Here is a 113,681-nt window from a genome sequence, read left to right as displayed (position 1 = left end):
CTCGCGCAGGCGGCGCAGCGTGCGGTTGACGTGGACGCTGGTCAACCCGCACGCCTCACCCAGATCCTGCTGCGTCAGCGGCAGCGCGAACACGCCGTCCTTTACCCGTCCGATCGCCTCCATCCGGTCGGCGACCTCGCAAAGGAAATGCGCGAGCCGTCCGGCGGCATCGAGCCGGCCGAGCCGAAAAATCCACTCGCGGTGCATCGCGGCATCGAGCAAGGTCGAGCGCCACAGCATCCAGGCGAGCCGCGGATGGTCGCGCATCATGCCGTCGATACGCTCGTGCGGGATGGTGGCGACGCGCGACTCGACGATCGTCGCAACGTCATGGTCGAGCCGGTGGAGCGTGTAGCCATGCATGTCGACGAAATCGCCGGGCAGGTGGTAGGCGAGTAATTGCCGATAACCGTCGCGCGCGTCCAGGTAGCGGCACATCGCGCCTTCGATCAGCAGCGTGCTCTCTCGCAGCCGGTCGCCGCGGCGGGTGACCACCGAGCGCGCGGGCAGCGTCTCGACGCGGTCGACCGCTTTCTCGAGCAACTCGGCCTCCTGCGCCGACATGGTGCCGCGTCCGCGCCCGCGCAGAAAGTCCCCCGTTACCCCCACTCGTCATTCCCCCGCTCGATCGTACCGCTGTGCCCTTTACGCGGCGGCGCGATCCTCGAACAGGGTCTTGAGGTCCCGCTTCAGGATCTTGCCATTGGCGTTGCGCGGCAGCGTTTCGGGCACGAAGCGGATCGCGACGGGGACCTTGAACGCGGCGAGCCGCGCGCGCACCCACGCCTGCAACTCCGCCTCAGTCGCGTGCGTGTCGGGGGCGAGGTGGACCACCGCGGCGGGCTCCTCGCCCAGGATGCGGTGCGGCAACCCGATCAGCGCGCAGTCGGTGACGGCCGGGTGGTCGTAGAGGACGTTCTCAATTTCGGTCGAGTAGATGTTCTCGCCGCCGCGGATGATCATGTCCTTGGCGCGGTCGAGGATGAAGCAGAAGCCTTCCTCGTCGAGCCTTGCGAGGTCGCCGGTGCGTACCCAGCCGTTGACGAAGGTCGCGGCGGTCGCCTCGGGCTTGTTCCAATAACCTTTGACGATCATCGGCCCGCGCGCCCACAATTCGCCGACCTCGCCGACAGGCAGCTCGGTCGTGCCGTCGGCGTCCATGATCTTCAGGTCGGCGACTGCGACAGGCGGGCCGCAGCTCTCGGGCCGGTTGACGTAATCTTCGGCACCGTGGGTGGTGACGGTGGCGGTCGTCTCGGTCATCCCCCAGCCGTTGGTCGGGATCGCCTTCATCTCGCCCGCGATCTTGCGCACCAGTTCGGGCGCGGACGGCGCGCCGCCGTAGCCGACCGCCTCAAGGCTGGAGAGGTCGTATTTGTGACGGTCGGGATGCTCCAGCAACTGCCACGCGATCGTCGGCACGCCGCCGGTCGAATTCACCTTCTCGCGCTCGATGATCTCGAACGCGCGCAGCGCCTCGAACTTGCGCATGTAGATGCTGGTATGCCCCGCCGCCATCGCGCCCATCAGCCCGGCCGACAGCGCGGTCGCGTGGAACAGCGGGATCACGGTCAGCCCGACGCGCGGCAGCGGCGCGGGGATCGGGTCACCGCGACGCAGCAGCATCCGCGCGCCGGCGTAACCGGTCGACATGATGTTGGTCATGAAATTGCGGTGCGTGCCGAGCGCGCCCTTGGGCTTGCCGGTGGTGCCGCTGGTGTAGAGGATCGTCGCGTCGTCCTCCGGCACCAACCCGGCGTCGGGCAATGCGCGATCGGGCAGCGCGTGCCAGTCGTTGGGGATACCGATCGCGTCCTCCAGCCGCGTCGCGGGCGTGTCGAGCGGCGCGGTGGCGCGGCTGACCAGCACGTGCGCGAGGTCGGGCACCTCGGACCGGTGCGGCAGGATGCGATCCCAGCGCTCCCCGTCGCACACCAGCAGCGTCGCGCCCGAGTCGGCCAGGCCATAGGCGAGCTCGTCGCCGGTCCACCAGGCGTTCAGCGGCACCGCGATCGCGCCGATGACGGTCGCGGCGAAGAAGGCGACGGGCCATTCGGGCAGGTTGCGCATCGCGATCGCGACGCGGTCGCCCTTCTCCACCCCGTACGCGCGGTACACCTCCGCGAGCGCAGCGATCGCGCGATACTGCGCCTCGTAGATGACGCGTTCGTCCTCGTAGATCGTGGCGAGCCGCTCGCCGTGCGTGCGCGACAGCGTGACCAGCGCTGCCATGTGTGGCGGCGCGTTCTTCCACACCCGCGTCGGCACGCCGCGAATGTCGATCGTTTCCATCTCGAATCGGGCGCCCGGCGCGCAGAGCGCACGCTCCACCGCGTCCAGCGTCATCGCGGGCCATTTGCTCAACACGCTTGATGGTTCAGTCGCCACGCTTGCTCTCCAACATGTCCGATGCCGCTCGCGAGTCTTGAACATCGGGTTCGCTTTGTCACGAGGTTAGAGTTGATTTGCGCCACGCTCAAGGCGTAGGAAGCGTCTCATCTTCGAAGCGGGGGTATGGACGAGACGATGGCGAACGCAAACCCTGCCGATCACGGGTTCGACGCCGATCGCCTCCACGCGATCGATGCGTTCGTGAAGGCGCGCTACCTCGACACCGGACTGCTGCCGCACGCGCAACTGCTCGTCGCGCGCGACGGAGAGGTGGTGCATTTGTCGTCGCAAGGCGCAGCGCGCGAAGGTGGCGATACCGCGATCGACGACGCGTCGCTGTTCCGTATCGCGTCGATGACCAAGCCGGTCACCTCAGTCGCGTTCATGATGCTGGTGGAGGAAGGGCGCGTCGCGCTCGACACGCCGGTGCATCACGTCCTGCCCGAGTTCAAGAAGGTCGGCGTCTACGCGGGCGGCGGCGCGGGCGTGCCGTTCGTGACCAAGGCGACCGACGAGCCGATGCGGATGGTCGACCTGCTGCGCCACACCGCGGGGCTGACCTATGGCTTTCAGAACCGCTCCAACATCGACGCCGCGCACCGCGAGCTCAAGCTGGAGAGCTGGCATGGCGGCCACGACCTCGATGGCTTCGTCGCCGAACTCGGCAAGCTCCCGCTCGAATTTTCGCCGGGCACGCAGTGGAATTACTCGGTCGCGACCGACGTGCTGGGCGCGGTGGTGCAGCGCGTGTCGGGCATGCCGCTCGACCGCTTCTTCGCGGAGCGCATCTTCGCGCCGCTCGGGATGCACGACACCTTCTTTCAGGTGCCCGAGAACAAGATCGACCGGCTGACCGACTGCTACACGTTCGTGCCCGGAAAGGGCCGCATCATGTACGACCGCGGCGAGGCGAGCGCGTGGAGCCGGATGCCGCGGCTGCTGTCAGGCGGCGGCGGTTTGGTGTCGACCGCGCGCGATTATCACCGTTTCTGCGCCATGTGCCTGAACGGCGGCACGCTGGACGGCGCGCGCATCCTCGGGCGCAAGACGATCGAGCTGATGACGATCAACCATCTGCCGAACAAGGCCGACCTGTCGGTCATGTCGAAATCGCTGTTCAGCGAGACGCAGAATGCGGGCACCGGGTTCGGGCTCGGTTTCGCGGTGACGATCGACGTCGCGCGCTCGATGATGCCGGGCAGCGTCGGCGAATTCTACTGGGGCGGCATGTTCTCGACTGCGTTCTTCATCGATCCGGTCGAGCGCATCCACATGGTGTTCATGACGCAGTTGAGCCCGTCGAGCGTGTATCCGATCCGGCGCGAGTTGAAGACGATGATCTATTCCGCGCTGACCTGATCCCCCTTTTCCACGCCGCGACGACGCGGCCCATTCCCATTCTCTCGGAGTATCGCCTCACATGACTACGTCCACGCAGAACCCGGTTCGCACCGAACGTCACGGCGACGTGCTCGTCATCATTTCCGACTCGCCGCCGGTCAACGCGCTGGGCGCAGCGGTGCGTAACGGGCTGGAGGCCGGGATCAAGGAAGGCGTCGGCGATGGATCGATCACCGCGATGGTGCTGCGCTGCGACGGGCGGACCTTCTTCGCGGGCGCGGACATCACCGAGTTCGGCAAGCCGATGCAGGGCGTCGGGCTGCACGAGGTGATCGCGATGATGGACGCCAGCAGCAAGCCGATCGTCGCCGCGATCCACGGCACGGCGCTCGGCGGCGGGTGCGAGGTAGCACTCGCGTGCCAGTACCGCGTCGCGGTGCCGTCCGCGAAGATTGGGCTGCCCGAGGTGAAGCTCGGCCTGTTGCCGGGCGCGGGCGGCACGCAGCGGCTGCCGCGCGTCGTCGGGGTCAAGGCGGCGCTGGAGATAATCGCGCTGGGCGATCCCGTGTCGGCGAAGAAGGCAGCGGAGATCGGACTGGTCGACAAGGTGGTCGGCGAGGATAGCCTGGAGGCCGACGCGATCGCCTTCGCGCGCGAGATCGCGGACAAGCGCCCGATCCCGCGTGTGCGGGACCGCGACGTGGCGCCCGACCCGGAGGCGGTCGAGGCGTTCAGACAAGCCAACGGCCGCAAGATGCGCGGCTTCGACGCGCCCGCCGCCTGCGTCGCCTGCGTGGTGGCGGCGACCGAGAAGCCGTTCGACGAGGGGCTTCAGTTCGAGCGCGAACAGTTCATGAAGCTGATGACGGGCACGCAGTCCGCCGCGCAGCGCCACATCTTCTTCGCCGAGCGTCAGGCAGCGAAGATCGACGGCATCGCCTCCGACATCGCGCTGCGCCCGATCAACCGCGTCGGCGTGATCGGCGCGGGCACGATGGGCGGCGGGATCAGCATGAACTTCCTGTCGGCGGGGATCGCGGTGACGATCGTCGAGATGCAGCAGGAGGCGCTCGACCGCGGCACGGGCGTCATGCGCAAGAATTACGAGGCGTCAGCGGCCAAGGGCCGGATCAAGCCCGACGCTCCCGATCAGGCGATGGGCTTGCTCAAACCCACGCTCAACCTCGAAGACCTCGCCGACTGCGACCTCATCATCGAGGCGGTGTACGAGAACATGGAGGTGAAAAAGGAGATCTTCGGCAAGCTTGACAAGATCGCCAAGCCCGGCGCGATCCTGGCCTCGAACACCAGCTATCTCGACATCGACGAGATCGCTGCCTCGACCAGCCGGCCGCAAGACGTGCTGGGCATGCACTTCTTCTCGCCCGCGAACGTCATGAAGCTGTTGGAGATCGTACGCGGTGAGAAGACCGCCGACGACGTGCTCGCGACCGCAATGGCGCTGGCGAAGAAGATCAGGAAGGTCGCGGTCGTCGCGGGCGTCACCTACGGCTTCATCGGCAACCGCATGCTGATGCCGCGGCAGGTCGAGGCGAACAAGCTGCTGATGGAGGGCGCGACGCCGGAGCAGATCGACCGGGTGCACGTCGAGTTCGGCATGCCGATGGGGCCGTTCCAGATGAGCGATCTGGCGGGCGTCGACATCGGCTGGCACCGCGATCCCAACCGGATCGAGAGCATCCGCGACGCGCTCGCCGCCGAGGGGCGCTGGGGGCAGAAGAAGCAGGCTGGCTATTACGATTACGACGAGAAGCGTAATCCGACCCCCTCGCCGCGCGTCGCCGAGATCATCGAGGATTTCCGCAGCCGCTCGAACATGCCCAAGCGCGAGATCACCGATCAGGAGATCGTCGAGCGCACGCTGTACACAATGGTGAACGAAGGCGCGCTGATCCTGGAAGAAGGCAAAGCGCAGCGCGCATCCGACGTCGATGTGGTGTGGATCTACGGCTACGGCTGGCCGGTGTACCGCGGCGGGCCGATGTTCTGGGCGCAGAGCGAAGGGTACGACAAGGTAGTCGCGGGGCTGGAAAAGCACGGCTTCAAGGTGGCGGATACGCTCAAGGCCGGCACGATCAAGTGAGGGTCGGGCGCAACCTGCTCCCTCTCCCCTGCGGGGAGAGGGTTGGGGTGAGGGGCTGCGGCTGCATGAAGCGGTTACGCCTCGATCAGCCCCTCACCCAACCCTCTCCCCGACGGGGAGAGGGCTAGTGGCTCACGAACCTACCGCCCTCGCCACCGCCACCGCCGTTCGTGCTGGCGAGACCACCGCGCTCGCCGAGGTCGACGCGGCGATCGCACGGATCGAGGCTCGCGACGGCGCGCTGAACGCCGTCGTCGTGCGCGACTTCGATCGCGCGCGTGCCGCCGCCGCCGCGCTTGATCAGCGGATCGCGGACGGGTTCGACGCGCCCCTCCTCGGCGTGCCGATGACGATCAAGGAAAGCTACGACGTCGCCGGGCTGCCGACGACGTTCGGGTTCGAGGAGCACCGCGACTTCGTGCCTGCCGCCGACGCGGTGGCGGTGGAGCGGTTGAAGGCGGCGGGCGCGGTCCTGCTCGGCAAGACCAACGTGCCGCCCGCGCTGTCCGACCTGCAATCGAACAATCCGGTCTATGGCCGCACGGTGAACGCGGTGAACCCGAACCGCAGCGCGGGCGGATCGTCGGGCGGATCGGCGGTGGCGCTGGCGAGCGGGATGGTGCCGCTCGAGTTCGGCTCCGACATCGGCGGGTCGATCCGCGTCCCTGCCGCCTTTAACGGCGTGTGGGGGCATAAGCCGACCTGGGGCGTGCTGCCGACCGACGGGCATTTCCATCCGGGCACCGACAGCGCGCGGACGGTTCTGTCGGTGATCGGACCGATGGCGCGCGATGCCGACGACCTCGACGCCGCGATCGACGTGGTGGCGGACCATCCGCTGAAAGCGTCGACATTGCGCGATGCGGGCGAGTTACGCGTCCTGCTGCTCACCAGCCATCCGCTCGCCACCGCGCAGGATGCGATCGTGGTGGCGCTCGAGACGCTAGGGACCGCAATGGAGCAGGCCGGCGCGCGCGTCGACCGTGCGAGCGAGCTGCTGCCCGACCTCGCGCGGCAGCACGACACGTATTGGAACATGCTCAACATCGCGATGTCGCGGCGTGGTCCGCCCGACAGCCGCCCGCCCGCCTCGGTCGATACCTGGCTGCACCTCCACGACGAGCAGGCGCGTATTCAGCGGCAGTGGCGCCGTCTGTTCGAGGAGTATGACGCGGTGATTGCGCCGACGGTCGGCATGACCGCCTTCCCGCACGACGATACGCCGCTCGCGGCGCGGCGGCTCGACATCGACGGCGCCGACACGCAGTTCTTTCACCAGTTCGCCTGGCCGGGGCTCGCGACGCTGCCGATGCTGCCCGCGACCAGCGTGCCGATCGGGCACGACGCCGACGGCCTGCCGATCGGGGTCCAGGTGATCGCAGACCTATACGCCGACCATCACGCCATCGCGGTCGCGCGCGTCGCGCACGACCTCGTCAGGAGCCGATTATGACCGACCTCGACACGTTCCGCACCGAAACACGCGCCTGGCTGGAGGAGAATTGCCCGCCGGAGATGCGTGAGCCTATCCGCTCGGACAAGGACACCGCCTGGGGTGGCCGCGACCAGAGCGACATGACGCCCGCGCAGAAGGCGTGGATGGATCGCATGGGCGCGCGCGGCTGGACTGTGCCCGACTGGCCCAAGGAATATGGCGGCGGCGGGCTCTCGGCGGCCGAGACCAAGGTGCTGCGCGAAGAGCTGGCCCGCATCCGCGCGCGCAATCCGCTCTACTCGTTCGGTATCTCGATGCTCGGGCCGGCGTTGCTGAAATACGGCACCGAGGAGCAGAAGAAGCGCTTTCTCCCTGAGATCGCGCGCGGCGAGATCCGCTGGTGCCAGGGTTATTCCGAGCCCAATGCGGGCTCCGACCTCGCCAGCCTGGCGACGAGCGCCGAGGACAAGGGCGACCATTTCCTCGTCAACGGGCAGAAGGTGTGGACCAGCTACGCCGACAAGGCCGACTGGATCTTCTGCCTGGTGCGGACCGACAAGACGACCAAGCAGGGCGGGATCAGCTTCGTGCTGTTCGACATGCGCACGCCCGGTGTTTCGACCAAGCCGATCCTGCTGATCAGCGGCTATTCGCCGTTCTGCGAGACGTTCTTCGACAATGTGAAGGTGCCGAAGGAGAATCTGGTCGGCGAGCTCAACCGCGGCTGGGACGTCGCCAAATATTTGCTCGGGCACGAGCGCGAGATGATCTCGGGCATGGGTCTGGGCGCAGGTGGCAAGAACCCGCTGATCGAGGGTGCGCTGGCGACGATCGGGCTCGACCATGACGGGCGGCTCGCCGACCCGCTGCTGCGCGCGCAGATCGCGCTGTTCGAGGTGCGCGCGCGTGCCTTCACCGCGCAGAGCGAGCGCTTCATCGACGAGTTGAAGGCCGGCCGCGCGCATCCCGCGCAGCCGAGCATGATGAAATATTACGGCACCGAGCTGAACAAGAGCCGCCACGAGCTGATGATGGCGGCGGGCGGATCGGACGAGCTCGAGTGGGAGAGCGAGGCGAGCCGCGGCGGGCACCATGCGCGCGCGTGGCTGCGCACCAAGGCGAACTCGATCGAGGGCGGAACGAGCGAGATCCAGCTCAACATCATCGCCAAGCGCATCCTGGAGCTGCCGGGGGCGTGACAAGCTAGCCCTCTCCCTCTTGGGGGAGAGGGTTGGGTGAGGGGTTGCCCCACTCGACAACATCAAATTTGGGCTGGTGCGTGGGGCGTCCCCTCACCCCAGCCAGCGGAGGGTTGATCGCACCCCGTGCGATCAAGGTCAGGCTGGAAGCCTGACCGACCCGCCGCTCCCCACCGGGGAGAGGGAGTCATAGAATGCCGCTTTTCTTGAATGACGAACAGACGATGCTGCGCGACACCGCGAAGGACTTCGTCGCCGAACACGCGCCCGTCAGCCACATGCGCGCGCTGCGCGACGCCGACGACCAGACCGGGTTCAGCCGCGACCTGTGGAAGCAGTTCGCCGAGATGGGCTTTACCGGGATGCTGATCGGCGAGGATCAGGGCGGGCTCGGGCTCGGCCACGTCGAGGCCGGCGTGGTGCTGGAGGAGATCGGGCGCAACCTGTCGCCCTCGCCGTTCCTCACCACCGCGGTCGCGGCGGTCGAGGCACTGAAGGGCAACGCGCAGGCCGAACGCTGGTTTCCCGGCATCATCGCCGGCGACACGGTCGTGGGCCTCGCGATCGACGAGGGCGCGAAGCATCGCAACGCGGTGGGGATGAAGGCGGAGCGGTCTGGCAACGGCTTCAAGCTGACCGGCGCCAAGCAGTTCGTGACGCACGGCCACGTCGCCGACCTGCTGATCGTCGCGGCGCGCACCGCGGGCTCGGCGGAGGATGACGAAGGCGTGACTTTGTTCGCGGTGCCGCGCGATGCGGCCAATTTGGCGGCGCGCCCGGAGCGGCTGACCGACGCGAGCCTGGCGGCGCGCATCGAGTTCGACGGAGTCGAGGTGGACGCCGACGCGGTGATCGGCGAGGTCGATGCCGGGCGCGATCCGCTCGGCCGGCTGCTACGCGCGGGGCGCACGGGTGCGGCGGCAGAGATGCTGGGCGTCGGCGGCGGCGCGATGGACATGACGCTCGGCTACCTGAAGGAACGCAAGCAGTTCGGGACGGTGATCGGCAGCTACCAGGCGCTGCAGCACCGCGCCGCGCATCTGTACGCGGAGATGGAAGTCGCGCGCGCTGCGGTGTTGAAGGCGCAGCAACTGCTCGACGCGGGCGACGACCGGGCTGAGGCAGCGGTGTCGGTCGCGAAGGCGATGACCGGGATCACGGCGACGCTGGCGGTACAGGAAGGCGTGCAGATGCACGGCGGCATCGGCATGACTGACGAGTATGACATCGGCTTCTACATGAAGCGCGGGCGCGTGCTGGCCGAGATGTTCGGCGACGCGAACTTCCACGCCGACCAGCTCGCACGCGCGGCGGGCTATTGACGAGCGGCTGTCCTCCCCGGCACGGGGAAGGGGACCAAGACGCGTAGCGGCTTGGTGGAGGGGGAGCACGGCAGGCGGAGCGTTCGCGGCGCTTCCCCTCCACCAGCCTGCGGCTGGTCCCCCGCAGCAGGTCGATCATGCCCCGCATGATCGAGGATCGTCCGGGGGACGACCCGACCTGCTGCGCCATCTCGGGGAGGATAGAATGACCGACACGACCCCAACTCCCGCCGATCTCGCCGCCGATCTGGTCGACCTGCTCGACGTCGAAGAGATCGACACCGATCTGTACCGCGGGCGGCGCGCGCGCGGAGGCGTCGGGCGCGTGTTCGGCGGGCAGGTGATCGCGCAGGCGTTGCAGGCGGCGCAGCGCTCGACCGATGCGCCCAAGATCGCGCACTCGCTTCACGCTTATTTCATGCGCGCGGGCGACGAGCAGCACCCGATCATCTACCGCGTGGTGCGCGATTTCGAGGGGCGCAGCTTCGCGACCCGCCGCGTGATCGCGATGCAGCGCGGGCAGCCGATCCTGAACATGGCCGCCTCGTTCCAGGTGCCCGAGGAGGGCTTCCACCACCAGGCGCAGATGCCCGACGTGCCGGCACCCGAGACGCTGGAAAGCGAGGCGACGATCCGCGCGCGCGAGAGCGTCCACGTCGACGAGCGATTCCGCGCCAACCTGCTGCGCCCGCGCCCGATCGAGATCCGCCCGGTCTATCCGCGCAAATGGTTCAAGCCGCAGCCGACCGACCCGGTGCAGCACAGCTGGTTCCGCATCTGCGCACCCATCGGCGACGACGCCGCGGTGCACCGCGCGGTGCTCGCCTACGCCAGCGACATGGCGCTGCTCGGCACGTCGATGCTGCCGCACGGCGTCAACTGGACTTCGCCGGGCTTGCAGAGCGCGAGCCTCGACCACGCATTGTGGCTGCACGAGCCGTTCCGCGCCGACGAATGGCTGCTCTACGCCTGCGACAGCACCTGGGCGGGGCACGCGCGCGGGTTCAACCGCGGGCAGATCTTCACGCAGGACGGACGATTGGTCGCGAGCGTCGCGCAGGAAGGACTGATCCGGATGCGCACGCCCAAGCCGAAGGTCGACTGACGCCTCAATCGCGCGTGCGGACGATCTCGCATCCGACGGTCGCGTCGGGGTAGATGTCGAGCTTGGTCGAGCGTACGCGCACCTCGCGGACGCGCGCGTCGGCGAGGCACAGCGCGGCGACGGCCTCGACCAGCGTTTCCTGCAACGCGAAGCCGGGGCCCGCAGCGAGGCCGTGAATGCCGTCGCGCACGAAATCGTAATCGAGCACTTCCTCGATCCGATCGGCGCTCGGCGCGCGGTCGTAGCGGACGCGCATCCGCACCGACAATCGCACACGCTGCGGCGTTGCCTCGTGCGGGTAGATGCCGAGCCGCATCGCGACATCGAGGTCGTCGATGATGACGGTGTAATCAGGCATCGCGCCCCTCGAACATGACGTCATGGTCGCGTGCGAGAAACCGTTGCCCGCAATCGACGAACAGGTTCTGCCCGGTGACGCTGCGCGCTTCCAGCAGATAGACCACCGCCGCCGCCACCGCCTCGGCGCCGACCGGGCGTTCGAGCAGGTTGGCACGTGCGACGCGATTGAACTCGGCCGCGCTCTGGTCGCCGCTCGGCAGCGTCAGGCCGGGTGACACCGCGTTGACGCGGACGCGCGGGGCGAAGGCTTGCGCCAGCATCGTCGTGGCGCCCTCCAGCGCGAACTTGCTGAGCGAGTAGGAGAAGAAATCGGGATTGGGATTGGCGAGCTTCTGATCGAGCAGGTTGACCACTGCTCCCTCGCCTCCTTGCGCGGCGAGCCCGGCGGTGAGGATTGCGGGCGCGACGCAGTTGATTGCGTGAAGGCGTGCGGCGAGCGCGGGGTCGATCGCGTCGGGTGCGTCGAACGCAAACACGGACGCGCTGTTGACCAGGCCATGGATCGCGCCGCCTGCCGTCGCGCGCGCGAACAAATCTGCGAGCATCGCGGTATCGGCAAGATCGCCGCCGACGGTGTCAGCGTCCAGCTCGCGCGCGAGTGCCTCGGCCTCGTCCCGCGACGTGCCATAGTGGATCACCACCTCGTGCCCCGCGCCTGCGACCGCGCGCGCGATCGCTGCGCCCAGCCGCTTTGCGCCGCCGGTGACCAGAACCCTCAAGAAAGCCCCATCAGCGACAGCACTTCCTTGCGGCTGCGATCGTCGTCGCGGAACACGCCCATCATCCGGCTGGTGACCATCGCGACGCCGGGGGTGCGCACGCCGCGCGCGGTCATGCAGGCGTGGCTCGCCTCGATCACCACCGCGACGCCGTGCGGGTTGAGGCCGTTCCAGATGCAGTCGGCGACCTCCGCGGTCAGCCGCTCCTGCACCTGCAGACGGCGCGCGAAGCCGTGGAGCACGCGCGCAAGTTTGGAGATGCCGACGACGTGGTTGCGCGGCAGATAAGCGATGTGCGCGCGCCCGATGATCGGCGCCATATGGTGTTCGCAGTGCGACTGGAACGGAATGTCCTTGAGCAGCACGATCTCGTCGTAGCCGCCGACCTCCTCGAACACGCGCGACAAATGGATGCCGGGATCGTCGCCGTAACCGCTGCAATATTCCTTCCACGCGCGCGCGACGCGCTTCGGCGTATCGACCAGCCCCTCGCGTGCCGGATCGTCGCCGGCCCATTCGATCAGCGTGCGGATCGCCGCGGCGACATGGTCGGGCACGGGCAGCTTGCCGTCGCTCGCCATCAGGTCGCCATCCTCCGGCTCGCCGCTCTCGATCGTCGTCATGGTACCAGCTCCTTCGACCCGCCCCGTAGCAGGATCAATCAGCGATTTCGCTACTGTCTCTTTTCGGACACGTTTCTCACGACCAGTTAACATCGGTAATATTTTCAATTGACGACCACGAGAAACTGTCGTTTCCTCCATACCGGTTCATCGAAACACCGTCACATCGCCATAGAGCGGGGGCGGTTCCCAGGAGGGGATGCCATGAAGAAGTTCGACCTGCTCGCCGCGTCGGCGCTCGCGCTCGTGACAACGGTTCCGGCCTATGCGCAGACCGGGGCCACCACATCGTCACAGAATACCGCACCTACGAACGGCCCGGGACAGGAGGCACCCTCCTCCACCCCGACCAACACGCCCGCCGCTACGACGCAGGGCTATGCCGGCGACATCGTGGTCACCGCGCAACGCCAGTCGCAGCGACTACAGGATGTGCCGATCGCGGTCACCGCCTTCACCGCCGAGAATCTGGAGCGGCAGCAGATCGTCAATCCGGTGGCGCTGCAACAAACGCTGCCCAACATCACCTTCACCAAGACCAACTTCACCTCGTCGAGCTTCACCATCCGCGGCGTCGGCGACCTGTGCGTGGGCACCACCTGCGACAGCGCGACCGCGATCCACGTCAACGACATGCCGCTGCTCGCCACCCGCCTGTTCGAGAGCGAGTTCTTTGACCTCGAACGCGTCGAGGTGCTGCGCGGGCCGCAAGGCACGCTGTTCGGGCGCAACGCCACGTCGGGCGTGGTCAACTTCATCACCGCGAAGCCCGATCTGTCCGGCATCCACGCCGCTGGCGAGTTCGAGTACGGCAATTACGATTCGAAGCGCGTTCGCGCGATGTTGAACCTGCCGTTCACCGATACGCTCGGCATCCGCGTTGCGGGCACCTACCTCAAGCGCGACGGCTACACGCTGAACGAATATACCGGCAATCGCATCGACGGCCGCGACCTCTACTCGGTGCGCGGCACCTTGTCGTGGGAGCCCAATCCCGACACGCGCGTCGACCTGATCGCCTATTATTTCCGCGAAAAGGACGATCGCAGCCGCATTCAAAAGCAGCTGTGCAACCGCGACTCGACCGGCATCCTCGGCTGCTCGCCCGACCGGCTCGCCAACGGCACCACCAACGGCAATTCGACGCTAGCCTCGGTCTTCACCAGCCGCGAATTCCTGACTGTATCGGGCGCGGGCGCGCTGGCGCCGTTCGCGCTCGGCAGCGTGTACCAGGCGCAGGATCAGTTCTTCGGCGTCGTCAATCCGGCCAGCGTGCGCCGCGTCCGCATCGATGCCGAGCCGACCTATTTCGCCGAGGAGCAGCAATATACGGCCAAGATTTTCCACGATTTCGGGCCGATCAGCTTCAACTTCACCGGCGGTTACATGAAGAACACCGTCGATTCGACCACCGACTATAATCTGGCGGTAGAGAACAGCCTGGCAGGCAATATGGGGCTGAACACGCTGAACGCGATCGGTCGGCCCGGTGCACCCGGCGCGGTGCTGAACGGGGTGCGCCAGACGTTGATCCCGAATGGCACCGGCACCCTGTGTCAGTCGCTGCCCGATTCGAACAATTCAGGCGTGTACGGCGGGGCGAGCGTATGTGCGCCGACCGCGCTCGACGTCGACCGGTCGTACAACAAGGCGCGCCAGTACAGTGCCGAGGCGCACATCGACAGCAAGTTCGACGGCATGTTCAACTTCCTGCTCGGCGGAATCTATTTCGACAGCAAGCAGGCCAACGATTATTACGTCACGGCGTTCGGGCTCGATTATGCCTCGGGTCTGCTCGGCGCGGGCCGCTCGGGTGGCACCGCGTTCGCGGCGACGCCATTCTACCGCAACAGCTCGCCCAAGTTCCGCCTGAAGAGCTACGGCATCTTCGGCGAGACCTACTTCGAATTCAGCGAGCGCGCGAAGCTGACACTCGGCCTGCGTTACAACAACGACGACAAGTTCATTCGCGCGCGCACCTCGCTGCTGGTCGACAATGCCGCCGTCGGCGCCCCGGTGCTGGTCCCGTTCGGCACCGCCAACGCCTTCCCGATCATGGACGGCGGCCGGTATGATTACGACGCGACGCGTGCCGGCGTGCAGCCTTATGCCGAGGACAATGTCAGCTTCTCGCGCGTGACCGGGCGCGCGGTGTTCGATTACAAGATCACGCCCGACAATCTGCTCTACGCATCCTATTCGCGCGGCTACAAATCGGGCGGCATCAACCCGCCGCTGTCTCCGGTGTTCGCGGTGCCGACCGCCTTCGCGCCCGAGAGCGTCGACGCGTTCGAGATCGGGTCCAAGAACACGTTCGGCGGGGGTGCCTTCCGCCTGAACCTGACCGGCTTCTACTACCGGTACAAGAACCTGCAATTGTCGCGCATCGTCGCGCGCACCTCGGTCAACGACAATGTCGCCGCCGACATCTACGGCGTGGAGGCGGAAGCGGTGATCAGCCCGATCCCGCGCTTCGTGGTCAACGCGAATGCCAGCTATCTGAAGACCAAGGTGTCGGACGATCGCTTCCTCGCCAACCCGCGCGACCCCTCAGGCGGGCGGTCGGACACGGTCATCATCAAGGACATCACCAATTCGGCAAATTGCGCGGTGGTGCCGACCATCGCCGGCAACGCGGCCGGCGCGAACGCCTTCGTCGGGGCGATCAACCAGGCCATCGGCACCTCGTTCGGCAACGCCGCGCTGCTGCGCGCGCCCGGCGCGGTTCCCGGCACCACCACCACCGGCGCATTCAGCATCTGCTCGGCACTGACCGCGCAGGCGAGCGCCGTGGGCGCGGCGTTCGGCGGCATCCAGGTGCTCGGCTCCGGTGTCGAAACCAACGTGCGTGGCAACCAGCTGCCCAATGCGCCGACCTACAAATGGTCGATCGGCGCGCAGTATACGATCGATTTCGGCGACAGCGGCTTCACGCTCGTGCCGCGTGCCGACCTGAACTACACCGGCAATACCTATGGCACGATCTTCAACCTGCCGATCGACCGCCTGCCCGGTTACGAGGTGGTCAACGCGCAGATCCAGTTGAACGGCCCCGACGATCGCTTCTACGTTCGCGGCTTCGTGTCCAACCTGACCAAGAACAATGCGCTGACGGGCCTGTACGTCACCGACCAATCGTCGGGCCTGTACACCAACGTCTTCACGATCGAGCCGCGGCGCTACGGCGTCGCGGCCGGGTTCAAGTTCTGACGCAGCGCGCGGCGAGTCTCACCTTGAGACTGCCGCCGCGCGCAACCTTTCGGCGTGCCGCAAATTGATCCACGTCAAAGGAGAAAGCGGATGACCAAGGAATTGAAGAAGGGCGACGAGGTCACGTGGAAGTCGCACGGCGGCGAAGCGCACGGCACGGTCGAGAAGAAGCAGACCAGCGACACCAAGATCAAGAGCCACACGGTCAAGGCGTCTAAGGACGACCCGCAGTACATCGTCAAAACCGACAGCGGCGCCAAGGCCGCGCACAAGCCGGACGCGCTCAAGAAGGCGTGAGCGTGATCAAGTGCCGAGCGTGGCGAGCTTCCCCTCGCCTGCTCGGCCAGCGTTCGTGATTGCCAAGTTTCGATCATGAGCAGCGATCTTAAGGACCCACGCGGTGCGTGATCGCGACCCCGACCCAATCCTTCGCGCTACGCGTCGGATTGATTATGCGACCCCGGCGCGATATTCAGTTCGCAGTGCCCCCGTAGCTCAGCCGGATAGAGCGTCGGTTTCCTAAACCGCAGGCCGCGTGTTCAAATCTCGCCGGGGGCACCATCATCACAGCCGGCAAGCTCGACGATACGGTCGCCGAGCCGCTCTGCCTCGGCGCGATCGTGGGTCACCAGCAGTGTCGGCAAACCCGTGGCGTCGCGCACGCTCGCGATCGCGCGCATGGCGTCGTCCCGGCGTGCGGCGTCAAGCGACGCGAGCGGTTCGTCGAGCAGCAGGAAGTCGGGCCGGCTGAGCAGCGCGCGGCCGATCGCGACACGCTTCGCCTCGCCGCCCGACAGCGTGCGCGGCCAGCGCGCGAGCAGGTGTCGGATCCCGAGTAAATCGGCCACCTCTGCCAGTCCGCTGTCGTCACGCGCGCCGTATAGAAGGTTGGCGCGGACGCGGCGATGTGGAAACAAGCGGGCGTCCTGAAAGACGTAACCCGCGCGGCGCCGTTCGGGCGGCAGGTTAACCCTCGCGGCCGAGTCGAACAATGTACGCCCATCCACCCGCACGTGGCCGCGCTCCGGCGTGAGCAGGCCGGCGATCGCGTCGAGCACGCTGGTCTTGCCTGCGCCCGATGGCGCGAACAGGATCGTGACACCGCCTGGCACGTCGAACCGCGCGGACACGCGGCCGTCGCGCAGCGTGAGGTCGACGTCAAAGGACATGGGTGCCACGGCCCGCGCGCCGCACCAGCGCCTCCGACACCACCAGCGCCACCAGCGACAGCGACACCGAGATCGCGGCCAGCCGCCACACCTGCTGCTCGCCGCCGGGTTGTTGCAGCGCGGCATAAATGGCGAGCGGCAACGTCTGCGTCTCGCCGGGCACGTTGCTGACGAAGGTGATCGTCGCGCCGAATTCGCCAATCGAGCGCGCGAAACCGAGCACCGCGCCCGCGAACACGCCCGGAAGCGCGAGCGGCAGCGTGACGGTCGCGTAGGCGCGCCAGCGCGAGGCACCGAGCGTGCGCGCGGCCTGTTCGAGCCGGCGGTCGACCGCCTCGATTGACAGCCGCATCGCGCGTACCATCAGCGGCAAGGCCATCACCGCGGCGGCGATCGTCGCGCCGGTCCAGCGGAACAGCACGCTGACGCCGAACCAACGCTCCAACACGCCGCCGACCGGGCCAGCGGGGGCGAAGGCGAGCAGCAGCACCCAGCCGGTCACGACCGGCGGCACGACCAGCGGCAGATGAACGATCGCGTCGAGCACGACCTTGCCGGGAAAGCGCCAGCGCGCGAGCACCCAGGCGAGCAGGAACGCGACCGGCAGGCAGGCGAGCGTCGCGGTGCCGCCGACGAGCAGGGTCAGGCGAACAATGCCCGCGAGGTCGCTCACCGCGTCAGGAAGCCGCGTCGCGCGAGAATGGCCTGGCCTGTGCTCGACAACAGGTAACGGCGAAATGACTCGGCCGACGGGTTGCGCGACCGCGCGAGCCGCGCAAGCGGATAGACGATCGGCGCGTGGCTGTTCGGCGGAAAAGCACCGACGACGCGCACCCGCGTCGAGGCGCGCGCGTCGGTGGCGTAGACGATGCCGTAGGGGGCGGCGCCGCGCTCCACCAATGCGAGCGCGGCACGGACGTTCTCCGCCCGTACGACGCGCGGCGCGACCGCGTCCCACGCGCCCATGCGGGTCAGCGCCTGCTGCCCGTAACGGCCCGCCGGAACCGAGGCAGGGTCGGCCATCGCCAGCGGACCGGCGCCGAGCACGCGCGCGAGCGATGCGCCGCGCTTGCCGTTCAACGACGCGGTGCCCGGGGGGGCGACAACGACGAGGCGACCGCGCGCGACGATCGCGCGGCTGCCGGGCGCCAGCAGGTTCCGCCGCTGAAGCGCGTCCATCCACTCGGCATCGGCGGAGACGAACAGGTCGGCCGGCGCGCCCGCCTCGATCTGCCGCGCGAGCGCCGAGGACGCCGCGGAGGCGAGCACCGGTCGCGCGTGCCCGGCGCGCGCCCAGGCGTCGGCGGCGTCGTTCATCGCCTCCTGCATGCTCGCCGCGGCGAGCACGGTCGGGGCGGCACGCTGTGCCTGAGCCGGCGAGGCGAGAGCGGCGAGCAGCAGCAGGACCGTGCGAAACATCATGCCGCCTGCTGTATCGCGCTCGATACGACGGCACCAGCCGCGGCGATGGCGCCCGTCGCACGACGCAACGCGGGCACGCGCCGCTCGTTGGAGATTGATGCAGGATAATATCTCGTCGACGCTGATCGTCAGCCACGCCGTGCGACCGGGCAAGACCGTCGACTTCGCGCGCTGGATCGACGAGGTAAGCAACGCGGCGAAGCGCGCCCCGGGCTTCTGCGGCATCGTACGGCTGGGCCAGACGAATGCGCTGCGCCACCTGCTGCTCCGTTTCGACAGCCGGGACGACCTCGAGCGCTTCCGCGCCGGTGACACATACCAACAGCTAGAGCGGCGCGCGCGCGACCTGACGATCGGCATCGATCAGGTGGCGGACGGGCGCGACGTCGACATCGAATTGCCGAGCGACGCCAGCGCGGCGCGGTGGAAGCGATTCCTGGTCACTTGGTTGTCGGTGCTGCCGGTGCTGCTGATCGTCAGCACCACAATCCGCGCGCTGCTGCCGACCGTGCCACCGCCGGTGCAGGTCATCGTGTCGTCCCTGTGCCTCACCTCGTTGCTGCAATGGGTCATCCTGCCACGTGTGCAGCGTGCGGCGCGCGCGTGGATGCTCAAGGACGAGGCGGGACGATTGCGGACCTGAGCGTCGCTGCTACGCTATCGCGAGAAAGCGACGCTGCCGATCAGCCCTCGTCGCCCATCCGCAGTGCGGCGATGAACGCTTCCTGCGGGATGCTGACCGAGCCATACTCGCGCATCTTGAGCTTGCCCTTCTTCTGCTTGTCGAGCAGCTTGCGCTTACGGCTGGCATCGCCGCCGTAGCATTTCGCGGTCACGTCCTTGCGCATCGCGCTGATCGTCTCGCGCGCGATCACCTTGCCGCCGATCGCGGCCTGGATCGGAATCTTGAACAGGTGGCGCGGGATCAGCTCCTTCAACCGCTCGCACATGCCGCGCCCGCGCGTCTCGGCGGTGCCGCGGTGGACGATCATGCTGAGCGCGTCGACCGGCTCGTCGTTGACCAGGATCGACATCTTGACGAGGTCGCCCTCGCGATAGCCGACCTGGTGATAGTCGAAGCTGGCATAGCCTTTCGACAAGGATTTCAGCCGGTCGTAGAAGTCGAACACGACCTCGTTGAGCGGCAGTTCGTAGGTCGCCTGCGCGCGCCCGCCGACGTAGGTCAGATTCTTCTGAATACCGCGGCGGTCCTGGCACAGCTTCAGGATCGAGCCGAGATATTCGTCGGGCACGTAGATCGTCGCCTCGATCCACGGCTCGCTGATCGTCGCGATCTTGTTGGGATCGGGCATGTCGGCGGGGTTGTGCAGCTCGATGCTGCCGCCGTTATGCGTCAGCTCGATCTCGTACACGACGCTAGGCGCAGTGGTGATGAGGTCGAGGTCGTACTCGCGTGTCAGCCGCTCCTGGATGATCTCGAGGTGGAGCAGCCCCAGGAAGCCGCAGCGAAAACCGAAGCCGAGCGCGGCCGAGGTTTCCATCTCGAAGCTGAACGACGCATCGTTGAGCCGCAGGCGCGAAATCGACTCGCGCAGCTTCTCGAAATCGTTGGCGTCGACGGGAAACAGCCCGCAGAACACGACGGGCTGGACTTCCTTGAAGCCTTCGAGCGGCTCGGCCGCGGGGCGCTTGGTGTCGGTCAGCGTGTCGCCGACGCGCGCCTGCGCCACGTCCTTGATCTGCGCGGTGATGAAGCCGATCTCGCCGGGGCCGAGGTCGGCGAGCTGCTCGATCTTGGGGCGGAAGCAGCCGACGCGGTCGACCAGATGCTGCGTGCCGGTCTGCATGAAGGTGACCTGCTGGCCTTTCTTCAGCACGCCGTCGATCACACGCACCAGGATCACGACGCCGAGATACGGGTCATACCACGAATCGACCAGCATCGCCTTGAGCGGCGCGGTCGCATCGCCCTTGGGCGACGGGATCTTGTTCACCACCGCTTCGAGGATGTCGGCGATGCCGATGCCCGACTTGGCGCTGGCGAGCACGGCCTCCGACGCGTCGATGCCGATCACGTCCTCGATCTCCTTGCGCACCTGCTCGGGCTCAGCGGCGGGAAGGTCGATCTTGTTGATGACCGGCACGATCTCGTGATTGTGCTCGATCGACTGGTAGACGTTGGCGAGCGTCTGCGCCTCGACCCCCTGCGCCGCATCAACCACCAACAACGCCCCCTCGCACGCCGCGAGACTGCGCGACACTTCGTAGGCGAAGTCGACGTGGCCGGGCGTGTCCATCAGGTTGAGCGTGTAGGTCTCGCCGTCCTTCGCCTTGTAGGCGAGGCGCACGGTCTGCGCCTTGATGGTGATGCCGCGCTCGCGCTCGATGTCCATGTTGTCGAGCACCTGCTCGCTCATCTCGCGGTCGGACAGACCGCCGGTTGCCTGGATCAGCCGGTCGGCGAGCGTCGATTTGCCGTGGTCGATATGCGCGATGATCGAGAAATTGCGGATGTGCGAGAGCGGGGTAGCCATGATCCGCGCGCGTTAGCAGGCGCAGCGCAAAAGCCAAAGCGTCACGCATCGGTCACGCCGCACGCCGCAGGCGCCGCCGCACCTAACGCGCGGGATGATCCAGTCTTGCAGCACGACCTTGCGGCGTATTGATGATCAGGCTCGCGATCGGCGGATCAGCCCTTGGCATCGTCGCCGTAGTACAACTCGCCAATGCGGATTTCCTCGCGACCCTGCGAGACTCGGTGCGCGTTGCTGTCGCGCAGTGAATAGACGCAGCCGCAATATTCCTGCTGGTAGAAGCGCTCGCGCTTGGAGATTTCGATCATGCGTGCGGCACCGCCACCCTTGCGCCAGTTGAACGTCCAGTAATCGATGCCGGGATAATGCGACGCGGCGCGCTCGCCCGAGCCGTTGATCTGGTTCATGTCCTTCCAGCGCGAGATGCCGAGCGAGGAGGTGATGACCGGGAAGCCATGCTCGTGCGCGTAGAGCGCGGTGCGCTCGAATCGCATGTCGAAGCACATGGTGCAGCGCGCGCCGCGTTCGGGCTCCCACTCCATCCCCTTCGCGCGCTTGAACCAGTTCACCGTGTCGTAATCGGCATCGACGAACGGGACGCCGTGCTCCTCGGCGAAGCGGATGTTCTCCTCCTTGCGGAGCAGATATTCCTCTTTGGGATGGATGTTGGGGTTGTAGAAGAAAATCGTGTAGTCGATCCCGCTCGCGGTCATCGCTTCCATCACCTCGCCCGAACACGGCGCGCAGCAGGAATGAAGCAGCACTTTCTTCTCGCCGTTCGGCGGCACGAGGACGGGGCGTTGGAAATTGATCATGCGGCGCGGCATAGCGGATTTGCGGCTCTGCGAAAACAGCCGCGCCCGCGCGAACGAAACGGGTACACGACAGCGCGTGCAGCCGCTATACGACGCACGTGACCGAGGCGCCCGTCCGCAAGATCATCCACGTCGACATGGACGCTTTCTACGCGTCGGTCGAGCAGCGCGACGACCCAGCGTTACGCGGGCGTCCACTCGCGGTCGGCGGATCGAGCGCGCGCGGCGTCGTGGCAGCGGCAAGCTACGAGGCGCGCGTGTTCGGGGTCCGCTCCGCGATGCCCTCGTCGGTCGCGCGGCGGCGCTGTCCCGAGCTCTTGTTCGTCAAACCGCGGTTCGAGGTCTATGCCGCGGTCAGCCGGCAGATCCACGCGATCTTCGCCGATTACACGGCCGAGATCGAGCCGCTGAGCCTGGATGAAGCGTATCTGGACGTGACGGTCGACCGACGCGAACTCGGCTCGGCCAAGGCGATCGCGGCGGAAATTCGCACGCGGATCAAGGAAGTGACGGGCCTCACTGCCTCGGCCGGGGTCAGCTACAACAAGTTCATCGCAAAACTCGCCTCGGACCAGAACAAGCCCGATGGGCTGTGCGTGATCCCTCCGGGCAAGGGCGCGGCGTTCGTCGCCAGCCTGCCGGTCAAGCGGTTCCACGGTGTCGGGCCGGTCACCGCGGCCAAGATGTCGCGGTTGGGAATCGAGACGGGCGCGGACCTGCGCGACCGGCCGGTCGAGTTCCTGCGCGCGCATTTCGGCAGCTACGCCGACTATCTCTACCGTGCGGCGCGCGGCGTGGATGAGCGGCCGGTGCGATCCAGCCGCGAGAGCAAGTCGATTGGGGCGGAGCGAACGTTCGAGACCAATCTGTCCACGCCCGACGAGATCGACGCCGCGCTGGCACACGTCGCGTCGGCTGCCTGGGCGCGGGCCGAGCGCAAGCAGGCGCGCGGGCGTACGGTGACGCTCAAGCTGCGCGACAGCCAGTTCCACACCATCACGCGCGCGCGATCGGTGAGCGATCTGGTGGCGAGCGAGGCGGAGATGCTGGCGATCGGGCGCATGCTGATCGCGCCCGAACTGCCGGTCGCGGGCGGCATCAGGCTGCTGGGGCTGACGCTGTCGGGGATCGTGCGCGGGTATGAAGAAGTGCAGCCAGGATTGCCGCTGATCGCAGCGCAATAGCGTAAGCTATTTCGCGCCTCGGCGACCAGCGCGGCCGGCGGCGCATCGCGCCGACCGACGCGGGCTTTGCCCGCGGCGCTGGCTGCCGATCATCGTATCGAGAGCGCGTCCTGTTCAGCTTGACGCGCATCCTTTCGCCACCCGGACTCCGCTTCTCGGACAAAGCAGGAGAAGGAAGCGGGATCCCGGATCAATTCCGGGATCACGGTGAGTCGGACAGGTGAAAATGCTCCTGACGGTCGGTTCGCGAGAAACGGAACTGCGAATCAGGTCCGGAGTGGCGCAGTGCCCCTGTCAGCCCTGCTCGACCGTCACCGATCGTGCATCACGGCTGATGCGCAGCGTAACTCCGTCGACGGTCATCGCGAACCCCGCGGTGCTGTCCCAGTCCGCTTGCACCATCTCGCCGCCGTCGAGCCGCCGCCAGCGCGCGTCGTGTCGGGTCGCGGGGTCAGTCAAGGCCGCGCACGCGCGGCGCTGGCGCGACAGGCCGGCGACGTAATCTTCCAGCTGCCGGTCGCGCACGTGCCAGTCGAGCCAGGTGGTCGCGTTGTCCTGCGCGTAGGCGTTGTTGTTGCCTGCTTGTGAGCGGCCGAACTCGTCGCCCGCGGTCAGCATGATCGTGCCGCGGCTGGCGAACAATGTGGCGAGCAGCGCACGCTGGTCGGCGTGGCGGCGCTCGGCGATCGAGGCATCATCGCAGGCACCTTCCGCGCCGTTGCTCCACGACACTTCGTGCGCGTGGCCGTCGCGGTTGTTCTCGCCGTTGGCGTGGTTGTGGCGCTCGGCGTGGGCGACGGTGTCGGCGAGCGTGAAGCCGTCGTGCGCGGCGACGAAGTTGACGCTGCGGGTGATGTGGTCACCGAACACGTCGCTCGACCCCGACAGCCGGGTCGCGAGCGCGCCGCTGCTGCCGTCGCCGCGCCAGAAGCGGCGCACGTCGTCGCGGAAGCGGTCGTTCCACTCGAGCCAGTTGGGCGGAAACGCGCCGAGCTGGTAGCCGCCGGGGCCAGTATCCCACGGCTCGGCGATCAGCACGCGATCGGCGAGCAGCGGGTCGGCCGCAATTTCGGCGAAGATCGGCGCATGCGCGTCGAAGCCGGGACCGCGCGCCATGACGGTGGCGAGATCGAAGCGGAAGCCGTCGACGCCGCAGTTGGCGACAAAATGGCGCATGGTCGCAAGCGTCAGGTTGCGCACGGCCGGATTGGCGAAATCGAGCGTGTTGCCGGTGCCCGCGTCGTTGATCAGCCTGCCCTCGCCGTCGCGCGCGTAGGCGGCGGCGTCGAGGCCACGGAGCGACAGCGTCGGGCCAAGCGCGTCGCTCTCGCCGGTGTGGTTGAACACGAGGTCGAGGATGACGCCAATCCCGGCCTGCCGCAGCGCCGCGACGGTGTCGCGCAGTTCAGCGACGCCGCCGGGGGCGAGGCGCGGGTCGAGCGCCATCGGCACCACAGGATTGTAGCCCCAGGCGTTCGCGAGGCCGAGCGGCGGCAGGTGCCGCTCGTCGACCCAGGCGACCACGGGCATCAGCTCGACCGCGTCGACACCGAGCTTGCGTAGGTGGGCGATCACCGCCGGATGCGCGACCGCCGCGATCGTGCCGCGCTGCGCCTCGGGCACGTCTGGGTGCAGCATCGTGAAGGCGCGGACGTTGACCTCGTAGATCAGGCCACCGTGGCGGAACACGGGCGGTGCGGATGCGAGCGGTAGGTGGGCGCTTACCACCGCCTTCGGCACGAGCGCGGCGGAGTCGATGCCGTGCTCGGTCAGTGCCGGATCGTAGGCGAAGGCGCGGTTGAGCGTCGTGGCGTAGGGATCGATCAGCAGCTTGGACGCGTCGTGCGGGGGTGGACCGTCGGCGCGGTAGCCGTAGCGGGTGCCCTCGCCCGCGCCCGGCACGTCCGCGCGCCAGATCGCGCGGTCGCGGGTCATCGCGACGCGGCGCTCTGCCTCGCCGTCGAACAGGCACAGCCACACCGCGTTCGCCGCCGGCGCGCGAACGGCGAAGCTGGTTCCGTGCGGCCCGACGCGCGCGCCGAGCTCAGGTGACGACATCGGGCTCGCTGCGGCCAGTATGCAGGCGGATGCCGGCGAGTTCGTCCGCCGCCGCGACGATGTCGGCTAGCATCTTGCCGGTGTTGGCGTCGAGATCGCCAGTCGCGGGCTCGTAGCGTTCGAGGTAGACGCGCAACGTCGCGCCGCTGGTGCCGGTGCCCGACAGGCGGAACACGACGCGGCTGCCGCCTTCGAACAGGATGCGCACGCCTTGGTTGGCGCTGGTCGAGCTGTCGGTCGGGTCGGTGTAGGCGAAGTCGTCGGCCTGCGCGATCGTCAGCGCGCCGATCATCGTGCCCGGCAAGGTCGCGAGCTTGCCGCGCAGATCGCGCATCAGCGTGTCGGCGGCGCTGCTGTCGACACCCTCGTAATCGTGCCGCGCATAATAGTTGCGGCCGAAGCGCGCCCAGTGCTCTCGCGCTAGTTCGTCGACGCTCTTGCCGGTGGCGGCGAGGATGTTGAGCCATAGCAGCACTGCCCAGAGCCCGTCCTTCTCGCGGACGTGATCGCTGCCGGTGCCCGCACTCTCCTCGCCGCAGATCGTCGCCATGCCGGCGTCGAGCAAGTTGCCGAAGAACTTCCATCCCGTCGGCGTTTCATAGGCGGGGATGCCGAGCTCGGCTGCGACGCGATCGGCGGCGGCGCTGGTCGGCATCGAGCGCGCGATGCCCTTCAATCCGCCCGCGTAACCGGGCGCAAGGTGTGCATTAGCGGCTAGCATCGCCAGGCTGTCCGATGGGGTCACGAACCGGCCACGCCCAATGATGAGGTTGCGGTCGCCGTCGCCGTCGGACGCGGCGCCGAAGTCGGGGGCGCCCTCTCCCATCATCGTGTCGTACAGCGCTCGCGCGTGGACGAGATTGGGGTCAGGATGGTGGCCGCCGAAATCGGGCAAGGGCGTGCCGTTGCGCACCGTGCCGGGCGCGAAGCCGAGCCGGCGTTCGAGGATCTCGGTCGCGTAGGGGCCGGTGACGGCGCTCATCGCGTCGAAGGCCATCGTTAGTTTCGATGCGCGGATGGCGTCGAAGTCGAACAATGTCTCCATCAGCTCGGCGTAATCGGCGACGGGGTCGACCACCTCGACGGTCATGCCGGCGACCTGCACCTCGCCGAGCGTGTCCAGGTCGATGTCGGGGGTGTCCGCGGCATACCAGGTGTCGATCACCTTGGTGCGAGCGTAGATCGCGTCGGTGATGTTTTCCGGCGCGGGGCCGCCGTTCGACACGTTGTACTTGATCCCGAAATCCTCGGTCGGCCCGCCGGGATTGTGGCTGGCCGACAGGATCAGTCCGCCGAGCGCGCCGCGCTTGCGAATGAGGTTGGAGGCAGCGGGCGTCGAGAGGATGCCGCCCTGCCCCACCACGACGCGCGCGAAGCCGGCCGCCGCGGCCATGCGGATCGCGACCTGGATCACTTCGCGATTGAGGAAACGGCCGTCGCCGCCGATCACCAGCGTCGCGCCCGCGCGCTCGTGCTCGATCACGTCGAACACCGACTGGATGAAATTCTCGGCATAGTTCGGCTGCTGGAACACGCGCACCTTCTTGCGGAGGCCGGAGGTGCCGGGTTTCTGGTCGAGGTACGGGGTCGTTGTAACGGCGCGGATCATGTGTCGAGGAGCCCCCGGTAGAGTTGGGCGTAGCGCAATCCGCTACGGTCCCAGGAGAAGTCGCTGCGCATCCCGCGCTTCTGGATCGTCGCCCAGGTCGCGCGATCGGCGTAGAGGCGCACGGCGCGCGCGATCGCGGCGGTGAGCGTGTCGCGCGACACGCCGGTGAACTGGATGCCGGTCGCGACGCCCGCCGCCAGCGCGGCCTCGTTCGCGTCGATGATCGTGTCGGCGAGCCCGCCCGTCCGCGCGACCACGGGCACGCAGCCATAGGCGAGGCCGTAGAGTTGCGTCAGCCCACACGGCTCGAAGCGCGACGGGATCAGGATGGCGTCGGCGCCGCCCTGGAGCAGGTGCGAGACGGGCTCATCGTAGCCGACCATCACGCCGACGCGGCCGGGATGGCGATCGGCGGCGAGGCGGAACGCTTCCTCCAGCGCGGGGTCACCCGAGCCGAGCAGCGCGAGGCGCCCGCCCATCGCGACGAGATCGTCGACGCACTCGCCGAGCACGTCCATGCCCTTCTGCCAAGTCAGGCGGCTGACCACCGTGAAGATCGGGCCATCGCCGGGTTCCAGGCCGAAACGCGCCTCGACGGCGCGCTTGTTGGCGGCGCGCTTGCCGAGCGTGCGGTCGGTGTAGCGCGCGGGCAGCGCAGTGTCGGTCGCGGGATTCCAGATCGCGGGGTCGATGCCGTTGACGATCCCAGACACACGGTCGCGCCGTGCGGCGACGAGGCCCTCCAGCCCCATGCCGAACTCTGGTGAGAGGATTTCCTGCGCGTAGGACGGGCTGACCGTGGTGATCGCGTCGGCGAACTGCATGCCGCCCTTCAGGTAGCCGACGCCGCCGAAGAACTCGATGCCGTCGAGCGTGAACAGATCGTCGGGCAAGCCGAGCCACGGCAGGACGCCCGCGTCGAACCAACCTTGGAACGCGATGTTGTGGATGGTGATGACCGACCGCGCGGCGCGCTCGCCCGCGGGTGCGTGGCGCAGGTAGACGGGCGCGAGCGCTGCCTGCCAGTCGTGCGCGTGGACGACATCATAGCTGCGCCCCTTTACCGCACCCGACCCAAGATCGGCAGCGGCTCGTGCGAGCGCGGCGAAGCGGCGCCAATTATCGTGCCAGTCCTTGCCGCCGGGATCGGCGTAGATGTTGCCGTCGCGCGCGAACAGCTCGGGCGCGTCGAGCACCAGCAGCGGATGCCCCTCGATCTCACCCGACAGCAGACGCGCGGGCGTGCCGAGCAGCGCGGGCCAGCGGTGTACCGCGCGCGCCTTGCCGAGCGTGGCGGTGACGCCGGGATAGCCCGGGATCAGCGTGGTCGTCTCAACATCGTGCGCGGCGAGCGCGGCGGGCAGCGCACCGACTACGTCGGCGAGCCCGCCGGTCTTGACCAGCGGGTACGCCTCGGATGCGACGGAGAGGACGCGGATCGTCACCCGTCTATCCGCCCAGCCGGTCGATCATCGGTTGCGTGATGAGGCAGATGCCCTTGTCGGTGCGGCGAAAACGGTGCGCGTCGGCGACCGGGTCCTCGCCCACCACCAACCCGTCAGGGATTTGGACACCGCGGTCGATCACGACGCGGCTCAATCGCGCGCCGCGGCCGATGTGCGTGTAGGGCAGCACCACCGCTTCATCGAGGCAGGAATAGCTGTGTGCACGCACGCCCGTCGACAGCAGTGAGCGATGGATGGTCGATCCCGAGACGATGCAATCGCCTGCGATCAGGCTCGACACCGCCGAGCCGCGCCGCCCGTCGATGTCGTGGACGAATTTGGCCGGCGGGGTGATCTCCGAATAGGTCCACAGCGGCCAGCTACGGTCGTAGAGATCGAGCTGGGGCACGACATCGGTCAGGTCGATGTTCGCCTCCCAATAAGCGTCGACGGTGCCGACATCGCGCCAGTATGCGGCGGGCTCCTCGGCGGTGCGGACGCAACTGTCGCCGAAGCGGTGCGCCTGCGCGTGGCCGTGCTTGACCAGGTACGGGATCAGGTCCTTGCCGAAGTCGCGGTTCGAGCCAGGCGTGTCGGCGTCGCGGCGCAGCTCGTCGATCAGCAAGCGGGTGGAGAAGACGTAGATGCCGAGGCTGGCGAGCGCAATGTCGGGCTGGCCGGGGATCGACGGCGGATCGGCGGGCTTCTCGACGAAATCGATGATGCGGTCGTCGGCGTCGACGTGCATCACGCCGAAACCGACCGCCTCCATCCGCGGCACCTCCATGCAGGCGACGGTCACGTCGGCGCCGCTGTTGCAATGCTGCTGGAGCATCACCTCGTAATCCATCTTGTAGATGTGATCGCCCGCCAGGATGACCATGAACTCGGGCGCGTAACTCTCGATGATGTCGATGTTCTGGTAGACGGCGTCGGCGGTGCCTTCGTACCACTGAAACTCGCTGACGCGCTGCGACGCGGGCAGGATGTCGAAACTCTCGTTGCGTTCGGGGCGCAGGAAGTTCCAACCGCGCTGGAGATGGCGGATCAGGCTGTGCGCCTTGTACTGCGTTGCGACGCCGATGCGGCGAATGCCCGAATTGATCGCGTTGGACAGCGCGAAGTCGATGATCCGGCTCTTGCCACCGAAATAAACCGCAGGCTTGGCGCGCGTGTCGGTCAGTTCGGCGAGGCGACTGCCCCGCCCACCCGCCAGGACATAGGCCATGGCGTCACGCGCCAACGGATGGCTGCGTCGATGATCCCTCTCCGTCATTCAGCCTGTCCTTTCTTTTCGTTGCGCGATCTGGATGGTTAACGTACGTTTGTTGTGCTCACCCGCGAAGAGGTGACCTTACAAGGAGCGGATCGCGCTGGAACAGGTTCATTCGGACATCTCGTCCTTCCCCGACATCTCATCGACTCGCGATGCCGAACTGGCGCCGAGTGATCCGATCCGCGGCATCGTGGTCGCGACGCTGCTGTCGCTGGCCTTCTGGATGCTGTCGTTCATCACTTGGGAGATCGTGGCGTAATCACGCAGGGTCATGCGGCGTATTCCAGCATGATCGTCGCGAGCGGGGGCAGCGTCACGTTGGCGCTGCCATCCTTCGCGACCACGCCACCCAAATTGCCGAGCCCCGACCCCCAATAATCGTGCGCGTCGGAATTAAGAATTTCGCGCCAGCGGCCGTCGTGCGGCAGCGGCACCGGATAGGGCATGCGCGCTACCGGAGTCATATTGGCGATGACCGCGATCGTCGGCGCGCCGGGTGCCTTGCGCAGCCAGACGAAGACGGAGTTCTCCGCATCGTCGGCGACCGCCCACTCGAACCCTTCCGCCTCGCAATCGCGCGCGTGGAGCGCGGGCTTCTCGCGGTAGAGACGGTTCAGGTCGCGCACCAGCTTGCGCACGCCGTCGTGCGCTGATGACTTGAGCAGATGCCAGTCGAGCGCGCGCTCCTCGCTCCACTCGCGGCGCTGCGCAAACTCCTGCCCCATGAACAAGAGCTTCTTGCCCGGATAGCCCCACATCATCGCGTAATAGGCACGCAGATTGGCGAATTGCTGCCAATCGTCGCCCGACATCTTGGTGAGCAGCGACCCCTTGCCGTGGACGACCTCGTCGTGGCTGAGCGGGAGGACGAAATTCTCGCTGAAGGCGTACATCAGCCCGAAGGTCATCCCCTCGTGATGATGGTTCCGGTGAACCGGCTCGCGCGCCATGTACTGGAGCGTGTCGTGCATCCAGCCCATGTTCCACTTGAAGCCGAACCCCAGGTTCTCACGCGCCCCCTCGTCATAGGCGGGCTGGCTGACGCCGGGCCATGAGGTCGATTCTTCGGCGACCGTGAAGATGCCGGGATGCTCGGCATAGACCGCGCGGTTGACGCCGCGCAAGAAGTCGACCGCTTCCCAATTCTCGCGTCCGCCGGCTTGGTTGGGGATCCACTCGCCCGGCTTGCGGCTGTAATCGCGATAGAGCATCGAGGCGACCGCATCGACGCGCAGTGCGTCGACGTGGTAACGCTCGGCCCAGAACAATGCGTTGTTGGTGAGGAACGATGCCACCTCGCGCCGGCCATAATTGTAGATCGCGGTGTTCCAATCGGGGTGGAAGCCGAGCCGCGGGTCCTCGTGTTCGTATAGCGCTGTGCCGTCGAAGCGCGCGAGGCCGTGCGCGTCGATCGGGAAGTGCGCGGGTACCCAGTCGAGGATGACGCCCAATCCGGCGCGGTGCGCGCCGTCGACGAAGCGCGCGAACCCTTCATGGTCGCCGAAGCGGGCGGACGGCGCGTAGAGCCCGGTCGCCTGATAACCCCAGCTCGGATCGTACGGATATTCGCTGATCGGCATGAACTCGATGTGGGTAAATCCCATCGAGACGACGTAAGGGATCAGCCGGTCGGCGAGCGCGTCCCAGGAGAGGAACCAGCCATGCTCGTCGCGTTCCCACGATCCGGCATGGACCTCGTAGATGCTGATCGGGACGCGGCGCGGATCGACCTTGCTCCACGCCGCGCGGTGCGCGTCGTCGCCCCAGACGTGCGCGGGGGCGGCAGTAGTGATAGAGGCGGCGGCGGGGCGGAGTTCGGCGGCGAAGGCGAATGGATCGGCCTTGAGCGGCTGCGTCAACCCGTCGGGTCCGACAATCTCGTATTTGTAGGCGCGGCCCGCACCGAGGTCGGGGACGAAGATTTCCCACACCCCCGCGTCGCCGCGGCGCCGCATCGTGTGGCGCGCGCCGTTCCAGTTGTTGAAGTCGCCGACGACCGCCACGCGCTGCGCGTTGGGTGCCCAGACCGCGAAATGAATGCCGCTCGCGCCCTCGTGCTCGATCAGGTGCGCGCCAAGCTTGTCGTAGAGTCGTTTGTGCGTGCCCTCGACCATCAGCAGGTCGTCGATCGGACCCAGGACAGGACCGAAGCTGTACGGGTCACCGACCCACCAGTCGCCCCCTGCCCCGCTGGCGCGGTAGCGCAGCGGCTGCGGGTCGCCGGCGATCACGCCCTCGAACAGCCCGCGATCATCGACGCGCGCGAGCCCGCCGAGCGGCTCGCCGGCGAGCGAGTGCGCGACCACGCGGTCGGCGCCGGGAATCCAGGTGCGCGCGAACGTGCCCTCGGGGCCGGCATGCGGGCCAAGGAGGGAGAAGGGATCGTCGTGCCGCCCCTCCAGCAGCGCGGCGATCGCCTCGCTCGGCGGCGTCACATCACACCCCAGATGTCGCGCGCATATTCGGCGATGGTGCGGTCGGACGAGAACCAGCCCATGTTGGCGACGTTGAGCACAGCGGAGCGACCCCAAGCATCGCGGTCGCGCCAGCGCGCATCGACGTCGCGTTGGGCTGCGGCATAAGCGTCGAAATCGCCGGCGACCATGAACCAATCGTGGTCGTACAATCCCTGCATCAGGTCGCGGTAGCGGTGGGGATCGTCGGGCGAGAACACGCCCGAGGCGATCGCGTTGATCGCCTGCAACAGCTCGCGCGAACCCTCGATCACGCTCCGCGGATCGTAGCCGCCGCTCCGCTTCGCTGCGACCTCGTCGGCGGTCATGCCGAAGATCACGATATTGTCCGCGCCGACATGATCCCTGATCTCGACGTTCGCTCCGTCGAGTGTGCCAATCGTCAGCGCGCCGTTCAACGCGAACTTCATGTTGCCGGTACCCGATGCCTCCATCCCTGCGGTCGAGATCTGCTCGGACAGATCGGCGGCGGGAACCATGCGCTCGGCCAGGCTGACGTTGTAGTTCGGCACGAACGCGACCTTGAGCAGGTCGCCGATCGCGGGGTCGGCGTTGATGCGGCGCGCGACGTCATTCGCCAGTTTGATGACGAGCTTGGCATTGTGATAGCTCGACGCCGCTTTCCCTGCGAACAGCTTGACGCGCGGGGTCCAGTCGCGATCGGGATGCGAGCGAATCTGATCGTAGAGCGCGACCGTCTCGACGAGGTTGAGCAGCTGGCGCTTGTATTCGTGGATGCGCTTGATTTGTACGTCGAAGATCGCGTCGGGATCGAGGCGGAGGCCCATGTCGCCGCGCAGATACTGCGCGAGCGCGGCCTTGTTGGTGCGCTTGACTGCGGCGAAGCGCTCGCGGAACGCGGCGTCGTCAGCGAACGGGGCGAGATCGGACAGCGCGGTCGCGTCGTCGAGGAAGCGGTCGCCGATGGCGTCACGGATCAGCGCGGTGAGCGCGGGATTGCACTCCTGCAGCCAGCGCCGTGGCGTAATGCCGTTGGTCTTGTTGTTGATCCGCGTCGGGTAGAGCCGGTGGAGGTCGGCGAACACCGTCTGCTTCATCAGATCGGTATGAAGCGCGGCGACGCCGTTGACGCTGTGCGACCCGGCGAAGGCGAGGTTCGCCATCCGCACCCGCCGCTCGCCGCCCTCATCGATCAGGCTGATCGCGGCGATCGCGCGGTCGTCGATGCCTTGCGTTCCGCGCGCCTCTCGCAGAAGTTTGGCGTTGATCGCGTAGACGAGCTGCATGTGACGCGGCAGCATCCGCTCGAACAGCGGCAGTGGCCAGCTCTCCAGCGCTTCGGGCAGAAGCGTGTGGTTGGTGTAGCCGAAGGTGGCGCGGGTCACGCCCCACGCCTCGTCGAAGGTCAGTTCGTGATGGTCGATCAGCAGCCGCATGAGTTCTGCGACCGATACCGCGGGATGCGTGTCGTTGAGCTGGATCGCGGCCTTGTCGGGCAGCGTGCGGATGTCGCCGAAATATTGGACGTGGCAGCGGACGATGTCCTGGATCGAGGCGGAGGAGAAGAAATACTCCTGCCTGAGCCGCAGCTCCTGCCCCGCCGCGGTGCTGTCATTGGGGTAGAGAACGCGGGTCAACGTCTCGGCGCGTAGCTGATCGGCGAGCGCGGCCTGGAAGTCGCCGGCGTTGAACGCGTCGAGCTTGATCGGATCAAACGCACGCGCGGTCCACAAGCGCAGCGTATTGACGCGCCGACCGCGCCAGCCGACCATCGGCGTGTCGACCGCGACCGCCTCGACCGCCTCGGCCGGGTGCCAGTGGACCGCGCCCTGCTCATTCCCCGTCACCTCGCCGCCGAAACCGATGAAATAGGCGCTCTCGCGGCGCTCGAACTCCCACGGATTGCCGTGGGCGAGCCAAGTTTCGGGCAGTTCCATCTGCCAGCCATTGTCGATCCGCTGCCGGAACATGCCGTTGACGTAGCGGATGCCGTATCCGTAGGCGGGCAGATCGAGCGTCGCCATGCTTTCCATGAAGCAGGCGGCGAGCCGGCCCAGGCCTCCGTTGCCGAGCGCGGCGTCGGGTTCAATCTCCTCCAGTTCGGCGAGGCTGACGCCGAGTTCGGACAGCGCCGAGGCGACCTCGTCGGTCTTGAGCAGGTTCGACAACGTGTCGCGCAGCAGCCGGCCGATCAGGAATTCGAGGCTGAGATAATAGACGCGCTTGGCGCCCGCAGCGTGGGCAGCGCGGGTCGAGTCCATCCAGCGTTCGATGATGTCGTTGCGGACGGTCAGGATGGTGGCCGCGAGCCAATCGTGCGGGCGGGCGGCGTGCTCGTCCTTGCCGATGCGGTGGACGAGCGTGTCGAGGATGGCGGATGCCAAGGACCCGCGCTCGGCTGACGGCGCGGCGACGACGGTTGGAGCGTTCAAACAGGACCCCCGATTAGTGCTTGCGACACGATTAGGAGGGTCAACGCCCCATTGTCACGCGCGGTCGCACTAACCTGTAGGAAATTAGCTCAGACGGTGAAGCTCTCGCCGCAACCGCACGCGCCCTTGGCGTTGGGATTGTTGAAGACGAAGCCGGCGGTGAAATCGTCCTCGACCCAGTTCATCGTCGAGCCGATCAGATAGAGGATCGAGCCGCCGTCGACCCAGAGCGTGCCGCCGGGTGTCTCGATCTTCTCGTCGAACGGCTTGGCCTCGGTGACGTAGTCGACCGAATAGGCCAGGCCCGAGCAACCGCGGCGCGGCGTCGACAGCTTGACGCCGATCGCGTCGGCGGGCGCGCGCGCCATCAGCGACGCGATGCGTGCCTCGGCGGTCGGTGTCAGGTTGAGCGCGGCGGGGCGCTGACGAGTACGAACGTCGGTCATCTGGTGATCCTCACAACATGCCGAGTTCGAGCTTGGCGTCGTCGGACATCTTCTGCGGGTCCCACGGCGGGTCCCAGACGAGATTGACGTCGGCAAAGGCGATGCCGGACACCGCCGCCACGCGCATCTCGACCTCGGCGGGCATCGACTCGGCGACCGGGCAGTGCGGGGTGGTCAGCGTCATGGTGACGATCGCCTGGCCCTCGTCGGTGACCTCGACGCCGTAGATCAGGCCGAGGTCGTAAATGTTGACCGGGATTTCGGGGTCGAAAATGTCCTTGAGCGCGTCGATCACGCCCTCGTACAGCGCGCCGCCGGGTTCGCCGGGCTGGTCAGCAGCCGGCTTCTGCTGGAGGAAGCCGGTCAGGTAATCGCGCTCGCGGGGAGCGTCGACCGCGTCCTCGACACGTGCGCGTGGGGGAGCGGTCACCGCCGCCACCTCCTGCACTTCGATCCGATCGGAGTCTTCGCTCATCCGAAAATCCTCTTTACCCGTTCCATGCCGGCGACCAGCGCCTCGACGTCCCTGAGACCGTTGTAGACGCCGAAGCTGACCCGCGCGGTGGCGTCGACACCCAGGCTCGCCATCAGCGGCTGCGCGCAGTGATGCCCGGCGCGGATCGCGACCCGGCTCTCGTCCAAGATGGTGCCGATATCGTGCGGATGCACCCCCTCCATCGCGAAGGAGACGATGCCGGCGGAGTCGACTGGGCCGAACACGCGGACTGAATTCAGGTGCGACAGCGCGCCGCGCGTGTCGGCGACGAGCGCCGCCTCGTGCGCGTGGATGCGGTCGAGGCCGATCCCTGACACGTAGTCGATCGCGGCATGAAGGCCCAGCGCGCCGACGATGTGCGGCGTGCCGGCCTCGAAGCGGGTCGGCGCGGGCGCGTAGGTCGAACGCTCGAACGAAACGCGGTCGATCATCGAGCCGCCACCCTGGTACGGCGGCATCTGGTTCAACAGCTCGCCCCTGCCCCACAGCACGCCGATGCCGGTCGGGCCGTAGAGCTTGTGCCCGGAGAAGACGTAGAAGTCGCAATCGATCGCGGCGACGTCGACCGCCATGCGCGGCACCGACTGGCAACCGTCGATCAGGATCTTCGCGCCGACCGAATGCGCGATCTCGGTCGCACGGGCAGCGTCGAGGACGGATCCGAGCACGTTCGAGACGTGGGCGAGTGCGACGAACTTGTGCTCACGCGTGATCATCGCCGCCATCGCGTCGAGGTCGATGCGGTGATCCTCGGTTAGCGGGATCACGTCGATCGCGGCGCCGACGCGCTCGGCGGCCATCTGCCACGGCACGATGTTGCTGTGGTGTTCGAGCTGCGACAGCAGGATGCGGTCGCCGGTCTTCAACTGCTGCGCGACCCAGGAGTGGGCGACGAGGTTGATCCCCTCGGTCGCGCCGCGGACGAATACGATCTCGTCGGGCTTGCCACCGATGAACGATGCGACGCGACTGCGGGCGGCCTCGTAGGCGAGCGTCATGTCGGCGCTGCGCTGATACACGCCGCGGTGGACGGTGGCGTAGGTCTCGTCATAGCCGCGGGTGATCGCGTCAATGACGGGCTTCGGCTTCTGCGACGTGGCGGCGGTGTCGAGATAGGCCCAGCCATCGGGGATCGCGGGGAAGTCGGCGACCGTGTCGAGCGGGCGTTCGGTGGTGGTCGTGGTCATGCCGGCACCTGCTGGAAAGTCACAAAGGTCACACCGCTACGCATGTGCGCGCGCGCGACGACGTTCGGGCGCGACGCCGGTGCCGTCACGTAGGTGGGATCGCCCATGTAGGACAGCACAGGCGCGCGCATCGTCACAGCGCGGCGTCGAGCCAGGCGTCGGCGTCCGACTCGAAGGCGGCGCGGACGGTCTCGTTGCCGATGCGGTCGAGCACGTCGGCGACGAAGGCGTGGGTCAGGATCGCCTGCGCGCGGGCGCGCGGAATGCCGCGGCTCTGCATGTAGAAGAGCGCGCGCGGGTCGAGTTCGCCCACGGTGGCGCCGTGCGCGCACTTTACGTCGTCGGCGAAGATCTCGAGCTCGGGCTTGAGGTTCACGGTCGCGGTGCGGTGGAGCAGCAGGCCACGCAGGGACTGCTCGCCGTCAGTCTTCTGCGCGTGGCGCGCGACCTCGACCGCGGCGGCGAGGCTCGCGCGGCTCTGGTCGGCGGCGACGGCGCGCCACACCTGTCGCGACGCGCCGTTGGGCTGCGCGTGGTTGACGCGGACGGCGCATTCCTGCGCCTGGGTGTCGCTAGTGAGCAGCGCGCCGCCGTATTCGGCGAAGGCGCCCTCGCCGGACATGGTGAGTTGCGCGTCGATGCGGCTGCCCTGCCCGCCAGCGCCGAGGAAGGTGGAAACGAGGCTCGCCGCCTCGCCGATGTCGGCATCCTCGCGCAGCGACACGAAGCCGGCGGGTTGGAGCAGGCGGACGTTGCGCATCAGCCGCGCACCGCGCGCGAGGCGGGTGCGCGTGTAGCGGTTGGCCCAGCCGGCGCCGACGAAGGTCTCGGTCACTTCGGCAACCGCATCCTCGGCCAGCACGATCTCGGCGGCGAGGTGGTTCTCGGCGCCGGTCGCGACGTGGACGATCTGCACCGGGTCGGCGGCGGCGCGGGCGTCGAGGTGGAGCGACCAGCCGGTGCGCGCATGGCGGCCGAGCGCGTGGTCGCTGCCGGTGACCTCGCCGAGCGTGACCGCTCCGAGCGTCGAGGCAGACTCGTCGAGCCGGCCGTCGACGAACAGCAGGCGTGCGCCTGGCAGGTCGAGGAAATCGTGCTCGGGCCGGGCGATCGGTGCCAGTGCCGCGGCAGCGGAGAGCGCGCCGAGATCGGCCCAGCGCCACGCCTCGGCGCGGTTGGAGGGGAGTTCCAGGGTGGTCATCGGATGGTCTCCGCTGCGGGGAGCGGGTTGGTCGAGGGTGCTTGTGGCTGGCGGTGCGCGTGGCGCGATCCCCCTCCACCAGCTTCGCTGGTCCCCCTCCCCGTGCCGGGGAGGATGGTCATGCTGCTACCTCGGCATAGCCTTCGCGCTCGAGCTGCTGCGCGAGTTCAGGGCCGCCGGTGCGGGTGATGCGGCCGTCGGCGAGGACGTGGACGACGTCGGGCTTCACGTAATCGAGCAGCCGCTGATAGTGGGTGATGAGCAGCACCGACTTGTCAGGCTGACGCATGATGCGGTTGATACCGTCGCCGACGATGCGCAGCGCGTCGATGTCGAGCCCGGAGTCGGTTTCGTCGAGGATCGCGAACTTGGGGCTGATGATGCCCATCTGCACCATCTCGTTGCGCTTCTTCTCGCCGCCCGAGAAGCCGACGTTGACCGGACGCTTGAGCATTTCAGCATCCATCTCCAGCCGCGTAGCCTCCGCACGGGCGAGCTTCAGGAACTCGGCGCCGGACAGCGGCTTCTCGTCGCGGGCGCCGCGCTGGGCATTCAGGCTCTCGCGCAGGAACTGGACGTTCGATACGCCGGGGATCTCGACCGGGTACTGGAACCCGAGGAACACGCCGGCGGCGGCGCGCTCGTGCGGCTCCATCTCGAGCAGGTCCTGCCCGTCGAAGGTGATCGAGCCCTCGGTCACCTCGTAGCCGGGACGGCCGCCGAGCACGTAGCCGAGCGTCGACTTGCCCGCGCCGTTCGGCCCCATGATCGCGTGAATCTCGCCCGCATTGACGGTAAGCGAGAGGCCCTTGAGGATCGGCTTGCCGTCGATCTCGGCGTGGAGGTTTTCGATTTTAAGCATGTGCTTCTCGGTTCGGAAATGATGCGGATGGTCGATGCAGGGATCGTGTGCGTACCTGACTGGCGTCACCCTGAACTTGTTTCAGGGTCCATGCGTCCCCATGCGGCTTGGCCGGCGAAGGCGCGATGGATGCTGAAACGAGTTCAGCATGACGGTGGTGGGCGATGGTCACCCCACACTTCCCTCAAGGCTGATCCCCAGCAGCTTCTGCGCCTCGACTGCGAACTCCATCGGGAGCTGTTGCAGCACCTCGCGCGCGAAGCCGTTGACGATCAGCGCGACGGCGGCTTCCTGGTCGAGTCCGCGGCTCATCGCGTAGAATAGCTGGTCCTCGCTGATCTTCGAAGTGGTGGCCTCGTGCTCGATCTGCGCCGAAGGGTTGCGCACCTCGATATAGGGGATGGTGTGTGCGCCGCACTGGTCGCCGAGGAGTAGGCTGTCGCACTGGGTGAAGTTGCGCACGCCCTCCGCGGTCGGCGCGACGCGGACGAGGCCGCGGTAGGTGTTGTCGCTGCGTCCGGCGCTGATCCCCTTCGACACGATGGTCGAGCGGCTACCCTTGCCCAGATGGATCATCTTGGTGCCGGTGTCGGCCTGCTGGCGATTGTTGGTGACCGCGACCGAGTAGAATTCGCCGACGCTGTTCTCACCCGCGAGCACGCAGGATGGATACTTCCACGTAACGGCGGAGCCGGTCTCGACCTGCGTCCACGACACCTTGCTGTTCTTGCCCTGGCAGAGCGCGCGCTTGGTGACGAAGTTGTAGATGCCGCCGACACCGTTCTCGTCGCCGGGGTACCAGTTCTGCACGGTCGAATATTTGATCTCGGCGTCGTCGAGGGCGACGAGTTCGACCACCGCGGCATGAAGCTGGTTCTCGTCCCGCATCGGGGCGGTGCAGCCCTCCAGATAAGAGACGTAGCTGCCCTTGTCGGCGACGATCAGCGTGCGCTCGAACTGGCCGGTATTCTCCGCGTTAATGCGGAAATAGGTCGACAGCTCCATCGGGCAGCGGACGCCCTCGGGGATGTAGACGAAGGTGCCGTCGGAGAAGACCGCTGAGTTCAAGGTCGCGAAGTAATTGTCATGCTGCGGCACGACCTTGCCGAGCCACTTACGCACCAACTCCGGGTACTCGCGGATCGCTTCGGAGATCGAGCGGAAGATGACGCCGGCGGCTTCGAGCTCCTTGCGGAAGGTGGTCGCGACCGAGACCGAATCAAACACCGCGTCGACCGCGACACGGCGCTTCGGCTGGCCGTTCTCGTCCAGATCCTCGACGCCCGCAAGCATCTTCTGCTCGGCAATCGGAATGCCGAGCTTCTCGTAGACGCGCAGGATTTCGGGATCGACCTCGTCGAGCGAGCCAAGCTTGGGCTTCGCCTTTGGCTCGGCGTAATAATAAGCGTCCTGATAGTCGATCGGGTCGATGTTGAGCTTCGACCAGTCGGGCGTCTCCATCTCGAGCCAGCGCGCGTACGCCTTCAGCCGCCAGTCGAGCATCCACTGCGGCTCCTGCTTCTTGGCGGAGATGTAGCGGACGGTGTCCTCGCTCAGCCCCTTGGGCGCGAAGTCCTGCTCGATGTCGGAGGAGAAGCCCCATTCGTACGTCTTGGAGACGGCCGCATAGGCTTCGGCGTTCTTGGTGGCCATTATGCCAGAACCTTTGTCGGAGTTGTGGGAGCGGGCTCGACAGCGAGCTGCGCGAGCGTGATGCCCGCGAGTGCGCCGCGCACCGCTTCGTTGACCGCGTTCCAGTGCGGCTTGACGCGACACGCGCCGGAGAGGTTGCAGTCATGATCGCTCGCGTCGACGCAGGCGGTCATGACGATCGGCCCCTCGACCGCCTCGACCACGTCGGCGATGGTGATCGCGGACGGCGGTCGCGATAGGCGGAACCCGCCACCGGTGCCGCGCACGCTGTCGATCAGCCCTGCGGCGGAGAGGCGGCTGACCAGCTTCTGCGCGGTCGGCAGCGGAACACCGGTTTCCTCCGCCAGCATCGTCGCGTTCAGGCGCGCCACGCCACCGCAATGACGCGCGGCCGCGGTGAGCAGCACGACGGCGTAGTCGGTGAGCGATGACAGGCGCATGTTGCGAATTGTTCTCAAATCGGAGCGGATCGTTCCGATTGGCAGATGGCGCCGTGCGACGGATAAATCAACCCGATGCTGCGATGCGGAATGCTCGATGACGCTGATTGGGTAAGGCGAACAAAATGGCCCGGCGAGGAATCGCCGGGCCGAAGGAAAGGACTTCGTTAAAGAAGCCCTTCGGGTCGCAGCCGCTATCAAGCATCGTGGCGCGGTGAAGTATTGGATGGAAACAGCGACAGCCTAGCCGATTTTTACAGTTGCGGCGAAATGACGATTGAACCGGCGGCGCGGCGCCGCGAAGAAGCGCGTCATGCCCGCCACCCGCCTGCTCCGCCTGATCGATCCCGAACGCGCACACACCGCTGCGGTTCGGTTGCTGTCGGCCTGGGGGGCGACCGGAACCGTGCTGCGTCCGCGCGTGCCGCGGCTGGAGACGCGCGTGGCGGGGCTGACCTTTGCCAATCCGCTCGGGCTGGCGGCGGGCGTCGACAAGGATGCGCGGGCGATCCCCGGCTGGTTCGCGCTCGGCTTCGGTGCGGTGGAGGTGGGGACGCTGACGCCGCTGCCGCAGCCAGGCAATGCCAAGCCGCGGTTGTTCAGGCTGCACGAGGACGCCGCGGTCATCAACCGCTTCGGGTTCAACAACGGTGGGCAGGCGGAGGGCATCGCGCGCGCAGGCGCGGCGACGCGTGGCGGAGTGCTGGGGATCAACGTCGGCGCGAACAAGGACGCGGCCGACCGCGTGGCGGATTACGTAGCTGGCGTCACCGCCGCGGCGCGGGTGGCCGATTACGTGACGATCAACATCAGCTCACCCAACACGCCGCGCCTGCGCGACCTGCAGGAGGGCGCGGCGCTCCGCGACCTGCTCGCGGCCTGTCGCGCGGCGAAGGGGGCGACGCCGCTGTTCCTCAAGGTCGCACCCGACCTGTCGCCGACGCAGATCGACGACATTGCGCGCGCGGCGATCGACGGCGGAGCTGACGCGCTGATCATGGGCAACACCACCGTGTCGCGTCCCGCGCTCGCCTCGCGGCACAAAGGCGAGACGGGCGGGCTCTCAGGCGCGCCATTGCGGGCGCTGGCGCGCGAACGGTTGTCGGATTTCCGGCGCGCGACCGGCGGCGCGCTGCCGCTGGTGGCGGTGGGCGGCGTCGACACCGGCGCGGAGGCCTATGCCCGCATCCGGGCGGGCGCGAGCCTGGTGCAGGTCTATACCGCGATGGTCTACGGCGGGCCGGGCCTGCCCGCGCGCATGCTGCGTGAGCTGGACGCGTTACTGCGCCGCGACGGGTTCGCGTGCGTTGCGGACGCGGTCGGCGTTGATTGACCTGATCCGCGGCGCGGGCACCGCTTCCACCACTACCTTGCCCTCGCGGCGCGGATCGTAGCCGCCGTCGTAGCGGTTTCCGCTGCGCACGATCATCGCGTGGACGCCCGAATCCTCACCCTGCCCCGGTTTGAGCGCGACGCCGCGCGCTGCGAGGCCAGCCAGCACCGGCGACGAGAACTTGGTCACCTCGCCCTGGAACGCGTCGCCGCGCGCGACGAGGTTGGGCTGCGCGAGCGCGTCCTGCGTCGGCAGGTTCCAGTCGATCGCAGCGACCAGCGACTTGGCGACGTAAGCGAGGATCGCGTTGCCCCCCGCCGAGCCGATTGCGCCGGCGAAGCGCCCCTCGCGGTCGAGCAGAACGAGCGGCGTCATCGACGAGCGCGGGCGCTTGCCCGGTGCCACCGCGTTGACCGCGGCGCGGCCGCTCGCATCGCGGGGTGCAAAGGAGAAGTCGGTCATTTGGTTGTTGAGGAAGAAGCCGTCGACCATCCGGCCCGAGCCGAAGATCGACTCGACCGTCGTCGTCATCGACACGACATTGCCCGCGCCGTCGCCGACGATGAAGTGCGAGGTGCCGGCAGGCTCGCGCGTCGCATCGGCGCCTGCCTTCGGAGCGCCGGGCGGCGTGCCCGCGACCGGCGCGGGGCCGGCGCTTGATCCAATCAACCGCGCGCGCGCATCGAGATAAGCCGGGTCGATCATCCCGGCGACCGGCACGCGCACGAAGGCGGGATCGGCGACGTAGCGGTCGCGGTCGGCGTACATCAGCCGGCTCGCCTCGGCGAACAGGTACCAGGCCTGCGGATCGTTCGGACCACGCTTCGCAATGTCGGTGCGTTCGAGCAGGCCTAGCAGCTCGATCAGCCCGACGCCGCTGGCGGGCGGCGGCGCGGCACAGACGCGGTACACGCGCCACGCGCCGCACACGGGCGTACGCGCGATCGGCTGGTACGCCGCGAGATCGGCCTCGCTCAAGCTGCCGGGCAACGGCGCGGCCGCCACGCGTGCGACGATGCGCCGCGCGGTCTCGCCGCGGTAGAGCGCGGACGGGCCCTCCGCGGCGAGGCGCGAGAGGAACGCGGCGTAAGCCGGGTTGCGCAGCCGGTCGCCGGCTTTAAGCAACCCGCCGCCGGGGCGGGCGAAGTAGCGCTGGACGTCGGGGGCGGACAGCTCCGCGTAACTACCGCCGAGCATCCGCGCGAGCCGCGGCGTGACGATGAAACCGTCGCGCGCGGTGCGCTGCGCGTCGGCGAACAGGACGTTCCACGCGAGTGCGCCGTGGAGCCGGTGCGCTTGTGCCAGCATCGCCACCGCACCGGGCACGCCGGTCGCGCGGCCGGACAGCACGGCTTGTGCGAACGGCAGCGGCTTTCCCGTCGCCGGATCAAGGAACATGTCGGCCGATGCACCCGCGGGCGCGACCTCGCGGCCGTCATAAACGGTCACGTCGCGTGCCGCGCCATCGTAATAGGTCATGAACGCGCCGCCGCCGATGCCTGAGCTCTGCGGCTCGACCAGCGACAGCATCGCCTGCACCGCGATCGCTGCGTCGACCGCGCTGCCGCCGCGGCGCAGCACCGCCATCCCGGCGTCGACCGCGAGCGGGTTGGAGGCAACGACGAAGCCGGGCGTGCGCGGGGCGGCGCCGGTGCCTGGCGCGGCGCGCGGTGCGCCGGGCGGGACCTGTGCGCAGGAGGCGAGAAGGAGAGCGGCGGCGGCGAGGAGGCGGGTGCGCATCGGGTTGCGATAACGCTCGCGAGTGGGCGCGTCCACGATGGGGCGGGAGCGGCGCGTGGCTATTCTATCGCGATGTCTCGCGCGCTCGCGGCGTTCGCCCAACCGAACAAGTCTGCCGTCGTCGCCCCGGACTTGATCCGGGGGTCCGCTTTCGCATCGGGGCGGAGAAGAAGCGGGATCTTGGATCAAGTCCGGGATGACGAGATGGTAGTGCTCCCGTGGCATTGCGAGTCAGGGCGGCGGCCGATCGCTTGCCGGGCTCATCCAAGCGCCGCTGCCACACACTAGCGCCACTCGCCACCTGCCCCTAGAGCGAGGCGATGATGCGGCACCAGGGAGGCCGCGCGCGGGAGGATGATCGGTGACACGCAGGCTTGAGCATTTCCCCAATCTGGTCGCGATGTTCTTTACCCGCGCGGCCGAGAAAGGCGACGCGCCGTTCCTGTGGGCGAAGCGCGACGGTGCCTGGGCCTCGATCACGTGGCGCGAGGCGGCCGAGCGGGTGGCGCGGCTCGCGGCGGCGCTGACCGCGATCGGGATCGAGCGCGGCGACCGCGTCATGCTGGTGAGCGAGAACCGGCCCGAATGGTGCCTGTCCGATCTCGCGATCATGGCGGCGGGCGCGGTGACGGTGCCGACCTACACCACCAACACCGAGCGCGATCACACGCACATCATCGAGAATTCGGGCGCCAAGGCGGTGATTGTCTCGACCGACAAGCTCGCCAAGACGCTGATGCCCGCGATCCTGCGCTCGATCCAGCCGCAGATCCTGATCGGGATCGATCCGGTCCGGCTGGGGCAGACGCCGTTCGACGTCTACGACTGGCAGACGCTGATCGACACGCACGCGGCAAGCGTGCAGGACGCGCGCGGCGCAGCGGATTTCGCACGCACCGACCCCGCCTGCATCATCTACACCAGCGGCACCGGTGGTGCGCCGCGCGGGGTGGTGCAGCACCACGGCGCGATCCTCCACAACGTCAAGGGTTGCTGCGACGTCATCTCGGAAGACCTGGGTTGGGGCGACGAGGTGTTCCTGTCGTTCCTGCCACTCAGCCACGCCTACGAACATACCGGCGGACAGTTCGTGCCGATCGGGCTCGGCGGGCAGATCTACTATGCGGAAGGGATCGAGAAGCTCGCCGCCAACATGGAGCAGACGCGCCCGACGATCATGTTCGTGGTGCCGCGCCTGTTCGAAGTATTACGTACCCGCATCTCCAAGGCGATCGAGAAGCAGGGCGGTCTGTCAGCAAAGTTGCTCGCCGCCGCGCTCGACATCGGCACGAAGCGCTATGCGAACGAACTCCGGCTCGCCGACCGACCCAAGGCGCTGCTCGTCGACGCGCTGTTCAAGCCAAAGATCGCGAAGAAATTCGGCGGCCGAATGAAGGCGATGATCTCGGGCGGCGCACCGTTGACGCCTGAGGTCGGCATCTTCTTCCAATCACTCGGCGTGACCTTTCTTCAGGGCTATGGTCAGACCGAGGCGGCACCCGTCATCTCGTGCAACCGGCCGAGAGCCGGGGTGACAATGGACAGCGTCGGGCCGCCGCTGCCCGATACGGAGGTCCGTATCGCCGACGATGGTGAGATCCTGGTGCGCGGCGAACTCGTGATGCACGGTTATTGGCGCAATGACGCCGAGACGGCGCGCGTGTTGCAGGACGGCTGGCTCCACACCGGCGACATCGGCGAGTTCGATGAACGCGGGCGCATCCGCATCACCGATCGCAAGAAAGACCTGATCATCAACGACAAGGGCGACAATGTCGCGCCTGCCAAGGTCGAGGGGATGCTGACGCTCCAGCCCGAGATCGCGCAGGCGATGATCGCCGGCGACCGCAAGCCGCACATGGTCGCGGTGCTGGTGCCCGATGCCGAATGGACGCAGGACTGGGCACGCGCGAACGGGCTGTCGGGCGGGTACAAGGGGCTGGTCGACAATCAGGACTATCGCGCGGCGCTGCAAAAGGCGGTCGACCGCACCAACCGCGACCTGTCGGTGATCGAACGCGTCCGCCGCTGGGTGATCGCCGACGAACCCTTCGCGATCGAGAACGAGCAACTGACGCCGAGCCTGAAGATCCGCCGTCACGTGCTGCGGAAGATCTACGGCGAGCGGCTGGAGGGGCTGTACAAGGGCTGAGCCGCGCGAAGCTCGTGCCTCGCGCGGCAAATGAGGTTACATCGCCGACAAGCGGTGTAACGCCTGCTATTTCGTCCCTTCGATCGAAGAAGAGGCCCCTAGCGCCGGCGCGGCCTTCTTCGGCATCACCGTCATCGTCCAGTCTTTGTCGGGCCGCAGGTATTTCGCCGCGGTGGCTTGCAGCACCTCGGGCGTGATGGCCGTCATGTCGGTGACGAGGCTCTGCGTCGCTTCCACGCGTTTCGGATCGTAGCTGCCGCCCTGTAATTGCGCGAGCCAGAACTGGTTCCCCGACGAGGCGCGCGCCATGTACTGGAGCATCGGGACAATCGTGCGCTTCAGCTCGTCGGCGTCGATCGGCGTCGAGACGAGCTCGGCGGCGATCTGACGCGATAGCTGGAAGAACAGCGGCACGCGGTCGGGCGCGACCTGACCCAGCGCGATCAGGCGACCGCCGCCGGGCAGCCCGGCGGGCCATTGGCTCTGCGCGCTAGGCGAGTAGCTGGCTCCCGCAACCGAGCGGAGGCGATCGAACAGCCGGTCGGAGAAGACCGCCGCCAGCACGTCGAGGCGGCGACTCTCGGCATGGTCGGCCGATCCGCCGCCGGTCGGCCAGGCGATCACCGCCGCGGCCTGCGTGTCGGCGCCGTCGTGCGTGCGGATGACGGGCGTGGCGTTGTGCGCCGGGAAGCGGACGGGAGCCGAGGCGCGCGTGTCGGGTGTGCGGGGTTTCAGCGCGCCGAAGCTCTTGGCGATCGCGGCGATCGCCTGGTCGGCCGTTGTGTCGCCGAACACGTCGACCTCGATCGGGCCGGTCGCGAGCAGCGGCTCCCATAATTTGCGGAAGTCGGCGGCGTTGAGCGCGTTGATCTGCGGCAGGTCGGGCGGACCCCAGCGCGGATCGCCGTCGCGCAGCAACCGCTCGAGATCGCGCGACAGCACGCCGTCGGGCGACGACGACAGCCCGGCATAGCCCGCGAGCGCCGCGGCACGCGCGCGCGCGACGGGTGCGGGATCCCAGCCGGGTGCGGCGAGCTTGGCCGCCATCAGCGTGAGATTGTCGGCGTAATCGCCCGGTGTGGTGATCGCGCCCATGGTGAACGCGTCGTCGCCGATGTCGAAATCGAGCCCCATGCGGCGCCCGGCGGTGAGTTGATCGAGATCGCCCTGCCGCAGCTTGCCGATGCCGCTCGCCACCAATGCGTTGTCGCCCGCCCAAGCGACGGTCGGACGGTCGCCCGGCAGCGCGAGATAGCCGTGTCCGAAGCGCACCCGGATGTAGACGCGGCCGGTCTCCGACGAGTTCGGGTAGATCAACGCGCGCATGCCGTTGGAAAAGGTCACCTGCTCGATGCCGGGATCGGCGGACACGGTCGTGCGCGCGGTGACCTTGCCGGGCGCACCCAGCTTGGGCACCTTGGAGAAGTCGACCGCCGCCTGCTGGCTGCGCTTGCCCGCGAGCTTCGACACGTCGGCCTTCAAGGCGGCGGCGAGCTTGGCCGCGGCGCCCGCGTCGGCGGTGCGCGTGTTGAGGAGCGCGCGTGTCGCGTCGCCCTTGAACAGGCGATTGGTCGATTCGAGCATCGCGGCGGGGGTGAAGAACCCCTTGGCGCGCGCGTCCTGCAGGATCTTGTACGAGGTTTCCGGCCCGGCGACCGTTTCACGGATGTCGAGCGCGCCGACCATGTCGTCGGCCTGCTTCGACCCCGCCTCGACGCGCGCGGTGGCGACTTCGTTCTTCATCGCGGCGTCGAACTCGGTCAGTTCGCGGTCGACCTCGGCCTGCGTCGGTGCGGTCGCCATCGCGTCGGCGATCACCGCGCGCACGTCCTTCAACGCCGCTTCCCAGTCGTCGCCCAAGGGCACGATGTTGGTGAAGGTACCGTTCGCCGAACGCGACACGTCGTCGAGGCTGACCGATGCTTGTAGGAAACTGCCACCAGCGCGCGCGCGCGTCTCCAGCCGGCGGTTGATGACGCGCAACGCGACGAAGTCGACCAGGCGCTTCTGATTGAAGATGATCGTGTCGTCCTGGAACGTCCATGGACGCAGCACCGCAGTGGCGACGATCGGCGGCAGCGAGGGCTCTACCACCGTCTTCGTCGGCGGCGCGTTCGGGTCGGGCTTGCCGAAGTCGGGCGCGGAGACCGCCGGACCGTGGCCGGTCCAACTCGCGAAATTCTTGACGATCAGCGTCGCGGCGGTGGCGGGATCGATATCACCCGACAGGATCACGACCGTATTCTCGGGCCGGTACCAGCGATCGTGGAACGCCTGCACCGCCGCCGGGGTCGCGGCTTCCAACGTCTTGATCGTGCCGATCGGCGAGCGTTCGGCGAGCGGTTGGCCGGCGAAGAAGGTCTGGCGCAGTGCGTCGCCGTAGCGCACCTGCGGCCCCGGCGCCTCGCGCTGCTCGGCGAGCACCGCAGGACGCTCGGCGGCGAGGCCCTGCGCGGTGATCGCGGGTTCCTGCATCATGCCGGCGAAAATCTTGAGGCTTTCGTCGAGGTTCGCCTGCGTGGCGCCTGGCAGGTCGAGCTTGTAGACGGTCTGCGTCGGGGTGGTCGACGCGTTCGAGTCCGAGCCGAAGGTGGCACCGAAGCGCTGCCACACGCGCTTCGCCTCGCCGTCAGGAACGTATTTGGAGCCGCGGAACGACAGATGCTCGATCAGGTGCGCGAAGCCCTGCTCGTCGTCCTTCTCGTAGAGCGAACCCGCATCGATGCGGACGCGCACCGCGACCTGGCCCGGCGGCACGCCGTTCTTGCGCACGGCGTAGCGCAGTCCGTTGGGTAGGCGTCCGAAATACCATGCCGTGTCAGGCGGGATGTCCGATCCCTTGAACAGCCAGGGTGCGGTGTCGACCTTGACCGAGGCGGGATCGACCGGCGTGGCGTCGGGCGTCGACGCCTTGACCGAAGGAGCAGGCTTGCCGTTCCCGACGCGCTGACCGGCGGCGGCCGGAACGAGCGCGGTAGTGAGGAGAAAGGCGACGAGCGGCTTCGACAGCGCGCGTGCGGATAAGCTCATATGTAACCTGTGTAGGCATGGTGCGGCGCCTCCGCAACGTCCAGCGCGACGCGGAGCATGCCAGAGAAGGCGCGGGGAAACACATTGCTGACCCGTCCGCACGGGGACACTCACGCTTCGCCGCATCGATGCCATCATTTCGTCGCGTTGCGCCGGTAGCAGAGCGCTACCCACCCCGGACACGCGCATGACCGGAGCGGATCGAGCCAAGCAGTGGACAGTGCCATGATTGCAGAAAAGCTTGTCGAACCGGGCACGTGGCAGCGCAGCACGGGCGCGAAGGCGACGATCCCCGACCCGAACGTCATCTCGGGCGCGCCGGCGCCGGGTGCGGCGATGAAGGCGGAAGGCAATCGCCCGCTGATCATCCGCGTCGGCAAGCATCTGCGCGGGATCTTCGACCGGCTGATCGCGGGATCGTCGCTGGTGCCGAACGATCCGGTGCTCGACGTGCGCGATTTCGCTTGGACGCAAGGATTGCGCGACGAGTGGGCGGCGATCCGTGCGGAGGCGACCGCGGCCGCGCTGGTGGGCCATGCCGCGCCGAGCCTCGCCACGATCTCGCCCGACCACCGCTCGATCGCGGAAGTGAACAAGTGGCGGTCGTTCTTTCTGTGGGGTTACGGCTATCCGATCGACGACAATCTAGCGCGCTGCCCGCGCACCAAGGCGGTGATCGAGGCGATCCCGGGGCTGAACTCGGCGTTCTTCTCGATTCTGGCGCCGGGCACGCACATCCCGGCGCATCGCGGCGTGACCAAGGGGCTGATCACCTGCCACTTGGGATTGATCGTGCCGCGCGACGGCGATGTACGGATGCGCGTCGACGACCGTATCGTGCGCTGGTCGGAGGGGCAGACGCTCGTGTTCGACGACACCTACGATCACGAGGTGTGGAATGACACGGAGAGCACCCGCGTCGTGCTGCTGATCCAATTTGAGCGCCCGCTGCGTCAGCCGGGCAAATGGTTCGCGGACCTGTTCCTCGGCTTCGTCAAGCGCAGCGCGTTCGTGCAGGAAGCGCGCGACAATGTCGCCAAATGGAACGCGGCGGTAAAGCAGCTGGACGTGTGAAGGCGGGGCACGCGCGCTGAAACGATCGCTTTCGCGCAACCCGCTTGATCCAGCCGTCGCCTCGGGCCACATCGCGCCCATGCTGATCGAGACCGAAGTCACGCCGAACCCGGCGACCCTGAAGTTCCTGCCGAACCGCGTCGTGATGGATGAGGGCACGCGCGACTTCGCGACGCCCGAGGAAGCCGAGGCGAGCCCGCTGGCGCAGGCGTTGTTCGACCTGGGCGACGTGACCGGCGTGTTCTTTGGGCGCGATTTCGTGTCGGTGACGGCGGCACCCGGTACGTCGTGGGCGATGCTCAAGCCCGACGTGCTCGGCATTTTGATGGATCATTTCGCGGCACAGATGCCGCTGTTCCGCCCGGCCACGGCCGGCTTCTCGGTACCGGCGGAAGAGGAAGCTTTTGCCGATGATCCTGCTGATGCGGACATCGTGGCGCAGATCAAGGACTTGATCGAGACGCGCGTGCGCCCGGCGGTGGCGAACGATGGCGGCGACATCGTCTATCGTGGCTTCGACAAGGGCAAGGTGTATCTGCGGATGCAGGGTGCGTGCGCGGGGTGCCCGTCGTCGAGCGCAACGCTGAAGAACGGCATCGAGCAATTGCTGCGCTATTACGTGCCCGAAGTGAGCGAAGTGCGCGCGGTCTGATCCGCAGCCCTTTAGCCTTTCTCGACCTTTCGGAGCCTTCATGTCCCAGCCCCTGAACGACGCCGCGCTCGACCAGCTGTTCCGCACCGCGCGCAGCTACAACGGCTACACCGATCAGCCCGTCAGCGAGGACGATTGCCGCGCGATCTGGGAGCTGGCGAAGATGGGGCCGACCTCCGCCAACCAACTGCCCGCGCGATTGGTTTGGTGCAGGTCTGACGCGGCCAAGGCAAAACTCGCCGATTGCTGCTCGGAGGCGAACAAGCCCAAGGTGTTGAGCGCGCCGGTGACCGTCGTCATCGGCATGGACACCGAGTTTCACGAGCATCTGCCCGAGTTGTTCCCGCACACCGACGCCGAGAGCTGGTTCGACGGCAATCGCGAGCTGCGTGAAGCGTCGGCGTTCCGCAACTCGTCGCTGCAAGGTGGGTACCTGATCCTGGCGGCACGCGCACTCGGCTTCGATATCGGCGCGATGTCGGGGTTCGACGGCGGCGCGGTCGACAAGGCGTTCTTCGCTGACACCCCTGCGGTCCGCACCAACTTCATCATGACGCTCGGCCACGGCGATCCCGGCTCGGTGTACGACCGTAGCCCGCGTCCTGCGTTCGAGAAGTTCAACACGGTTGCATGAAGCCGCGCGGGCGGCGAAAGCCTGCGCGATGCTTCTCCTGCTTTCCGAGCCGCTGACGTGAGCGACGCAGCCCGCCTGCTCGTCATCGACACCGCGACCGCCGCTTGCTCGGTCGCACTATTCGAGAACGAGACGCTGCTCGCACGCCGGCACGACGTGGTCGGGCGCGGCCATGCCGAGCGGCTGCTGCCGATGATCGCCGAGCTGCCGGACGGCGGGCGCGCGCGCCACATCCTGGTCGATGTCGGGCCGGGCAGCTTCACCGGCATCCGCGTCGGGATCGCCGCGGCACGCGCGCTGGCGCTCGGCTGGGGAGCCGAGGCGCGCGGGTATAGCGCGCTGGCGCTGATCGCGGCGGCGGCGCTGGCTGATGGCGACGTAGGTGAGCTTGCGGTGGTGACCGAAGGCGGGCACGGTGAGGTCTTCATGCAGGTGTTCGCCGCCCCTTTCCGCGCGCTGGGTGAGGTGCAGTCGCTCCGTCCCGAGGCGGCGCTCGCCGCGCTGGGCATGCGCCGCGCGGTGGGTAGTGGAACGCGCTGGCTGGCGGACCTCGATCCCGACTTTCCGGTCGCGAAAGCCTGGCCCGATGCGGCCGACGCGCTGCTGCTGCCGCCCGACTATCGCGCGCTTTCCCCTGCCCCGCTCTACGGCCGCGCGCCCGACGCGAAACTGCCCTCACCCAAGGCGCCGCGGTGAGCACGCAACTCCACGCGGTCGAGATCGCGAGCGGGCGCGTCAGCGACGCCGACGCGGTCGACCGCGTGATGCAGGCGGCGTTCGAGCCGCGCTACGGCGAGGCGTGGACGCGTGCGCAATGCGTGGGCATCCTGACCATGCCGGGCGTGTGGCTGACGCTCGCGCGGATCGAGGGCGAGCTGGTCGGCTTTGCCTTGGTCCGCGCGATCATCGACGAGGCGGAATTGCTGCTAATTGCGGTCGATCCGGCCTGCCGCCGCCGCGGCGTCGCGGGTGCGCTGATGCGGTCGATGCTGGCCGAATGCCGTGGACGCGGTGTTCGCCGCGTCCATTTGGAGGTACGCGCCAACAATCCCGCGGTCGCGCTCTACGCCGCGCACGGGTTCACCAAGGCGGGCGAGCGGCGCGATTATTATCGCGCCAAGTCGGGCGAGAGTTTCGACGCGCATACTTACGCCCGTGACGTCTAAGCTTTTTGCGAGTCGGTAGCGCTTTTCGCAACAAGCCCGACGCTTTAAGAGCGCGTTCATGCCTCGCAACATCGATCTCGAAGCCCTTTGCCAGCAGAAGGGCCTGCGCATCACCGAGCAGCGCCGCGTCATCGCGCGCGTGCTGTCCGAAGCCGACGACCACCCCGACGTGGAAAAGGTGTATGAGCGCGCGTCGAAGATCGACTCCGGTATCTCGATCGCGACCGTGTACCGCACGGTGCGCCTGTTCGAGGAAGCCGGCATTCTCGACCGTCACGATTTCGGTGACGGCCGCGCGCGCTACGAGCCGAGCCCGGAGGCGCATCACGATCACCTGATCGACGTTGAGACGGGCAAGGTGATTGAATTCGTCGATCCCGAACTGGAGCAATTGCAGAAGGCGATTGCGGAGAAGCTCGGCTTCCGCCTGGTCGATCACCGGATGGAATTGTACGGCGTCAGCCTCACCCGCAAGGATTGAGGACGCCGGCTGAGACCACAGGCATGAGTGGCGCGATCTGGACGGCGATGCGGCTGGCGCTGCTCGTCGTCGCGTTACTGGTGGGCCTGATGCTGCACGGCGCGTGGCGGCTGGTGCGCGCGCCCTCCCCCTGGCCGCGGCGATTCCTCGGCACGGTCGCGCGGATCGTCGGCGCGCGGGTGCGCGTGGTCGGGCAGCCGCTCAAGCGCGACGTGGTAGTGCTCGCCAACCACCTGAGCTGGATCGACATCCTGCTGCTCGCGGGCGCGAACGGCACCGCCTTCGTCGCAAAGGCCGAGTTGCGCGCCGTGCCGCTGATCGGCTGGCTGTGCACGCTCAATCACACGATCTTCGTCGCGCGCGGCGACCGGATGAACGTTGCGGCGCAGGTGGCGCAATTGCGCGACGCTCTGTCACAGCCGTGGCCGGTGACGATCTTTCCCGAAGGCACGACCGGTGACGGCGTGACGCTGCTGCCGTTCAAGGCGGCGCTGCTCGGCGCGCTCGATCCGGCGCCCGCCGGGCTGATGGTCCAACCCGTGCGGATCGATTATGGTGCGGCGACGGCCGAGCTCGCCTGGGTCGGCGACGAGCCCGGCATCGACCACGCACGCCGCGTCCTCGCGCGCGCCGGACGCTTCACCGCGACGCTGCACTTCCTCGAACCGTTCGCGTCCAGCGGCGACCGCAAGGCGATTGCGGCCGAGGCGCGCGGGCGAATCGCCGCCGCCGCACGGTAGCGATCTACGACGCTTTGCCTTATGGGCACGCGCATGAAATCGCCCCCGAAAACCTTTCACGTCAAGTCGTTCGGCTGCCAGATGAACGTCTACGACGGCGAGCGCATGGCCGAGTTGATGACCGCCGACGGCCTGACCGCGACCGACGACGCCAATGCCGCCGACCTCGTCGTGCTCAACACCTGTCACATTCGCGAGAAGGCGACCGAGAAGGTTTATTCGGACATCGGCCGCATTCGGAAGCATGCCGGCAAGGATGGGCGCGCACCGATGATCGCGGTGGCGGGCTGCGTCGCGCAGGCCGAGGGCGCGGAGATCGTGCGCCGCGCCAAGGTCGACGTGGTGGTCGGGCCGCAGGCGTACCATAACCTGCCGCGGCTGGTCGCCGACGCGGCGTCGGGCAGTGCCGCGCTCGACACCGACATGCCGCTCGCCTCGAAGTTCGGCGCGCTGCCTGCCCGTCGCAAGGTCGGGCCGAGCGCGTTCCTGACCGTGCAGGAGGGGTGCGACAAATTCTGCACCTATTGCGTCGTGCCCTACACGCGCGGCGCGGAGGTGAGCCGGTCGTTCGCGCAGGTGCTGGATGAGGCGAAGGCGCTGGTCGATGCCGGCGCACGCGAGATCACGTTGCTGGGGCAGAACGTCAACGCGTGGGAGGATGCGGACGGTCGCGGGCTGCACGACCTGATCCGCGCGATGGACCGCATCTCAGGCCTGTCGCGCATCCGCTACACCACCAGCCACCCCAACGACATGCGCCAGGGATTGATCGACGCGCACCGCGATGTCGAAAGCCTGATGCCGTTCCTCCATCTGCCGGTGCAGGCGGGCGCGGACCGGGTGCTCAGGGCCATGAACCGCAGCCACACGCGCGATAGCTATCTTCGGCTGCTCGACCGCATCCGCGACGCCCGCCCCGACATCGCGCTGTCGGGCGATTTCATCGTCGGTTTCCCCGGCGAGAGCGAGGCCGAGTTCGCCGAAACGCTGAGCCTGGTCGATGCGGTCGGCTACGCACAGGCATATTCGTTCAAGTACAGCCCCCGCCCCGGCACGCCGGCGGCCGACATGGCCGAACAGGTCGCGCCCGAGGTGATGGACGATCGCCTGCAACGTCTGCAGGCCGCGCTCAACCGCGATCAGGCGGCGTTCAACGCGGGCACGCTCGGGCAAACGTGCAGCGTGCTGGTTGAGCGGCGCGGCAAGCTGCCGGGGCAATGGCTCGGGAAGTCGCCGTGGCTGCAATCGGTTCACCTGATCGGCGATTACGCGATCGGCGACGTGGTGGAGGTCACGCTGACGCAGGCCGGGCCGAACTCGCTGGCGGGCGAGGCGCGCGTCGCGGTCGCGGCCTGAGCGCAGGGAGTGACGATTTCCTGATCTGGGCGATGCACGCGGCAGTTGCGCACGCGCCCGCGAGTGCTCACCTTGGGGTGTGCAACGAAAGGACCGCATGAGTCGCAAGCCTGCTCCCGCCCAGACGGGGGAACGTGCCCGCGTCGAACTCCTGTTCGACAGGCCGCAACTGCTGGTGCAGTTGTTCGGCCAATACGATCAGCATCTGGTCGCGCTGGAAAACCGGTTGGGGGTCTACATCACCGCGCGCGGCAATCGCGTCGGGCTGGAGGGGACCGCCGAGCAGGTCGCGCTGGCGCGTGACGTGCTGAACGACCTGTACCAGCGGCTGCAACGCGGCGAGGAGGTCGATACCGGCCTGGTCGACGCGTCGATCGCGATGGCGGCGGAGCCGGTGCTGACCGGCATCATCCGCGCCGACGCAGGGCCCGGTGCGCCATCGGTGATGATCCGCACGCGCAAGAAGACGATCGTGCCGCGCACCGCGGCGCAGGCGCATTACATGCGCGAGCTGACCACCAACGACATGATCTTTGCGCTGGGGCCGGCGGGTACGGGCAAGACCTATATCGCGGTCGCGCAGGCGGTGGCGCAGCTGATCACCGGCAGCGTCCAGCGGCTGATCCTGTCGCGCCCCGCGGTCGAGGCGGGCGAGCGGCTCGGCTTCCTGCCCGGCGACATGAAGGAGAAGGTCGATCCCTATCTTCGCCCGTTGTACGACGCGCTGTACGACTGCCTGCCCGCCGAGCAGGTCGAGCGGCGAATCGCGTCGGGCGAGATCGAGATCGCACCGATTGCGTTCATGCGCGGGCGCACGCTCGCCGACGCGTTCGTGATCCTCGACGAAGCGCAGAACACGACGCCCGCGCAGATGAAGATGTTCCTGACCCGCTTCGGGCAGAACAGCCGCATGGTGATCTGCGGCGACCCCAACCAGACCGACCTGCCCGGCGGCGTCCGCGCGAGCGGCCTTGCCGACGCGACGCAGCGGTTGGACGGGGTCGAGGGCATTTCGCTGTGCCGCTTCACCGCAGCCGACGTCGTGCGCCACCCGATCGTCGGGCGCATCGTCGAGGCATACGAGGGGGTCGAGGCATGATCCACGTCGAGCTGACGCGCGAGGCGCCTTGGGATGACCGCACCGACTGGGACGCGCTGATCCTTGCTGCCGCGCGCGCGGCGGTGTCGCGTACTCCGCACGGCGAACTGCTGACCACCCCGGCGCACGTCGAGGTGAGCGTCCGGCTGACCAGCGACGACGAGGTTCATGCGCTCAACAGGCAATATCGCGGCAAGGACAAGCCGACCAACGTGCTGTCGTTCCCGATGGTGCAGCCCGATCTGATCGATACCGTTACGCAGAACAGCGACGACGGCGAGGTGCTGCTGGGCGACATCGTGCTCGCCCACGGCATCTGCGAGCGCGAGGCAGCGGAACGCGGCATTTCGGTCGAGCATCACCTGTCGCACCTGGTGGTGCACGGGACGCTGCATCTGCTAGGCTATGATCACGGCACCGACGAAGAGGGGGACGCGATGGAGGAAATCGAACGCGCGGCGCTCTCCGAACTCGGCATCGCCGACCCGTATCTGATCCGAGAGGAATGACGCAGCCACTATGGCCGAGGACCGAAGTAGCGCCGCGCACGGCGGCGACCCCAATGAACAGAATATCTGGAGCGGTCTGCGCAACCTGATCTTCGGCGAACAGCGCGAGGAAACGCTGCGTGACCAGCTGGAAGAGGTGATCGACCGGCACGAGGACGATCCCGGCCCCGACGCCAAGGGCGACCTGACCCCGCTGGAGCGGCAGATGGTGCGCAATCTGCTCCATTTCGGCGAGCGCGACGCGGGCGACGTCGGCGTGCCGCGCGCGGACATCATCGCGGTGGAGGAGCGCACCACGTTCGACCATCTGGTGCAGGTGTTCGCCGAAGCGGGTGTCAGCCGCCTGCCCGTCTACCACGAGAACCTCGATACGATCGTCGGCATGGTCCACATCAAGGACGTGTTCAACATCCTGGCCGGTGGCGCCGCGCGCCCGGCCGAGATCACCGCGCTGATCCGCCAGCCGCTCTACGTGCCGATGTCCCGCGGCGCGCTCGACCTGCTCGCCGACATGCGCCAGACGCGCGTCCACCTGGCGGTGGTGCTCGACGAATATTCGGGCACCGAAGGACTCGTCACGATCGAAGACCTGATCGAGGAGATCGTCGGCGAGATCGAGGACGAGCATGACGAAGCGCGCGAGATGCTGCTGGTGCCGATCGACGGCGGCGCGTGGGACGCCGATGCGCGTTGCGAACTGGACGATATCGCCAAGACGATCGACCCCCGCCTCGCCGAGGTGGAGAATGACGTCGACACGATCGGTGGGCTGACCGCGGTGCTCGCGGGCCACGTGCCGGTGGTCGGCGACTGCCTCGACCATCCGAGCGGGTGGAAGATCGAGGTGATCGACGCCGACGAGCGGCGCGTCAATCGTGTGCGGCTGCACCCGCCGGTGATCCCGCCCGACGCGGACGACGAGTGATCGCCTGATCGAACATAACGATCAGTGGCGACGTGATTTAGCGTTTCCCCGATCAATCGTCACCGGTTAGACACAGATACCCACTAATTCGAGCCGCGCCTGCACGACGTGCGGGAACCAAGCGGCCGCAACGCGCCGACGAGGAGCAAGAAACACATGGACGCCATTACCGAAGGCAGCCCGATCAACGATCCGAGCAAGCAGCCCGCCGCGATGCGCTCGCTGCTGGGTCGCACCGCGCGCGATTGGTGGCCCGACACGCTGCCGCTCGAGATCCTGCAAAGCGACGGCCAGCCCGCCAATCCGATGGGCGCCGAGTTCAACTATCGTGAAGCGTTCAAGACGCTCGACTATGCCGCGGTGAAGGCTGATCTGACCGCGCTGATGAACGACAGCCAGCCGTGGTGGCCGGCCGATTACGGTCACTATGGTCCGTTCTTCATCCGCATGGCGTGGCACTCTGCCGGCACCTATCGCACCGGCGACGGTCGCGGCGGTTCGTCGTCGGGCGCGCAGCGCTTCGCGCCGCTCAACTCGTGGCCGGACAACGGCAACCTCGACAAGGCGCGTCGCCTGTTGTGGCCGATCAAGCAGAAGTACGGCCGCGCGCTCAGCTGGGCCGACCTGTTCATCCTGACCGGCAACGTCGCGATCGAGTCGATGGGCGGACCGACCTTCGGCTTCTCGGGCGGCCGCGAGGACGTGTTCGAGCCGCTCAAGGACATCTACTGGGGCACCGAGGAAGAGTGGCTCGGCCAGACGCGGATCGACGAGGAAGCCGGTCTCGCGCTCGAGAACCCGCTCGCCGCGATCCAGCACGGTCTGATCTACGTCAACCCTGAGGGTCCGGGCGGCAAGCCCAACCCGATGGGCTCGGCACGCGACATGCGCGAAACGTTCGCGCGCATGGGCATGAACGATGAGGAAACCGCTGCGCTGACCGCGGGCGGCCACACGTTCGGCAAGGCGCACGGCAACGGTGATTCGTCCAAGGTCGGCCGTGAGCCGGAGGGTTCGGACATCGCGGCGCAGGGCCTGGGCTGGACCAGCACGCACGGCACCGGCATGGGCGACGACACGATCACCTCGGGCATCGAGGGCGCGTGGACGCCGACGCCGATCACCTGGGACATGACCTATTTCGACATGCTCCTGGATCACGAGTACGAACTGACCAAGAGCCCGTCGGGCGCGAACCAATATCATCCGGTCGGCGATCCCGAGGACACGTTGGCGCCTTCGGCGCACATCGAGGGCAAGAAGGTCCCGACGATGATGACCAGCGCCGACATGGCGCTGCGCGAGGACCCCGCCTACCGTGCGGTGATGGAGAAGTTCCGCGCCGATCCGGCCTACTTCGCCGACGCATGGGCACGCGCGTGGTTCAAGCTGACCCACCGCGACATGGGTCCCAAGCAGCGCTACATCGGCCCCGAAGTGCCGAGCGAGGACCTGATCTGGCAGGATCCGATCCCCGCTGCCGACTACAAGCCGATCGACTCGTTCGACGTCGCCGACCTGAAGAAGACGATCGCCAATTCGGGTCTGGAGATCAGCGAGCTGGTCACCACCGCCTGGGCATCGGCCTCGACCTATCGCAAGTCGGACCACCGCGGCGGTGCCAATGGCGCGCGAATCCGCTTCGCGCCGCAGAAGGACTGGGACGTCAACGAGCCGGAACAGCTCGCGCGCGTGCTCAAGGTCTATGAGGGCATCAAGGCCGAGTTCGACGCCAAGGACCCGAGCGAGGGTGCGAAGCGCGTCTCGATCGCCGACCTGATCGTGCTCGGCGGCAACGTCGGGATCGAGGCGGCGGCGAAGGCGGCCGGTCACGAGGTTGAGGTGCCGTTCACCCCGGGCCGCACCGACGCGCTGGAGGAGCAGACCGATGCGGCGAGCTTCGACGTGCTCGAGCCCAAGGCCGATGCGTTCCGCAACTACCTGCAGGTGCGCTTCACCGTGCCGACCGAGGAGTTGATGGTCGACAAGGCGCAGTTGCTCGGTCTGTCGACGCCGGAGATGGCGGTGCTGATCGGCGGTCTGCGCGTGCTGGGCACCAACCACTCGAACGCGAAGCAGCACGGCGTGTTCACCGACCGTCCGGGCCAGTTGACCAACGACTTCTTCGTCAACCTGCTCGACATGAAGACGGCGTGGAAGCAGGTCGATGAGAAGAGCGATCAGGAATATGTCGGCACCGACCGCATCAGCCATGAGCATCGCTGGACCGCGTCGCGTACCGACCTGATCTTCGGCTCCAACTCGCAGCTGCGTGCGGTGGCCGAGGTTTACGCGATGAACGACGCGGGCGACAAGTTCGTCAGCGACTTCGTGGCGGCCTGGAACAAGGTGATGAACGCGGATCGCTACGACCTGCTGTGATCCATGTAGTTGCGCCCGCCGGCACCAGCCGGTAGCGCAGCCACCAACACGGTGAAGGGCGGATCGCTTCCTGCGGTCCGCCCTTTCCATTCGAGATCGGCGACGCAAGCCCTTCGGGTCGCACCGGGAGCTGCCTAGTCGGTGGCCGTCGGCATGCCCCCCATGCCGGCGGCCTTATCGTTTCCCCGCATCCTTTCGCCGCGCACAAGCCGCGTGCATCGTACCGCGCGAGCGCTTACATATCGCTCATGCTCAAGCATGTGCTCGCCGTCTTCGGCCTGATCGTCCTCGTCGCCATCGGCATCTTTGTGTGGCTCGCCTGGCCCGACCAGGCCAAGCTCGACGTCAACGCGGTCGCGGGCGCGCGTCCCGACATCACCGCGCCGCGCCAGCAGGTCATCCCGACGGTCGGCACCGCCGATCCGATCGGGTGGAAGAACGGCGAGCGCCCCATCGTCGCTGCGGGCCTGCGTGTGCAACCGTTCGCGACCGGGCTCGACCATCCGCGCTGGCTGTACCGCCTGCCCAACGGCGATGTGCTGGTGGCCGAAACCAACTCGCCCCCGCGCGAGGGTGGCGGCATCAAGAATTGGGTGATGAAGACGCTGCTCGGCCGCGTCGGCGCGGGCGTGCCCTCCGCCAACCGTATTACCTTGCTGCGCGACGCCAACGGTGATGGCGTAGCGGAGTTGAAGACGCCGTTCATGACCGGGCTCAACTCGCCCTCGGGCATGGTGCTGTTCGAGGGTCAGCTCTACGTCGCCAACACCGACTCGCTGGTGCGCGTGCCCTACACCGCGGGCGAGACGAAGATCACTGCCAAGCCCGAACTGGTCATCCGTTATCCGGGTGGCGGCAACCACTGGGCGCGCAACGTCATCGCCTCGGAGGACGGACGCACGCTCTATTTGTCGGTTGGTTCGTCGTCGAATGTGGCCGAGAACGGGCTCGACCAGGAACGCAACCGCGCCGCCATCCTCCAGGTTTTCCCGAAGGAAAAGACCTTCCGCATCTACGCCGCGGGCCTGCGCAACGCCAACGGCATGGCGCTCAACCCCGACACGCGCGCCTTGTGGACCGTGGTCAACGAGCGCGACATGCTCGGCTCCGACCTCGCGCCCGATTACCTGACGGCAGTCGAGTTCGGCGATCACTTCGGCTGGCCGTGGTATTATTGGGGTGGCTATCCCGACCCGCGCGTCGAGCCGAAGAACCCGGAACTCCAGCAATATTCCAAGCGTCCCGATTACGCGCTGGGGCCGCACGTCGCGGCACTCGGCCTGTCGTTCGCCAACGATGTGCGGCTGGGCGACCGCTTCGCGCGCGGCACCTTCGTCGGCGAGCACGGATCGTGGAACCGCAAGCCGCTGTCGGGCTATAAGATCGTGTTCGTCCCCTTCACCCCGCGCGGTTGGCCGGTGAAGGGCGCGAAGCCGATCGACGTGCTGACCGGCTTCGTCAACGCGGACGGCGAGGCGCACGGCCGGCCGGTCGACGTGAAGGCGGACGCGCGCGGCGGTCTGCTGGTCGCAGACGACGTCGGCAACACGATCTGGCGGGTCAGCGGGAACCAGCCGGTGGTCGCGGCGGCACGCTGACGATGGAGGCGGCGCGCGGTCGCGCGTCGTTCTCGGCACAACGGGTCGTCGACGCTCTCGCTTTCATCGTCGTCACGGTGGCACTGGCGAAGGCGAGCCAATATGCCGCCGTGTCACGTATCGGTCCCGCAATCGGCTTTGATGCGGCATCGCTGCTCGGTGCCGGGCCGGTCGTGACTGTCGCGGCTATCATGCAACGCCGCCGGCGCAGGCTGCGGACGACCGCCTTTGCGGATTATTCGACCAGATAGCGATCGAGTGCTGCGGCCAATTCGTGGCAGCAGGCGCAACTGGGGTGCGCAGACCTTTCGATCGTCACCCGAATCGTTTCGAGCACGTCGCGGTGGAGAACGGCAAGCAATTCTGGATCAACGCCGCGCCATCCGGCGTCGCCCTCGACCGGTGCATCGAGCACCGGGATCAACACGTCACGCATTAAACAAAGGTCCCTTCGCCCCTTGAGCGAACGACCCACCGCTTCGTTGCGGGTACCTCCATTGTGGAGGTTATTTGCTACTCAAGCAGCTTGGGGCCTTCCTTCTGCAACTTGGCGCGGAGCTGGTCGCCGAACATCGCCAGGAAACCCGGCAGCTCGAACGAGGCGTGGACGTTGCTGTCGCTGACATCGAGCCGCACCGCCACGCGCTGCCCCATGCCTTCGGCGACGAAGTTGAGCGTGTCGCCGGTCCAGTGATGTTCGGCGACGTGACCGCCGGGGATGAAGCCGGCGAGCTTGCCGAAGCCGCCCTCGATCCGCTGCTTGGCGGCGGCCTTGCCAAGGCGGTGCGGCAGGTCGACTTCGATCGGCTGGCTCATGCGGGCATCTCCTCGGTCGCGAACAACATCTGATCGTCGACGAACGCCTTGAACTCCAACGCGTTGCCGGAGGGATCGCGGAAGAACATCGTCGCCTGCTCGCCGACCTGCCCTTTGAAGCGGACGTGCGGCTCGATCCCGAACGTCACTCCCGCGGCGGCCACGCGGTCGGCGAGCGCCTGCCAGTCGGGCATGGTCAGCACGACCCCGAAATGCGGCACCGGCACGTGATGGCCGTCAACTTCGTTCGCAACGGCGACTGCTCTCGCCGCGGGATCTAGGTGCGCGACGATCTGATGCCCCATCAGATCGAAATCGATCCACTGATCGCTCGACCGCCCTTCGCGGCAACCGAGCACGCCGGCGTAGAACGCACGCGCGGCCGCGAGGTCATGGACCGGAAAAGCGAGGTGGAATGGCCTGAGTGTCATAGGAACCGGTCTAAAGCGCGCTGGGCGCTCCGTCACGCCCCCGTTCGCGCTGCCGGTGATGCGTATCACTTGTGCCGCGTGTGCCGCTCGCGCAAACACGCGCGAGCCCGCGGCGTTCGCGCGCGGCATCGAGGAAGTCCGGTTGTTCGTCACGCTTATCCGCCATTATCCCGCGCTCTCCGCCTTGTTGCTCGGCGCAGCGGCGGCGTGCGGGTTCGCGCCGCTTCAGCTCTGGGTCCTGACGCTCACCTGTTTCGCGGGCTGGATGTGGCTGGTGCACGACGCGCCGACGTGGAAGGCGGCATTGTGGCGCGGTTGGGTGTTCGGGGTCGGACACTTCACGATCAACGACAATTGGTTTCAGCACGCCTTTGATTTTCAGGACAAGATGCCGCCCGTGCTCGGCTATGTCGCGCCCCTCGCGCTCGCGCTCTACCTCGCGGTCTATCCGATGGTCGCGGCCGGGATCGCGTGGCGCTGGCGCGCGCGCCGCATCGACCTCGCCTGGGTGCTGCTGTTCGCCGCGGCGTGGATCGCGACCGAGTGGGTGCGAAGCTGGATGTTCACCGGCTACGCCTGGGACCCGCTCGGCGTCGTCTGGGTACCGGTGCAGCCGGCGGCGATGCTGGCGCGCTGGGTGGGCACCTACGGCCTGTCGGGGCTGACGGTGCTGCTCGCGGGCCTGCTGCTCGTCGGTGGACGCCGGCGGCTCGGTCCGGCGATCGCGGGCCTCACGGTCGTGCTGCTGCTCATCGCGCAGGCGTTCAGTTACCGCGACACGGCGCCTCCGCTCACGCCCACGACCCCGCGCGTCGTTGTGGTGCAACCCAATGTCGCGCAGGACGAGCGCGGTGAGAGCGACGGCGAGATGATGCTGCGTCGCCTGTCGGCGCTGTCGGGCCGCCCCGGCAGCGCGCCGCGACTGGTCGTCTGGCCCGAAGGCGTGGTCCGCGACTTCATAGAGGACGATTATCCGTTCTGGGTCTACGGCGACCGCAGCCCCTACCTCATCCGCGAGCGGATGGCCGCACTGCTGGGACCGCGCGACCTGCTGCTGACCGGCGGCACCGCGCTGACCTTCGATGGAAAGGGCGATATCACCGCCGGCTACAATTCGGTGTTCGCAGTTACGCCCGACGCGCGGCTCGCCGCGCGCTACGACAAGGCGCACCTCGTTCCATACGGCGAGTATCTGCCAATGCCGTGGCTGCTCAAACCGCTCGGCCTCGCGCGGCTGGTGCCGGGCGATTTTGACTTCCTGCCCGGACCCGGTCCGCGCACGCTCGACACGCCCGGCTTCGGCGCGATCGGAACCCAACTCTGCTACGAGATTATCTTCTCCGGCCAGGTGGTCGATCCCGCGAATCGCCCGCGCCTGCTGTTCAACCCGTCGAACGATGCGTGGTTCGGCAGTTGGGGCCCGCCGCAGCATCTGGCGCAGGCGCGGATGCGCGCGATCGAGGAAGGGCTGCCGGTCGTTCGCGCCACGCCCAACGGCATCTCGGCCGTGATTGCCGCCGACGGTACGCTGCTCGCCACCGTGCCGCACCTGCGGGCGGGCGCGATCGAGGCGGGGCTGCCGCCGCCTGCCGACCCTACGCTGTTCGCGCGTGCCGGCAATCTGATGGCGGGCATCGTCGCGCTGGTGCTGGTCGCTGCCGCTCTTGTCCTCCGCCGCCGCGCGCGATAGTGATGACTTAAAGCTATCTTTATATCGTTATCTGTTGCGGAGCTTTCATGCGCCAGTCGTTCCTGTTCACCTCCGAGTCCGTGTCCGAGGGCCATCCCGACAAGGTCGCCGACCAGATTTCCGACGCGATCGTCGACCTGTTCCTGTCCAAGGACCCGCAGGCGCGCGTCGCGTGCGAGACGCTGACCACCACCAACAAGGTCGTGCTGGCGGGCGAGATCCGCGGCAAGGGCGTTTACGAGAACGGCGCCTGGGCGCCGGGCATCGAAGCGGAGATCGAACAGGCGGTGCGCGACACCGTTCGCCGCATCGGCTACGAGCAGGACGGCTTCCACTGGCAGACGTTCGACTTCTCGAACAATTTGCACGGCCAGTCGGCCGAGATCGCGATGGGCGTCGACGAGGCCGGCAACAAGGACGAGGGCGCGGGCGACCAGGGCATCATGTTCGGTTACGCGACCGACGAGACGCCCGGCTTGATGCCCGCCACGCTCTACTACAGCCACCAGATCCTTGAGCGCATGGCCGCCGACCGCCACTCCGGCGCGGCGCCGTTCCTGGAGCCCGATGCCAAGAGCCAGGTGACGTTGCATTACGAGAACGGCGCGCCGATCAAGGCGACCGCACTGGTCGTCTCGACGCAGCATAAGAAGGGCTTCTGCGAGAAGGGCGACAATGCCGACGCCGCCAAATACGCGCAGTTGAAGGATTACGTCACCGGCGTGCTGACCGACGTGCTGCCCGACGGTTTCGTGGGTGCGGACACCGCGATCTACATTAACCCGACCGGGGCGTTCGAGATCGGCGGGCCGGACGGCGACGCCGGCCTCACGGGTCGCAAGATCATCGTCGACACCTACGGCGGTGCCGCCCCGCACGGCGGCGGCGCGTTCAGCGGCAAGGACCCGACCAAGGTCGACCGCTCGGCCGCGTATGTCGCGCGCTATCTCGCCAAGAACGTCGTCGCGGCGGGGCTCGCCAAGCGCTGCACGATCCAGCTCTCCTACGCGATCGGCATCGCGGAGCCATTGTCGGTGTACGTCGACCTGCACGGTACCGGTTCGGTCGATGAAGCGGTATTGGAGCAGGCGCTGCCAAAGCTCGTGCGCCTGACGCCCAAGGGCATCCGCGAGCATCTGAAGCTCAATGCGCCGATCTACTCGAAGACCGCGGCCTACGGTCACTTCGGCCGCGAGCCGGAAGGTGACACCTTCACCTGGGAAAAGACCGACCTGGTCGACCAGCTCAAGGCCGCAGTCGCTTAACGTTCGCCGCAGCCTACTCGATCAGCCCTCCTCCGCTCATGTCGGAGGAGGGCTTTTCCTTGTCGCTAGCTCAGCGCAGCACGTAGCGACGAACCGCCTGCTCGCCGCGATCGAGCACGACGCCGGCAATCCGCTCCGACACCCATCCGACGATCGCGCCGCTCAAGACGTCGCTGGCGTAGTGCGCACCGCGCGGCACCTGCATCCCGCCCGCGATTACCGCCACGACGCGTGCCGGTGCGGCGAAGCGCGGCACTTCGTGCGCCACCGCCTGCGCGACCGCCAACGCACCCGCGGTGTGGCCTGACGGAAACGCATTCGCCGCCTTGTCGTCGGTGCCCGAACCCGGCTTGATCTCGGGTCCGTCCTCGACCGCATTCGGCCGGCGGCGATCGACCGCGCCTTTCAACACCGTCTTCAACCCGTTGGCGACGAGATGCGCCGCGAACATCCGCGCACCGGTGCGCAGCGTCCTTGGGTGCCGCAACACCGCCCCCGTGGCCAGCGTGGCGAGGCTCAGCGCGATCAGCGGCGGCTCGTCCGCGGCCTTGGCGAGCGGGGTCAGCGCGCGGATCAGTGCCGATCCATTCAGCTCGAGTACGGGCTCCAGCAACCGATGCTCGGCCTCGGCCGCTTGTTCGATCACGCGTGAAGCGGTCATTGGTCCGATCCTCCATCCGGCATTTCGGGGCGCACCTGGCCGTGCGCCAGCACCGCGAACAGCCCTGCCCCGCCGACCAAATTGCCGAGCACCGCGGGCGCGATCTGCGTGAACAGCGCGCCCGTCACGTTTATATGGCCGGTCCATAGCAGGGTGAACGCCTCGGCCGATCCGACCACCGAATGGCTCAGCCCGGTGATCCCGACCGTGTAGGTGATGGCGTAGATGACCAGAAACGATTGTTCGCGCGCATTGGGCAGCATCCAGGCGATCGACGCGATCATGAAGCCGGCCGGGATCGCGGTCCAGAACGTCGACGCCGCGTCGTGGCGCAGGATCACCTCCGACACGCTCACCATGCCGTCGCGCAGCGAGGCGTCGAGCATCGGCAGATGCGTGAGCGCGAAGGTGGTCAGCGCGGTGCCCGCCAGATTGGCGAGGATCACGAGACCCCACAGGCGCAGCGTACGCTTGAGCGTCCACCACGACGGACGCGTCACCAGCGGCAGCATCGCGGTGATCGTCGATTCGGTGAAGAACTGCATTCGTCCCAGAACGACGATCACGAAGCCGATCGGATAACCGAGCGAGACGACCAACGTACGCCACGGCGCTTCTCCGATGCTGGCATGAAGCGCCGCTTCGGCCAGCAGCGAGGCGTTGATCGCGAACCCTGCCGCCAGCCCTGACCAAAGCAACGAGGCGGCAGGCCGGTTGACCTCTGCCTCGCCCTCCTGGCGTACCGCGCGGTGAACCTCCTTGGCGTCGGCGGCCTTGAGCTCTTCAATGTCTTCCTGATCGACCTTTTCCGACATCGCTACTGAACCAGCGACGCGGGTCAGGGTTGCAGTGCTGCCGTGTAAGCGCCGAACCGCTTCGCCCCACCCCTCGCTCGCGGACAGGCTAGACGGCGGCGACATGCGTTAGTCCCGAGCTAGCACGCTGTGATCCGGATTTTAGCCTTTCAACGTGGCTCCAGACACCTCCGTTCGCGTCATAAGCAGCGATCGTCATGCTCGCTTCTGTTCACTTGACCACAGGGAGACGGTGCTAAGCTCGCCGACCTTCTGCGCGATCGCGTGCATCATTCGACCGTAAGCATCCGCAAGCAATTGAAAGGCTCGGTCCGCCCCGCTTCATCCCGCCCGAGCATCGCTTTTGGCTACACGCCGGGGCTTAGCTCGCCGAAATCTTCGTACACACACCTACGCAACGCTCGTTGCGACTGCGCGATCACGGGTTCCGAACAACCGAGTTCGAGACGATCGCCACGAGGGTTCACAACGAGCGACGGCTCACGAACGTTAAGTCCGATGGGGCAGTCAACCGTCGCGCCGATGGCTTCGCTAAACCCCCACAGCGCGAACGACCCAATCACCGGCGCGGCGCGTCAGCACTCAATTCGTTTCTCGACGTTCCGTTTTGTCGCGTCAGCGGCTAGGCGCGCGCGGATGAACGATCCCACTACGATCCGCCGGCTCTACGGACGCCGGCAGGGCCACGTCCTGCGCGCAGGCCAGGCAGCATTGGTCGACGAGTTGCTGCCGCGCGTGGCGGTGCCCACCGAAGAGCCGCTCACCGCCGAGCGGTTGTTCGGCGACGCACGTCCGATGCAGGTCGAGATCGGCTTCGGCGCGGGCGAGCATCTTGCCGAGCAGGCGAAGGCCGCGCCCGCGACCGGCTTCATCGGTTGCGAGCCGTTTCTGAACGGCGTCGTCGGCGCGCTCGGCCACATCCGCGACGGCGGGCTCGGCAACGTGCGACTTCATATGGGCGACGCGCTGGAGGTGATCGAGCGGCTGCCCGACGCCAGCCTGGAACGCGTCTATCTGCTCCACCCCGATCCCTGGCCGAAGGCACGCCATGCCAAGCGGCGGATGATGAACCACGGCCCAATGGACCTGATCGCCGCCAAGCTGAAGCCGGGATGCGAGTTCCGGCTCGGCACCGATGATGAGATCTATTGCCGCTGGGCGATGATGATCATGGACCAGCGCCGTGATTTTACGTGGCAGGCGCAGAGCCCCGGCGATTTCCTGACGCGCCCAGATGACTGGCCGGAGACGCGCTACGAGCGCAAGGCACGCCGCCACGGACACGAGGTCTGGTATTTCCGCTACATTCGCGTGTGATCGCACCGGCTTGGCTGCCGGAGTGCGGCGTTCCGGGTGAGCGGCCATCCTACCGCTCACCCCCCTCGCAGCGCCGGTCCGACCGGCGACATCCTCCTGCGCGCATTATTATGGGTTGCGGCTAAGGCAGTCGCCTAGACCAGCGCGGGACCAAAAAAAAGGCCGGGAAGACCCGGCCTGTAAAAGTTTTTAGGAGAGGATGCCTGAAAGGCCCGATCCTTGTGCAGCGCAGCAGCTCTCCGCGCAAGTGCAATGTGATCGCTACCAGCTTGCAAAATATGCAATCGCTTAACTACCTCTGCGAATGTTTCGCAGAAGCGGCATCTCGTCGGCAGCGATCCGAACAGTAGATGACGTTGTCCCAGTCACGCTCCCACTTTTTCCGCCACGCGAACGGGCGCTCGCATACCGGGCAGATCTTTGTCGGAAGGTTGAGCTTCTTGTGCGCCATGATCGACGCCCAACGCGCCAACGTGGCTGAGGTTCGTCAGTCGAGGTTGGGGCGCAACAGCCGCGTCGCACGGTCATGGTCGACGCCGATGCGCTGCGCATAATCGTCAAGCTGATCCTCACCGATCCGCGCGACACCGAAATATCCCGCCTGCGCGTGACCGAAGTAAAAGCCGCTGACCGCGGCGGTCGGCAGCATCGCGAAACTCTCGGTCAACTCCAGCCCGACGTTCGCCTCGGCGTTCAACAGGTCGAACAACGTGCACTTGAGCGAATGTTCGGGGCACGCCGGATAGCCCGGCGCCGGGCGGATGCCGCGATACTGCTCGCGCACCAGCGCTTCGTTGGTCAGTTGCTCGTCAGGCGCGTAACCCCATAGATCGGTGCGGACATGCTGGTGCAACCGCTCTGCGAACGCCTCTGCCAAGCGGTCGGCCAGCGCCTTCAACAGAATGTCATTGTAGTCGTCGTGTGCCGCCTTGTACGCCGCCAGATGCGGCTCGATGCCGTGGATACCGACCGCGAAGCCGCCGATCCAGTCGCCCGCGGGATCGATGAAGTCGGCCAGGCACATGTTGGCGCGGCCTTCTCGCTTGGCGATCTGCTGGCGCAGGAAGGGCAGCCGGGTCGAATGCTCGTCCCGCCGGTCGAGATTGGGGACGCTGAACCCCGCCGGGATGGCCGCGCCATCGGGGCTGCGGTGCGCCTCGGCATGGCGATCGTGTACCCAGACGTCGTCGTCGTGACGGTGGCACGGCCACAGTCCGGCAACACCGCGCGCGGTCAGCCACTTTTCCGCGACGATGCGGTCGAGCATCGCGCGCGCGTCCTCGTACAAACCCGTCGCGCTCTCTCCGACGATCTCGTCCGACAGGATTGCCGGATAGGTTCCGGCAAGCTCCCAGGCGCGGAAGAACGGCGTCCAATCGATATAGCCGACCAGATCGGCGAGGTCCCAATCGTCGAACACGTGAACGCCCGGCTGCTTCACCGCCGGCGCCTTCATCGCCATGTCGGCCTTGAACCCGCGGCGGCGTGCCTCGGCGAGCGGCAGCAGTGCATTCTGCCCCTTGCCCTCGCGTGCGTCGCGTACCGCTTGATAATCGGCCGCGATCTGCGTGACGTACGGGTCGCGCTGCGTATCCGATACGAGCGTCGTCGCGACGCCGACCGCGCGGCTCGCGTCGAGCACGTGGACAACCGGACCCTGATAGGCGGGCGAGATGCGCAGCGCGGTGTGGACCTTGCTCGTCGTCGCGCCGCCGATCAGCAGCGGCATGGTCATGCCTCCGCGCTGCATCTCCTCGGCCACCGTCACCATCTCGTCGAGACTTGGCGTGATCAGCCCCGACAGACCGATCATGTCGGCGTCATTCTCGTTGGCCGCCTCGATGATCTTTGACCACGGCACCATCACGCCCAGGTCGACCACCTCGAAGCCGTTGCACTGGAGCACGACGCCGACGATGTTCTTGCCGATATCGTGCACGTCGCCCTTGACGGTCGCCATGATGATCCGGCCCTTGCCCTTGGCGCCCGGCTCCTTCGCCGCCTCGATGAAGGGCAGCAGGTGCGCGACCGCTTTCTTCATCACGCGCGCGGATTTCACCACCTGCGGCAGGAACATCTTGCCCGATCCGAACAGGTCGCCGACGACGTTCATCCCGTCCATCAGCGGCCCCTCGATCACCTCGATCGGCCGCGCGAACGCCTGGCGACACTCCTCGGTGTCATCGACGACGTGCGCGTCGATGCCCTTTACCAGCGCGTATTCGAGCCGCTTGGTGACCGGCAGTCCGCGCCACTCCGCCGCCTGCTTCTCCGCGACCGCGTCGGTGCCGCGATAGCGCTCGGCGAGTGCGACGAGCCGGTCGCCCGCTTCGGAATCGCGGTTGAGCACCACGTCCTCGCACGCGGTGCGTAGTTCGGGGTCGATCGTGTCGTAGACGTCAAGCTGGCCCGCGTTGACGATCGCCATGTCCATGCCCGCGGGGATCGCATGGTACAGGAACACCGAATGCATCGCGCGGCGCACCGGCTCGTTGCCGCGAAACGAGAAGCTCAGGTTCGAGAGCCCACCCGAGATATGAACGTGCGGGCAGCGCGCCTTGATCTCTCGGCAAGCCTCGATGAAGTCGACGCCGTAATTGTTGTGCTCCTCGATCCCTGTTGCGACCGCGAACACGTTGGGGTCGAAGATGATGTCCTCGGGCGGAAAGCCGATGCCGGTCAGCAGCTTGTACGCGCGCTCGCAGATCTCGACCTTGCGCGCTTGCGTGTCCGCCTGCCCCGTCTCGTCGAACGCCATCACGACCGCGGCGGCGCCGTAGTTCATGCACAGTCGCGCGTGGTGGAGGAACGCCTCCTCGCCTTCCTTCATGCTGATCGAATTGACGATCGGCTTGCCCGACACGCACTTCAGCCCGGCCTCGATCACCTCCCACTTCGACGAGTCGATCATGATCGGCACGCGCGCGATGTCGGGTTCGGCGGCGATCAGCTTCAGGAACGTGGTCATCGCCTCGACCGCGTCGAGCAGGCCCTCGTCCATGTTGACGTCGACCACTTGCGCGCCGTTCTCGACCTGGCTGCGCGCGACCTCGACCGCGCGGGTATAGTCGCCCGCCATGATCATCTTCTTGAACGCCGCCGACCCGGTGACGTTGGTGCGCTCGCCGACGTTGACGAAATTGGCGGAGGTGTTGGTCATCGTTGGTCTTCGTGTAGCCCTCTCCCCTCCGGGGAGAGGGTTGGGTGAGGGGTTTGTGTCTCACCGAGGGCTGCGCTTCCGGGCACCCCCTCTCCCAACCCTCTCCCCGGCGGGGAGAAGGCTGTTGCGCATCACGCCGCCATGAAGAACGGCTCCAGCCCGGCGAGCCGCGTGCGCACCGGTGGCACTGGCACGGTGCGCGGTGCCAGCTTACGCACGCCTTCCGCGATTGCGGCGATATGCGCGGGCGTCGAACCGCAACAGCCGCCCAGCACGTTGACCTGCCCGGCCTCGGCCCACTGCCCGACCAGCCCTGCGGTCGTTGCCGGCGCCTCGTCGTACGCACCCAGTTCGTTCGGCAGACCCGCATTGGGATAGACCATGATCAGCGTGTCGCAGATCTCCGACAGCGTCTTCACATGCGGGCGCAGCTGCTCGGCGCCGAACGAGCAGTTGAGCCCGATCGTCAGCGGGCGCGCGTGGCGGATCGCATGCCAGAATGCCTCGACGGTATGCCCCGACAGGTTGCGCCCCGACAGGTCGGTCAGCGTCATCGACAGCATGATCGGCAGATCGCGGCGGAGCGCCGCACCAGCCTCGATCGCCGCCATCACGCCCGCCTTGGCGTTCAGCGTGTCGAACACCGTCTCGATCAGCACGAAGTCCGCGCCGCCCTCTACCAGCGCGTCGATCTGCTCGCGGTACACGTCCTTCAGGTAATCGAAGTCGATCTCGCGATAACCGGGATCGTTGACGTCGGGGCTGAGCGACAGCGTCTTGTTGGTCGGCCCGACCGCGCCCGCGACGAAGCGGGGGCGGCCGTCCTTGGCGGTGAACTCATCGGCCAACGTCCGCGCCAGCCGCGCACTCTCGACGTTGATCTCGCGCACCAGACCTTCGGCGCCGTAATCGGCCTGACTGATGCGATTGGCGGAGAAGGTGTTGGTCTCGGCGATGTCCGCCCCCGCCTCGAAATAGGCGCGGTGGATCGCGGCGGGGACCTCGGGCTTGGTCAGCGCGAGGATGTCGTTGTTGCCCTTCTGATCGTGGCCGAGCGACAGCGTGCCGACGTAATCGGCCTCTGACAGCTTCCAGTTCTGGATCTCGGTACCGAACGCGCCGTCGGTGATCAGGATACGTTTGGCGGCTTCGGCGTTGAAGATCTCGCGCACGCTCATGCCGCCGCCCTCGCCGCTTGCTCACTGCCCGCGCGGACGCCGAGCAGGTGGCAGATTGCGAAGCTCAGCTCGGCCTTGTTCATCGTGTAAAAGTGGAATTGCTTTACCCCGCCGGCATACAGCTTGCGGCAGAGCTCGGCAGCGACGGTCGCGGCGACGAGCTGGCGCGCGGCGGGACGATCGTCCAACCCCTCGAACAACCGCGTCAGCCACGCGGGCATGTCGGTGTTGCACATCGCCGCCATCCGCATCACGCCCGCGACGTTCGCGACCGGCATGATGCCCGGCACGATCTCGGCGGTGATCCCCGCCGCTGCCGCCGCGTCGCGGTAGCGGAAGAAGGTGTCGGGCTCGAAGAAGAATTGCGTGATCGCGCGGTTCGCGCCGGCGTCGATCTTGCGCTTCAGGTTGTCGAGGTCGGCCGCGGCGTCGCTCGAATCGGGGTGGCATTCGGGATATGCCGCAACCGAGATCTCGAACGGGTGCAACCGCCGCAGCCCCGCCACCAGCGCCGCCGCATTCTCATACCCGCCCGGATGCGGCGCATAGCCGTCCGCACCCGCGGGCGCGTCACCGCGCAGCGCGACGATATGGCGCACGCCCGCTGCCCAGTATTCCTGCGCGATTCCGTCCAGTTCCTCGCGCGTCGCCTCGACGCAGGTGAGGTGCGCTGCCGCCGGCACGTCGGTCTCGCGCGCGATCCGCGCCACCGTCGCGTGGGTGCGGTCGCGCGTCGATCCGCCCGCGCCGTAGGTGACCGACAGGAAGCGCGGGGACAGCGGCTGAAGCGTGGCGATCGATTGCCATAGATTCTCCTCCGCCTTGTCGGTCTTGGGCGGCGAGAACTCAAAGCTCACGTCGATATCGCCGCCCACATCGGCGTAGAGCGGGCCGTCGTGTGCCAGCACCGCTTCGTTCACCTGCTTGGTCATGCTGCCTTCACCTCGCCTGCGCGCCCCGCCTGGCGCCCGAGCCACAATTTCACTGTCAGTTCGCCGCCCTCCAACGTCTCGATCCGCGCAGGCATCAACCCGGCGGCGGCAAACCAGCCCTCGATCTGCGCGTCGGAGAAGCCCAGTCGCGTGTGCGCATCCTGCGTGCGCAATTCCTCGCGATCGTGCGGCGCGAAATCGGCGATCAGCAACCGCCCACCCGGCGACAGCACCCGCGCCGCTTCCGCGATCGCGGCACCCGGCTGCTGCGCGAAGTGCAGCACGTGGTGGAGGATCGCCACATCCGCGCCGCCATCACCCAGCGGCAATGCGTAAAGATCGGCCTGGCGCAGCTCGGCATTACCCAGCCCCTGCTCGCCGAGCTTCGCGCGCGCCAGCCGCAGCATCTCCGAACTGCGATCGATGCCAAGCGCCGTCGTCGCCGCACGCGCGAATAGCTCGATCATCCGGCCCGTGCCCGTGCCGATGTCGATCAAGCGCCCGATCGGCTCGCCCGCCAGCACGCGGACCATCGCCGCCTCGACCTGCTCCTCGGCGATGTGGAGCGAACGGATCGCGTCCCACTCGCGTGCGTGGCTCTCGAACCAGCCCGCCGCCGCCGCCGCACGATCGGCGCGCACTGCCGCGAGCCGAGCCGCATCCGCGCTCGCCTGTCGGTCCGACGCGTCCCATGCATCCAACGCTGCAAGCACCGGCGCAACGCGCGCCTCGTCGCCCAGCGCGACGAATACCCAACTTCCTTCCTTGCGCCGCTCGGCTAGCCCTGCGTCAGTCAGGATCTTGACGTGCCGGCTGACACGCGGCTGGCTCTGCCCCAGCACCTGTGCGAGCTCGCCGACCGACAGCTCCATTGTGCGCAGCAGACAGACGATCCGCAGCCGCGAACTGTCGGCAAGGGCACGAAAGATGTCCAGCGCGGCGTCCATGGGATCGAGATATAAAGATATCTTTATATGCGGTCAACGAAGTCCTGTACCGGAGCCAAGCGCCGGCTTGCGGCGTTGGCGCGTTCGATCAACGAAGGGGACAGGTCATTAAGCTCGTCATCGCACTCGCTGCCGCCACGCTTTCACTCGCCGCGTGCAGCCAGAAGGCGCAGAACGAGAGTGCCGAGGCCGCCAACGCGGTCGCTGCCGACACCAGCGCCACGACAGCCAATGCGGTGAACGACGTGCAGGCGGCGAGCGACGCCGCACTCGACAATGCTGCCAATTCGATGGACCGCGCCGGCAACGCCGCTGCCAACACCGCCGATGCGGCGACCGATGCCACCGGCAACGCGCTAAGCGACACCGGCAACGCGATGCGGCGTTGATGCGACGGTTCTTGGCGGCGGCAGGGCTGGCAGCGCTCGCCGCCTGCTCGTCGCCCGACCAGCCTGGGCAGCTGACGGCCGATCAGGACCAGGCGCTCAATCGCGCTGCCGAGATGCTCGACGCCAATAGCGTCGCGCGGGAAGATGCCGGCGACAATGCCGCCGTGGAGAACGAACAATGACCGACCTTCGCCGTCTCGGCGCGTCCGATCTCAAGATCCCGCCGCTGGTGCTCGGCGGCAACGTGTTCGGCTGGACCGCCGACCGCGACGCGAGCTTTGCGGTGCTCGATGCCTTTGTCGACGGCGGTGGCACGATGATCGACACCGCGGACGTTTACTCCGCCTGGGTGCCCGGCCACCACGGCGGCGAATCGGAAACGATGATCGGCGAGTGGTTGCGCACCGGCGGCAAGCGCGACCGCGTGCAGATCGCGACCAAGGTCGGGATGATGCCGAGTGACGGCGGCGAGAAGCTGTCGCCGGCCCGTATGGCCGCCGCATGCGACGCCTCGCTCCGGCGGCTCGGCACCGATTATATCGACCTGTATTTCGCGCATCAGGACGATGACTCGACCCCGCAGGACGCGGTGGCGGAAGCGTTTGCCAAATTGGTCGAGGCGGGCAAGGTGCGCGTGCTCGGCGCGTCCAACTTCCACGCCGCACGGTTGAAGTCGGCGATCGAGGGCGCGCGCGCCGCGGGGCTGCCGCACTACCAGGTGCTTCAGCCCGAATATAACCTCGTCAGCCGCACCAAGTTCGAGGGCGAGCTGCAGAGCTATTGCGTCGAGTACAACATCGGCGTCGTACCCTATTACGGGCTCGCCTCTGGCTTCCTGACCGGAAAGTATCGCTCCGCCGACGACCTGAACAAGAGCGTGCGCGGTGGGCGGATGGCCGAGCTTCTGGAGGGCAAGGGGCAAGCGATGCTCGCCGCAATGGACGACGTGGCGGAGGAAACCGGCGCGACACACGCGCAGCTCGCGCTGGCGTGGCTGATCGCGCAACCCGGCGTCACCGCGCCAATCGCGAGCGCCACCTCGGCGGAGCAGATCGCCGACCTGCTGCCCGCGATGGACCTGCGTCTCAGCGACGATCAACTCGCCCGCCTGACCGACGCGGGCGTTTGATCGCGCGATCGGTGGCAGCCGCCGGCGGGCTGCTGCTCGCCGCGCTCGCCGCCACACCCGCGTTCGCGCGCGGCGTGCAGGCGTGGTCGCAGCTTCAGCTCACCGGTCGGGTAGCGGACGGCTGGTCGCTCGCCAGCGACATCTCGGGCCGGAGCGCGACGGACAACCGCGAACGGCAATTGCTCGTGCGCCTGCAAGCCGGCCGCGCGCTGTCGGACAAGGCGACGATCTGGCTCGGCTACGTTCGTGCCGAAACGTTCAACCACGATCGCCGCAACGGTTTCGAACAGCGCGCCACGGGACAGCTCGATTGGCGTGCCGGCGCGCTCGGTCCATTCGACCTCACACTGCGCGCCCGTGCGGAAGCGCGGTTCTTTCGCAACAGCGGCAACATGGCGTGGCGACTGCGCCAGCAGGTCCGCCTGACGCTGCCGATCAGCGACATGGTCGAGATCTCGGGCGCGGCCGAGCCGTTCGTGACGATCAACCGCAACAGCGACGCGCCGCGCACACTCGACCAGCTACGCCTGACCGCGACGCTGTCGACCGAACTGACCGATCAGGCGACACTCAACGTCGCTTATTACAACGAGCACGTGTTTCGCCCCGAACGGACCTACGTCAACCACATCATTCCTGTGACGCTCGCCTGGCGGTTCTGATCCTCTAACGGGCCGCCGTCACCTGCGCCGCCGCGGCATCGTCGACGATCGGCAGCAGCACCGAACTCGCCTGCGCACCACCCCAGGTCACGCGCTGCGTCGCAGCCTTATAGTCGCCGGGTTTCGCGTTGAAGATGTTGGGTACGAACGTCTGCGGATTGCGGTCGTAGAGCGGGAACAGGCTCGACTGCACCTGCACCATGATGCGGTGGCCCGGCAGGAACACGTGGTCGACGTTCGGCAGCGCGAAACGGTAGTTCTCGACTTTCCCCGGCGTCAGCTTCGCGGGTGTCGCACGTCCGTGAACGTAGCGCCCGCGGTAGATCTCGATTCCGATCGGCAGTTGGTAGCCGGTCATCGCGGGCTTCGATCCCTGGCTCGCCGGCTCGGGCAGCGTGTCGGGATAGACGTCGATCACCTTCACCACCCAGTCGCTGTCGCTGCCGCTGGTGGCGGCGAACAGATTGACCTCAGGCGCGCCCATGATGTGGACCGGCTTGTCGAGCGCGCCCGTCTGCCAGTCGACCACGTCGGGGCGGCCGGCGACGAAACGCTGGTCGCGCACCAGCCACGTCTTCCACTGGTCGCCGTCGCCGATGTCGATCGGGCGCGGCAGGAATGGCACCGGGCTGGCGGGATCGGACACGTAGCTGGTGCTCCCCGCGCCCGCCGGCTTCGCGAACGAGGCAGTGCCGTTCGCGCCGAGGTAGAGCGGCGTCGGCGTCCCCATCGGCCACTTCGGCGACACCTGCCACCGGTTCGCGCCCGTCGCATAGGTCAGCACCGGCGGGATCGCGGCGGGCGTGCCGCGCAGATAATGGTCGAAGAACGGCTTCATGTAGCGCTGACGGAACTGCAGCGCGGTATCGCCGTCGAACGTCAGCGCGCCCAGATCATAGCCGTAATGGTTGACGCCCGAATGCCGCCACGGCCCGATCACCAGCGACACCATGTTGTTGGCCGTGTCCTTTGGCTCCAGCGCCTCGTACACCGCGGGCGCGCCGTAGCTGTCCTCCTGGTCCCACTGCCCGACCACCAGCATCGTCGGCACGGTCAGCGGCCGCGCCGCCATCCATTTGTCGACCGCCTGCAACGACCAGAAATCGGTATAGGCCGGGTTCTCCATCACCTTGCGCATGGTGGGGTAGTTCTCGATCCCCCATGCCCGCGCATAGTCGCCGATCGAGCCTGCGTTCAGGTAGGTGGTGTAATCGTCCCCTGCCCCGCGCGCGATCTTCGCGCCCGCGTCGCCGTGGCCGGTGCTCATCTCCACTGCGTAGTCGAGCGTCCCGACGCGAAACGCGCCGTTGTGGAAATCGTCGTCGCCGATCCAGGTGTCGACCATCGGGCTCTGCGGCATCGCGGCCTTGAGCGCGGGATGCGGATTGATTTCCGCCATCAAGGTGGTGAAGCCCAGGTAGCTGCTACCGATCACGCCGACCTTGCCGTTTCCCTCGGGCACGTTCTTCACCAGCCAATCGATCGTGTCATAGGCGTCGGTCGACTCGTCGATGCCGGTCGAGTTGAGGGGCCCCGATAGCGGCCGCGTCATGACGAACTGCCCTTCCGAATGGTGCATCCCGCGAATGTCCTGATAAACGCGGACATAGCCGTCCTCCACGAACTCCGCGTCCATCACCGGCAGGATGTCGACCAGCCGCTGGCTCGCCGTACGCGCGGTGGACCCGGCCGCGTCATAGGGCGTACGCGACAACAGGATCGGGCCGTTCCGCGTGCCCTTCTTCATCAGGATGACAGTGTACAACTTGGTCCCGTCGCGCATCGGCACCATCACCACGCGCTTGATGTAATCCGCCTGCGCGCGGACCTGATCGTAGGACGCGACCACATCGGGGGTCATCGGGGTCACGCGCTCCTGCGCATGTGCGACAGTAGCGGTGGACAGCGCGAGCGCGGCGAGCGTGAGGCGTGGCGTCATGCCGAAGGCGTATCGCGTCGCCCGCGCCCCCGCAACGCGGCGATGAACGACTTGGCGACACAATTGTTTACACGCCCGAACTAACCCGGGAACCCGCACGCTGTCCGACCTCACCGCACGTATCCGCGACAACATCGTCCTGTTCGGCGCACTGGCTGCCAACCTGGGTATCGCGGTGGCGAAATTCGTCGCGGCCGGCATGACCGGCTCGTCGTCGATGCTGACCGAGGGCGTCCACTCGGTCGTGGACAGCGGCAACCAGGTGCTGCTGCTCTACGGCCAGAAACGCGCCAAGCGCCCCGCGGACGCCGCCCACCCGTTCGGCTACGGGCGCGAGCTGTATTTCTGGGCGTTCGTGGTCGCGATCCTGATCTTCGCGATCGGCGCCGGCGTCTCGGTCTACGAGGGCTATCTCCACATCATCGAGCCGGAGGCGCTGACCGATCCGACGATCAACTATGTCGTGATCGCAATATCCTTCGCACTGGAGGGATCGTCGTGGTGGATCGCGCGGCGCGAGTTCAAGGCGTCCAAGGGCGATCTGGGTTGGTGGCAGGCAATCCACCAGTCGAAAGATCCCGCCGGCTTCATCGTGCTGTTCGAGGACTCGGCCGCGCTCGCCGGACTGGTGATCGCTGCGATCGGCGTATGGGCGAGCCACGCGTTCGGCGATCCGCGGATCGACGGTTACGCCTCGATCGCGATCGGAATCGTTCTCGGCATCGTCGCGGCGCTGCTGGCGCGCGAGTCGAAGGGGCTGTTGATCGGCGAGCGTGCCGACCCGCAGGTGGTCGCGCGCGTACGCGAGGCAGTCGCGGCGCACCCGGCGATCACCGCGGTCAACCACGTCCGCACGATCCACACCGCGCCCGACAGCATCTTCGTTGCGATCAGCGCCGATTTCGACGACAGTCTGACGATGGGTCAGGGCGAGATGATGATCGAGCAGATCGAACAAACGCTGAAGAAGACGGAACCGCGATTGTCCTCGATCTACATCCGCCCCGAAAAGGCGAGCGACGCGATCTCGGACGGAGCCGCCGCGCGATGACGCTGTTTAACCGGCTCGCCGGCGCCATCGGTGCCATGCTGCTGCTCGTCACTGCATTGCCCGCGCAGGCGGCGGTGACGATCACCTTCTGGAATCGCGATTTCGGCAATTACTTTCCGCACGCCTTCTTCATGCTGCGCGGCGCGCCCGATCGCGGCGGGCCTGCGGTCGACGCGAGCTACGGCTTCACCGCGCAGTCGGTCACCCCGGCGCTGCTGTTCGGCAACGTCAAAGGTCGCGTCGAGACGCCCAAGCTCAACTACATGAACGGCAGTCACGTGCGCTTCGCGGTCACGCTGACCGACGCGCAATATGACGCGGTGCTGCGGCTGATCGCGGGGTGGAGCGAGAAGACCGGCGACAGCACCTACAATCTGGGCAAGCGCAACTGCGTCCACTTCGTACGCGAAGCGGCACGGGCGAGCGGTCTCGACGGCCTAGATCATCCCAAGCTGATGAAGAAGCCGAGTAGCTTCCTGCTCGCGGTGGAGAATGCCAACGTCGGCCACGTCAGCGTGATCGACAAGGTCGGGAAGGATTATCTCGCCACGCTCCCCCAGATCGACGGCGTCCGCCCGATCGACGCCCCCGTGTCCGACCCCGGCACGATGAAGGGCAAGAAGCCCGACACCGAATAGCGCGGTCGCTTTACGCCGGCACCAACTCCAACACGTCGAGCGTCGATTCGAACGCCGGATACGGTTGCGCGACACGCCAGTGCGCCGGCCCAATCCGCTCGACCCAGCCCGCGACATCGCGCGTCGCGTCGCGCCCGTACCGCATCGCGCCCCGCTCGTCGCCGAGCGCGATCGTGCCCAGGAACACCGCCCGTGCTGTGTCGTGCGGATAGAGGGTGCCGATCATCCGCTGCGATCCGGTCAGCTTGGCGAGCGTCACCTCGCCTCCTTCGACGGCGACGCGGCAGCGAAAGAACGGGTAGGCGACATAATCGAGCCCGCCGATCGTCTTGGCGCCGAGCTTCACCGTGCGGCAGCGGTAATCGCCCGCGGGCGGCAGCGGATCGGACAGTGCCGTGTCATAGGCGTAGAGCGATGCGTCGGCGTCGATCCTGGCCCCCGCGCCACTGCCGCGTGCCTTGCCGAGCGCCGCGATCCAGGCGGCGCGCCATTCGCGCAGCCGGTGGCGGTCGGCCACCGTCGCGACCGCTCGCCAGCCACGCACGTCACCGACTGATTGCGCGGCCGGCTCGTCCGCGGCCGACTGAACGGTCGTACCAGCATCTCCCGCGCCACATCCACCGAGCACCGCCAGCACCAGCACGGCGCAGGCGAGCCGCTTGGCCCTCACGCCGCAGTCCAGCCGCCGTCCGCGGACAGGTTCGCACCCGTGATCGCCTTTGCCTCGTCGCGGCACAGGAATAGTGCGAAGGCGGCGACCTGCTCGGGCGTCACGAGCTCCTTGGTCGGTTGCGCGGCGAGCAGCACGTCGTTCATCACCTGCTCGCGCGTCAGCCCGCGCGCCTTCATCGTGTCGGGGATCTGGCTCTCGACCAGCGGGGTCCAGACGTAGCCGGGCGAGATGCAGTTGACGGTGATGCCGTGGGTCGCATTCTCGAGCGCGACCGCCTTGGTCAATCCAGCGACGCCGTGCTTGGCCGCGACATAGGCGGCCTTGTTGGGGCTGGCGACCAGACTATGCGCGCTCGCGGTCGTGATAATCCGTCCCCAGCCCTTCTCGCGCATCAACGGCACCGCCGCGCGCATCGCGTGAAACGCGCTCGACAGATTGATCGCCAGGATCGCGTCCCATTTCTCGACCGGAAAGTCGTGAACCGGGGCGACGTACTGAATGCCGGCATTGTTGACGAGCACGTCGGGACCGCCGAGTTCGTCGTGGCAGCGCGCGACCATCGCCACGATCTCGTCGGGCTTGGTCATGTCGGCCGCATCGTGGAGCGCACGTGCGCCGCTCGTCGCTTCGATCTCCGCACGTGCCTGCTCGATCGTGTCGGCCTCGCCGAAACCGTTCAGCATGACGCTCGCGCCCTCAGCCGCCAGCGCACGCGCGATCGCGAGGCCGATGCCCGAGGTCGACCCGGTGACGATCGCGCTCTTACCCTTCAGGAACATGGCCCTCTCCTCCTAACCTGCATCGACCACTAGCCCGCCGGTTGCAACCCGGAGCCGGCCAGAGGGGTTCATGCCGCAACAGCAACGATTTTACGGGGGGCAGCCATGCGGCTCGACGATTACGACAACGACATCGACGTCGGCGATGCCACCTCGCGCGGCGGCTTCGGCGGCGGGGGCGGCGGAGGCCTGTTGTTCGGGCTGCTGCCGCTGATCGGAAGCCGGTTCGGCTGCGGCGGGATCGTCGTCGTGCTGATCCTGATGGCGGTATTCGGCGGCGGCCTCGGCGGGCTGGGCGGCATCCTCGGCGGCGGCGGAGGCAGCGCCCCCTCGACACAGGTCGGCCAGCAGTCGGGCGGCGGCAGCGTGCAACAGATCTGCGACGCCAGCCCCGAGCGGCGCGCGACCTGCAACGCATTCAGCAATGTCGAAAATACCTGGGAGCAGATCTTCGCGCAGTCGGGCCAGCGTTTCCGCGCACCGGGCTTGCGTTTCTTCAGCGGCCAGGGCCAGTCCGGCTGCGGCGCGGCACAGAGCGCGATGGGGCCGTTCTACTGCCCCACGGACAGCGACATTTATCTCGACACCGGTTTCTTCAACGAGCTGACCAACCGCTTCAAGGCGCCGGGCGACTTCGCGCAATATTACGTCGTCGCGCACGAATTCGGCCATCACATCCAGAACTTGCTCGGCACGTCGGAGAAGGTGCAGCAGGTCCAGCGCAGCAGCAGCGAGACGGAGGGCAACGCCGCCTCGGTCCGGCTCGAGCTGCAGGCGGATTGCTACGCTGGCGTGTGGGCGGCGAAGAACCGCGACCGGTTGGAGCCAGGCGATGTCGAGGAAGGCATGCGCGCCGCGCAAGCGATCGGCGACGACACGCTCCAGCGCGAGGCGCAGGGCCGCGTCGTACCCGACAGCTTCACCCACGGCACCTCGGCGCAGCGCCAGTTCTGGTTGCGCCGCGGCATGGAAAGCGGTGACCCTGCGGCGTGCGACACCTTCTCGGGCGCGATCTGAACGAGGAGCGGGCGAGATGCTCCAGCATCTCGCCCGCTCATGTTTCCACCGTTAGTCAGCCCGGCGCGTCAGGTCCGCCGGGCTCATGCGCAATCAGATGCGATGATCACCTACGTAAGCGAACAGCAGATCGGCATCGTTCGACGCGTGCATCTTCTCCGTGCCCGTCACGGTAACGCACTCGCCCGCCTTCCACGCGACGCCTGCGACGACGCCCTCACCCTTGATCGGCACCAGCCAGCCGGTCTTACCCTCGGGCAAGTCGATCTCCCGGTCGCCGCCGGTCCAGCGCTCCAGCACAAACTTTGGCCCTTCGACCAGGATCGTGCGACCCGGCTCGACCTCGCCCGGCGCGCTCGGCGGCGTCCACGGCGTCAGCTCCGCGACCGCAATCCCGTCGTCTAGGTGCAGTTCGCGCGGGCGGCCGTAATCGTACAGGCGGTACGTCGTGTCGGAATTCTGCTGTACCTCGATCAGCGTCAGCCCGGCGCCGATCGCGTGGATCACGCCCGAATGCGAGTAGAAGAAGTCGCCCTTCTTCACCGGTTTCCAATCGAGCTTGTGCTCGATCGATCCGTCGAGCGCACTTTCCCGCAGTTCATCGGCGGTCATCGGCGCGAGCGGGCCGATCGCGATCGTCGAATCGGGCTCGGCGTCCAGGATCGTCCAGCACTCGTCCTTGCCGCGCGGCAGGCCGCGCTTCTGCGCTTCCTCGTCCGACGGGTGATCCTGCACCGACAATTTCTCGCTGGTGAACAGATATTTGATCAGCAACTCCGATTCTTCCGGGTGCGGCGACTGAAACCACACCTCACCGATCGGCTCGCCCTCGGGCGACGGATCGGGGAAGCCAGGATAGAGCGTGTGCCGGCCCCACGGCTTCTCGACGCGCTTGGTGGCAAGCAGGGTGGCGGGCATGGGAACTCCTGATGGTAACGGAAACGGTATCAACGCGTGCGATATCACGTCCGTTGCCGCGCGCGAGCAACAAAGCTTACCGCTGCACGGTGAACGCCCCGTCGCCCGCGCCTGCGAAAGCCGTTGTTCGCGCGCACTCGCATGCGCTAAGGCCGATGCCGATGCGTACCCTTCCCGTTCGTGGCCTTTCGGCTCGTGCCCCGCTTGCTCGTGGCCTAACCGTCGCGCTGATCGCCGCGTTCGCGCTTCCCATCGCGGGCTGCGCGCGCAGCAAAGCCGGCACCGACCTGCCCTATGTCGCGCGCGACGTCGGCACCTTGTATACCTCGGCGAAGACGCGGCTGGATCAGGGGCGCTACAAGGAAGCGGCCGCGCTGTTCGACGAGGTCGAGCGCCAGCATCCTTATTCGGTCTGGGCGCGCCGCGCGCAGTTGATGGGTGCGTTCAGCTATTATCTCGCGCGCGATTACACCAACGCGATCCAGGGTGCGCAGCGCTTCCTATCGGTCCACCCGGGCAACCGCGATGCGCCCTACGCCTATTACCTCGTCGCGCTGAGCTATTACGAGCAGATCAGCGACGTGACGCGTGATCAGAAGATCACCACGCAGGCGCAGGAATCGCTCGGCGAACTCGTTCGGCGCTACCCCAACACGCGCTACGCCGCCGATGCGCGGCTGAAGCTCGACCTCGTGCGCGATCACCTCGCGGGCAAGGAAATGGAGGTCGGCCGTTTCTACGAACGCCGCCGGCAGTGGCTGTCCGCGACGCTGCGCTTCCGCAAGGTGATTGACGAATATCAGACCACCACGCACGCGCCCGAGGCGCTGATGCGACTGACCGAAACCTATCTCGCGCTCGGCGTCCGCAACGAGGCCGAGAAGGCCGCCGCTGTGCTCGGCGCCAATTACCCGGGCTCCGACTGGTATCAGCGCGCCTACAAGCTGATGCGTGAATATCCCTCGACCGCGATCGCGCCGCTCGCGCCGGGCGCGCAGGTGGTGCCGCCGGGCACGCGCACCACGACGGTCGCGGGCGAAGCGACCACCAGCGTGCCGGCCAAGGCCGATGCGCCGAACGCGGTCACGCCAGCGACCACCGGCGGCGATCCCGCGGGCACCTTGCCGCCCGACACGACCTCGCCCGCGAACACCCCCAATCCGACGTCGAGCACGCCGACCCCGTAAGGGGCGCGACGTGCATGTTCGCGGAACAAAAAGGGTAACTTCGCGCCCGATCTGCGCTAAAGGCGTTGGCGACCTATGCTGACCGCCCTTTCCATTCGCGACGTGGTGTTGATCGAAGCGCTCGACCTTGAGTTCGGCGACGGGCTGGGCGTGCTGACCGGCGAAACCGGCGCGGGTAAGTCGATCCTGCTCGATTCGCTCGGCCTCGCGCTCGGGCGCCGCGGCGACAGCGGATTGGTGCGCCACGGTGCGCAGCAGGCGAGCGTCACCGCGACCTTCGAAGCACCGCAGGGTGTCGCCGCCGTGCTGGAGGAGAACGGCCTCGACGCCGAGCCGGGCGAGCCGCTGATTGTCCGCCGCATCGTCAAGGCCGATGGCGGCAGCCGCGCCTTCGTCAACAACCAGCCTGCCTCCGCCGCGCTGCTGCGCGAGATCGGGCAGATGCTGGTCGAGATCCACGGACAGCACGACGACCGCGGCATGCTCGCGCCCGCCGGTCATCGCGCACTGCTAGACGCCTTCGCGCGCGCCGACGTCGCCAAAGTATCCGCGGCGCACGCTGCGTGGCGTGCCGCCGCCGTCGCGCTGGACGACGCGCAAGCCGAGATCGCGACTGCGCAGCGCGACCGCGAGTGGCTCGAACACGCCGTCGCCGAACTCGACAAGCTCGCGCCCGAACCCGGCGAGGAAGAAGCGCTCGCCGAGCGCCGCCGCGGCATGCAGCGCGCCGAGAAGATCGCCGATGACCTAAACGACGTCACCGGCCACGTCGACGGGCGCGACGGAGCGATGACGCAGTTGCGCCAGGCCGCGCGCGTGCTCGAACGGATTGCGGAGGATCACCCCGCGCTTGCCGAGGCGCTCGCCGCAATCGACCGTGCAGTAATCGAGGGTTCGGTCGCCGAGGAGAAACTGCGCGACGCCGCCGCCGCGCTGATGCACGATCCACGTCAATTGGAGGAGGACGAGGCGCGGTTGTTCGAGCTGCGCGCGATGGCACGCAAGCACCGCGTCCAGCCCGACGACCTCGCCGCGCTCGCCGATCGCCAGCGTGCGCAACTCGAGCGATTGAACGCGGGCGAGGAAGGGCTGGCCGGGCTGGAAACACGGGTCGAGAAGGCGCGCGCCGCCTATGTCGTTGCCGCCGACGCGCTGACCAAACAGCGCACCGCCGCAGCGAAGCGGCTCGACGCCGCGGTCGCGGGCGAGTTGGCGCCGTTGAAGCTCGATGCCGCGCGCTTCCGCACGGTGGTCGCAGCCCTCGGCGAAGGCGAGTGGTCGCCCGCCGGGCGCGACCGCGTCGAGTTCGAGATTTCGACCAACCCCGGCGCGCCGTTCGCGCCGCTCGCCAAGATCGCCAGCGGCGGCGAGCTGTCGCGCTTCATCCTGGCACTCAAGGTCGCGCTGGCGCAGCAGGGCGGTGCCGCGACGATGATCTTCGACGAGATCGACCGCGGCGTCGGCGGCGCGGTGGCGAGCGCGATTGGCGATCGTCTGGCACGGCTGGCGACGCGCGCGCAATTACTCGTCGTGACGCACTCGCCGCAGGTCGCGGCGCGCGGGGCGGCGCACCTGCTGATCGCCAAGAGCAACGACGGCAAGGTCACCCGCACCGGCGTCCGCCCGCTCTCCGCGGCCGAGCGCCGCGAGGAGATCGCGCGGATGCTGTCGGGCGCAACCGTCACCGACGAGGCACGCGCCCAGGCTGAACGATTGCTCGAACCCGCCTGAGCCGCGCCACTTCGGCTTAGCGTTCGCTCAGATAATAACGATCGGTCGCGTTCAGGTCGGCGTCGAGTTCGTAGACGATCGGCTGACCAGTCGGGATCTCCAGCCCGGTGATCTCGTCGTCAGGAATGCCGCTCAGATGCTTGACCAACGCGCGCAGCGAATTGCCGTGGGCGGAGATCAGCACGCGCTGCCCGTCCCTCAACGCCGGCGCGATCCGCTGATCCCAGTAAGGCAGCACGCGCGCGATCGTGTCCTTCAGGCTCTCGGTCGCAGGCACGTCGATGCCGGCGTAGCGACGGTCGTTCGACAAATCGTATTCGCTGCCCGCTTCCATCACCGGCGGCGGCACGTCGAAGCTGCGACGCCAGACATGGACCTGCTCGTCACCGTGCTTGGCGGCCGTCTCCGCCTTGTCGAGCCCGGTCAGCCCGCCGTAATGCCGCTCGTTCAACCGCCAATGTTTCTCGACCGGCAGCCAAAGCCGCCCCATTTTCTCAAGCGCCAGGTTGAGCGTCTTGATCGCGCGCGTCTGGAGGCTGGTAAAGGTCTGGTCGAAGTCGAGGCCCTTCGCCGCCATCAACGCACCCGCCGCGCGCGCCTCGGCCACGCCCTTCTCGGTCACGTCGACGTCCCACCATCCGGTGAAGCGGTTCTCCAGGTTCCACGACGATTGGCCGTGGCGGATCAGGACGAGCGTGGGCATCGATGGAACCTCTCTGCGGGGCCGCGCGACGGCGGCGATCGCTCCCTCGCTAGGGGAAAGCGGCGGTGGCGGGCAAGCCGGGACGCTTACAGCCTCAGGCGGAAAAAGTGGTTGTGCGGGCTGGTACGGTAATCGGCGAAGGCTTCGCACGGCACGAAACCCGCGCGCGTGTAGAGCCGGATCGCGGCGTCGTAAGCCGGGGTGGTGCCGGTCTCCCGGTAAAGGTCCGACATCCCCTCCTCGCGCGCCGCCGCCACGATAGCTGACAGGATCGCATGTCCCGCACCGCGACCAAGCGCTTCATGCGTGCTACGCATCGACTTCACCTCGCCCGCTGCGTCACCGAATCGCTTCAACGCACCCATGCCGGCGAGCGTGTTGCCATCCCACGCGGTGCAGAAGGTGACGTCCTCTGCGGACAGCGCTGCGTCATCCAGCGCGAAGGAGAAGCCAGCGGGCGTGCCCGCGCGCTGTTCGGCGACATGCGCGGCGAGCAGCGGCGCCACCACGGGATTGGTCGGTGTGTCGCGACGTACCTGCACTTGCGCGCTCCGCTGTCAGGGTGTTGGGTGCCGGTTTAGCGCGCCGGCATCACCGAACAAGCGCGGAGAATAGACATGGCAGTCGAGCGCAGAACGCTGATCCACGACGGTCCGGGCGGCCGCTTCGAAGGGGTGTTCGCGTGGGACGACGCGCTGGCGGGCGCGCGGCCGGGCGTGCTGGTGATCCCCAACATTCTCGGCCAGAAGGAAGAGGACAACGCCAAGGCGGAGGCGCTCGCCGCGCTCGGCTACGCCGCCTTCGCCTGCGACGTCAACGGCCAGGGCAAGCGGACACAGCGCAGCCCGGGATCGTCGCGCTACATGGACGAAATGAACGCCGACCGCGCGTTGCTCCGTGACCGCCTAGCCGCGAGCCTCGCGGCGTTGAAGGCACAACCCGAGGTGGACGCCAGCCGAACCGCGGCAATCGGTTTCTGCTTCGGTGGCAAGTGCGTGCTCGACATGGCGCGGAGCGGTTTGGACGTGCTCGGCGGCGTCAGCTTTCACGGCGTCTATGACCGACCCGATTACGACAATGTCTCACCCATGACGGCCAAGCTACTGATTTGTCACGGTCGGGACGATCCACTCGGCAAGCCCGAGACGGTCGTGTCACTTGGCCAAGAACTGACCGACAGCGGCGCCGACTGGCGAATCCACGCCTACGGTCATGCCGGCCACGCCTTCACCGACCACAGCATGAAAGGCTCGACCACGCCCGGCGTCGCCTACGAGGAACGCGCCGATCGCCGCAGCTGGCAGGCGATGCAGAACTTCCTGGCCGAGCTGTTCGCGTGAGGTAAGCGCGCAGCCGATCTGCTCGGGGCCGAGAAGGCGACCATCCAGGCTGCATCGCGTGCTTGTCGTCGGAGGCACCTAGTCGCAGGTCAGGCCGGGGAGATGGCGTTCACCGACCGGCGCAGATCGACGCGGGTGAGCCAGCCGCACGAAGCGCGCCAGCACGACAGTTCGGCGGCCTCATTACTTGCCGCGCATCCGCACGGCCCGCTTCACGTCACGACACCGTGCGCAGAATGTCCTCGAACTCGTCGCGGATGCCTTCGGGTGCGCTGCGCAGCAGCACCTGCAACCGCTCGCGGATCGCCTCGGTCTGCCGGTCGTCCGACATGCTCGCCATTGTCCACCCGCTGAAGATGCGGCGTGAGTCGAGTTCGTCGTGCAACGTGCGCACCTCGCCGTGGCGCGGGTCGGCGCTGATCTGCGCGAACACGTGCGCGATCGCCTCGGGCGTACCTTCCAGCACCTGCAGGAAACGCCGACCATCGGACAGCAGGATACCCGAGATACCGTTCAAACCATTGTTCGCGCGTGACTGCCGCAGGATATCGATCTGCGTGTCGTCGTCGGTGCGCGCGGTAGCCGTGCTGGCATAGACGATGCGGCGAAAACGGGCGTCCGGCTGGTCAGTCATCATGACCCGATAGCCAACATAGGTTATGAAGTCGAGCCGGTCAGTTGGCAGCAACCGCGCGGTGGTGGCGGATCACCTCGTCAATGATGAAGCGCAGGAACTTCTCGGAGAATTCCGGATCAAGCTCGGCGTCCTGCGCCAATTGACGCAACCGCGCGATCTGCTGCTCCTCGCGCCCCGGATCGGCGGCGGGAAGCCCGCTGCCCGCCTTATGCCGCCCCACTGCCTGCGTGATCTTGAACCGCTCGGCGAGCAGGCAGACGAGCGCGGCATCGATGTTGTCGATGCTCTTGCGGTAACCTTTCAGCACGTCGTCGCTCATGCGGTCCTCCTGCGCGCCGGTGTCGCGCAAGGCGGCGCGTCCCGCAAGGTTCGATCGTGCCTGGCTGCCGGTTGCGACTTGCGCTCTATCGCGACTTGCCTTGCCCCGACCTCCGCTCGTACACGCGCGGGAAGATGAGCGCATCGATCCATCGCCTTTCGGGCCGCACCCCTTCGCTCGATCCGATGATCGATCTGGTCGCCGCCGACATGAACGCCGTCAACGCGGTCATTCTCGACCGCATGCAGTCGCAGATCCCGCTGATCCCCAAACTCGCCGGGCATCTCATCGCGGGCGGCGGCAAAAGGATGCGTCCGATGCTGACGCTCGCGAGCGCGAAGCTGATCGGCTACACCGGATCGCGTCACCACCGGCTCGCCGCCGCGGTGGAGTTCATTCACACCGCCACGCTGCTTCATGACGACGTGGTCGACGGCTCCGACCTGCGCCGGGGCAAGCGCACCGCCAACATCATCTGGGGCAACCCCGCCAGCGTGCTGGTCGGCGACTTCCTGTTCAGCCGCTCGTTCGAGTTGATGGTGGAGGCCGACAGCCTGAAATCGCTCAAGATCCTGAGCCACGCCTCCGCAGTGATCGCGGAAGGCGAGGTCAACCAATTGACCGCGGTGCGCCGCGTTGACCTGGGCGAGGATCGCTACCTCGACATCATCGGTGCGAAGACCGCAGCCCTGTTCGCCGCCGCGTGCCGCATCGCCGCCGTGGTTGCCGATCGGCCGGAGAGCGAGGAGGAAGCGCTCGACGCTTATGGCCGCTATCTCGGCATCGCGTTTCAGCTCGTCGATGACGCAATCGATTATACCTCGGACGCGGGCACGATGGGCAAGGACGCGGGCGACGACTTCCGCGAGGGCAAGGTAACCTTGCCGGTCATCCTCGCCTATGCGCGCGGATCGGCGGAGGACCGTACCTTTTGGCGCGACGCGATCGAGGGTCGGCGCTCGAGCGACGCCGATTTCGCGCACGCGATCGAACTGGTGCGCTCGACCCGCGCGGTCGACGATACGCTGGCGCGTGCGCGCCACTACGGACAGCGCGCGATCGACGCGCTGGGGCCGTTCGCCAACGGCAAGGCGAAGGACGCGATGGTCGAGGCGGTCGAGTTCGCGGTCGCACGCGCCTACTAAGGCACGTCGGTCTGCCTCTCGGCGTGGTTCAGTGTGAGCCAGCCGGAAGCATTATCAGCGATCGTGAGCGCTGACGTCTAAGCGAGCGGCGCATACCGCAGTTCGCCTACGCTACGGTAACGGTCGCTCAGCCCGCGTCAGACCCGCCGCTCATCGGCAAGGTCGCACGCGTGGGCGCCCGTCTCCACCTGGATCGTCGCGTGGCCAATCCCGTAACGGTCGTGCAGCATCGTCTGCACCTGATGCAGGAACGCGTCGCCGGGGTGCCCCGCCGGCACGCACAAATGCGCGGTCAGCCCGGGTTCGGTCGTCGACATCGGCCAGATGTGAAGGTCGTGCACCTCGGTCACGCCCGGCAGATCGGCGAGCGCGGCGCGCACGCCGTCATAGTCGATCCCGCGCGGCACTGCGGCGAGCGACATTTCCACCGTCTCGCGCAGCAATCCCCAGGTCTGCCAGAAGATCACGCCCGCGATGACGAGGCTGACCAGCGGGTCGATCCACCCGGCACCGGTCGCCCAGATGATCACGCCCGCAACCACCACTCCGGCAGAGACGAGCGCGTCCGACAACATGTGGAGAAAGGCGCCGCGGATGTTGACGTCGCCCTTGCGCCCGCGCGCGAACAGCCACGCGGTCACTGCATTGACCGCGATCCCGCCGGCCGCAATCGCGGCGACCGACAAACCGGCCACGCGCGGCGGGTCGGCGAAACGCTGCACCGCCTCGGTCGCGATCGCGCCGAGCGCGACGAGCAGCAGCAGCGCGTTGACGAGTGCCGCCAGGATCGTCGATCCCTTCAATCCGTAGGTGAAACGCTTCGACGGCGGGGTCCGCGCCAGCGCCGCGCCGCCCCAGGCGATCGCGAGGCCGAGCACGTCCGACAGATTGTGGCCGGCATCTGCCAGCAGCGCGACCGAGCCGTACAGCAACCCCGCGACCGCCTCGACGATCAGGTAAGCGAGGTTGAGCCCGATGCCGATCGCGAAGGCGCGGTCCCAGCGCTCGGGCGGCGCGGCATGGGCGTGCCCCTGCCCCTGCCCGTGACTATGCCCGTGCGCGTGTCCGTGGTGGTGCGAGTGACCGTGATGATGCGCGTGCGCCATGGCGCGCCGTTAGCGCAAGCGCCGCGAGATATACTAGGACCCGAGCGACGCGCGATCACGAAAGCTACGCATGTAACCGCGCATCGTCACTCCTCGTCCACAGTCGACGCCGCCGGCAGCCGCAGCCGCACGAGCAACCCGCCCAAGTCATCGCTCTCCTCCAGGCTGACTGTCCCGTCGTAGATCTCCGCCACGTCGCGCACGATCGCGAGGCCGAGGCCCGTGCCCGGCTTACCCGAATCGAGCCGCACGCCGCGATCAAAGATGCGGACGCGGTCGGCCTCGGGGATGCCCATCCCGTCGTCCTCGACCTGGATCTCGACGAAGCCCGAGTGCGCGCCAACGGTCACGAACACGCTGCCGCCACCGTATTTCGCGGCATTCTCGACCAGATTGCCCATGATCTCGTCTAGATCCTGCCGCTCGATGTGCGCGACCAGGTCCTTCGGCCCATCCATGTCGACACGGACGTGCGGGTAGAGCCGGCGTACCGCTCGCTCGACCGACTCGACGCTCGGCCACACCTCGGCGCGACTGTGCGCGGAGCCACGCCGCCCGACCGCACGCGCGCGCGCCAGATGGTGGTCGACCTGTCGCCGCATCGTGCGCGCTTCGCGGATCACCGTGTCGGACAGGTCGTCCGAGTTGGCGGTTGCCGCGTTCATGATGACGGTCAGCGGCGTCTTGAGCGCGTGCGCGAGATTGCCGGCGTGGCGGCGTGCTTCCTCCGCCTGCCGCTCGTTATGCTCGACCAGCGCGTTCAGCTCGTCAACCATCGGCTGCACCTCGATCGGCATGTCGCCTTCGACGCGATTGGCGCGTCCCGCGCGCATCCGCGCGATCGCTAGCCGCACGCGCCTGAGCGGCAACAGGCCGTAGAAGGTCTGCAACGCGGCCAGTGCCACCAATCCCAGGCCGAGCAGCAGGAAGCTGCGGATCAACGTGCGGCGCAGCACCGTGATCTGCGCGTCGAGCGCCTCGCGGCTGGACGCGACCTGGAAACGCCAGCGTACCGGCGAGCCGGGCAGCTTCACGTCCTGCTCGACGACGCGCAGCTTCTCGTCCTTGAACTGCCGGCTGTCGTAGCTGTGGACGCTGCGGTCGTTGTGCGGTGCTCCGTAAGCGAGTTGCCGATCCCACAAGGAGCGCGACGGCCAGGTCTCGTGTCCCGGCGCCGACACCTGCCAATAGAGTCCCGAATAGGGTTCGAGGAACCGCTGGTCGGCCGGCTCGCGGTTGAACGTCACCTCGCCCGCGGTGTCGATCTCGGCCGACACGAGCAGCGAGCGCAGCACGTAGCCGAGCTGGTCATCGGCATTGCGCGTCACCGCCGCCACCAGCACGCGGTCGAGCGCGAAGCCACCGCCGGCCAACAGGATCGAGATCCACGCCGCCGCGATCAGGATCATGCGCCGCGACAGCGACCCGCGGGTACGCAAGCCCGCGCTCACACCGCCACTCACGCTGGTTCGCTCCGGAACCAACCCGCCGGGCGCCGGTTCACCCGCGCATCGGAGGAAACACCATGCGCAACGGTAGAAACGTACCTGCCATGATCGTCGCCATCATGGGGGGCCTGGTCGTCTCGATGCTCGCCGGCCTCCTGCTCGCCTCCTACGCCACCGCTGGCGTCACGCCGGTCAACTTCACTGCGCGACAGCCGCGCATGGCGCGCGTGGTCGAGGCCAACCAAAACCGCTTCGCGCAATTGACCACGGTGCAGCAGATCGCGGCCCGCGTCGGCGAGGCACGCCCGGCTGATCAGGATTGGTGACGCCACCGCCGCGCGTTCCTCAGGCGTCCGGGTCCTCCAGGCTGTAACCCAGCCCGCGGATCGTCGTGATGACGTCCTGCCCCAGTTTCTTGCGAATACGCGTCACAAACACCTCGATCGTGTTCGAATCGCGATCGAAATCCTGATCGTAAATGTGTTCGATCAACTCGGTACGGCTGACCACCTTGCCCTTGTGGTGCAGCAGGTAGCTGAGCAGCTTATATTCCTGCGCGGTCAGCTTCACCGGCTCACCCGCGCGCGTCACCTTGCCGCTGCGCGTGTCGAGCCGCACGTCGCCCGCGGTCAGCTCCGACGAGGCATTGCCGCTCGCGCGACGGATCAGTGCGCGCAGCCGCGCGATCAGTTCCTCGGTCTGGAACGGCTTGGCAACGTAATCGTCCGCGCCCGCGTCGAGCCCCGCCACCTTGTCCGACCAGCTGTCGCGCGCGGTCAGCACCAGCACCGGGGTCACCTTGCCCTCCTTGCGCCAGCGGTCGAGCACGGTCAGCCCGTCGATTTCGGGCAGCCCCAGATCAAGCACGATGGCGTCGTAATTCTCGGTCGAGCCGAGGAAATGCCCCTCCTCGCCATCGGTCGCGAGATCGATCGCGTAACCCGCCCCTTCCAGCGTCGACTTCAACTGCTGGCCGAGGTTCGGCTCGTCCTCGACGATCAGAACACGCATCATCTTCTCCCTGCGGCACGTGAACGCTTCGATTATCGGCGAGCGCCCGGCCAGATCAATCTTTACCCCGGTCGCTCTAGCGTCCGGTGCGCCCCAGCACCTGCCCCGATCGCCCGTCGACGTCGACCCAGATCACCTCGCCGTCGCGCAGGAACTTCAAGGTATAGACGGCCGAGTCGGTATCGAGGTTGAATCCGATATATTGCGCGCCCTTCATCGTCGGGATCACGCGCCGTTCGATTTCCTTCAACGGCAGCAACTTGCCCGCGCGCGTCGCGCGCCACGCGAACGCGCGCTCGCTCTCCTGCTCGGCGGGTGCGGCGACGGCGGGGATCGCTGCGAACAGCAGGATGGGGGCGAGCATTCTCACGCGAGCTTACATAGGCACAACGGATTGAACACCCTGTGAATAACGCAGCAAGCCCTCCGTAACTTGCCCGCCCGCGGTCGGTTCCCTAGGTGCGCGGGCATGGCAGCACCGATCCTAGCATATGAAGACCTCGGCCTCGTGCAGGGAGCGGGGTGGCTGTTCCGCCACCTTGATGTGTACATCGGTCAGCGCGACCGGCTGGCACTGATCGGGCGCAACGGCGCGGGCAAGTCGACGCTGCTCAAGCTGATCGCGGGCGCGGTCGACAGCGACGAAGGGCGGCGTACGATCGTGCCCGGCACCAACGTCGTCATGCTGGAACAGGAACCCAATCTAGCGGGGTTCGAGACGCTGGCCGATTACGTCCTGTCAGGTGACCGCGCGCCGGAAGCGTATGAAGCGGAGGCGATCGCGGGGCAGCTCGGCATCGATCTGACCCGGGTCTGCGCGTCCGCGTCGGGCGGCGAGCGGCGTCGCGCGGCGATCGTGCGTGCACTGTCGCTCAACCCCGACGTGCTGCTGCTCGACGAGCCGACCAACCACCTCGACCTCGGCGCGATCGAGTGGCTGGAGGAGTGGCTGAACCGCTTCACCGGCGCGTTCGTCGTCATCAGCCACGACCGGACCTTTCTCACACGCCTGACCCGCCAGACCTTGTGGCTGGAGCGCGGGTCGCTGCGCCGCAACGAGGTCGGCTTCGGCGGGTTCGACGCCTGGACGGAGGCCGTCTACGCCGAGGAGGAGCGCGCGGCGCAGAAACTCGACGCCAAGCTGAAGCTGGAGGAGCATTGGCTCCAGCGTGGCGTCACCGGCCGCCGCCGCCGCAACCAGGGGCGTCTGACCAAGCTCAAGGAGATGCGCGCCGAACGTGCCGCGATGGTCGGACCGCAGGGCGCCGCCGCGCTGTCGGTCGGCAGCGACGACGTGAAAACCAAGGTCGTGATCGACGCAGAACATGTGTCGAAATCATTCGGCGACCGCGCGATCATTCGCGACCTCTCGTTGCGGGTCACGCGCGGCGACCGGATCGGTATCGTCGGCAGCAATGGCGCGGGCAAGTCGACGCTGCTCAAGCTGCTGACCGGCGAGCTCCAGCCCGATGCCGGCACCGTCAAGCTGGCCAAGACGCTCGACGGCATCGTCATCGACCAGCAACGCAGCCTGATGGCGCCCGAGAAGAAGGTGCGCGACGTGCTGGCGGACGGCGGCGAGTGGATCGACGTGCTCGGCACGCGCAAGCACATCCACGGTTATCTCAAGGAATTCCTGTTCGATCCCAACATGGTCGACGCGCGCGTCGGCACGCTGTCGGGCGGCGAGCGCTCGCGCCTGCTGCTCGCGCGCGAGTTCGCGCGACCATCGAACCTGTTGGTGATGGACGAGCCGACCAACGACCTCGACCTCGAAACGCTCGACCTGTTGCAGGAGGTGATCGCCGACTACGACGGCACCGTGCTGATCGTCAGCCACGACCGCGACTTCCTCGACCGCACCGTGACGGTGACGTTAGGGCTCGACGGCAGCGGTCACGTCGACGTGGTCGCGGGCGGGTACGAGGATTGGGTTGCCAAGCGCCGGCCACGCAATGAGGCGAAACGCGCGGCGGCGAAGACGAGCGCCACGCCCCCTCCTGCGCCAACCACGCGGGTCAAGCTCAGCTACAAGGATCAGCGCGATTACGAACTGCTGCCGCGCCGGATCGAGGAGATCGACAACCAGATCGCGGGTAAGGAGGATCTGCTCGCCGATACCGGGCTCTACGCGCGCGATCCTGCCGCATTCGACCGGCTGATGCGCGAGATCGCCGCGCTGCGTGACGAAAAGGACACCGCCGAGCTGCGCTGGCTCGATCTTGCCGAGCAGGTCGAGGCGCTCGGCTGAACTAGAGCGCGCGCCCCTCGCGCCCGGCGAGGTCGACGACATATTGCCACGCGACCCGGCCCGACCGGCTACCGCGCCGCGTCGCCCATTGCACCGCGTCGGCCGCGTCGAACGGCAGCGCATGCGCCTCGGCATAGCCGCGCACGATGCCGAGATAATGCTCCTGATCGACGACGTGGAAGCCCAGGCTCAACCCGAAGCGATCGGCGAGCGCGAGCTGGTCGTCGGCGACGTCGCGCGCATTCACCGCGCGTTCCTGTGCCCCCATGTCGCGCGGCACGAGGTGGCGTTGGTTCGAGGTCACCACCAGCCGCGCGTTCGCCGGCCGCGCTTCCGCCCCGCCCTCCAGCAACGAGCGAAGCGCGCGCGCGTCGCCGACCGCGTCGAAGCCGAGGTCATCGAGGAACAGCACGAACGCGCGGTCGACGCCCGCGATCGTGTCGAACAGCCGCGGCAGCGTCGCCAGCCGGTCGGCCGCCACCTCGATCAGCGCGAGCGCGCCGCCCGCCGCCTGCACCGCAGCCACGCTCGCCTTGACCAGCGCCGACTTGCCCGTTCCGCGCGCACCCCACAGCAACACGTCCTGTGCCGCATGGCGGGCGGCGAGCCGTTGCAGATTGGCGAGCAACGCCTCCTTTTGCGCCTCGACGCCGTGCAGCAGGTCGAGCGGCAAGGGTGAAAAATGCCGCGCGGCGACCAGCACGTCGTCGCGCCAGACATATGCCGGCGCGACGAGCGGATCGGCCGCGGCGCGCGGCGGCGGGCTCAACCGCTCCAGCGCGGCGGCGATGCGGGTCAGGGCGTCGTCCATGCCCAGCGCTATACGGCGAGCGCGGGCGCGCTCAACCGTTCGCGTCAGCGCGGAAGTGCCGCGAGCAACCGCGTCGCCGCTGGACGCTCCCCGAACGCAGGGTCGGCGAGTGCGATGCCGAGCGATGCCCGCGCGGCGCGCACCTGTCCGGCATCGGCGAGCGCTTGCGCTTCGTGCCAGCGGATGCCGGCATGCGTCGGGGCGAGCCGCGCCGCCTTGGTCAGCAATTGCAACGCCGCCGCCGTGTCACCAGCGGCGAACAGCGCGGCACCATAAGCGTCGGCCGCGCCAGCGCTCATCGGCGACAGGCGGTAGGCCGCGCGCGCGAACGGCAGCGCCGCGCGCGGATCGCCCGCCCCGGTGTAGGCGTAGCCGAGTTGCGTCAGGACCAGCGCGTCGCCATCGCCGGTCATGCCGCGAAGCTGTTCCAGCGTGCGCACCGCGCCCGCGAAGTCGCCCGAGACGAGTTGCAGATTGGCGAGCAACCGCCGCGCGACGACCGAGCCCGGGTTCTGCGCCAGGTACAAGGCGAGCGCGTCGGCGGCCTGGGCGCGCTTGTTCGTCTGCGCCCAGGCTTCGACCAGCCGCAGCAATGTCGGCTCGTCGAACCGTAGGTCGGCCGCGCGGACATAAGCGGTCGCCGCAGCGGCGAAACGCCCGCTCGCCGCATCCACGTCGCCCAGCAGGATATGCGCCGGCGGTACGCCGGGCGACGATCGCGACAGCCCCTCACTGGCGGCGATCGCCTCGGCGAAGCCACCCGTTTCGACCAACCCGCGGATGAACGCCACCGCCGCCGCCGGGTCGTTCGGTGCGTCGACGACCGCGTTGGCGAGCACGCCCGTGTCGCTGTCCTGGCCGAATGGTGCCGCGCGCGGCACGGGCGGACGCGCCGCGCGATCAAGGAAGCGCGCCGCCCAGTCGCGCTCGCCGCGCGCCTCGAACGCACGCGCGACCAGCGTCAGCGTGTAACTGTCGGCGTCCGCGCGCAGCGCCACCGGACGCAGCGTGTCGAGCGCACCCTTCGCATCGCCCGAGCGCAGCAGCGCCGCGCCGAGCAGGCGACGCGCGACGAGGTTCATTGGCTGCGCACCCAGCAATGCGCGCCATTTCACCGCCGCCTGCTCGTAACGGCCGTTGGCGTAGTCGATCCCGCCCGACAGCAGCAACCCGCCGGGCAGGCCGTCGAGCCCGCCGTTCGAACGCTCGAGCAGCGCGCTCGCGAGTGCCACGTCGCCCGCGCGCGCCGCCACCACCGCCATCAGGTACAATGCCTGCGGATCGCCGGGTCGCGCCGCCAGTGCGCGCCGCGCCGCTGCCACGCTGTCGGCGTTGCGCCCGATCTCCCCCAACGTGCCGGCATATTCGATCAGCGCGCGGTGGTAATAAGCGTCGCGCGACAAGGCCGCCTCGAACCACGGCAGCGCCGCGACCAATCCGTATTGCCCGCGCACCAACTCGCCGCGCAGCACCAGCGCCGCCAGGTTGTTCGGGGCGAGCGCCAGCGCGCGCTGCGCCGCCGCAGTCGCGCCGCCGACATCGCCGATGTCGAGGCGGATGCGGCCGAGATCGCTCCACGCGGCCGAGTCGCGCGGCACACGCGCTATCACCTGTTGCAGCAGCGCGGCACTGGCGGCGCGGTCGCCTTGCTCAGCCAGCGCGCGCGCCTTTGCGCGCTGCGCGAACGTGACGAAGCGCCCGCCCGCGCGGTCGGCCTCGGCGATTGCGCCATCCTCGTCGCCTTGCAGCAGCAGCGCGGCGGCGCGCAGGTGATGGAGCTGCGCCGCCGGCAGCCCTGCACTCCGCGCCCGGTCGATCGCGCCTTGCGCCGCGACGCCGTTGCCGAGCAGCAGGTAGGTTTCGGCAAGCGCGCGCTGCGCCGCGGCGTTGCCCGGTTCGGCCGTGACCGCGGCGATGAAGTCGTTGCGTGCGGCCGAGTAATTGGCGCGCGCCAGCGCCGCGGTCCCGCGCTGCATCGACACCGCGGCGTCGGGGACGTCGGCGCGGCGCGCCAGCATCGACAGCGCCGCCGCCACGATCGCGAGCAGCAGCACCGCGAGCACCGCGCGCGCGCCGCGCCGTTGCAGCAACGCCGCCGCGCCCGGCCACGACACACGTCGCCCCCGGCGGCGGCCGCGCAACAGCGGATAGGTCGCGCGCGCGTCAGCCATGCAGATCGTAGCTCTTGAGCAGGTCGTACAACGTCGGCCGGCTGATCCCCAGCAGGCGTGCAGTGCCCGAGATGTTGCCGTCGGCCTGCGCCAGTGCGCGCGTGATCGCGCTGCGGTCTGCCCGCTCGCGCGCGGCGCGCAGGTTGATCGGCAGCGCGGCGCCATCGGTGGCCAGATCGAGATCGGCCGCGGTGACGTACTTGCCCTCGGCCATGATCACTGCGCGCTTCACGCGGTTCTCGAGTTCTCGAACGTTGCCGGGCCAACCCCAACCATCGATCGCCGCGGTCGCATCGGGGGCGAGGCCGTGGACACCGGGATTGAGCGCTTTCTTGTGCTGCTGCACGAAATGGCGCGCGAGCAGCGCCGCGTCGCCGCTGCGCTCGGCCAGCGACGGGATGCGGACGACGATTTCGGCCAGTCGATAATATAGGTCCTCGCGAAAGCGACCATCGGCGACCATCGCGTCGACGTCCTGGTGCGTCGCGCACACGATCCGAACGTCGACCGGGATCGCGCGCCGTCCCCCGATCCGCTCGATCACGCGCTCCTGCAGGAAGCGCAGCAGCTTGACCTGGAGCGGCAGCGGCACGTCCCCGATCTCGTCGAGGAACAAGGTGCCGCCGCCCGCCGACTCGATCTTGCCAGCGGTCGTCTTGATCGCGCCGGTGAACGCACCTTTCTCGTGCCCGAACAATTCGCTTTCCAGCAACGTCTCGGGGATGGCGGCGCAGTTGATCGCAACGAACGGCCCATCGCGGCGCGGACTGGCGTCGTGCAGCCCGCGCGCGAGCAATTCCTTGCCGGTGCCGCTCGCGCCCAGCAGCATGACCGACACATCGGCTGGCGCGACCCGCTCGATCGTGCGGGTAACCCGCAACATCTCGGGCGCGGCGGTGATGAGCCCTCCCAATCCCGCCGCTTCGCCGCGCGCAGCAAGCCGGCGGTTCTCCGTCTCCAGCGCGTGGACGTGGAACGCGCGCGCGACGATCAGGCCGAGCGCATCGATGTCGATCGGCTTCTGGTAGAAATCCCACGCGCCGCCCGCGATCGCCGCCAGCGCGGCCTCGCGCGCGCCATTGCCCGAGGCGACGATCACCTTGGTGTCGGGCTTCAATGCCAGGATCTCGGACAGGGCACGCAGGCCTTCGCTCGCGCCATCGGGGTCGGGCGGCAGGCCGAGGTCGAGCGTCACCACCTGCGGCTCGGACGCGCGCACCGCGTCGAGCGCGCTCGCGCGGTCGCCGGCGACGACCACCTCGTAACCTTCGTACGCCCAGCGAAGCTGGCGCTGCAGCCCAGCATCGTCCTCGACGATCAACAATGTCTTCACGTCGCTCACGCCGCCTGCTCCAATGCCGGTGCGATCGGCAGCGCGACGCGGAAGCATGTCCCCTCGCCCTCCCGGCTCGTCACCGTGATGCTGCCGCCCATCTGCTCCGCGATCTGCCGCGCTTCATAGGCGCCGAGCCCGAACCCGGCGGGCTTGCCCGACACGAACGGGCGGAACAGGTCGTCGCGCAGGAAAGCGGGTGACATGCCGCTGCCGCGGTCGTCCACCTCGATCACGGCGTGCGACGCATCGGCGACGACGCGCAGCCGCACCGGCACCGTCGGCGCGCTCGCCTCGATCGCATTCTGTATCAGATGGCCGAGCATCGTCTCCAATGCTTGGCGATCGGCGAGCGCGAACAGGCTGGGCCCGCTCACCTCGACCGCGTGTTGCGCGCGGCGCGCGGCGGCGAGGCGCAGCGCGACCTGCAACAGGTCGACCGATTGCACCTCTTCGCGCGTCGCCCTCCCCTGCTGCGCGAGCCGCGCGAGCAGCGCGGTCATCCGCTGCGACGTGTCCTGCAAGGTCGCGATCATGTCGGCGCGGAATGCGGGATTGTCGGCGTGACGCTCGGCATTGCGCGCGACCAGCGCGGTCTGGCTGACGAGGTTCTTCAAATCGTGCATGATGAACGCGAAGCGGCGGTTGAACTCGTCGAAACGCCGCGCATCGGCGAGTGCGGCGTGCGCGCGCTCCTCCGCCAGATAACTCGCGGCCTGGCGCCCGGCGGCGCCCAGCAGGTCGAAATCCTCCCAGTCGAGCGCGCGCGTGACCGGCGGGCGTGCCAGCACGATCGCACCAACCAGCGTGTCTGCGCGCAGCAGCGGCACCACTGCCCATGCATCGTCGTGCGCCAGCAACCACGCAGGCAGCGCAGCGATCTCCTCGGGCGGTGCCTCGCCGATACGGCATGCATCGATGTCGACGATCCGCCCGGTGCGGCGCAGGTAACGGTCGAGCGCGGCTGGCGCAGCAGCGGCGGGCGCCTCGTCCCAGCGCCATGCCGGTCCCGCGATCATCGCTTCGCCGGTCGCGTAGAGCAGCAGCCCGGCAGGTGACGCGGTCAGGTCGGCCACCGCTTGCACGATGCGGTGCGGCAACGGCGGTGCGTCGTCACCCGATATGCCCAGCGTGTCGGTGAAGCGCATCCATTCGGCGCGGTAATCATAGCGGTGGCTGAACAGATGCTTGGCCACCATCACCTTCGTCCAGGCGCGCAGCCACGGCGTGGTGACGATCGTCAGCACCGCCGCGCCGGTGCCGAACACGAACGCCGCCTGCACCACGCGCGCGTGCTCCCCCCCGACGCGCCCGAGCAACCCGGTGGCGGCAGTAGCGGCGATCACGTACAATAGTCCCGCGATCAGCAGGATCGCCTGCGCAGCGGCTCCGCGCGACATGCGCAACGATCGGTCGGCACGCCGATGCACCGCCACCAGCGCCGATCCCGCCACCAGCACGGTCGCGCACCCGCGCAGGATCGTCAGATCCTCGCTCCACCCGCTTGCCGCGTGTGCCAGCGCGAGCACGATCAGGTCACTGCCCCACATGATGCCGATTGCGGCGACCAGCATCTGCCGCGCCCCGTTCATCCGGTCGCGGGCATCCGCGACGTGGCGGTGCAGCAGCACCAGTGCAGCGGTGGTCGACAGCAACCGCAATCCGCGCCACGTCGTCTCGGCCGCGGCGCGCTGCACGCCCGTCGCTAAGGTCGGCTGCAACACCGACACGGCCGCCGCCAGCACCATGCACGACGCCGTCGCCAGATAAGCGCCGTTGCGGTAACCGCTATTGCCACCCTGACCGGCGGCGAGCGCGAACAGCACGGCGATCCAGGCGAGATTACGCGCCGCCTGCGTCACCCGCACCGGCACCTCGGCATCGCCGATGCCGGCGACGCCGAGCGCCCACAAGGCACTGAGCGCGAGCGCCAGCAGCAACAGCCATCGCGGCGCGAAGCGCACCGGGCGTCGCGCCTCCACCAGCGCCGCACTGCAGAACAGCAGCGCGGCCAGCCCGTGCAGCCAGATGACGAATGCCGCGCCGGTCACCGCCGCATCACCTCAGCGCGCCCCTTCGGGCCACAGCACCACCCGCAGCGTCTGCAACAGGATCAGCAGGTCGAGGAACGGCGTGTAATTCTTGGCGTAATACAGGTCATATTCCAGCTTGTGGCGCGCATCCTCGATCGACGCGCCGTAAGGATAGTTGATCTGCGCCCAGCCGGTGATGCCCGGCTTCACCATGTGGCGCTCGGCGTAGAAGGGCAGTTCGCGCTCCAGGTCGGCGACGAATTGCGGCCGTTCGGGACGCGGACCGACGAAGCTCATTTCGCCTTTCAGCACGCTCCAGCATTGCGGCAGCTCGTCGACGCGGATCTTGCGGATGAACTTGCCGATGCGGGTGATGCGGGGGTCGTCCTCCGCCGCCCAGACGGCGGTGCCGGCGACTTCCGCGTCCTGCCGCATTGAGCGCAGCTTCAGAATGTCGAACGACTGATTGTAGAGCCCCACGCGACGTTGCCGGTAAAAGGCAGGGCCGGCGCTCTCCAGCTTGATCGCGACCGCGGTGACCAGGATCACGGGTAGTGCAAAGGCGAGCAGCAGCAGGCTGGCGGCGATGTCGAACGCGCGTTTCGACATGCCCGACAGCATCCGCCCCGACGAGAAGCCGTCGGAGAAGATCAACCACGACGGGTTGACGCTGTCGAGGTCGATGCGACCGGTCTCGCGCTCCAGGAAAGTCGAATAGTCGATCACGCCGACACCGGTCGTCTTGACCCGCAACAGATCGCGTAGCGGCAGCGCGTTGCGGCGTTCCTCGATCGCCAGCACCACCTCGGACGCGTCGAGTGCCAGCACGTGGTCCGACAGGTTGGCGATCGCGTCGCGCCCGATTGCGCCGGGCATCACCGGGCTCGACTCCCCCATCGCGACATACCCGGCGACGACGAAGCTGGCACGCGGTCGCGCCGCGAGTTCGCCGAGCTTCGCTGCGCGTCGCCCCGCCCCCAACACCAGCACCCGGCGCCGAAGCGCGTCGCCGCGGATGAAGCTGCCGATCGCGAACCGTACCGCTACCAGCCCGGCGACTGCGAAGATCATGCCGAAGAACAGGTTGGAGCGCCAAAAAGTGATCGCCGGCACGAGAAAGAAGATCACCGACAGGAAGATGATGCCGATCGACACCGCCACCAGCAGCCGCGCGGTGGCGAACCGCCACGATTCGAACGCGTGCACGCCGTAAGCGCCAACCGCGATCATTGCGACTTCGAGCGGCACCGCGAACGACAGCAATTGCGGCACGCGGGTCGCGATCGTGTCCACGTCCATGCCGATCTGCCAGGCGCGCAACTGCCATCCGGCCTCCGCCGCCAACAGCAGCAGCACGAAGTCCAGCAAGCCCAGCAGCAGCGCCGCATTGGGTACGTAATGTTTGAACACCCGCGTCATCGAGGCGCCGACCCTGCCGTTGTAAGCTGTTCCGACACCCCAGATCGCGCAAATTGGCAAAGATTCCCTGAACGACCTCGCTTTGAGCCGGAGCTTTGTAGCACTAAGGTCGTTACGCAGGCGTTGCCGAACATTCGGCAGCGGGGGTCAGGGAGAATATATAGTGTCAGCCATCGTGCCGGTGATCTTGTCCGGTGGATCGGGAACGCGTCTGTGGCCGATGTCGCGCCCCGAGCGTCCCAAGCAGTTCCTGGCGCTGACCGCGACCGAGACGATGCTGCAACTGACGGCGGCACGCGCGCACGGCGACGCCTTTGCCGCGCCGATCGTGGTGGCGAACGCCTTGCATGCCGATCAGGTCGAGGCGCAGCTGGCGGCGATCGGGGCCGCACCGCAGGCGATCATTCTCGAACCAGCGGGGCGCAACACCGCGCCGGCGATCGCGCTCGCCGCGCTGGCGGCGGACGGCGACGCGCCGATGTTGGTGATGCCGTCCGATCACGTCATTCTCGATCGGGACGCGTTCCATGCCGCGATCCATGCCGCGCTGCCCTTGGTCGCGGACGGCTGGCTCGTCACCTTCGGGATCAGCCCCGATGCGCCGGAGACCGGCTACGGATACATCAAGGTCGGTGACGAGGTGGCGCCCGGCGTCAACCGCGTCGCGCGTTTTGTCGAGAAGCCGCAGCGGGACGCGGCAGAGGCGATGATCGCCGGCGGCGACCATGCGTGGAACGGCGGCATCTTCCTGTTTCGCGCAGATGCTTACCTGAACGCGCTGGAGCAGTTCCGGCCCGACATCCTTGCCGCGGCCACGGCGGCGATGAAGGATGCGCGGCACGACGGCGCGTGTCTCTATCCCGATGCGGCGGCGTTCGAGGCATCGCCGTCCGACTCGATCGATTATGCGGTAATGGAGAAGGCGGATCGCGTGGCTGTGGTGCCGGTCGCGATGGGGTGGAGCGACGTCGGCAGCTGGGACGCGCTGCACCAGATTGCGGAGAACGACCAGCACGGCAACGTCGTCAACGGCGACGCGATCGTGCTCGACAGCCGCAACTGTCTGGTGCGCAGCGAGGGCGCGCGGATCGCGATGATCGGCGTCGAAGACTTGATCGTGGTGGCGAGTGGCAACGACATCCTGATCCTGCCGCGTGGTCGCAGTCAGGACGTCAAGCTGTTGCAGGAAGAGATGAAGCGTCGGTGACGTCGATCGGCGTGGCGGACGCTCAATGCATCAGCCACGCCCAACAGGCGGCGAGCCCGGCACAGCCGAGCAGGAACTGCGGTCCGCGCAAGGTGGCGAAATAGGCTGGCGCGTTGCCTCGGCGACCTGCACGGCGATCGAGCAACGCGACAAAGGCGTAACCGGCGGCGAGCAGCGCCAGTGCGATCGACGCGCGTGGCACGATCAGCGACAGGCCGGCGATCGAGAAATAAGCCATCGCCGCCGCGATCTCGACCGGCTTGGACGCCGCCGGATCGCCAAACCCGTAACCGCGCCTGACGCCAGCGACGAAGGCGAGGATCAATGCGCCCCACACCACCGCGCATTGGATCGCGATCAACGGCCACGTGCCTGGCAACGTCCATACACCGATGCCCGCCGCAACGAGCGGGAGCATGGGACCGAAACCGAGAATCTTGCCGTCGAGGGGGATGCGTGTGCTCATGCGCCGCCGAACGCACGAGCGCGTATTCAGTCGCGCGCGAAGATCTCGTCGTGCGGGATCGACAGGTTGAGCGCAGGCAGTTGGATGTCACTGCGGGCGAACAGCGTTTCGATCCAGCTGCCGTGGCCACGCTGACTGACCGACACGGTCTGCGCGCTCGGATCGATAAAGACGATCGTCACGATGCTCTCTAGCTCGCGATATTCCGCACGCTTAACCCGTAGGTCGACGTCTCGCGTCGAAGGCGAGAGGATTTCGATGATGACACGTGGATCACGCAGCACCTTGTCGGTGTCTTGATCGCTGCTGCTGCCGCAATCGATCGATATGTCCGGGTAGCGAACACCGCGTTCGTGCGTCTGAACGGCCATGTCGGAACCATATGGCCGACAGCCTGACCCCCTGAGCCTGACGCGTAGATAGGTGAGGACGTTCGCCTGGATGCGGGCATGGTCGCGCGTGCCGCCGGCCATCATGCGGATCACGCCGTCGTCGAGTTCGGCCTTCAGATCGGCACCGAAGTCGATCTGGAGGAACTCCTTCGCGGTCAACAATCGTTCGGATGGTTCGGTGGCCATAACGCCAAGATATGCTTGCTGCTCCAACAAAAGAAGGGCCGGCGGATCGCTCCGCTCGGCCCTCTTTCTTGTGCAGGCTGGCAGCGGCGAAGCCGCTGCTGAACGTCGGACGGGTTCGGCTTGGGGCCGACCCGCTGGCCGATCCGGTGCGAGTCTCCGGCCAGCAACGCTGGCCGGAGCCGCAGCCGGATCAGAAGTCCATGCCGCCCATGCCGCCCATGCCGCCGCCCGGCATCGCCGGTGCTGCCTTGTCCTCGGGCACCTCGGAGACGGTCGCCTCGGTGGTGATGAGGAGGCCGGCAACCGAGGCTGCGTTCTGCAGCGCGGTGCGCACGACCTTGGTCGGGTCGATCACGCCGGCCTGAACCAGGTTCTCGTACGTGTCCGTCGCGGCGTTGAAGCCGAGCGAGGTGTCGTTGCCGTCGAGCAGCTTGCCCGAGACCACCGCACCGTCGTGACCGGCATTCTGCGCGATCTGGCGCACCAGCGCGGTCAGCGAGCGGCGAACGATGTCAATGCCGCGCGTCTGGTCCTCGTTCTGGCCGGTCAGGCCGTCGAGCGCCTTCGACGCGTAGAGCAGCGCCGTGCCGCCACCGGGAACGATGCCCTCTTCAACCGCGGCGCGGGTCGCGTGCAGCGCGTCGTCGACGCGATCCTTGCGCTCCTTCACCTCGACCTCGGTCGCACCGCCGACCTTGATCACCGCCACGCCGCCGGCGAGCTTCGCCAGACGCTCCTGGAGCTTCTCGCGATCGTAGTCGCTGGTGGTGTTCTCGATCTGCTGGCGGATCGCCTCGGTGCGGCCCTTGATCGCGTCGGCTTCACCAGCACCGTCGACGATGGTGGTGTTGTCCTTGTCGATCGAAACGCGCTTGGCGGTGCCGAGCATGCCGAGCGTGACGCTCTCGAGCTTGATGCCGAGATCCTCGGAGATCACCTCGCCCTTGGTCAGGATCGCGATGTCCTCGAGCATCGCCTTGCGACGATCGCCGAAACCCGGTGCCTTGACCGCTGCGACCTTCAGGCCGCCGCGCAGCTTGTTGACGACGAGCGTGGCGAGCGCCTCGCCCTCGATGTCCTCGGCGATGATGAGCAGCGGACGACCCGACTGCACGACCGCTTCCAGGATCGGGAGCATCGCCTGCAGGTTCGACAGCTTCTTCTCGTGGATCAGGATGTACGGGTCGGTCAGCTCGACCGTCATCTTGTCCGGGTTGGTGATGAAATAGGGCGACAGATAGCCACGGTCGAACTGCATGCCCTCGACGACGTCGAGTTCGAAGTCGAGACCCTTGGCCTCTTCGACCGTGATGACGCCTTCCTTGCCGACCTTCTCCATCGCCTCGGCGATCTTCTCGCCGACTTCGCGGTCGCCGTTCGCCGAGATGATGCCGACCTGCGCCACTTCCTGGCTGCCCGAGACGGGCTTGGAGCGCGACTTCACGTCCTCGATCACCTTGGCGACGGCGATGTCGATGCCGCGCTTCAGGTCCATCGGGTTCATGCCGGCCGCAACCGACTTCATGCCCTCGCGCACGATCGCCTGGGCGAGCACGGTCGCGGTGGTGGTGCCGTCACCGGCGGTATCGTTGGTCTTCGAGGCCACTTCGCGCACCATCTGCGCGCCCATGTTCTCGAACTTGTCCTTGAGCTCGATTTCCTTGGCGACCGTCACACCGTCCTTGGTGATGCGGGGCGCACCGAAGCTCTTGTCGATCACGACGTTGCGGCCCTTCGGCCCCAAGGTCACCTTGACCGCGTCGGCTAGGATGTCGACGCCGCGCAGGATGCGCTCACGCGCGTCGCGGCCGAATTTCACGTCCTTGGCTGCCATGTTGGCTACCCTTTCAATACGCGAAGTGGAGGAAGTGGAGGTTCAGAAACGCTCAGCCAACGATGCCGAGGATGTCCGATTCCTTCATGATCAGCAGGTCTTCGCCGTTCACCTTGACCTCGGTGCCCGACCACTTGCCGAACAGGATCTTGTCGCCGGCCTTGACGTCGAGCGGGGTGATCGTGCCGTTTTCGGCGCGCGCCCCGGTGCCGGCGGCGACGACCTCGCCCTCCTGCGGCTTCTCCTTGGCGGTGTCGGGGATGATGATCCCACCGGCCGTCTTCTCCTCCGCCTCAACGCGGCGAACGAGAACGCGGTCGTGCAACGGACGAAAGTTCATTGCTGTAACCCTTTTCGATTGATGACACTTTTTTGGCACTCGACGCGGTCGAGTGCCAGCGGAACGGCATATGTGTGGCGCCCTCCGGAGCGTCAATGGGACGCTTTCGCTTTTCGGAACCTTTTTTCAGGCCAGGCGTGGCGTGAGCAGGCCGAGCCGCTCGCGCGCCGACCAGCGCCACAGCAGCAGCACCGACACGACCAGCAACCCGGCGGCGAGCCCGATCCAGATGCCGGTACCCGCCAGCGCCGTTCCGAAGCCGAGCGCCGCCGCAGTGCCGAAGCCGACCACCCAGTAACCGAAGAGCGCCACCAGCATCGGCACGCGCGTGTCCTGCACGCCGCGCAGCACGCCGGCCCCCACCGCCTGCGCGCCGTCCACGAGCTGAAACACCGCCGCGACCGCGAGATACTGCATCGCGAGCGGCACCACCGCCGCGTTCTGGGCAGCATCGACGTCGATATAGGCGGAAATGAACAATCGCGGCGCGAGCCACATCGCGACTGCGCTCACCCCCATGAAGCCGATGCCGAGGCCGAGTGCGGTGCGCCCTGCCCGCGCCACCCACGCCCGGTCGCCCGCGCCGAACGCCAACCCGACGCGGATCGTCGCTGCCTGCGCCACGCCGAACGGCACCTGGAACGCGACCGCCGCGATGTTGAGCGCGACCGCGTGCGCCGCAACCTCGGTCACGCCGATCAGCCCCATTAGGATCGCGGCACCGCCGAACAGCGCGCCCTCGAACAGCCACGTCAGCATGATCGGCACGCCCAATCGCACGATCTCGCGCGCGCGCGACCATTCGGGGCGCCACCAGCGACCGAACAGGCGAAAGCGACGCAAGCGGCGATCGACCGCGAAGATCAGCAGGTACGCCGCGGCCATGCCGGTCAGGCTGACCACGCTCGCGATCGCCGATCCTTCAAGCCCCAGCCGCGGAAAGCCGGCATTGCCGAACACCAGGAGCCAGTTGGCGAGCACGCTCAAGCCGAGCGCCAGCCCCGTCACCGGGAACGCCCAACCTGCGCGTCCGAGGGCGGCGGCGACCGTGCGCAGCACGCCCGCGAGCACGCCGGGGATCACGGACCATAGTAGGATGTCGAGGAATCGTCCCGCACCCGCCGCCACGCGCGCGTCCTGGTCGGCGAGCAGCAGCAACCGCTCGCCGTTCGCCAGCACCGCCATTACGAGCAGCGACGCGGCGACACCGACCCACATTGCCATGCGGACGCTGCGCCGGACCTCACGCACGGCGTGCGCGCGCTGGCCCAGTTCGGCGGCGATCAGCGGTGCAGCGGCGCTCGTCAGCCCGATCACCGCGTATAGCAGCAGGTTGAACAGGAACACGCCCATCGTCGCCGCCGCGAGTTCGAGCGTGCCGAGCCGCCCGACGAAGATCACGTCGACCGCCGCCACCGCCATCTGCAGCAGGTTGGCCGCCACCAACGGCGTCGCGAGCCGAGTGAGCGCGATCAGTTCGTCGCGCCAGCCGGCGGGGCGCGGCTCGGCGAGCGGCGCGGGGGTGGTCGGACCGGCGTGCATGCCGCCGGCGTTAGGCGGTTCGATACGGCTTGGCCATAGAAGCGTATTGCTCACGCCATACACGGCGGGCTAAACCGCGAAACAATGGGCGCTTCGCCCGCGAGGATCACGACAATGAAGCTGGTGCGCGCATGAGATTGGTGAAGGGCGCCTGGAAACTGCTGGTCGGCATCAAGGACGCGCTGGTGCTGGTCGCGATGCTGCTGTTCTTCGGCGCATTGTTCGCCGCCTTGAACGCGCGCAGCCGTGCGCCGGCGATCAAGGACGGCGCGCTGGTGCTCGACCTGAACGGCCCGATCGTCGAGCAGCCGGAGGAAGTTACCTTCACGCAGATGCTGAGCGGACAGCAGGTCGGGCGCGAGTACCGGCTGCGCGACATCGTCCGCACGCTCGACGCCGCCAAGAGCGACGATCGCGTGAAGGCGGTGGTGGTCGACCTGGAGCGGTTCGGCGGCGCCTATCCGGCGGCGCTGCGCGAAGTGGCGGCGAAGCTCGCCGAGGTGCGGCGCGCCGGCAAGCCGGTGCTCGCCTGGGGCATCGCCTATACCGACGGCGGCTATCGGCTGGCCGCGGCGGCGAGCGAGATCTGGATGGACCCGCAGGGCGGCACGTTGTTCGCCGGGCCCGGCGGCACGCAAATGTACTACAAGGGGCTGATCGACAAACTGGGCGTCAACGCGCACGTCTACCGCGTCGGCAAGTTCAAGTCGGCAGTGGAGCCGTACATCCGCGCCGACCAAAGCCCGGAAGCGCGCGCGGCGTCCGAGGCGCTCTACGGCGGCCTGTTCGAACAATGGCGCGATTCGGTACAGCAGGCACGGCCCAAGGCGCAGGTCGCGGCCTTGCTCGCCGACCCGGCGCAGACGGTGCAGGCGGCGGGCGGCGACGTCGCGCAGGCAAACCTGCGCGGCGGGATCGTCGATCACCTGGGCGACAAGGTCGCGTTCGGCCGCCGCGTCGCGCAGATCGTCGGCGGTGACGACAAGAAGGTCGCGGGCTTCTTCAACAAGATCGATTACGACGCCTATGTCGCCGCGCGGCCGCTGCCGAAAACGGGCAAGATCGGCATCGTCACGGTCGCCGGCAACATCGTCGACGGCAAGGCGAGCGGCGGTTCGGCCGGCGGCGACACCGTGTCCGAGGCGATCTACACGGGATTGGCAAAGAACGACCTGAAAGCAATCGTGCTGCGCGTCGACTCGCCCGGCGGATCGGTGCTGGCGTCGGAGAAGATCCGGCTCGCGCTGGTCGAGGCGAAGCGCCGCGGATTGCCGATCGTCGTGTCGATGGGCGGGCTCGCCGCGTCGGGCGGTTACTGGGTGTCGACGCCCGGCGACGTGATCTTCGCCGAACCCGACACGATCACCGGATCGATCGGTATTTTCGGCGTGATCCCGACATTCGAGAACACGCTGGCGAAGGTCGGCATCACCACCGACGGCGTGCGCACCACGCCCTTGTCGGGGCAGCCGGACGTGTTCGCGGGCACCAATCCGGTGATCGACTCGGTCATCCAGTCGACGATCGAGCACGGCTACATGCAGTTCCTGACCCGCGTGTCGCAGTCGCGCCGCCTGCCGGTCGCGCGCGTCAACGAGATCGGCCAGGGCCGCGTCTGGCTGGGCGGCACGGCGCGCCAGATCGGGCTGGTCGACCGCTTCGGCTCGCTGTCGGACGCGGTGGCTGAGGCTGCAAAGCGCGCCAAGGTCGATGCCAGCGACGTGGTGTACTTGGAAAAGCAGCCGGGCTTCGCCGCCGAGATCGCGCGGCAATTCAACCGCGACAATGACGACGAGGACGCGCAGGCCGCGGGCGACCTGATGTCGCGCATGGCGTGGCAGCAGCGCCAGCTCGCCGCGCTCGCGATCGGCGATGCGAAGCGGATGCTGTCGCGCGCGGCGGTGCGCGCCCAGTGCCTCGAATGCGCGGGCGCGGGGCCGGTCGTCGCGCGCGGCGGCGACCTGAGGCTGCTCGACCTGCTGCTCGCCAAGGTCGGGCTCTGACACCATTGGCTCCGCTCGTCCATCTTATGGGCGAGCGGAGCCGAGTGCGTCAGCGCGCGTTCAACAAGCCTCTGATAGGAGGCGATTTATGCGCAACGTTCTCCCCTTTATCGCTGCCGCCGCGGTCACCCTCGCCGCGCCGGCCGCCGGCGCGGCGTCGCGCTACGACGCGGATGCCGAACTGCAAAAGGCGCTCGCCGGACGCGTCGCGGGCAAGCCGATCAACTGCATCCCGCTCAGCAGCGTCACCGGCAACACGATCGTGACCGGGCGCGCGATCATCTACCGCATCGGATCGCGCCTGTACGTCAACCAGCCGCGCGGCGACGGGGCGAAGCGGCTCAATCGCGATGACATTCTCGTCACGCGCACGGTCGGCACCGACCTGTGCCGGCTCGACGTCGTCCAACTGCTCGATCGCACCTCGCGCATCCCGCGCAGCTTCGTCTCGCTGGGGCAGTTCGTGCCTTACACCAAGCCCAAGGCGAGCTGAGGCTAGCGGCGCCCGCGATACGCCGGCAACGCCAGGTGCCAGCGGATCGCGGCGGCGCGCAGCGCGAACCCCGCGCCGGCCGCGATTCCCGCCGCGACCCAGGCCTCTAATCCGGCCACGCGCAACACGACGTAGAGCCCGGCCGACAGCGCCGCTGCGGTGACGTACAATTCGGGGCGCATCAGGATTGACGGCTCGCCCGCCAGCACGTCGCGGATGATCCCGCCGACGCAGCCCGTCACCACGCCCATCAGCGCAGCAGGCAGCGGCGGCACGCCGTAGCCGATCGCCTTCGCCGCGCCGTACACTGCATAAGCGGCGAGCCCGACCGCGTCGAACCAGTCGAGCGCCGCGCCGCGCCACCAGCGCTCAGGCGTCAGCCAGACTAGCAATGCGACGCCGAGGCACACCGCCGAGACGCGCGCGTCATGCACCCAGAACACCGGCGCACCGATCAGCAGGTCGCGCACCGTGCCGCCGCCGACGCCGGTGATCAGTGCGAAAAAGGCGAGCGTCACGAACGTCTGCGCGCGCTGCGCCGCGGCGAGCGCGCCCGACGCGGCGAACACCGCCAGCCCCGCAATGTCGAACCAGGGCGCGAAAACGGGCAGGAGAACGTCGGGTGGCATGGCGCCGAGCCGGTAGCGGAAGCGACGCACTGTGCAAGCGTCGGCGGCGCGGGCGTGTCGACACGTGGCTGATGAAAGGTCGTCAGTGGGGGCCTTGCGCGAAGCTACATTAATTGCGTCTCGTCACCCCGGACTTGATCCGGGGTCCCGCTTCCTCCCACGGCGCACATAGAAGTGGGATCCCGGATCAAGTCCGGGATGACGTTGGCAAAGAAGGACGATCGGACATTAA

105 protein-coding genes and 1 tRNA gene (1 of these 106 only partly in view) are annotated in these 113,681 nt (G+C 67.6%); 46 read left to right on the top strand and 60 right to left on the bottom strand.

Translation table 11 applies throughout. The features are described 5' to 3' along the window. Positions 1 to 564, bottom strand: partial view of a Crp/Fnr family transcriptional regulator gene (locus tag HRV97_RS02245; protein ID WP_174192628.1) — the 5' portion only. The gene continues 129 nt to the left of window position 1, outside the view; the window shows 564 of its 693 coding nt (coding positions 1–564); its start codon is at positions 562 to 564; its stop codon lies off the left edge, out of view. 81 nt (positions 565 to 645) lie between these two features. Beyond that, on the bottom strand, positions 646 to 2,346 hold the full coding sequence (locus HRV97_RS02240) for a class I adenylate-forming enzyme family protein (RefSeq protein WP_174192626.1): 1,701 nt from the start codon (positions 2,344 to 2,346) through the stop codon (positions 646 to 648). Positions 2,347 to 2,526: 180 nt separating this feature from the next. On the opposite strand from HRV97_RS02240, the gene HRV97_RS02235 reads away from it, so the two are divergent. The 6 genes from HRV97_RS02235 to HRV97_RS02210 all read left to right on the top strand — a co-directional run bounded on the left by HRV97_RS02235 (position 2,527) and on the right by HRV97_RS02210 (position 10,897). Continuing rightward, entirely contained in the window at positions 2,527 to 3,750 is a 1,224-nt protein-coding gene (locus HRV97_RS02235; RefSeq protein ID WP_174192061.1) for a serine hydrolase domain-containing protein, read from the top strand. A 61-nt stretch (positions 3,751 to 3,811) separates the two neighbouring features. After that, complete coding sequence (locus HRV97_RS02230; protein ID WP_174192060.1) at positions 3,812 to 5,836, top strand: 3-hydroxyacyl-CoA dehydrogenase NAD-binding domain-containing protein; 2,025 nt, start codon at positions 3,812 to 3,814, stop codon at positions 5,834 to 5,836. A gap of 127 nt (positions 5,837 to 5,963) precedes the next feature. Beyond that, complete coding sequence (locus HRV97_RS02225) at positions 5,964 to 7,289, top strand: amidase family protein (RefSeq protein ID WP_174192059.1); 1,326 nt, start codon at positions 5,964 to 5,966, stop codon at positions 7,287 to 7,289. Continuing rightward, the gene (locus HRV97_RS02220; protein ID WP_174192624.1) at positions 7,283 to 8,470 is read left to right on the top strand and encodes an acyl-CoA dehydrogenase family protein; all 1,188 of its coding nucleotides are present in this window, start codon (positions 7,283 to 7,285) and stop codon (positions 8,468 to 8,470) included. Before HRV97_RS02225 ends, HRV97_RS02220 begins: the two co-directional genes overlap by 7 nt. 194 nt (positions 8,471 to 8,664) lie before the next feature. Continuing rightward, positions 8,665 to 9,792 carry an acyl-CoA dehydrogenase family protein gene (locus tag HRV97_RS02215; protein ID WP_174192058.1) on the top strand — a complete coding sequence of 376 codons (1,128 nt, stop codon included), beginning with the start codon at positions 8,665 to 8,667 and terminating at the stop codon, positions 9,790 to 9,792. A gap of 205 nt (positions 9,793 to 9,997) precedes the next feature. Next, positions 9,998 to 10,897 carry an acyl-CoA thioesterase gene (locus HRV97_RS02210; protein WP_174192057.1) on the top strand — a complete coding sequence of 300 codons (900 nt, stop codon included), beginning with the start codon at positions 9,998 to 10,000 and terminating at the stop codon, positions 10,895 to 10,897. A gap of 4 nt (positions 10,898 to 10,901) precedes the next feature. Here HRV97_RS02210 and HRV97_RS02205 read toward each other — a convergent pair whose 3' ends face one another. From HRV97_RS02205 to folE, 3 genes are read right to left on the bottom strand one after another with little or no spacing between them, the layout of a single operon-like run. Then, positions 10,902 to 11,255, bottom strand: a complete 354-nt coding sequence (locus HRV97_RS02205; protein WP_174192056.1) for a dihydroneopterin aldolase — start codon at positions 11,253 to 11,255, stop codon at positions 10,902 to 10,904. Then, positions 11,248 to 11,976 carry an SDR family oxidoreductase gene (locus tag HRV97_RS02200; RefSeq protein ID WP_174192055.1) on the bottom strand — a complete coding sequence of 243 codons (729 nt, stop codon included), beginning with the start codon at positions 11,974 to 11,976 and terminating at the stop codon, positions 11,248 to 11,250. The genes HRV97_RS02205 and HRV97_RS02200 overlap by 8 nt, the downstream gene beginning before the upstream one ends. Then, on the bottom strand, positions 11,973 to 12,599 hold the full coding sequence (folE, locus tag HRV97_RS02195; RefSeq protein WP_174192054.1) for a GTP cyclohydrolase I FolE: 627 nt from the start codon (positions 12,597 to 12,599) through the stop codon (positions 11,973 to 11,975). Before folE ends, HRV97_RS02200 begins: the two co-directional genes overlap by 4 nt. 204 nt (positions 12,600 to 12,803) lie before the next feature. On the opposite strand from folE, the gene HRV97_RS02190 reads away from it, so the two are divergent. The 3 genes from HRV97_RS02190 (at position 12,804) to HRV97_RS02180 (ending at position 16,370) form a co-directional block, all read left to right on the top strand. Continuing rightward, complete coding sequence (locus HRV97_RS02190) at positions 12,804 to 15,809, top strand: TonB-dependent receptor (protein ID WP_174192053.1); 3,006 nt, start codon at positions 12,804 to 12,806, stop codon at positions 15,807 to 15,809. Positions 15,810 to 15,899: 90 nt separating this feature from the next. Continuing rightward, entirely contained in the window at positions 15,900 to 16,106 is a 207-nt protein-coding gene (locus tag HRV97_RS02185; RefSeq protein ID WP_174192052.1) for a hypervirulence associated TUDOR domain-containing protein, read from the top strand. Positions 16,107 to 16,293: 187 nt separating this feature from the next. Beyond that, a tRNA-Arg gene (locus tag HRV97_RS02180) sits at positions 16,294 to 16,370 on the top strand. Here HRV97_RS02180 and HRV97_RS02175 read toward each other — a convergent pair. Genes HRV97_RS02175 through modA form a run of 3 tightly spaced genes read right to left on the bottom strand, consistent with a single transcriptional unit; the run spans position 16,349 to position 18,397 of the window. Then, positions 16,349 to 16,978, bottom strand: coding sequence for an ATP-binding cassette domain-containing protein (locus HRV97_RS02175; RefSeq protein WP_174192051.1), 630 nt, complete (start codon positions 16,976 to 16,978; stop codon positions 16,349 to 16,351). The genes HRV97_RS02180 and HRV97_RS02175 overlap by 22 nt on opposite strands. Next, positions 16,968 to 17,651 (bottom strand): molybdate ABC transporter permease subunit, encoded by a 684-nt coding sequence (modB, locus tag HRV97_RS02170; RefSeq protein ID WP_174192050.1) that lies wholly within the window; start codon positions 17,649 to 17,651, stop codon positions 16,968 to 16,970. Before modB ends, HRV97_RS02175 begins: the two co-directional genes overlap by 11 nt. Continuing rightward, positions 17,648 to 18,397, bottom strand: coding sequence for a molybdate ABC transporter substrate-binding protein (gene modA, locus HRV97_RS02165; protein ID WP_174192621.1), 750 nt, complete (start codon positions 18,395 to 18,397; stop codon positions 17,648 to 17,650). Before modA ends, modB begins: the two co-directional genes overlap by 4 nt. Positions 18,398 to 18,497: 100 nt before the next feature. Here modA and HRV97_RS02160 point away from each other — a divergent pair, with 100 nt between their 5' ends. After that, the gene (locus tag HRV97_RS02160; protein ID WP_174192049.1) at positions 18,498 to 19,043 is read left to right on the top strand and encodes a putative antibiotic biosynthesis monooxygenase; all 546 of its coding nucleotides are present in this window, start codon (positions 18,498 to 18,500) and stop codon (positions 19,041 to 19,043) included. Positions 19,044 to 19,083: 40 nt separating this feature from the next. Here the strand turns inward: HRV97_RS02160 and lepA are convergent, their stop codons facing one another. Continuing rightward, positions 19,084 to 20,895 carry a translation elongation factor 4 gene (gene lepA, locus HRV97_RS02155; protein ID WP_174192048.1) on the bottom strand — a complete coding sequence of 604 codons (1,812 nt, stop codon included), beginning with the start codon at positions 20,893 to 20,895 and terminating at the stop codon, positions 19,084 to 19,086. Positions 20,896 to 21,050: 155 nt separating this feature from the next. After that, the gene (locus tag HRV97_RS02150) at positions 21,051 to 21,710 is read right to left on the bottom strand and encodes an epoxyqueuosine reductase QueH (protein ID WP_174192047.1); all 660 of its coding nucleotides are present in this window, start codon (positions 21,708 to 21,710) and stop codon (positions 21,051 to 21,053) included. A gap of 98 nt (positions 21,711 to 21,808) precedes the next feature. On the opposite strand from HRV97_RS02150, the gene dinB reads away from it, so the two are divergent. After that, positions 21,809 to 22,894, top strand: a complete 1,086-nt coding sequence (dinB, locus tag HRV97_RS02145; RefSeq protein WP_174192046.1) for a DNA polymerase IV — start codon at positions 21,809 to 21,811, stop codon at positions 22,892 to 22,894. 294 nt (positions 22,895 to 23,188) lie between these two features. Here dinB and glgX read toward each other — a convergent pair whose 3' ends face one another. From glgX to HRV97_RS02075, 15 genes are all read right to left on the bottom strand, one after another. Beyond that, the gene (gene glgX / locus HRV97_RS02140; protein ID WP_174192045.1) at positions 23,189 to 24,952 is read right to left on the bottom strand and encodes a glycogen debranching protein GlgX; all 1,764 of its coding nucleotides are present in this window, start codon (positions 24,950 to 24,952) and stop codon (positions 23,189 to 23,191) included. Continuing rightward, a complete protein-coding gene (locus HRV97_RS02135; protein ID WP_174192044.1) occupies positions 24,939 to 26,561 on the bottom strand; it encodes an alpha-D-glucose phosphate-specific phosphoglucomutase in 1,623 nt (540 codons plus the stop codon). The genes glgX and HRV97_RS02135 overlap by 14 nt, the downstream gene beginning before the upstream one ends. Continuing rightward, positions 26,558 to 28,006, bottom strand: a complete 1,449-nt coding sequence (gene glgA / locus HRV97_RS02130; protein WP_174192043.1) for a glycogen synthase GlgA — start codon at positions 28,004 to 28,006, stop codon at positions 26,558 to 26,560. The genes HRV97_RS02135 and glgA overlap by 4 nt, the downstream gene beginning before the upstream one ends. A 4-nt stretch (positions 28,007 to 28,010) precedes the next feature. After that, positions 28,011 to 29,282 carry a glucose-1-phosphate adenylyltransferase gene (gene glgC / locus HRV97_RS02125; RefSeq protein ID WP_174192042.1) on the bottom strand — a complete coding sequence of 424 codons (1,272 nt, stop codon included), beginning with the start codon at positions 29,280 to 29,282 and terminating at the stop codon, positions 28,011 to 28,013. Between the two features lie 108 nt (positions 29,283 to 29,390). After that, entirely contained in the window at positions 29,391 to 29,555 is a 165-nt protein-coding gene (locus tag HRV97_RS02120; RefSeq protein ID WP_174192041.1) for a hypothetical protein, read from the bottom strand. Further along, positions 29,552 to 31,717: a 1,4-alpha-glucan branching protein GlgB gene (glgB, locus tag HRV97_RS02115; protein ID WP_174192040.1), complete on the bottom strand. Its 2,166-nt coding sequence runs from the start codon at positions 31,715 to 31,717 to the stop codon at positions 29,552 to 29,554. The genes HRV97_RS02120 and glgB overlap by 4 nt, the downstream gene beginning before the upstream one ends. After that, positions 31,714 to 34,101, bottom strand: a complete 2,388-nt coding sequence (locus tag HRV97_RS02110) for a glycogen/starch/alpha-glucan phosphorylase (RefSeq protein WP_246248481.1) — start codon at positions 34,099 to 34,101, stop codon at positions 31,714 to 31,716. Before HRV97_RS02110 ends, glgB begins: the two co-directional genes overlap by 4 nt. 137 nt (positions 34,102 to 34,238) lie before the next feature. Further along, positions 34,239 to 34,595 (bottom strand): HesB/IscA family protein, encoded by a 357-nt coding sequence (locus HRV97_RS02105; protein WP_174192038.1) that lies wholly within the window; start codon positions 34,593 to 34,595, stop codon positions 34,239 to 34,241. 10 nt (positions 34,596 to 34,605) lie between these two features. Next, on the bottom strand, positions 34,606 to 35,070 hold the full coding sequence (locus HRV97_RS02100; protein ID WP_174192037.1) for an SUF system Fe-S cluster assembly protein: 465 nt from the start codon (positions 35,068 to 35,070) through the stop codon (positions 34,606 to 34,608). After that, a complete protein-coding gene (locus HRV97_RS02095) occupies positions 35,067 to 36,278 on the bottom strand; it encodes a cysteine desulfurase (protein ID WP_174192036.1) in 1,212 nt (403 codons plus the stop codon). Before HRV97_RS02095 ends, HRV97_RS02100 begins: the two co-directional genes overlap by 4 nt. Further along, positions 36,275 to 36,409 (bottom strand): hypothetical protein, encoded by a 135-nt coding sequence (locus HRV97_RS17590; RefSeq protein ID WP_281356758.1) that lies wholly within the window; start codon positions 36,407 to 36,409, stop codon positions 36,275 to 36,277. Before HRV97_RS17590 ends, HRV97_RS02095 begins: the two co-directional genes overlap by 4 nt. Before the next feature lie 2 nt (positions 36,410 to 36,411). Further along, positions 36,412 to 37,479 (bottom strand): SufD family Fe-S cluster assembly protein, encoded by a 1,068-nt coding sequence (locus HRV97_RS02090; RefSeq protein ID WP_174192035.1) that lies wholly within the window; start codon positions 37,477 to 37,479, stop codon positions 36,412 to 36,414. Between the two features lie 118 nt (positions 37,480 to 37,597). Then, a complete protein-coding gene (gene sufC, locus HRV97_RS02085; RefSeq protein ID WP_174192034.1) occupies positions 37,598 to 38,341 on the bottom strand; it encodes a Fe-S cluster assembly ATPase SufC in 744 nt (247 codons plus the stop codon). Between the two features lie 168 nt (positions 38,342 to 38,509). Then, a complete protein-coding gene (gene sufB, locus HRV97_RS02080) occupies positions 38,510 to 39,994 on the bottom strand; it encodes a Fe-S cluster assembly protein SufB (RefSeq protein ID WP_174192033.1) in 1,485 nt (494 codons plus the stop codon). After that, positions 39,994 to 40,434, bottom strand: coding sequence for an SUF system Fe-S cluster assembly regulator (locus HRV97_RS02075; RefSeq protein ID WP_174192032.1), 441 nt, complete (start codon positions 40,432 to 40,434; stop codon positions 39,994 to 39,996). Before HRV97_RS02075 ends, sufB begins: the two co-directional genes overlap by 1 nt. A gap of 313 nt (positions 40,435 to 40,747) precedes the next feature. On the opposite strand from HRV97_RS02075, the gene HRV97_RS02070 reads away from it, so the two are divergent. After that, positions 40,748 to 41,767: a quinone-dependent dihydroorotate dehydrogenase gene (locus tag HRV97_RS02070; protein ID WP_174192031.1), complete on the top strand. Its 1,020-nt coding sequence runs from the start codon at positions 40,748 to 40,750 to the stop codon at positions 41,765 to 41,767. Here the strand turns inward: HRV97_RS02070 and HRV97_RS02065 are convergent. Then, positions 41,714 to 43,543: a gamma-glutamyltransferase family protein gene (locus HRV97_RS02065; RefSeq protein WP_343044406.1), complete on the bottom strand. Its 1,830-nt coding sequence runs from the start codon at positions 43,541 to 43,543 to the stop codon at positions 41,714 to 41,716. The genes HRV97_RS02070 and HRV97_RS02065 overlap by 54 nt on opposite strands. Before the next feature lie 364 nt (positions 43,544 to 43,907). Between HRV97_RS02065 and HRV97_RS02060 the strand changes: the two genes are divergently transcribed. Beyond that, positions 43,908 to 45,659 (top strand): AMP-dependent synthetase/ligase, encoded by a 1,752-nt coding sequence (locus HRV97_RS02060; protein ID WP_174192617.1) that lies wholly within the window; start codon positions 43,908 to 43,910, stop codon positions 45,657 to 45,659. Positions 45,660 to 45,725: 66 nt separating this feature from the next. On the opposite strand, the gene HRV97_RS02055 is transcribed toward HRV97_RS02060, so the two are convergent. After that, a complete protein-coding gene (locus tag HRV97_RS02055; RefSeq protein ID WP_174192030.1) occupies positions 45,726 to 48,689 on the bottom strand; it encodes a M16 family metallopeptidase in 2,964 nt (987 codons plus the stop codon). Between the two features lie 225 nt (positions 48,690 to 48,914). Here HRV97_RS02055 and HRV97_RS02050 point away from each other — a divergent pair, with 225 nt between their 5' ends. The 14 genes from HRV97_RS02050 to HRV97_RS01985 all read left to right on the top strand — a co-directional run bounded on the left by HRV97_RS02050 (position 48,915) and on the right by HRV97_RS01985 (position 61,556). Then, the gene (locus tag HRV97_RS02050) at positions 48,915 to 49,763 is read left to right on the top strand and encodes an aspartyl/asparaginyl beta-hydroxylase domain-containing protein (protein WP_174192029.1); all 849 of its coding nucleotides are present in this window, start codon (positions 48,915 to 48,917) and stop codon (positions 49,761 to 49,763) included. 79 nt (positions 49,764 to 49,842) lie between these two features. Continuing rightward, positions 49,843 to 50,415, top strand: coding sequence for a NifU family protein (locus tag HRV97_RS02045; protein WP_174192028.1), 573 nt, complete (start codon positions 49,843 to 49,845; stop codon positions 50,413 to 50,415). 40 nt (positions 50,416 to 50,455) lie between these two features. Next, on the top strand, positions 50,456 to 51,049 hold the full coding sequence (locus HRV97_RS02040; protein WP_174192027.1) for a malonic semialdehyde reductase: 594 nt from the start codon (positions 50,456 to 50,458) through the stop codon (positions 51,047 to 51,049). Between the two features lie 57 nt (positions 51,050 to 51,106). Continuing rightward, complete coding sequence (gene tsaB / locus HRV97_RS02035) at positions 51,107 to 51,745, top strand: tRNA (adenosine(37)-N6)-threonylcarbamoyltransferase complex dimerization subunit type 1 TsaB (RefSeq protein WP_174192026.1); 639 nt, start codon at positions 51,107 to 51,109, stop codon at positions 51,743 to 51,745. Further along, the gene (gene rimI / locus HRV97_RS02030) at positions 51,742 to 52,215 is read left to right on the top strand and encodes a ribosomal protein S18-alanine N-acetyltransferase (protein ID WP_174192025.1); all 474 of its coding nucleotides are present in this window, start codon (positions 51,742 to 51,744) and stop codon (positions 52,213 to 52,215) included. The genes tsaB and rimI overlap by 4 nt, the downstream gene beginning before the upstream one ends. A gap of 58 nt (positions 52,216 to 52,273) precedes the next feature. Then, positions 52,274 to 52,696, top strand: coding sequence for a Fur family transcriptional regulator (locus HRV97_RS02025; protein WP_174192024.1), 423 nt, complete (start codon positions 52,274 to 52,276; stop codon positions 52,694 to 52,696). A gap of 23 nt (positions 52,697 to 52,719) precedes the next feature. Continuing rightward, positions 52,720 to 53,436, top strand: a complete 717-nt coding sequence (locus HRV97_RS02020; RefSeq protein ID WP_174192023.1) for a lysophospholipid acyltransferase family protein — start codon at positions 52,720 to 52,722, stop codon at positions 53,434 to 53,436. A gap of 21 nt (positions 53,437 to 53,457) precedes the next feature. Beyond that, positions 53,458 to 54,792, top strand: a complete 1,335-nt coding sequence (gene miaB, locus HRV97_RS02015; protein WP_174192022.1) for a tRNA (N6-isopentenyl adenosine(37)-C2)-methylthiotransferase MiaB — start codon at positions 53,458 to 53,460, stop codon at positions 54,790 to 54,792. Positions 54,793 to 54,889: 97 nt separating this feature from the next. Further along, the gene (locus tag HRV97_RS02010) at positions 54,890 to 55,891 is read left to right on the top strand and encodes a PhoH family protein (RefSeq protein WP_174192021.1); all 1,002 of its coding nucleotides are present in this window, start codon (positions 54,890 to 54,892) and stop codon (positions 55,889 to 55,891) included. Beyond that, positions 55,888 to 56,400 (top strand): rRNA maturation RNase YbeY, encoded by a 513-nt coding sequence (gene ybeY / locus HRV97_RS02005; RefSeq protein WP_174192020.1) that lies wholly within the window; start codon positions 55,888 to 55,890, stop codon positions 56,398 to 56,400. Before HRV97_RS02010 ends, ybeY begins: the two co-directional genes overlap by 4 nt. Positions 56,401 to 56,410: 10 nt before the next feature. After that, positions 56,411 to 57,325 (top strand): hemolysin family protein, encoded by a 915-nt coding sequence (locus tag HRV97_RS02000; protein ID WP_174192019.1) that lies wholly within the window; start codon positions 56,411 to 56,413, stop codon positions 57,323 to 57,325. A gap of 156 nt (positions 57,326 to 57,481) precedes the next feature. Beyond that, the gene (gene katG, locus HRV97_RS01995) at positions 57,482 to 59,707 is read left to right on the top strand and encodes a catalase/peroxidase HPI (protein WP_174192018.1); all 2,226 of its coding nucleotides are present in this window, start codon (positions 57,482 to 57,484) and stop codon (positions 59,705 to 59,707) included. A gap of 248 nt (positions 59,708 to 59,955) precedes the next feature. After that, positions 59,956 to 61,305 carry a PQQ-dependent sugar dehydrogenase gene (locus HRV97_RS01990; protein WP_174192017.1) on the top strand — a complete coding sequence of 450 codons (1,350 nt, stop codon included), beginning with the start codon at positions 59,956 to 59,958 and terminating at the stop codon, positions 61,303 to 61,305. A gap of 2 nt (positions 61,306 to 61,307) precedes the next feature. After that, complete coding sequence (locus HRV97_RS01985; RefSeq protein ID WP_174192016.1) at positions 61,308 to 61,556, top strand: hypothetical protein; 249 nt, start codon at positions 61,308 to 61,310, stop codon at positions 61,554 to 61,556. On the opposite strand, the gene HRV97_RS01980 is transcribed toward HRV97_RS01985, so the two are convergent. The 3 genes from HRV97_RS01980 to HRV97_RS01970 form a co-directional block, all read right to left on the bottom strand. After that, positions 61,541 to 61,729 (bottom strand): hypothetical protein, encoded by a 189-nt coding sequence (locus tag HRV97_RS01980; protein ID WP_174192015.1) that lies wholly within the window; start codon positions 61,727 to 61,729, stop codon positions 61,541 to 61,543. The genes HRV97_RS01985 and HRV97_RS01980 overlap by 16 nt on opposite strands. A gap of 89 nt (positions 61,730 to 61,818) precedes the next feature. After that, on the bottom strand, positions 61,819 to 62,121 hold the full coding sequence (locus HRV97_RS01975; protein WP_174192014.1) for a polyhydroxyalkanoic acid system family protein: 303 nt from the start codon (positions 62,119 to 62,121) through the stop codon (positions 61,819 to 61,821). Continuing rightward, a complete protein-coding gene (locus HRV97_RS01970) occupies positions 62,118 to 62,552 on the bottom strand; it encodes a VOC family protein (RefSeq protein WP_174192013.1) in 435 nt (144 codons plus the stop codon). The genes HRV97_RS01975 and HRV97_RS01970 overlap by 4 nt, the downstream gene beginning before the upstream one ends. A 58-nt stretch (positions 62,553 to 62,610) precedes the next feature. Between HRV97_RS01970 and lnt the strand changes: the two genes are divergently transcribed. After that, positions 62,611 to 64,242 (top strand): apolipoprotein N-acyltransferase, encoded by a 1,632-nt coding sequence (gene lnt / locus HRV97_RS01965; RefSeq protein ID WP_174192012.1) that lies wholly within the window; start codon positions 62,611 to 62,613, stop codon positions 64,240 to 64,242. A 47-nt stretch (positions 64,243 to 64,289) separates the two neighbouring features. Then, positions 64,290 to 65,507: a methionine adenosyltransferase gene (gene metK, locus HRV97_RS01960; RefSeq protein WP_174192011.1), complete on the top strand. Its 1,218-nt coding sequence runs from the start codon at positions 64,290 to 64,292 to the stop codon at positions 65,505 to 65,507. Between the two features lie 70 nt (positions 65,508 to 65,577). Here metK and HRV97_RS01955 read toward each other — a convergent pair whose 3' ends face one another. Both HRV97_RS01955 and HRV97_RS01950 read right to left on the bottom strand, forming a co-directional pair. Next, positions 65,578 to 66,168, bottom strand: coding sequence for a phosphatase PAP2 family protein (locus HRV97_RS01955; RefSeq protein ID WP_174192010.1), 591 nt, complete (start codon positions 66,166 to 66,168; stop codon positions 65,578 to 65,580). Beyond that, positions 66,165 to 66,983: a formate/nitrite transporter family protein gene (locus HRV97_RS01950; protein WP_174192009.1), complete on the bottom strand. Its 819-nt coding sequence runs from the start codon at positions 66,981 to 66,983 to the stop codon at positions 66,165 to 66,167. Before HRV97_RS01950 ends, HRV97_RS01955 begins: the two co-directional genes overlap by 4 nt. 636 nt (positions 66,984 to 67,619) lie before the next feature. Between HRV97_RS01950 and trmB the strand changes: the two genes are divergently transcribed. Beyond that, positions 67,620 to 68,300: a tRNA (guanine(46)-N(7))-methyltransferase TrmB gene (gene trmB, locus HRV97_RS01945; protein ID WP_174192008.1), complete on the top strand. Its 681-nt coding sequence runs from the start codon at positions 67,620 to 67,622 to the stop codon at positions 68,298 to 68,300. A 292-nt stretch (positions 68,301 to 68,592) separates the two neighbouring features. Here trmB and HRV97_RS01940 read toward each other — a convergent pair whose 3' ends face one another. From HRV97_RS01940 to HRV97_RS01920, 5 genes are all read right to left on the bottom strand, one after another. Continuing rightward, positions 68,593 to 68,751: a DUF2256 domain-containing protein gene (locus tag HRV97_RS01940; RefSeq protein ID WP_174192007.1), complete on the bottom strand. Its 159-nt coding sequence runs from the start codon at positions 68,749 to 68,751 to the stop codon at positions 68,593 to 68,595. Positions 68,752 to 68,787: 36 nt separating this feature from the next. After that, positions 68,788 to 71,460, bottom strand: a complete 2,673-nt coding sequence (gene metH / locus HRV97_RS01935) for a methionine synthase (protein WP_174192006.1) — start codon at positions 71,458 to 71,460, stop codon at positions 68,788 to 68,790. A gap of 131 nt (positions 71,461 to 71,591) precedes the next feature. After that, positions 71,592 to 72,638 carry a homocysteine S-methyltransferase family protein gene (locus tag HRV97_RS01930; protein WP_174192005.1) on the bottom strand — a complete coding sequence of 349 codons (1,047 nt, stop codon included), beginning with the start codon at positions 72,636 to 72,638 and terminating at the stop codon, positions 71,592 to 71,594. Further along, complete coding sequence (gene metF, locus HRV97_RS01925; RefSeq protein WP_174192004.1) at positions 72,635 to 73,570, bottom strand: methylenetetrahydrofolate reductase [NAD(P)H]; 936 nt, start codon at positions 73,568 to 73,570, stop codon at positions 72,635 to 72,637. The genes HRV97_RS01930 and metF overlap by 4 nt, the downstream gene beginning before the upstream one ends. Then, positions 73,567 to 74,517 carry an ArsR/SmtB family transcription factor gene (locus HRV97_RS01920; protein WP_174192003.1) on the bottom strand — a complete coding sequence of 317 codons (951 nt, stop codon included), beginning with the start codon at positions 74,515 to 74,517 and terminating at the stop codon, positions 73,567 to 73,569. The genes metF and HRV97_RS01920 overlap by 4 nt, the downstream gene beginning before the upstream one ends. Before the next feature lie 236 nt (positions 74,518 to 74,753). Between HRV97_RS01920 and HRV97_RS17315 the strand changes: the two genes are divergently transcribed. Genes HRV97_RS17315 through HRV97_RS01900 form a run of 4 tightly spaced genes read left to right on the top strand, consistent with a single transcriptional unit; the run spans position 74,754 to position 76,697 of the window. Continuing rightward, positions 74,754 to 74,906 (top strand): hypothetical protein, encoded by a 153-nt coding sequence (locus HRV97_RS17315; protein ID WP_246248479.1) that lies wholly within the window; start codon positions 74,754 to 74,756, stop codon positions 74,904 to 74,906. Then, complete coding sequence (locus HRV97_RS01910; RefSeq protein ID WP_223176542.1) at positions 74,903 to 75,088, top strand: hypothetical protein; 186 nt, start codon at positions 74,903 to 74,905, stop codon at positions 75,086 to 75,088. The genes HRV97_RS17315 and HRV97_RS01910 overlap by 4 nt, the downstream gene beginning before the upstream one ends. Beyond that, the gene (locus HRV97_RS01905) at positions 75,085 to 76,035 is read left to right on the top strand and encodes an aldo/keto reductase (protein ID WP_174192001.1); all 951 of its coding nucleotides are present in this window, start codon (positions 75,085 to 75,087) and stop codon (positions 76,033 to 76,035) included. Before HRV97_RS01910 ends, HRV97_RS01905 begins: the two co-directional genes overlap by 4 nt. A gap of 11 nt (positions 76,036 to 76,046) precedes the next feature. Then, positions 76,047 to 76,697: a DUF2490 domain-containing protein gene (locus HRV97_RS01900; RefSeq protein ID WP_174192000.1), complete on the top strand. Its 651-nt coding sequence runs from the start codon at positions 76,047 to 76,049 to the stop codon at positions 76,695 to 76,697. A 4-nt stretch (positions 76,698 to 76,701) separates the two neighbouring features. Here HRV97_RS01900 and HRV97_RS01895 read toward each other — a convergent pair whose 3' ends face one another. Next, complete coding sequence (locus HRV97_RS01895) at positions 76,702 to 78,636, bottom strand: CocE/NonD family hydrolase (RefSeq protein ID WP_174191999.1); 1,935 nt, start codon at positions 78,634 to 78,636, stop codon at positions 76,702 to 76,704. A gap of 100 nt (positions 78,637 to 78,736) precedes the next feature. On the opposite strand from HRV97_RS01895, the gene HRV97_RS01890 reads away from it, so the two are divergent. Both HRV97_RS01890 and HRV97_RS01885 read left to right on the top strand, forming a co-directional pair. Further along, positions 78,737 to 79,687 carry a cation diffusion facilitator family transporter gene (locus HRV97_RS01890; protein WP_174192612.1) on the top strand — a complete coding sequence of 317 codons (951 nt, stop codon included), beginning with the start codon at positions 78,737 to 78,739 and terminating at the stop codon, positions 79,685 to 79,687. Then, a complete protein-coding gene (locus HRV97_RS01885; protein WP_174191998.1) occupies positions 79,684 to 80,325 on the top strand; it encodes a hypothetical protein in 642 nt (213 codons plus the stop codon). The genes HRV97_RS01890 and HRV97_RS01885 overlap by 4 nt, the downstream gene beginning before the upstream one ends. Before the next feature lie 10 nt (positions 80,326 to 80,335). Here the strand turns inward: HRV97_RS01885 and HRV97_RS01880 are convergent, their stop codons facing one another. After that, positions 80,336 to 80,995: a DUF4893 domain-containing protein gene (locus HRV97_RS01880; RefSeq protein ID WP_174191997.1), complete on the bottom strand. Its 660-nt coding sequence runs from the start codon at positions 80,993 to 80,995 to the stop codon at positions 80,336 to 80,338. Then, a complete protein-coding gene (locus HRV97_RS01875) occupies positions 80,992 to 81,777 on the bottom strand; it encodes a 3-hydroxybutyrate dehydrogenase (protein ID WP_174191996.1) in 786 nt (261 codons plus the stop codon). Before HRV97_RS01875 ends, HRV97_RS01880 begins: the two co-directional genes overlap by 4 nt. A gap of 105 nt (positions 81,778 to 81,882) precedes the next feature. On the opposite strand from HRV97_RS01875, the gene ypfJ reads away from it, so the two are divergent. Continuing rightward, positions 81,883 to 82,794, top strand: coding sequence for a KPN_02809 family neutral zinc metallopeptidase (gene ypfJ, locus HRV97_RS01870; protein ID WP_174191995.1), 912 nt, complete (start codon positions 81,883 to 81,885; stop codon positions 82,792 to 82,794). Positions 82,795 to 82,887: 93 nt separating this feature from the next. On the opposite strand, the gene HRV97_RS01865 is transcribed toward ypfJ, so the two are convergent. After that, positions 82,888 to 83,712: a class I mannose-6-phosphate isomerase gene (locus HRV97_RS01865; protein WP_174191994.1), complete on the bottom strand. Its 825-nt coding sequence runs from the start codon at positions 83,710 to 83,712 to the stop codon at positions 82,888 to 82,890. A gap of 161 nt (positions 83,713 to 83,873) precedes the next feature. On the opposite strand from HRV97_RS01865, the gene HRV97_RS01860 reads away from it, so the two are divergent. Next, positions 83,874 to 84,899 (top strand): outer membrane protein assembly factor BamD, encoded by a 1,026-nt coding sequence (locus HRV97_RS01860; RefSeq protein ID WP_246248477.1) that lies wholly within the window; start codon positions 83,874 to 83,876, stop codon positions 84,897 to 84,899. A gap of 75 nt (positions 84,900 to 84,974) precedes the next feature. After that, a complete protein-coding gene (gene recN, locus HRV97_RS01855; protein ID WP_174191993.1) occupies positions 84,975 to 86,630 on the top strand; it encodes a DNA repair protein RecN in 1,656 nt (551 codons plus the stop codon). 16 nt (positions 86,631 to 86,646) lie between these two features. On the opposite strand, the gene gpmA is transcribed toward recN, so the two are convergent. Together gpmA and HRV97_RS01845 are read right to left on the bottom strand one after the other, a co-directional pair. Further along, positions 86,647 to 87,333, bottom strand: coding sequence for a 2,3-diphosphoglycerate-dependent phosphoglycerate mutase (gene gpmA, locus HRV97_RS01850; RefSeq protein WP_174191992.1), 687 nt, complete (start codon positions 87,331 to 87,333; stop codon positions 86,647 to 86,649). A gap of 86 nt (positions 87,334 to 87,419) precedes the next feature. Next, positions 87,420 to 87,875, bottom strand: a complete 456-nt coding sequence (locus HRV97_RS01845; protein ID WP_174191991.1) for a GNAT family N-acetyltransferase — start codon at positions 87,873 to 87,875, stop codon at positions 87,420 to 87,422. Between the two features lie 75 nt (positions 87,876 to 87,950). Between HRV97_RS01845 and HRV97_RS01840 the strand changes: the two genes are divergently transcribed. Further along, positions 87,951 to 88,673, top strand: coding sequence for a dienelactone hydrolase family protein (locus HRV97_RS01840; RefSeq protein WP_174191990.1), 723 nt, complete (start codon positions 87,951 to 87,953; stop codon positions 88,671 to 88,673). A 217-nt stretch (positions 88,674 to 88,890) separates the two neighbouring features. Here the strand turns inward: HRV97_RS01840 and HRV97_RS01835 are convergent, their stop codons facing one another. Together HRV97_RS01835 and HRV97_RS01830 are read right to left on the bottom strand one after the other, a co-directional pair. Beyond that, the gene (locus HRV97_RS01835; protein ID WP_174191989.1) at positions 88,891 to 89,310 is read right to left on the bottom strand and encodes a BLUF domain-containing protein; all 420 of its coding nucleotides are present in this window, start codon (positions 89,308 to 89,310) and stop codon (positions 88,891 to 88,893) included. Between the two features lie 37 nt (positions 89,311 to 89,347). Next, complete coding sequence (locus HRV97_RS01830) at positions 89,348 to 89,629, bottom strand: chorismate mutase (RefSeq protein WP_174191988.1); 282 nt, start codon at positions 89,627 to 89,629, stop codon at positions 89,348 to 89,350. A 134-nt stretch (positions 89,630 to 89,763) separates the two neighbouring features. Between HRV97_RS01830 and HRV97_RS01825 the strand changes: the two genes are divergently transcribed. Further along, positions 89,764 to 90,774 (top strand): polyprenyl synthetase family protein, encoded by a 1,011-nt coding sequence (locus HRV97_RS01825; protein ID WP_174191987.1) that lies wholly within the window; start codon positions 89,764 to 89,766, stop codon positions 90,772 to 90,774. A gap of 137 nt (positions 90,775 to 90,911) precedes the next feature. Here the strand turns inward: HRV97_RS01825 and HRV97_RS01820 are convergent, their stop codons facing one another. Together HRV97_RS01820 and HRV97_RS01815 are read right to left on the bottom strand one after the other, a co-directional pair. Next, a complete protein-coding gene (locus HRV97_RS01820; RefSeq protein WP_174191986.1) occupies positions 90,912 to 91,880 on the bottom strand; it encodes a cation diffusion facilitator family transporter in 969 nt (322 codons plus the stop codon). A gap of 86 nt (positions 91,881 to 91,966) precedes the next feature. Continuing rightward, a complete protein-coding gene (locus HRV97_RS01815; RefSeq protein ID WP_174192608.1) occupies positions 91,967 to 93,289 on the bottom strand; it encodes a sensor histidine kinase in 1,323 nt (440 codons plus the stop codon). Positions 93,290 to 93,432: 143 nt separating this feature from the next. On the opposite strand from HRV97_RS01815, the gene HRV97_RS01810 reads away from it, so the two are divergent. Next, a complete protein-coding gene (locus HRV97_RS01810; protein WP_174191985.1) occupies positions 93,433 to 93,654 on the top strand; it encodes a hypothetical protein in 222 nt (73 codons plus the stop codon). A 19-nt stretch (positions 93,655 to 93,673) separates the two neighbouring features. Here the strand turns inward: HRV97_RS01810 and HRV97_RS01805 are convergent, their stop codons facing one another. Beyond that, the gene (locus HRV97_RS01805) at positions 93,674 to 94,339 is read right to left on the bottom strand and encodes a response regulator transcription factor (protein WP_066709293.1); all 666 of its coding nucleotides are present in this window, start codon (positions 94,337 to 94,339) and stop codon (positions 93,674 to 93,676) included. Between the two features lie 76 nt (positions 94,340 to 94,415). Next, positions 94,416 to 94,703, bottom strand: a complete 288-nt coding sequence (locus HRV97_RS01800) for a hypothetical protein (protein ID WP_223176541.1) — start codon at positions 94,701 to 94,703, stop codon at positions 94,416 to 94,418. A gap of 105 nt (positions 94,704 to 94,808) precedes the next feature. On the opposite strand from HRV97_RS01800, the gene HRV97_RS01795 reads away from it, so the two are divergent. After that, positions 94,809 to 96,590, top strand: a complete 1,782-nt coding sequence (locus tag HRV97_RS01795) for an ABC-F family ATP-binding cassette domain-containing protein (RefSeq protein ID WP_174191983.1) — start codon at positions 94,809 to 94,811, stop codon at positions 96,588 to 96,590. Position 96,591: 1 nt separating this feature from the next. Here the strand turns inward: HRV97_RS01795 and HRV97_RS01790 are convergent, their stop codons facing one another. Genes HRV97_RS01790 through HRV97_RS01770 form a run of 5 tightly spaced genes read right to left on the bottom strand, consistent with a single transcriptional unit; the run spans position 96,592 to position 104,357 of the window. Further along, complete coding sequence (locus HRV97_RS01790) at positions 96,592 to 97,401, bottom strand: ATP-binding protein (protein WP_174191982.1); 810 nt, start codon at positions 97,399 to 97,401, stop codon at positions 96,592 to 96,594. A gap of 44 nt (positions 97,402 to 97,445) precedes the next feature. After that, positions 97,446 to 99,572, bottom strand: a complete 2,127-nt coding sequence (locus HRV97_RS01785) for a tetratricopeptide repeat protein (protein WP_174191981.1) — start codon at positions 99,570 to 99,572, stop codon at positions 97,446 to 97,448. Beyond that, positions 99,565 to 100,962: a PEP-CTERM-box response regulator transcription factor gene (gene prsR / locus HRV97_RS01780; protein WP_223176540.1), complete on the bottom strand. Its 1,398-nt coding sequence runs from the start codon at positions 100,960 to 100,962 to the stop codon at positions 99,565 to 99,567. The genes HRV97_RS01785 and prsR overlap by 8 nt, the downstream gene beginning before the upstream one ends. Further along, positions 100,911 to 102,956 carry an XrtA/PEP-CTERM system histidine kinase PrsK gene (gene prsK, locus HRV97_RS01775; protein WP_174191979.1) on the bottom strand — a complete coding sequence of 682 codons (2,046 nt, stop codon included), beginning with the start codon at positions 102,954 to 102,956 and terminating at the stop codon, positions 100,911 to 100,913. Before prsK ends, prsR begins: the two co-directional genes overlap by 52 nt. A 12-nt stretch (positions 102,957 to 102,968) precedes the next feature. Further along, positions 102,969 to 104,357 carry a TIGR03013 family XrtA/PEP-CTERM system glycosyltransferase gene (locus HRV97_RS01770; protein WP_174191978.1) on the bottom strand — a complete coding sequence of 463 codons (1,389 nt, stop codon included), beginning with the start codon at positions 104,355 to 104,357 and terminating at the stop codon, positions 102,969 to 102,971. A gap of 160 nt (positions 104,358 to 104,517) precedes the next feature. On the opposite strand from HRV97_RS01770, the gene HRV97_RS01765 reads away from it, so the two are divergent. After that, entirely contained in the window at positions 104,518 to 105,564 is a 1,047-nt protein-coding gene (locus tag HRV97_RS01765; RefSeq protein ID WP_425505726.1) for a mannose-1-phosphate guanylyltransferase/mannose-6-phosphate isomerase, read from the top strand. A gap of 22 nt (positions 105,565 to 105,586) precedes the next feature. Here HRV97_RS01765 and HRV97_RS01760 read toward each other — a convergent pair whose 3' ends face one another. The 5 genes from HRV97_RS01760 to HRV97_RS01740 all read right to left on the bottom strand — a co-directional run bounded on the left by HRV97_RS01760 (position 105,587) and on the right by HRV97_RS01740 (position 110,324). Then, a complete protein-coding gene (locus HRV97_RS01760; RefSeq protein ID WP_174191977.1) occupies positions 105,587 to 106,030 on the bottom strand; it encodes a DUF3429 domain-containing protein in 444 nt (147 codons plus the stop codon). Positions 106,031 to 106,056: 26 nt separating this feature from the next. Continuing rightward, the gene (locus HRV97_RS01755) at positions 106,057 to 106,608 is read right to left on the bottom strand and encodes a Uma2 family endonuclease (protein ID WP_174191976.1); all 552 of its coding nucleotides are present in this window, start codon (positions 106,606 to 106,608) and stop codon (positions 106,057 to 106,059) included. Between the two features lie 190 nt (positions 106,609 to 106,798). After that, positions 106,799 to 108,442, bottom strand: coding sequence for a chaperonin GroEL (groL, locus tag HRV97_RS01750; protein ID WP_174191975.1), 1,644 nt, complete (start codon positions 108,440 to 108,442; stop codon positions 106,799 to 106,801). Between the two features lie 52 nt (positions 108,443 to 108,494). Then, a complete protein-coding gene (gene groES / locus HRV97_RS01745) occupies positions 108,495 to 108,782 on the bottom strand; it encodes a co-chaperone GroES (RefSeq protein WP_174191974.1) in 288 nt (95 codons plus the stop codon). Between the two features lie 126 nt (positions 108,783 to 108,908). Beyond that, positions 108,909 to 110,324: an MATE family efflux transporter gene (locus HRV97_RS01740; RefSeq protein WP_174191973.1), complete on the bottom strand. Its 1,416-nt coding sequence runs from the start codon at positions 110,322 to 110,324 to the stop codon at positions 108,909 to 108,911. A gap of 131 nt (positions 110,325 to 110,455) precedes the next feature. On the opposite strand from HRV97_RS01740, the gene sppA reads away from it, so the two are divergent. Beyond that, positions 110,456 to 112,327, top strand: a complete 1,872-nt coding sequence (gene sppA / locus HRV97_RS01735) for a signal peptide peptidase SppA (RefSeq protein ID WP_174191972.1) — start codon at positions 110,456 to 110,458, stop codon at positions 112,325 to 112,327. An 88-nt stretch (positions 112,328 to 112,415) separates the two neighbouring features. Beyond that, a complete protein-coding gene (locus HRV97_RS01730; RefSeq protein ID WP_174191971.1) occupies positions 112,416 to 112,820 on the top strand; it encodes a hypothetical protein in 405 nt (134 codons plus the stop codon). Between the two features lie 2 nt (positions 112,821 to 112,822). Here the strand turns inward: HRV97_RS01730 and HRV97_RS01725 are convergent, their stop codons facing one another. Further along, a complete protein-coding gene (locus tag HRV97_RS01725; protein WP_174192604.1) occupies positions 112,823 to 113,449 on the bottom strand; it encodes a trimeric intracellular cation channel family protein in 627 nt (208 codons plus the stop codon). Positions 113,450 to 113,681 lie beyond the last annotated feature (232 nt).

Source organism: Sphingomonas hominis (assembly GCF_013328205.1).
Lineage (GTDB): Bacteria > Pseudomonadota > Alphaproteobacteria > Sphingomonadales > Sphingomonadaceae > Sphingomonas > Sphingomonas hominis.
The sequence above is the reverse complement of the archived record's forward strand: the minus strand, read 5'-3'. Positions and strand labels throughout refer to the sequence as shown.

Bases quoted from the DNA above. Each gene is read 5' to 3' on its own strand.
- HRV97_RS02240 (WP_174192626.1), bottom strand. From the start codon at position 2,346: ATGACGCTGGACGCGGTGGAGCGTGCGCTCTGCGCGCCGGGCGCCCGA.
- HRV97_RS02235 (WP_174192061.1), top strand. From the start codon at position 2,527: ATGGCGAACGCAAACCCTGCCGATCACGGGTTCGACGCCGATCGCCTC.
- HRV97_RS02230 (WP_174192060.1), top strand. From the start codon at position 3,812: ATGACTACGTCCACGCAGAACCCGGTTCGCACCGAACGTCACGGCGAC.
- HRV97_RS02215 (WP_174192058.1), top strand. From the start codon at position 8,665: ATGCCGCTTTTCTTGAATGACGAACAGACGATGCTGCGCGACACCGCG.
- HRV97_RS02210 (WP_174192057.1), top strand. From the start codon at position 9,998: ATGACCGACACGACCCCAACTCCCGCCGATCTCGCCGCCGATCTGGTC.
- HRV97_RS02205 (WP_174192056.1), bottom strand. From the start codon at position 11,255: ATGCCTGATTACACCGTCATCATCGACGACCTCGATGTCGCGATGCGG.
- folE (WP_174192054.1), bottom strand. From the start codon at position 12,599: ATGACGACGATCGAGAGCGGCGAGCCGGAGGATGGCGACCTGATGGCG.
- HRV97_RS02190 (WP_174192053.1), top strand. From the start codon at position 12,804: ATGAAGAAGTTCGACCTGCTCGCCGCGTCGGCGCTCGCGCTCGTGACA.
- HRV97_RS02185 (WP_174192052.1), top strand. From the start codon at position 15,900: ATGACCAAGGAATTGAAGAAGGGCGACGAGGTCACGTGGAAGTCGCAC.
- HRV97_RS02175 (WP_174192051.1), bottom strand. From the start codon at position 16,978: ATGTCCTTTGACGTCGACCTCACGCTGCGCGACGGCCGCGTGTCCGCG.
- modA (WP_174192621.1), bottom strand. From the start codon at position 18,397: ATGTTTCGCACGGTCCTGCTGCTGCTCGCCGCTCTCGCCTCGCCGGCT.
- HRV97_RS02160 (WP_174192049.1), top strand. From the start codon at position 18,498: ATGCAGGATAATATCTCGTCGACGCTGATCGTCAGCCACGCCGTGCGA.
- lepA (WP_174192048.1), bottom strand. From the start codon at position 20,895: ATGGCTACCCCGCTCTCGCACATCCGCAATTTCTCGATCATCGCGCAT.
- HRV97_RS02150 (WP_174192047.1), bottom strand. From the start codon at position 21,710: ATGATCAATTTCCAACGCCCCGTCCTCGTGCCGCCGAACGGCGAGAAG.
- glgX (WP_174192045.1), bottom strand. From the start codon at position 24,952: ATGTCGTCACCTGAGCTCGGCGCGCGCGTCGGGCCGCACGGAACCAGC.
- HRV97_RS02135 (WP_174192044.1), bottom strand. From the start codon at position 26,561: ATGATCCGCGCCGTTACAACGACCCCGTACCTCGACCAGAAACCCGGC.
- glgC (WP_174192042.1), bottom strand. From the start codon at position 29,282: ATGACGGAGAGGGATCATCGACGCAGCCATCCGTTGGCGCGTGACGCC.
- HRV97_RS02120 (WP_174192041.1), bottom strand. From the start codon at position 29,555: ATGACCCTGCGTGATTACGCCACGATCTCCCAAGTGATGAACGACAGC.
- HRV97_RS02105 (WP_174192038.1), bottom strand. From the start codon at position 34,595: ATGACCGACGTTCGTACTCGTCAGCGCCCCGCCGCGCTCAACCTGACA.
- HRV97_RS02100 (WP_174192037.1), bottom strand. From the start codon at position 35,070: ATGAGCGAAGACTCCGATCGGATCGAAGTGCAGGAGGTGGCGGCGGTG.
- HRV97_RS02095 (WP_174192036.1), bottom strand. From the start codon at position 36,278: ATGACCACGACCACCACCGAACGCCCGCTCGACACGGTCGCCGACTTC.
- HRV97_RS17590 (WP_281356758.1), bottom strand. From the start codon at position 36,409: ATGCGCGCGCCTGTGCTGTCCTACATGGGCGATCCCACCTACGTGACG.
- HRV97_RS02090 (WP_174192035.1), bottom strand. From the start codon at position 37,479: ATGACCACCCTGGAACTCCCCTCCAACCGCGCCGAGGCGTGGCGCTGG.
- sufC (WP_174192034.1), bottom strand. From the start codon at position 38,341: ATGCTTAAAATCGAAAACCTCCACGCCGAGATCGACGGCAAGCCGATC.
- sufB (WP_174192033.1), bottom strand. From the start codon at position 39,994: ATGGCCACCAAGAACGCCGAAGCCTATGCGGCCGTCTCCAAGACGTAC.
- HRV97_RS02075 (WP_174192032.1), bottom strand. From the start codon at position 40,434: ATGCGCCTGTCATCGCTCACCGACTACGCCGTCGTGCTGCTCACCGCG.
- HRV97_RS02070 (WP_174192031.1), top strand. From the start codon at position 40,748: ATGCCCGCCACCCGCCTGCTCCGCCTGATCGATCCCGAACGCGCACAC.
- HRV97_RS02060 (WP_174192617.1), top strand. From the start codon at position 43,908: ATGTTCTTTACCCGCGCGGCCGAGAAAGGCGACGCGCCGTTCCTGTGG.
- HRV97_RS02055 (WP_174192030.1), bottom strand. From the start codon at position 48,689: ATGAGCTTATCCGCACGCGCGCTGTCGAAGCCGCTCGTCGCCTTTCTC.
- HRV97_RS02050 (WP_174192029.1), top strand. From the start codon at position 48,915: ATGATTGCAGAAAAGCTTGTCGAACCGGGCACGTGGCAGCGCAGCACG.
- HRV97_RS02045 (WP_174192028.1), top strand. From the start codon at position 49,843: ATGCTGATCGAGACCGAAGTCACGCCGAACCCGGCGACCCTGAAGTTC.
- HRV97_RS02040 (WP_174192027.1), top strand. From the start codon at position 50,456: ATGTCCCAGCCCCTGAACGACGCCGCGCTCGACCAGCTGTTCCGCACC.
- HRV97_RS02025 (WP_174192024.1), top strand. From the start codon at position 52,274: ATGCCTCGCAACATCGATCTCGAAGCCCTTTGCCAGCAGAAGGGCCTG.
- HRV97_RS02020 (WP_174192023.1), top strand. From the start codon at position 52,720: ATGAGTGGCGCGATCTGGACGGCGATGCGGCTGGCGCTGCTCGTCGTC.
- miaB (WP_174192022.1), top strand. From the start codon at position 53,458: ATGGGCACGCGCATGAAATCGCCCCCGAAAACCTTTCACGTCAAGTCG.
- HRV97_RS02010 (WP_174192021.1), top strand. From the start codon at position 54,890: ATGAGTCGCAAGCCTGCTCCCGCCCAGACGGGGGAACGTGCCCGCGTC.
- ybeY (WP_174192020.1), top strand. From the start codon at position 55,888: ATGATCCACGTCGAGCTGACGCGCGAGGCGCCTTGGGATGACCGCACC.
- HRV97_RS02000 (WP_174192019.1), top strand. From the start codon at position 56,411: ATGGCCGAGGACCGAAGTAGCGCCGCGCACGGCGGCGACCCCAATGAA.
- katG (WP_174192018.1), top strand. From the start codon at position 57,482: ATGGACGCCATTACCGAAGGCAGCCCGATCAACGATCCGAGCAAGCAG.
- HRV97_RS01990 (WP_174192017.1), top strand. From the start codon at position 59,956: ATGCTCAAGCATGTGCTCGCCGTCTTCGGCCTGATCGTCCTCGTCGCC.
- HRV97_RS01985 (WP_174192016.1), top strand. From the start codon at position 61,308: ATGGAGGCGGCGCGCGGTCGCGCGTCGTTCTCGGCACAACGGGTCGTC.
- HRV97_RS01975 (WP_174192014.1), bottom strand. From the start codon at position 62,121: ATGAGCCAGCCGATCGAAGTCGACCTGCCGCACCGCCTTGGCAAGGCC.
- HRV97_RS01970 (WP_174192013.1), bottom strand. From the start codon at position 62,552: ATGACACTCAGGCCATTCCACCTCGCTTTTCCGGTCCATGACCTCGCG.
- lnt (WP_174192012.1), top strand. From the start codon at position 62,611: ATGCGTATCACTTGTGCCGCGTGTGCCGCTCGCGCAAACACGCGCGAG.
- metK (WP_174192011.1), top strand. From the start codon at position 64,290: ATGCGCCAGTCGTTCCTGTTCACCTCCGAGTCCGTGTCCGAGGGCCAT.
- HRV97_RS01955 (WP_174192010.1), bottom strand. From the start codon at position 66,168: ATGACCGCTTCACGCGTGATCGAACAAGCGGCCGAGGCCGAGCATCGG.
- HRV97_RS01950 (WP_174192009.1), bottom strand. From the start codon at position 66,983: ATGTCGGAAAAGGTCGATCAGGAAGACATTGAAGAGCTCAAGGCCGCC.
- trmB (WP_174192008.1), top strand. From the start codon at position 67,620: ATGAACGATCCCACTACGATCCGCCGGCTCTACGGACGCCGGCAGGGC.
- HRV97_RS01940 (WP_174192007.1), bottom strand. From the start codon at position 68,751: ATGGCGCACAAGAAGCTCAACCTTCCGACAAAGATCTGCCCGGTATGC.
- metH (WP_174192006.1), bottom strand. From the start codon at position 71,460: ATGACCAACACCTCCGCCAATTTCGTCAACGTCGGCGAGCGCACCAAC.
- HRV97_RS01930 (WP_174192005.1), bottom strand. From the start codon at position 72,638: ATGAGCGTGCGCGAGATCTTCAACGCCGAAGCCGCCAAACGTATCCTG.
- metF (WP_174192004.1), bottom strand. From the start codon at position 73,570: ATGACCAAGCAGGTGAACGAAGCGGTGCTGGCACACGACGGCCCGCTC.
- HRV97_RS01920 (WP_174192003.1), bottom strand. From the start codon at position 74,517: ATGGACGCCGCGCTGGACATCTTTCGTGCCCTTGCCGACAGTTCGCGG.
- HRV97_RS01905 (WP_174192001.1), top strand. From the start codon at position 75,085: ATGACCGACCTTCGCCGTCTCGGCGCGTCCGATCTCAAGATCCCGCCG.
- HRV97_RS01895 (WP_174191999.1), bottom strand. From the start codon at position 78,636: ATGACGCCACGCCTCACGCTCGCCGCGCTCGCGCTGTCCACCGCTACT.
- HRV97_RS01885 (WP_174191998.1), top strand. From the start codon at position 79,684: ATGACGCTGTTTAACCGGCTCGCCGGCGCCATCGGTGCCATGCTGCTG.
- HRV97_RS01875 (WP_174191996.1), bottom strand. From the start codon at position 81,777: ATGTTCCTGAAGGGTAAGAGCGCGATCGTCACCGGGTCGACCTCGGGC.
- ypfJ (WP_174191995.1), top strand. From the start codon at position 81,883: ATGCGGCTCGACGATTACGACAACGACATCGACGTCGGCGATGCCACC.
- HRV97_RS01865 (WP_174191994.1), bottom strand. From the start codon at position 83,712: ATGCCCGCCACCCTGCTTGCCACCAAGCGCGTCGAGAAGCCGTGGGGC.
- HRV97_RS01860 (WP_246248477.1), top strand. From the start codon at position 83,874: ATGCGTACCCTTCCCGTTCGTGGCCTTTCGGCTCGTGCCCCGCTTGCT.
- recN (WP_174191993.1), top strand. From the start codon at position 84,975: ATGCTGACCGCCCTTTCCATTCGCGACGTGGTGTTGATCGAAGCGCTC.
- gpmA (WP_174191992.1), bottom strand. From the start codon at position 87,333: ATGCCCACGCTCGTCCTGATCCGCCACGGCCAATCGTCGTGGAACCTG.
- HRV97_RS01840 (WP_174191990.1), top strand. From the start codon at position 87,951: ATGGCAGTCGAGCGCAGAACGCTGATCCACGACGGTCCGGGCGGCCGC.
- HRV97_RS01835 (WP_174191989.1), bottom strand. From the start codon at position 89,310: ATGATGACTGACCAGCCGGACGCCCGTTTTCGCCGCATCGTCTATGCC.
- HRV97_RS01830 (WP_174191988.1), bottom strand. From the start codon at position 89,629: ATGAGCGACGACGTGCTGAAAGGTTACCGCAAGAGCATCGACAACATC.
- HRV97_RS01825 (WP_174191987.1), top strand. From the start codon at position 89,764: ATGAGCGCATCGATCCATCGCCTTTCGGGCCGCACCCCTTCGCTCGAT.
- HRV97_RS01820 (WP_174191986.1), bottom strand. From the start codon at position 91,880: ATGGCGCACGCGCATCATCACGGTCACTCGCACCACCACGGACACGCG.
- HRV97_RS01815 (WP_174192608.1), bottom strand. From the start codon at position 93,289: ATGATCCTGATCGCGGCGGCGTGGATCTCGATCCTGTTGGCCGGCGGT.
- HRV97_RS01810 (WP_174191985.1), top strand. From the start codon at position 93,433: ATGATCGTCGCCATCATGGGGGGCCTGGTCGTCTCGATGCTCGCCGGC.
- HRV97_RS01805 (WP_066709293.1), bottom strand. From the start codon at position 94,339: ATGCGTGTTCTGATCGTCGAGGACGAGCCGAACCTCGGCCAGCAGTTG.
- HRV97_RS01800 (WP_223176541.1), bottom strand. From the start codon at position 94,703: ATGCTCGCCCCCATCCTGCTGTTCGCAGCGATCCCCGCCGTCGCCGCA.
- HRV97_RS01795 (WP_174191983.1), top strand. From the start codon at position 94,809: ATGGCAGCACCGATCCTAGCATATGAAGACCTCGGCCTCGTGCAGGGA.
- HRV97_RS01790 (WP_174191982.1), bottom strand. From the start codon at position 97,401: ATGGACGACGCCCTGACCCGCATCGCCGCCGCGCTGGAGCGGTTGAGC.
- HRV97_RS01785 (WP_174191981.1), bottom strand. From the start codon at position 99,572: ATGGCTGACGCGCGCGCGACCTATCCGCTGTTGCGCGGCCGCCGCCGG.
- prsR (WP_223176540.1), bottom strand. From the start codon at position 100,962: ATGCTTCCGCGTCGCGCTGCCGATCGCACCGGCATTGGAGCAGGCGGC.
- HRV97_RS01770 (WP_174191978.1), bottom strand. From the start codon at position 104,357: ATGACGCGGGTGTTCAAACATTACGTACCCAATGCGGCGCTGCTGCTG.
- HRV97_RS01760 (WP_174191977.1), bottom strand. From the start codon at position 106,030: ATGAGCACACGCATCCCCCTCGACGGCAAGATTCTCGGTTTCGGTCCC.
- HRV97_RS01755 (WP_174191976.1), bottom strand. From the start codon at position 106,608: ATGGCCACCGAACCATCCGAACGATTGTTGACCGCGAAGGAGTTCCTC.
- groL (WP_174191975.1), bottom strand. From the start codon at position 108,442: ATGGCAGCCAAGGACGTGAAATTCGGCCGCGACGCGCGTGAGCGCATC.
- groES (WP_174191974.1), bottom strand. From the start codon at position 108,782: ATGAACTTTCGTCCGTTGCACGACCGCGTTCTCGTTCGCCGCGTTGAG.
- HRV97_RS01740 (WP_174191973.1), bottom strand. From the start codon at position 110,324: ATGCACGCCGGTCCGACCACCCCCGCGCCGCTCGCCGAGCCGCGCCCC.
- sppA (WP_174191972.1), top strand. From the start codon at position 110,456: ATGAGATTGGTGAAGGGCGCCTGGAAACTGCTGGTCGGCATCAAGGAC.
- HRV97_RS01730 (WP_174191971.1), top strand. From the start codon at position 112,416: ATGCGCAACGTTCTCCCCTTTATCGCTGCCGCCGCGGTCACCCTCGCC.
- HRV97_RS01725 (WP_174192604.1), bottom strand. From the start codon at position 113,449: ATGCCACCCGACGTTCTCCTGCCCGTTTTCGCGCCCTGGTTCGACATT.